This is a genomic window from Massilia sp. UBA6681, from assembly GCF_002454935.1.
GTDB classification, from domain to species: Bacteria; Pseudomonadota; Gammaproteobacteria; order Burkholderiales; family Burkholderiaceae_D; genus Telluria; species Telluria varians.
Window position 1 is genome coordinate 1 of sequence record NZ_DKJX01000027.1, and the last position, 114,103, is coordinate 114,103.

The 114,103-nt window shown below is 65.4% G+C and carries 102 protein-coding genes; 62 read left to right on the forward strand and 40 right to left on the reverse strand.

All coding sequences use genetic code 11. The annotated features are described in order from the left end of the window. The 5 genes from B2R83_RS03045 to B2R83_RS03065 form a co-directional block, all read left to right on the forward strand. The coding region (locus B2R83_RS03045; RefSeq protein ID WP_292038217.1) for a PfkB family carbohydrate kinase at window positions 1-214 on the forward strand (214 nt) is incomplete at its 5' end. Window positions 215-248: 34 nt separating this feature from the next. Continuing rightward, window positions 249-1,526 carry an MFS transporter gene (locus B2R83_RS03050; RefSeq protein WP_292038218.1) on the forward strand — a complete coding sequence of 426 codons (1,278 nt, stop codon included), beginning with the start codon at window positions 249-251 and terminating at the stop codon, window positions 1,524-1,526. Then, a complete protein-coding gene (locus B2R83_RS03055; protein WP_292038219.1) occupies window positions 1,523-3,787 on the forward strand; it encodes a polysaccharide lyase 6 family protein in 2,265 nt (754 codons plus the stop codon). Before B2R83_RS03050 ends, B2R83_RS03055 begins: the two co-directional genes overlap by 4 nt. 7 nt (window positions 3,788-3,794) lie before the next feature. After that, entirely contained in the window at window positions 3,795-6,047 is a 2,253-nt protein-coding gene (locus B2R83_RS03060; RefSeq protein ID WP_292038220.1) for a heparinase II/III domain-containing protein, read from the forward strand. Further along, window positions 6,044-6,892, forward strand: coding sequence for a fumarylacetoacetate hydrolase family protein (locus tag B2R83_RS03065; RefSeq protein WP_292038221.1), 849 nt, complete (start codon window positions 6,044-6,046; stop codon window positions 6,890-6,892). The genes B2R83_RS03060 and B2R83_RS03065 overlap by 4 nt, the downstream gene beginning before the upstream one ends. A gap of 48 nt (window positions 6,893-6,940) precedes the next feature. Here the strand turns inward: B2R83_RS03065 and B2R83_RS03070 are convergent, their stop codons facing one another. The 4 genes from B2R83_RS03070 to aroE (B2R83_RS03085) all read right to left on the reverse strand — a co-directional run bounded on the left by B2R83_RS03070 (window position 6,941) and on the right by aroE (B2R83_RS03085) (window position 11,124). Beyond that, window positions 6,941-8,512 carry an aldehyde dehydrogenase (NADP(+)) gene (locus B2R83_RS03070; RefSeq protein WP_292038222.1) on the reverse strand — a complete coding sequence of 524 codons (1,572 nt, stop codon included), beginning with the start codon at window positions 8,510-8,512 and terminating at the stop codon, window positions 6,941-6,943. A gap of 82 nt (window positions 8,513-8,594) precedes the next feature. Next, complete coding sequence (locus tag B2R83_RS03075; RefSeq protein WP_292038223.1) at window positions 8,595-9,491, reverse strand: SMP-30/gluconolactonase/LRE family protein; 897 nt, start codon at window positions 9,489-9,491, stop codon at window positions 8,595-8,597. A 10-nt stretch (window positions 9,492-9,501) separates the two neighbouring features. Then, complete coding sequence (locus tag B2R83_RS03080) at window positions 9,502-10,230, reverse strand: ribonuclease activity regulator RraA (RefSeq protein ID WP_292038224.1); 729 nt, start codon at window positions 10,228-10,230, stop codon at window positions 9,502-9,504. 75 nt (window positions 10,231-10,305) lie between these two features. Then, the gene (aroE, locus tag B2R83_RS03085; protein WP_292038225.1) at window positions 10,306-11,124 is read right to left on the reverse strand and encodes a shikimate dehydrogenase; all 819 of its coding nucleotides are present in this window, start codon (window positions 11,122-11,124) and stop codon (window positions 10,306-10,308) included. A 371-nt stretch (window positions 11,125-11,495) separates the two neighbouring features. Here aroE (B2R83_RS03085) and B2R83_RS03090 point away from each other — a divergent pair, with 371 nt between their 5' ends. Next, entirely contained in the window at window positions 11,496-11,834 is a 339-nt protein-coding gene (locus B2R83_RS03090; RefSeq protein WP_292038226.1) for a hypothetical protein, read from the forward strand. Window positions 11,835-11,837: 3 nt separating this feature from the next. Here B2R83_RS03090 and B2R83_RS03095 read toward each other — a convergent pair whose 3' ends face one another. Continuing rightward, window positions 11,838-12,980 carry a YbdK family carboxylate-amine ligase gene (locus B2R83_RS03095; RefSeq protein ID WP_292038227.1) on the reverse strand — a complete coding sequence of 381 codons (1,143 nt, stop codon included), beginning with the start codon at window positions 12,978-12,980 and terminating at the stop codon, window positions 11,838-11,840. Further along, window positions 12,970-14,160, reverse strand: coding sequence for a cation:proton antiporter (locus tag B2R83_RS03100; RefSeq protein ID WP_292038228.1), 1,191 nt, complete (start codon window positions 14,158-14,160; stop codon window positions 12,970-12,972). Before B2R83_RS03100 ends, B2R83_RS03095 begins: the two co-directional genes overlap by 11 nt. A gap of 320 nt (window positions 14,161-14,480) precedes the next feature. Between B2R83_RS03100 and B2R83_RS03105 the strand changes: the two genes are divergently transcribed. From B2R83_RS03105 to B2R83_RS03115, 3 genes are read left to right on the forward strand one after another with little or no spacing between them, the layout of a single operon-like run. Further along, complete coding sequence (locus B2R83_RS03105; RefSeq protein ID WP_292038229.1) at window positions 14,481-14,888, forward strand: hypothetical protein; 408 nt, start codon at window positions 14,481-14,483, stop codon at window positions 14,886-14,888. After that, window positions 14,885-16,213, forward strand: coding sequence for a KGGVGR-motif variant AAA ATPase (locus B2R83_RS03110; protein ID WP_292038230.1), 1,329 nt, complete (start codon window positions 14,885-14,887; stop codon window positions 16,211-16,213). The genes B2R83_RS03105 and B2R83_RS03110 overlap by 4 nt, the downstream gene beginning before the upstream one ends. Continuing rightward, window positions 16,210-17,679 (forward strand): hypothetical protein, encoded by a 1,470-nt coding sequence (locus B2R83_RS03115; RefSeq protein WP_292038231.1) that lies wholly within the window; start codon window positions 16,210-16,212, stop codon window positions 17,677-17,679. Before B2R83_RS03110 ends, B2R83_RS03115 begins: the two co-directional genes overlap by 4 nt. Window positions 17,680-17,688: 9 nt before the next feature. On the opposite strand, the gene B2R83_RS03120 is transcribed toward B2R83_RS03115, so the two are convergent. The 3 genes from B2R83_RS03120 to B2R83_RS03130 are packed head-to-tail and all read right to left on the reverse strand — an operon-like array spanning window position 17,689 to window position 20,303. Next, window positions 17,689-18,858 (reverse strand): vWA domain-containing protein, encoded by a 1,170-nt coding sequence (locus tag B2R83_RS03120; protein ID WP_209587392.1) that lies wholly within the window; start codon window positions 18,856-18,858, stop codon window positions 17,689-17,691. A gap of 3 nt (window positions 18,859-18,861) precedes the next feature. Further along, window positions 18,862-19,452, reverse strand: a complete 591-nt coding sequence (locus B2R83_RS03125; protein ID WP_292038232.1) for a GNAT family N-acetyltransferase — start codon at window positions 19,450-19,452, stop codon at window positions 18,862-18,864. Beyond that, window positions 19,449-20,303, reverse strand: coding sequence for an AAA family ATPase (locus tag B2R83_RS03130; RefSeq protein ID WP_292038233.1), 855 nt, complete (start codon window positions 20,301-20,303; stop codon window positions 19,449-19,451). The genes B2R83_RS03125 and B2R83_RS03130 overlap by 4 nt, the downstream gene beginning before the upstream one ends. Before the next feature lie 179 nt (window positions 20,304-20,482). Between B2R83_RS03130 and B2R83_RS03135 the strand changes: the two genes are divergently transcribed. The 3 genes from B2R83_RS03135 (at window position 20,483) to B2R83_RS03145 (ending at window position 22,797) form a co-directional block, all read left to right on the forward strand. Beyond that, complete coding sequence (locus tag B2R83_RS03135) at window positions 20,483-20,830, forward strand: c-type cytochrome (RefSeq protein WP_292038234.1); 348 nt, start codon at window positions 20,483-20,485, stop codon at window positions 20,828-20,830. 10 nt (window positions 20,831-20,840) lie between these two features. Further along, complete coding sequence (locus tag B2R83_RS03140; RefSeq protein ID WP_036211631.1) at window positions 20,841-21,179, forward strand: c-type cytochrome; 339 nt, start codon at window positions 20,841-20,843, stop codon at window positions 21,177-21,179. A 100-nt stretch (window positions 21,180-21,279) separates the two neighbouring features. Further along, window positions 21,280-22,797 carry a SulP family inorganic anion transporter gene (locus tag B2R83_RS03145; RefSeq protein WP_292038236.1) on the forward strand — a complete coding sequence of 506 codons (1,518 nt, stop codon included), beginning with the start codon at window positions 21,280-21,282 and terminating at the stop codon, window positions 22,795-22,797. 20 nt (window positions 22,798-22,817) lie between these two features. Here the strand turns inward: B2R83_RS03145 and B2R83_RS03150 are convergent, their stop codons facing one another. The 3 genes from B2R83_RS03150 to B2R83_RS03160 all read right to left on the reverse strand — a co-directional run bounded on the left by B2R83_RS03150 (window position 22,818) and on the right by B2R83_RS03160 (window position 25,725). Beyond that, complete coding sequence (locus tag B2R83_RS03150; protein WP_292038237.1) at window positions 22,818-24,332, reverse strand: aspartyl protease family protein; 1,515 nt, start codon at window positions 24,330-24,332, stop codon at window positions 22,818-22,820. 152 nt (window positions 24,333-24,484) lie between these two features. Next, a complete protein-coding gene (locus tag B2R83_RS03155) occupies window positions 24,485-24,913 on the reverse strand; it encodes a DUF1841 family protein (RefSeq protein WP_036211640.1) in 429 nt (142 codons plus the stop codon). A 167-nt stretch (window positions 24,914-25,080) separates the two neighbouring features. Further along, window positions 25,081-25,725 (reverse strand): RNA pyrophosphohydrolase, encoded by a 645-nt coding sequence (locus B2R83_RS03160; protein WP_292038238.1) that lies wholly within the window; start codon window positions 25,723-25,725, stop codon window positions 25,081-25,083. A gap of 309 nt (window positions 25,726-26,034) precedes the next feature. On the opposite strand from B2R83_RS03160, the gene B2R83_RS03165 reads away from it, so the two are divergent. The 4 genes from B2R83_RS03165 (at window position 26,035) to B2R83_RS03180 (ending at window position 31,287) form a co-directional block, all read left to right on the forward strand. Next, entirely contained in the window at window positions 26,035-27,753 is a 1,719-nt protein-coding gene (locus B2R83_RS03165; protein ID WP_292038240.1) for a proline--tRNA ligase, read from the forward strand. 2 nt (window positions 27,754-27,755) lie between these two features. Then, window positions 27,756-28,373 (forward strand): lytic transglycosylase domain-containing protein, encoded by a 618-nt coding sequence (locus tag B2R83_RS03170; protein WP_307189160.1) that lies wholly within the window; start codon window positions 27,756-27,758, stop codon window positions 28,371-28,373. A 78-nt stretch (window positions 28,374-28,451) separates the two neighbouring features. Beyond that, the gene (locus tag B2R83_RS03175; protein WP_292038242.1) at window positions 28,452-29,906 is read left to right on the forward strand and encodes an alkaline phosphatase; all 1,455 of its coding nucleotides are present in this window, start codon (window positions 28,452-28,454) and stop codon (window positions 29,904-29,906) included. A gap of 10 nt (window positions 29,907-29,916) precedes the next feature. Further along, the gene (locus tag B2R83_RS03180) at window positions 29,917-31,287 is read left to right on the forward strand and encodes an alkaline phosphatase (RefSeq protein ID WP_292038243.1); all 1,371 of its coding nucleotides are present in this window, start codon (window positions 29,917-29,919) and stop codon (window positions 31,285-31,287) included. A 195-nt stretch (window positions 31,288-31,482) separates the two neighbouring features. Here B2R83_RS03180 and B2R83_RS03185 read toward each other — a convergent pair whose 3' ends face one another. Continuing rightward, entirely contained in the window at window positions 31,483-31,875 is a 393-nt protein-coding gene (locus tag B2R83_RS03185) for an SWIB/MDM2 domain-containing protein (protein ID WP_027866608.1), read from the reverse strand. Between the two features lie 232 nt (window positions 31,876-32,107). Continuing rightward, window positions 32,108-33,475 carry a signal recognition particle protein gene (gene ffh / locus B2R83_RS03190; protein ID WP_027866609.1) on the reverse strand — a complete coding sequence of 456 codons (1,368 nt, stop codon included), beginning with the start codon at window positions 33,473-33,475 and terminating at the stop codon, window positions 32,108-32,110. Window positions 33,476-33,747: 272 nt separating this feature from the next. On the opposite strand from ffh, the gene B2R83_RS03195 reads away from it, so the two are divergent. From B2R83_RS03195 to B2R83_RS03255, 13 genes are all read left to right on the forward strand, one after another. Next, the gene (locus B2R83_RS03195) at window positions 33,748-34,719 is read left to right on the forward strand and encodes an ABC transporter substrate-binding protein (protein ID WP_292038245.1); all 972 of its coding nucleotides are present in this window, start codon (window positions 33,748-33,750) and stop codon (window positions 34,717-34,719) included. A gap of 11 nt (window positions 34,720-34,730) precedes the next feature. Then, window positions 34,731-35,579 carry an ABC transporter permease gene (locus B2R83_RS03200; protein ID WP_292038246.1) on the forward strand — a complete coding sequence of 283 codons (849 nt, stop codon included), beginning with the start codon at window positions 34,731-34,733 and terminating at the stop codon, window positions 35,577-35,579. A 1-nt stretch (window position 35,580) separates the two neighbouring features. Beyond that, the gene (locus tag B2R83_RS03205) at window positions 35,581-36,408 is read left to right on the forward strand and encodes an ABC transporter ATP-binding protein (protein WP_292038247.1); all 828 of its coding nucleotides are present in this window, start codon (window positions 35,581-35,583) and stop codon (window positions 36,406-36,408) included. 80 nt (window positions 36,409-36,488) lie between these two features. Next, complete coding sequence (locus tag B2R83_RS03210; protein WP_292038248.1) at window positions 36,489-37,292, forward strand: cytochrome C assembly family protein; 804 nt, start codon at window positions 36,489-36,491, stop codon at window positions 37,290-37,292. Then, window positions 37,289-37,552 (forward strand): PP0621 family protein, encoded by a 264-nt coding sequence (locus tag B2R83_RS03215; RefSeq protein ID WP_036215369.1) that lies wholly within the window; start codon window positions 37,289-37,291, stop codon window positions 37,550-37,552. Before B2R83_RS03210 ends, B2R83_RS03215 begins: the two co-directional genes overlap by 4 nt. A gap of 8 nt (window positions 37,553-37,560) precedes the next feature. Continuing rightward, window positions 37,561-39,213, forward strand: coding sequence for a two-component system sensor histidine kinase NtrB (locus B2R83_RS03220; RefSeq protein ID WP_292038250.1), 1,653 nt, complete (start codon window positions 37,561-37,563; stop codon window positions 39,211-39,213). Window positions 39,214-39,248: 35 nt separating this feature from the next. Beyond that, complete coding sequence (locus tag B2R83_RS03225; protein ID WP_292038251.1) at window positions 39,249-40,703, forward strand: sigma-54-dependent transcriptional regulator; 1,455 nt, start codon at window positions 39,249-39,251, stop codon at window positions 40,701-40,703. A gap of 498 nt (window positions 40,704-41,201) precedes the next feature. Next, window positions 41,202-44,138, forward strand: a complete 2,937-nt coding sequence (locus B2R83_RS03230; RefSeq protein WP_292038252.1) for a ribonucleoside-diphosphate reductase subunit alpha — start codon at window positions 41,202-41,204, stop codon at window positions 44,136-44,138. 195 nt (window positions 44,139-44,333) lie between these two features. Next, window positions 44,334-45,443, forward strand: coding sequence for a ribonucleotide-diphosphate reductase subunit beta (locus B2R83_RS03235; RefSeq protein WP_292038253.1), 1,110 nt, complete (start codon window positions 44,334-44,336; stop codon window positions 45,441-45,443). A gap of 118 nt (window positions 45,444-45,561) precedes the next feature. After that, complete coding sequence (locus B2R83_RS03240; RefSeq protein WP_292038255.1) at window positions 45,562-46,107, forward strand: DUF4256 domain-containing protein; 546 nt, start codon at window positions 45,562-45,564, stop codon at window positions 46,105-46,107. Window positions 46,108-46,229: 122 nt separating this feature from the next. Next, complete coding sequence (locus B2R83_RS03245) at window positions 46,230-46,724, forward strand: Hcp family type VI secretion system effector (protein ID WP_292038256.1); 495 nt, start codon at window positions 46,230-46,232, stop codon at window positions 46,722-46,724. Between the two features lie 9 nt (window positions 46,725-46,733). Continuing rightward, entirely contained in the window at window positions 46,734-47,246 is a 513-nt protein-coding gene (locus B2R83_RS03250; protein ID WP_292038257.1) for a hypothetical protein, read from the forward strand. Next, window positions 47,243-47,638: a hypothetical protein gene (locus tag B2R83_RS03255; protein WP_292038258.1), complete on the forward strand. Its 396-nt coding sequence runs from the start codon at window positions 47,243-47,245 to the stop codon at window positions 47,636-47,638. The genes B2R83_RS03250 and B2R83_RS03255 overlap by 4 nt, the downstream gene beginning before the upstream one ends. A 147-nt stretch (window positions 47,639-47,785) precedes the next feature. On the opposite strand, the gene B2R83_RS03260 is transcribed toward B2R83_RS03255, so the two are convergent. After that, the gene (locus tag B2R83_RS03260; protein ID WP_292038260.1) at window positions 47,786-50,248 is read right to left on the reverse strand and encodes a PAS domain S-box protein; all 2,463 of its coding nucleotides are present in this window, start codon (window positions 50,246-50,248) and stop codon (window positions 47,786-47,788) included. A 164-nt stretch (window positions 50,249-50,412) separates the two neighbouring features. Here B2R83_RS03260 and B2R83_RS03265 point away from each other — a divergent pair, with 164 nt between their 5' ends. Both B2R83_RS03265 and B2R83_RS03270 read left to right on the forward strand, forming a co-directional pair. Beyond that, complete coding sequence (locus tag B2R83_RS03265; protein ID WP_292038261.1) at window positions 50,413-52,098, forward strand: PQQ-dependent sugar dehydrogenase; 1,686 nt, start codon at window positions 50,413-50,415, stop codon at window positions 52,096-52,098. A gap of 111 nt (window positions 52,099-52,209) precedes the next feature. Continuing rightward, on the forward strand, window positions 52,210-52,854 hold the full coding sequence (locus B2R83_RS03270) for a hypothetical protein (RefSeq protein WP_292038262.1): 645 nt from the start codon (window positions 52,210-52,212) through the stop codon (window positions 52,852-52,854). Here the strand turns inward: B2R83_RS03270 and B2R83_RS03275 are convergent. Beyond that, window positions 52,851-53,252 (reverse strand): response regulator, encoded by a 402-nt coding sequence (locus B2R83_RS03275; protein WP_292038263.1) that lies wholly within the window; start codon window positions 53,250-53,252, stop codon window positions 52,851-52,853. The genes B2R83_RS03270 and B2R83_RS03275 overlap by 4 nt on opposite strands. Before the next feature lie 168 nt (window positions 53,253-53,420). On the opposite strand from B2R83_RS03275, the gene B2R83_RS03280 reads away from it, so the two are divergent. The 3 genes from B2R83_RS03280 to B2R83_RS03290 all read left to right on the forward strand — a co-directional run bounded on the left by B2R83_RS03280 (window position 53,421) and on the right by B2R83_RS03290 (window position 57,652). Continuing rightward, on the forward strand, window positions 53,421-55,067 hold the full coding sequence (locus tag B2R83_RS03280) for a glycosyltransferase family 4 protein (RefSeq protein WP_292038264.1): 1,647 nt from the start codon (window positions 53,421-53,423) through the stop codon (window positions 55,065-55,067). A gap of 626 nt (window positions 55,068-55,693) precedes the next feature. Next, the gene (locus B2R83_RS03285) at window positions 55,694-57,037 is read left to right on the forward strand and encodes a transcriptional regulator (protein WP_414674346.1); all 1,344 of its coding nucleotides are present in this window, start codon (window positions 55,694-55,696) and stop codon (window positions 57,035-57,037) included. 87 nt (window positions 57,038-57,124) lie between these two features. Further along, window positions 57,125-57,652 carry a YggT family protein gene (locus B2R83_RS03290; RefSeq protein ID WP_036215345.1) on the forward strand — a complete coding sequence of 176 codons (528 nt, stop codon included), beginning with the start codon at window positions 57,125-57,127 and terminating at the stop codon, window positions 57,650-57,652. A gap of 72 nt (window positions 57,653-57,724) precedes the next feature. Here the strand turns inward: B2R83_RS03290 and B2R83_RS03295 are convergent, their stop codons facing one another. The 8 genes from B2R83_RS03295 to B2R83_RS03330 form a co-directional block, all read right to left on the reverse strand. Continuing rightward, the gene (locus B2R83_RS03295) at window positions 57,725-58,666 is read right to left on the reverse strand and encodes a carbohydrate kinase family protein (protein WP_292038265.1); all 942 of its coding nucleotides are present in this window, start codon (window positions 58,664-58,666) and stop codon (window positions 57,725-57,727) included. 18 nt (window positions 58,667-58,684) lie between these two features. Continuing rightward, window positions 58,685-60,100 (reverse strand): zinc-ribbon and DUF3426 domain-containing protein, encoded by a 1,416-nt coding sequence (locus B2R83_RS03300; protein ID WP_292038266.1) that lies wholly within the window; start codon window positions 60,098-60,100, stop codon window positions 58,685-58,687. A gap of 14 nt (window positions 60,101-60,114) precedes the next feature. Then, a complete protein-coding gene (gene prmA, locus B2R83_RS03305; protein ID WP_036215339.1) occupies window positions 60,115-61,071 on the reverse strand; it encodes a 50S ribosomal protein L11 methyltransferase in 957 nt (318 codons plus the stop codon). Then, window positions 61,068-62,462 (reverse strand): acetyl-CoA carboxylase biotin carboxylase subunit, encoded by a 1,395-nt coding sequence (gene accC, locus B2R83_RS03310; protein ID WP_036215337.1) that lies wholly within the window; start codon window positions 62,460-62,462, stop codon window positions 61,068-61,070. The genes prmA and accC overlap by 4 nt, the downstream gene beginning before the upstream one ends. Window positions 62,463-62,569: 107 nt before the next feature. Beyond that, window positions 62,570-63,043: an acetyl-CoA carboxylase biotin carboxyl carrier protein gene (accB, locus tag B2R83_RS03315; protein WP_209587422.1), complete on the reverse strand. Its 474-nt coding sequence runs from the start codon at window positions 63,041-63,043 to the stop codon at window positions 62,570-62,572. 91 nt (window positions 63,044-63,134) lie between these two features. Continuing rightward, complete coding sequence (gene aroQ, locus B2R83_RS03320; RefSeq protein ID WP_281910466.1) at window positions 63,135-63,572, reverse strand: type II 3-dehydroquinate dehydratase; 438 nt, start codon at window positions 63,570-63,572, stop codon at window positions 63,135-63,137. A 246-nt stretch (window positions 63,573-63,818) separates the two neighbouring features. Beyond that, window positions 63,819-64,373: a TlpA family protein disulfide reductase gene (locus tag B2R83_RS03325; protein ID WP_292038267.1), complete on the reverse strand. Its 555-nt coding sequence runs from the start codon at window positions 64,371-64,373 to the stop codon at window positions 63,819-63,821. After that, window positions 64,370-64,999: a hypothetical protein gene (locus B2R83_RS03330; protein WP_292038268.1), complete on the reverse strand. Its 630-nt coding sequence runs from the start codon at window positions 64,997-64,999 to the stop codon at window positions 64,370-64,372. Before B2R83_RS03330 ends, B2R83_RS03325 begins: the two co-directional genes overlap by 4 nt. 94 nt (window positions 65,000-65,093) lie before the next feature. On the opposite strand from B2R83_RS03330, the gene mpl reads away from it, so the two are divergent. The 8 genes from mpl to corA all read left to right on the forward strand — a co-directional run bounded on the left by mpl (window position 65,094) and on the right by corA (window position 73,462). After that, complete coding sequence (gene mpl, locus B2R83_RS03335; RefSeq protein WP_292038269.1) at window positions 65,094-66,461, forward strand: UDP-N-acetylmuramate:L-alanyl-gamma-D-glutamyl-meso-diaminopimelate ligase; 1,368 nt, start codon at window positions 65,094-65,096, stop codon at window positions 66,459-66,461. After that, complete coding sequence (locus tag B2R83_RS03340; protein ID WP_292038270.1) at window positions 66,458-67,039, forward strand: YqiA/YcfP family alpha/beta fold hydrolase; 582 nt, start codon at window positions 66,458-66,460, stop codon at window positions 67,037-67,039. Before mpl ends, B2R83_RS03340 begins: the two co-directional genes overlap by 4 nt. After that, window positions 67,036-67,632 carry a chorismate--pyruvate lyase family protein gene (locus tag B2R83_RS03345; RefSeq protein ID WP_292038271.1) on the forward strand — a complete coding sequence of 199 codons (597 nt, stop codon included), beginning with the start codon at window positions 67,036-67,038 and terminating at the stop codon, window positions 67,630-67,632. Before B2R83_RS03340 ends, B2R83_RS03345 begins: the two co-directional genes overlap by 4 nt. A gap of 1 nt (window position 67,633) precedes the next feature. Next, window positions 67,634-69,712, forward strand: a complete 2,079-nt coding sequence (locus B2R83_RS03350; protein WP_292038273.1) for a ribonuclease catalytic domain-containing protein — start codon at window positions 67,634-67,636, stop codon at window positions 69,710-69,712. A 265-nt stretch (window positions 69,713-69,977) separates the two neighbouring features. Next, on the forward strand, window positions 69,978-70,832 hold the full coding sequence (locus B2R83_RS03355; protein ID WP_292038340.1) for an energy transducer TonB: 855 nt from the start codon (window positions 69,978-69,980) through the stop codon (window positions 70,830-70,832). Next, the gene (gene aroE / locus B2R83_RS03360; protein ID WP_292038275.1) at window positions 70,829-71,638 is read left to right on the forward strand and encodes a shikimate dehydrogenase; all 810 of its coding nucleotides are present in this window, start codon (window positions 70,829-70,831) and stop codon (window positions 71,636-71,638) included. The genes B2R83_RS03355 and aroE (B2R83_RS03360) overlap by 4 nt, the downstream gene beginning before the upstream one ends. A gap of 30 nt (window positions 71,639-71,668) precedes the next feature. Continuing rightward, window positions 71,669-72,388, forward strand: coding sequence for a monofunctional biosynthetic peptidoglycan transglycosylase (mtgA, locus tag B2R83_RS03365; RefSeq protein ID WP_292038276.1), 720 nt, complete (start codon window positions 71,669-71,671; stop codon window positions 72,386-72,388). 108 nt (window positions 72,389-72,496) lie between these two features. After that, complete coding sequence (corA, locus tag B2R83_RS03370; RefSeq protein WP_036215305.1) at window positions 72,497-73,462, forward strand: magnesium/cobalt transporter CorA; 966 nt, start codon at window positions 72,497-72,499, stop codon at window positions 73,460-73,462. A gap of 72 nt (window positions 73,463-73,534) precedes the next feature. On the opposite strand, the gene hemL is transcribed toward corA, so the two are convergent. Together hemL and B2R83_RS03380 are read right to left on the reverse strand one after the other, a co-directional pair. Continuing rightward, window positions 73,535-74,836, reverse strand: a complete 1,302-nt coding sequence (gene hemL, locus B2R83_RS03375) for a glutamate-1-semialdehyde 2,1-aminomutase (RefSeq protein ID WP_292038277.1) — start codon at window positions 74,834-74,836, stop codon at window positions 73,535-73,537. Between the two features lie 19 nt (window positions 74,837-74,855). Beyond that, window positions 74,856-75,674: a hydroxymethylpyrimidine/phosphomethylpyrimidine kinase gene (locus B2R83_RS03380; protein WP_349681041.1), complete on the reverse strand. Its 819-nt coding sequence runs from the start codon at window positions 75,672-75,674 to the stop codon at window positions 74,856-74,858. 91 nt (window positions 75,675-75,765) lie between these two features. Here B2R83_RS03380 and B2R83_RS03385 point away from each other — a divergent pair, with 91 nt between their 5' ends. The 6 genes from B2R83_RS03385 to B2R83_RS03410 all read left to right on the forward strand — a co-directional run bounded on the left by B2R83_RS03385 (window position 75,766) and on the right by B2R83_RS03410 (window position 84,924). After that, window positions 75,766-75,918 carry a rubredoxin gene (locus B2R83_RS03385; RefSeq protein WP_029755924.1) on the forward strand — a complete coding sequence of 51 codons (153 nt, stop codon included), beginning with the start codon at window positions 75,766-75,768 and terminating at the stop codon, window positions 75,916-75,918. A gap of 133 nt (window positions 75,919-76,051) precedes the next feature. Continuing rightward, window positions 76,052-76,447 carry a response regulator gene (locus tag B2R83_RS03390; RefSeq protein ID WP_036215297.1) on the forward strand — a complete coding sequence of 132 codons (396 nt, stop codon included), beginning with the start codon at window positions 76,052-76,054 and terminating at the stop codon, window positions 76,445-76,447. A 25-nt stretch (window positions 76,448-76,472) separates the two neighbouring features. After that, the gene (locus B2R83_RS03395) at window positions 76,473-76,862 is read left to right on the forward strand and encodes a response regulator transcription factor (protein WP_292038279.1); all 390 of its coding nucleotides are present in this window, start codon (window positions 76,473-76,475) and stop codon (window positions 76,860-76,862) included. Then, entirely contained in the window at window positions 76,859-77,395 is a 537-nt protein-coding gene (locus B2R83_RS03400) for a chemotaxis protein CheW (RefSeq protein ID WP_036215291.1), read from the forward strand. Before B2R83_RS03395 ends, B2R83_RS03400 begins: the two co-directional genes overlap by 4 nt. A gap of 56 nt (window positions 77,396-77,451) precedes the next feature. Beyond that, entirely contained in the window at window positions 77,452-79,698 is a 2,247-nt protein-coding gene (locus B2R83_RS03405) for a methyl-accepting chemotaxis protein (protein ID WP_292038280.1), read from the forward strand. Window positions 79,699-79,725: 27 nt separating this feature from the next. Continuing rightward, complete coding sequence (locus tag B2R83_RS03410; protein ID WP_292038281.1) at window positions 79,726-84,924, forward strand: Hpt domain-containing protein; 5,199 nt, start codon at window positions 79,726-79,728, stop codon at window positions 84,922-84,924. 139 nt (window positions 84,925-85,063) lie between these two features. Here B2R83_RS03410 and B2R83_RS03415 read toward each other — a convergent pair whose 3' ends face one another. Further along, window positions 85,064-86,518 (reverse strand): cryptochrome/photolyase family protein, encoded by a 1,455-nt coding sequence (locus B2R83_RS03415; protein WP_292038343.1) that lies wholly within the window; start codon window positions 86,516-86,518, stop codon window positions 85,064-85,066. Window positions 86,519-86,805: 287 nt separating this feature from the next. Between B2R83_RS03415 and B2R83_RS03420 the strand changes: the two genes are divergently transcribed. The 7 genes from B2R83_RS03420 (at window position 86,806) to ilvD (ending at window position 93,313) form a co-directional block, all read left to right on the forward strand. After that, window positions 86,806-87,420 carry a YqgE/AlgH family protein gene (locus tag B2R83_RS03420; protein WP_156923782.1) on the forward strand — a complete coding sequence of 205 codons (615 nt, stop codon included), beginning with the start codon at window positions 86,806-86,808 and terminating at the stop codon, window positions 87,418-87,420. 18 nt (window positions 87,421-87,438) lie between these two features. After that, the gene (gene ruvX, locus B2R83_RS03425; RefSeq protein ID WP_036214949.1) at window positions 87,439-87,831 is read left to right on the forward strand and encodes a Holliday junction resolvase RuvX; all 393 of its coding nucleotides are present in this window, start codon (window positions 87,439-87,441) and stop codon (window positions 87,829-87,831) included. Continuing rightward, complete coding sequence (gene pyrR / locus B2R83_RS03430) at window positions 87,818-88,348, forward strand: bifunctional pyr operon transcriptional regulator/uracil phosphoribosyltransferase PyrR (RefSeq protein WP_027866653.1); 531 nt, start codon at window positions 87,818-87,820, stop codon at window positions 88,346-88,348. Before ruvX ends, pyrR begins: the two co-directional genes overlap by 14 nt. Beyond that, on the forward strand, window positions 88,329-89,306 hold the full coding sequence (locus B2R83_RS03435) for an aspartate carbamoyltransferase catalytic subunit (RefSeq protein ID WP_292038282.1): 978 nt from the start codon (window positions 88,329-88,331) through the stop codon (window positions 89,304-89,306). The genes pyrR and B2R83_RS03435 overlap by 20 nt, the downstream gene beginning before the upstream one ends. Before the next feature lie 11 nt (window positions 89,307-89,317). Further along, a complete protein-coding gene (locus B2R83_RS03440; protein ID WP_292038344.1) occupies window positions 89,318-90,598 on the forward strand; it encodes a dihydroorotase in 1,281 nt (426 codons plus the stop codon). 21 nt (window positions 90,599-90,619) lie between these two features. Then, window positions 90,620-91,357 (forward strand): lysophospholipid acyltransferase family protein, encoded by a 738-nt coding sequence (locus B2R83_RS03445; protein WP_292038283.1) that lies wholly within the window; start codon window positions 90,620-90,622, stop codon window positions 91,355-91,357. A 93-nt stretch (window positions 91,358-91,450) separates the two neighbouring features. Then, window positions 91,451-93,313 carry a dihydroxy-acid dehydratase gene (ilvD, locus tag B2R83_RS03450; protein WP_292038284.1) on the forward strand — a complete coding sequence of 621 codons (1,863 nt, stop codon included), beginning with the start codon at window positions 91,451-91,453 and terminating at the stop codon, window positions 93,311-93,313. Window positions 93,314-93,343: 30 nt separating this feature from the next. On the opposite strand, the gene B2R83_RS03455 is transcribed toward ilvD, so the two are convergent. Continuing rightward, window positions 93,344-94,201 carry a symmetrical bis(5'-nucleosyl)-tetraphosphatase gene (locus B2R83_RS03455; protein WP_292038285.1) on the reverse strand — a complete coding sequence of 286 codons (858 nt, stop codon included), beginning with the start codon at window positions 94,199-94,201 and terminating at the stop codon, window positions 93,344-93,346. A gap of 300 nt (window positions 94,202-94,501) precedes the next feature. Here B2R83_RS03455 and B2R83_RS03460 point away from each other — a divergent pair, with 300 nt between their 5' ends. From B2R83_RS03460 to B2R83_RS03485, 6 genes are all read left to right on the forward strand, one after another. Continuing rightward, complete coding sequence (locus B2R83_RS03460; RefSeq protein WP_292038286.1) at window positions 94,502-95,602, forward strand: glycosyltransferase family 4 protein; 1,101 nt, start codon at window positions 94,502-94,504, stop codon at window positions 95,600-95,602. A gap of 92 nt (window positions 95,603-95,694) precedes the next feature. Beyond that, complete coding sequence (locus tag B2R83_RS03465) at window positions 95,695-96,012, forward strand: H-NS family nucleoid-associated regulatory protein (protein ID WP_027866660.1); 318 nt, start codon at window positions 95,695-95,697, stop codon at window positions 96,010-96,012. A gap of 218 nt (window positions 96,013-96,230) precedes the next feature. Next, window positions 96,231-97,613: a phosphomannomutase/phosphoglucomutase gene (locus tag B2R83_RS03470; protein ID WP_292038287.1), complete on the forward strand. Its 1,383-nt coding sequence runs from the start codon at window positions 96,231-96,233 to the stop codon at window positions 97,611-97,613. 10 nt (window positions 97,614-97,623) lie between these two features. Further along, window positions 97,624-98,604, forward strand: coding sequence for a lipopolysaccharide heptosyltransferase I (waaC, locus tag B2R83_RS03475; RefSeq protein WP_292038288.1), 981 nt, complete (start codon window positions 97,624-97,626; stop codon window positions 98,602-98,604). Further along, complete coding sequence (gene waaA / locus B2R83_RS03480; protein ID WP_292038289.1) at window positions 98,601-99,869, forward strand: lipid IV(A) 3-deoxy-D-manno-octulosonic acid transferase; 1,269 nt, start codon at window positions 98,601-98,603, stop codon at window positions 99,867-99,869. Before waaC ends, waaA begins: the two co-directional genes overlap by 4 nt. 50 nt (window positions 99,870-99,919) lie before the next feature. Then, on the forward strand, window positions 99,920-100,480 hold the full coding sequence (locus B2R83_RS03485) for a YcxB family protein (RefSeq protein ID WP_292038290.1): 561 nt from the start codon (window positions 99,920-99,922) through the stop codon (window positions 100,478-100,480). Window positions 100,481-100,534: 54 nt separating this feature from the next. On the opposite strand, the gene B2R83_RS03490 is transcribed toward B2R83_RS03485, so the two are convergent. From B2R83_RS03490 to miaB, 10 genes are all read right to left on the reverse strand, one after another. Further along, window positions 100,535-101,437: a M48 family metallopeptidase gene (locus B2R83_RS03490; RefSeq protein ID WP_292038291.1), complete on the reverse strand. Its 903-nt coding sequence runs from the start codon at window positions 101,435-101,437 to the stop codon at window positions 100,535-100,537. Between the two features lie 44 nt (window positions 101,438-101,481). Next, entirely contained in the window at window positions 101,482-102,222 is a 741-nt protein-coding gene (locus tag B2R83_RS03495; protein WP_292038292.1) for a lysophospholipid acyltransferase family protein, read from the reverse strand. A 47-nt stretch (window positions 102,223-102,269) separates the two neighbouring features. Then, the gene (gene gmhB, locus B2R83_RS03500; protein WP_036215260.1) at window positions 102,270-102,824 is read right to left on the reverse strand and encodes a D-glycero-beta-D-manno-heptose 1,7-bisphosphate 7-phosphatase; all 555 of its coding nucleotides are present in this window, start codon (window positions 102,822-102,824) and stop codon (window positions 102,270-102,272) included. 9 nt (window positions 102,825-102,833) lie between these two features. Beyond that, a complete protein-coding gene (gene glyS, locus B2R83_RS03505) occupies window positions 102,834-104,930 on the reverse strand; it encodes a glycine--tRNA ligase subunit beta (protein ID WP_292038293.1) in 2,097 nt (698 codons plus the stop codon). Between the two features lie 18 nt (window positions 104,931-104,948). Then, the gene (gene glyQ / locus B2R83_RS03510) at window positions 104,949-105,863 is read right to left on the reverse strand and encodes a glycine--tRNA ligase subunit alpha (RefSeq protein WP_027866669.1); all 915 of its coding nucleotides are present in this window, start codon (window positions 105,861-105,863) and stop codon (window positions 104,949-104,951) included. Window positions 105,864-106,155: 292 nt separating this feature from the next. Beyond that, window positions 106,156-107,646, reverse strand: a complete 1,491-nt coding sequence (lnt, locus tag B2R83_RS03515; RefSeq protein WP_292038345.1) for an apolipoprotein N-acyltransferase — start codon at window positions 107,644-107,646, stop codon at window positions 106,156-106,158. Between the two features lie 83 nt (window positions 107,647-107,729). Next, the gene (locus B2R83_RS03520) at window positions 107,730-108,608 is read right to left on the reverse strand and encodes an HlyC/CorC family transporter (protein ID WP_292038294.1); all 879 of its coding nucleotides are present in this window, start codon (window positions 108,606-108,608) and stop codon (window positions 107,730-107,732) included. Between the two features lie 237 nt (window positions 108,609-108,845). Continuing rightward, on the reverse strand, window positions 108,846-109,313 hold the full coding sequence (ybeY, locus tag B2R83_RS03525; protein WP_292038295.1) for an rRNA maturation RNase YbeY: 468 nt from the start codon (window positions 109,311-109,313) through the stop codon (window positions 108,846-108,848). Then, entirely contained in the window at window positions 109,294-110,385 is a 1,092-nt protein-coding gene (locus B2R83_RS03530; protein ID WP_027866673.1) for a PhoH family protein, read from the reverse strand. Before B2R83_RS03530 ends, ybeY begins: the two co-directional genes overlap by 20 nt. Further along, window positions 110,382-111,740, reverse strand: coding sequence for a tRNA (N6-isopentenyl adenosine(37)-C2)-methylthiotransferase MiaB (gene miaB / locus B2R83_RS03535; protein ID WP_036215242.1), 1,359 nt, complete (start codon window positions 111,738-111,740; stop codon window positions 110,382-110,384). The genes B2R83_RS03530 and miaB overlap by 4 nt, the downstream gene beginning before the upstream one ends. 616 nt (window positions 111,741-112,356) lie before the next feature. On the opposite strand from miaB, the gene B2R83_RS03540 reads away from it, so the two are divergent. Further along, entirely contained in the window at window positions 112,357-112,764 is a 408-nt protein-coding gene (locus B2R83_RS03540) for a hypothetical protein (RefSeq protein ID WP_036250880.1), read from the forward strand. Window positions 112,765-112,893: 129 nt separating this feature from the next. On the opposite strand, the gene B2R83_RS03545 is transcribed toward B2R83_RS03540, so the two are convergent. Continuing rightward, a complete protein-coding gene (locus B2R83_RS03545; protein WP_292038297.1) occupies window positions 112,894-113,757 on the reverse strand; it encodes an HDOD domain-containing protein in 864 nt (287 codons plus the stop codon). Next, complete coding sequence (locus B2R83_RS03550) at window positions 113,754-114,083, reverse strand: hypothetical protein (protein WP_209587459.1); 330 nt, start codon at window positions 114,081-114,083, stop codon at window positions 113,754-113,756. Before B2R83_RS03550 ends, B2R83_RS03545 begins: the two co-directional genes overlap by 4 nt. Window positions 114,084-114,103 lie beyond the last annotated feature (20 nt).

A 114,103-nucleotide genomic window follows, 5' to 3' on the forward strand; every position in this document is an offset into this window, starting at 1 on the left:
GCGCGGCATTGCGCCCGGCCAGCGCGTGGCGCGCGTGGTCGACACCGTCGGCGCCGGCGACGGCTTCGCCGTCGGCGTGCTCAGCGCGCTGCTGGACGGCCTGCCGCTGGCCGCCGCCGCCGCCCGCGGCAACGCGATCGGCGCGCGGGTGGTGCAGTTCCGCGGCGATTGCGAAGGCTTGCCGAACCGCGCCCAGCTGGCCGCGACGCACTAGATACAACACACATAAAGATACTGGAGACTCTGGCATGAAAACAATGAAAGGCTTGCGCTGGCTGGTGATGATGCTGGTCGCCGCCGCCACCGTCATCAACTACATCGACCGCTCCGCCCTGGCGGTGATGTGGCCCGGCATCGCCGACGAACTCGGCATGGACAAGCAGGACTACGCCAACATCGTCACGGTGTTCCTGATCGGCTACGCGGTCGGCCAGACCCTGTTCGGCAAGCTGTTCGACGCCCTCGGCACCCGGGTCGGCTTCATCCTCTCGATCGCGGTCTGGTCGATCTCGATCGGCCTGCATTGCATCGCGCGCTCGGCCCTGTCGTTCGGCCTGTTCCGGGTGCTGCTGGGCGTGGGCGAGGCCGGCAACTGGCCGGGCGCGACCAAGGCGGTAGCCGAATGGTTCCCGGTCAAGGAGCGCGCGCTGGCGCAAGGCATCTTCGGCGCCGGCGCCTCGCTCGGCTCGATCGTCGCGCCGCCGCTGATCGCCTTCCTGTACGCCTTCGTGGGCTGGAAGACCACCTTCATCCTGATCGCGGCGCTCGGCTTCATCTGGATCGTGCCCTGGCTGATCATCTACAAGTCCGGCCCCGGCGCCCACCCCTGGATCAGCGAGGACGAGCGCAACTACATCTTGAGCGGACAGATCCGTCCGGTGGAAAAGCAGGCCGAGTACGTGCCTTCGCTGGGCCAGCTGCTGCGCCACCGCCAGAGCTGGGGCGTGATCGCCGCGCGCTTCTTCATCGATCCGGTCTGGTGGCTGTTCGTGGCCTGGCTGCCGCTGTACCTGAACGAGCGCTTCGGCTTCGACGTCAAGCAGATCGGCCTGTTCGCCTGGGTGCCTTTCGTCGGCGCCGGCATCGGCGCCCTGGCCGGCGGCTGGCTGTGCGGCCGCCTGCTGGCGCGCGGCTGGAGCGTCAACCGGGCCCGCAAGTCGGTGATCGGCCTGGGCCTGGCGCTGATGCTGCCGTCCCTGCTGTTCACCTCGGTCGCCGACACGCCGCTGCTGGCGGTGCTGTCGATCGCCGTGATCCTGTTCGGCTTCCAGGCCGCGATCACGAATATCCAGACCCTGCCGAGCGATTTCTTCTCCGGCCGCTCGGTCGGCTCGCTGGCCGGCATCAGCGGCACCGCCGCGGTGCTGGGCGTGATCGCCTGCATGCAGCTGGTGCCGATACTGACGGCGGACGGCAACTACGCGCCCTTCTTCGCGCTGGGCGCGCTGCTGGTGCCGCTGGTGTTCGTGGCGGTGTGGCTGGGCGGCCCGGTACAGCCGGTCGAGGCCGGGAAGGACAAGGCATGAGCGCCGCCACGCGTGCGCTGGCCTGCGCCCTGGCGGTCCTGGCGCTCGGACTCCTGCCGCAGCGGGAGCTGGCGGCCAGGGACTTCCTGGTCGGCGACAAGCTTGCCTTCGATGCGGCCCTGGCGCGGCTGGCGCCGGGCGACGCGATCGTGATGAAGAACGGCACCTGGCGCGACGTCGAGATCGGCTTCTTCGCCGAGGGCAGGGCAGGGCAGCCGGTGACGCTGCGCGCCGAGACGCCGGGCAAGGTGATCCTGTCCGGTCGCTCCAACCTGCGCCTGGCCGGGAGCCACCTGGTGGTATCGGGCCTGGTGTTCCGCGATGGCCATACGCCCACCGGGGAAGTGATCTCGTTCAAGCGCGACGAACGCCGCCTGGCGCACCACTCGCGCGTCACCGAAGTGGTGATCGACAACTACAACAACCCGGACCGCGACGCCGCCGACTACTGGGTGGCCCTGTACGGCAAGCACAATCGCTTCGACCACAGCTACCTGGCCGGCAAGCGCAACCTGGGCGTGACGATGGCGGTGCGCCTGAACAGCGAGGGCAGCCAGCAGAACCACCACCGGATCGACCATAATTATTTCGGGCCGCGACCGGTGCTCGGATCGAATGGCGGGGAAACCCTGCGGGTCGGCACCAGCACCTATTCGCTGACGGACTCCCATACCCTGATCGAGAATAACTATTTCGACCGCTGCGATGGCGAAGTCGAGATCATCTCCATCAAGTCCGGCAAGAACATCATCCGCAACAATGTGTTCTTCGAATCGCGCGGCACGCTGACACTGCGCCATGGGAACGGCAACCTGGTCGAAAGCAATGTTTTTTTCGGGAACGGCGTCGAGAACACCGGCGGCATCCGCGTCATCAACCGCGACCAGACCGTGCGCAACAATTACCTGGAAGGCTTGACCGGGACCCGTTTCGGCAGCGGCTTCGCGATCATGAACGGCAGGGTGGACGCTCCCTTGAACCGCTACGGCCAGGTGCGCAATGCGCGGATCCACAACAACAGCTTCATCGATGTCGATCACTTCCAATTCGGCGCCGGCAAGGATGCCGAGCGCAATGCGCCGCCGGTGGACAGCCGCATGGAAGACAACCTCATTTATCATCGGAAGGGGGCGGCCAGCATCGTGTCCTACGACGACATGGGCGGCATCCGCTTTGCCGGCAATCTCGTGCAGGGCACGAGCGCGGCCGAGCTGCCCGCAGGCTTCGAGCGCACCGAGCTGCGGATGCGGCGCAACGCCGCCGGCCTCCTGATGCCGCAGGACGCAGCCCAGCGCCGGCGCGGCGCCAGCGCTTCCTTGCGTCCAGTCGTCAAGGCGGCAACCGGGCCAAGCTGGTACCCGAAGAACGAGCCCCGGGTGGTCTTCGGCTCCGGCCGGCGCATCGACGTGGACGCCGGGCGCGAAGATGCCCTCGCCCAGGCGCTGGCAGGGGCCGGCGACGGCGACAACCTGCTGCTGGCGCCCGGCCGCTACCGGGTCGACCGGCTACTGCTCATCGACAAGGTTGTGACGATCGGGGCCCGGCAGGCCGGCACCGTGGTCCTGCTACCCGAGCGCACCACGCTGTTCGAGATCCGCAATGGCGGCGCGCTCAAGCTGGCCGGTCTAGGGATCGACGGCAGCGCCAGCCCCGATTCGGCGGGCAATGTCCTGATCCGCACGCAAAAAAGCGGCATGTTCGTCAGCTACCGCCTGGTGCTCGAAAATGTCGATGTCAGGAACCTGGACGTCAACCATTCGCATCACTTCTTCGATGCCGGCAGCCGCAGCCTGGCCGAGGAGATCCGGATCACGGGATCGACCTTCGGCAAGATCACGGGCGATCTGCTCAGGCTGGACAAGGAAAGCGATGACCTGGGCAACTACAACGCAGACGTCCTGGTGCTGGATGGCAACCGCTTCACCCACATCGACGGCGTCCTGGCCAGCCTGTACCGCGGCGGGACCGATGAAAGCACCTTCGGCCCGCGCCTGGCCTTTACCCGCAATGTCGTCGAACACGTGGGCCAGGGCAGGCGCAACAAGCGCCGCGCGGCGCTCTACCTGCACGGTGTGCAGCTGGCCCGCATCGCCGGCAACGAATTCGCCGACAGCGGCGGCATCGTGGTCGAGCATACGGTCGGCGACCCGGATACCGAACTGCGCGGCAACACTTTCCGGAACGTGCCGCCCCTGAAGGCAAGCGAGCTGCATGCGCAAGGCGCGAGCACCGTGAAATATCTCGAGAACCAGGACAGTTGAAGGAATCATGATGTTGAAGAATCAAAGAATCATGTGCGGCTTGGGCCTGGCCGCCCTGGCGCTCGCCTGCGCCGCACCGGCCCACTCGGCGCAGGCGCCGGCGTCCGGACATTCGGGGCTCGTCCTGACTGGACAGGACGTGGCCTCGATGCGTGCCGAGATCGCACGCCCGGGACGCTTCCAGCGCGAATTCCAGGAGCGCAAGGCCCAGGTCGACCGCCAGCTGGGCTTGCCCATCCTGGTGCCGGTGCCGCGCGACGCCGGTGGCGGCTACACGCACGAAATTCACAAGAACAATGCCCAGCTCATGTACGACGCCGGGGTGGTATACCAGTTGACGGGCGAGAAGCGCTATGCGCACCTCGTGCGCGACATGCTGGCCAAATACGCCGACCTGTACCCGACCCTGCCCCTGCACCCGCAGCGCCGGCCGGATTCGGTGATCTCGGCCGGGCGCCTGTTCTGGCAGAACCTGAACGAATCGGTGTGGCTGGTGTATGCGATCCAGGCCTACGATGCGGTGCTGCCGGTCCTGGCGGAAGGGGAACGCCGCCACATCGAGAAGGGCATCCTGCGCCCGGTCGCGCTGTTCCTGTCGGAGGGCTCGCCCCATACCTTCAACACCATCCACAACCATGCCACCTGGGCCACCAGCGCGGTCGGCATGACCGGCTATGTGCTCGGCGAGCGCGAATGGGTGGAGCGCGCCCTGTATGGCCTGGACAAGTCCGGCAAAGGCGGCTTCCTGCGCCAGCTCGACGAGCTGTTCTCGCCCGACGGCTACTACACCGAGGGGCCCTATTACCAGCGCTATGCCCTGCTGCCCTTCGTGACCTTCGCCAAGGCCATCGCGGTGAACGAGCCTGGGCGCAAGATTTTCTCCTATCGCGACGGCATCCTGCTGAAGGCGGTCGATACCACGATCCAGCTCAGCTATAACCAGCGCTTCTTCCCGATCAACGATGCGATCAAGGACAAGGGCATCGACACCATCGAGCTGGTGCACGGGGTGGCGATTGCCTACTCGGCCAGCGGCGACCCCAGGCTGCTCGATATTGCGCGGCGCCAGGAGCGTGTGCTCCTGACCGGCGACGGCATGCGCGTAGCGCAGGCGCTGGACGCGGGCCGGGCCCAACCCTACCGCTTTGACTCGCGCGTGTTCCGCGACGGCGCGGGCGGCAAGGAAGGGGGGCTCGTGGTCATGCGCGAGCAGGACCAGGCCCTGGTCTTCAAGGCCACCGCCCAGGGCATGGGCCACGGCCATTTCGACAAGCTGAACTGGCTGTTCTACGACAATGGCGCCGAAGTCGTCTCCGATTATGGCGCGGCGCGCTTCCTGAACGTCGAGGCGAAGTTCGGGGGGCGCTACCTGCCGGAAAACAAGACCTATGCCAACCAGACCATTGCCCACAACACCCTGGTGGTCGGCGAGACCAGCCATTACGGCGGCAAGCTCGGCGTCGCCGAGAAGCACCACCCCGAGCTGCTCTACTTTGCCGAGCGCGACGGCCTGAAGATTTCGGCGGCGCGGGTCGAGCATGCCTATCCGGGCGTGGCCTTCGTGCGCACGATGGCGCAGCTGCGGCACGAGAAGCTGGCGCACCCGCTGGTGCTCGACGTGCTGACGGTACAGTCGGACCAGCCGCAGCAGCTCGACCTGCCGCTGCAGTACAAGGGCCACCTGATCAAGACCAATTTTGAGCTGGACAGCGCCACGACCGCGCTGGCGCCGCTGGGCAAGCACCATGGCTACCAGTACCTGTGGCTCAAGGCGAGCGGGGCGGCCGCGGCGCCGCTCAACCAGGTGACCTGGCTGAACGACAACGGCCGTTTCTATACGCTCAGCACGGCCAGCCTGCCGGGAATGAAAACCTTGTTCACCCAGATCGGCGCGAACGATCCGAACTTCAACCTGCGCAACGAGAACGCCTTCATCCTGCGCCTGCCGGCGGCGCGCGAGGCGGTCTTCGTCAGCGTGCTCGAACCGCATGGCGGGCATGACCCGGTCAGCGAAGTCACGCGCGACGGCAACAGCCAGGTCAAGCAGATCCGGCACCTGCGCAGCGGCGACGTCGATGCGGTGCACCTGGCGCTTGCCAACGGCCTGGAGTGGCTGCTGCTGCTGAACAATAGCGCGGGATACAAGGAAGGGCAGGCCAGCCGCATCCGCGTCGATGGCCGCGAACACGTTTTCCAGGGGCGCTTCCAGCTGGTCCCGCTCGGCGGGCAGGTAGGCAGCGCCATGAAGGGCAAGCCATGAAGCTGTGTCGCGTGGGCGCCCCAGGCGCGGAAATCCCGGCGGCCATCGATGCGCAGGGCGCGATCCGCAGCCTGGCCGCGCTGGTGCCGGACCTGGGCCCGGAATGGCTGGCGCCGGAACGCCTGGCGGCGCTGGCGGCAATCGACCTGGCGCGCCTGCCGCTGGTCGACCCGTCGGTCCGGATCGGCGTGCCGGTGGCGGGCATCCGCCAGTTCATCGGCATCGCCCTGAACTACCGCAAGCACGCGGAGGAATCCGGCCAGCCGCTACCGAGCGAACCGATCGTGTTCACCAAGGCGATCACCTCGCTGAGCGGCCCCAACGACGGCATCGTGATGCCGCCCGGTTCCGAGCACAGCGACTGGGAAATCGAACTGGGTATCGTGATCGGCACCACCGCCCGCAGCGTGGCGCGCGAATCGGCGCTGCGCCATGTGGCCGGTTATTGCCTGGCCAACGATGTCTCGGAGCGGCACTGGCAGAATTTTCGTAACGGCCAATGGAACAAGGGCAAGAGCTTCGACAGCTTTGGCCCGATCGGCCCCTGGCTGGTGACGGCCGACGAGATTCCCGACCCGCAGGCCCTGGCGATGGAATTGTCCCTGAACGGCGAGCGCATGCAGGCCAGCAATACTTCCGACATGATCTTCAGCGTCGCCGAGCTGGTGTCCTACGTGAGCCAGTTCATGACCTTGCTGCCGGGCGACGTGATCGTCAGCGGCACGCCGGGCGGCGTCGGCATGGGCTTGAAGCCGCCGCGCTACCTGCGGCAGGGCGACGTGCTGCGCCTGTCGATGGACGGGCTGGGAACCCAGACCCAGCACGTCACGATGGCCGGCCGCTGAGGCGGCTGCCATCCACGCAATCGGCGGCCCGAAGGCCGCCGTTTTACTTCAACCCGGCACCAGCTCGCCGTCGACAATGCGCGCCAGCCCCTGCGGATTGGCGTCGCTCAACGCCTCGGGCAGCAGGTCGGCGGGCACATCCTGGTAGCACACCGGACGCAGGAAGCGCTCGATGGCCGCGGCGCCGACCGAGCTCGAGCGGCTGTCCGAGGTCGACGGGAAGGGGCCGCCGTGCACCATCGCGTGGCTCACTTCGACGCCGGTCGGGAAACCGTTGAACAGGATGCGGCCGGCCTTGCGTTCCAGGACCGGCAGCAGCGCGGCGGCCTGCGCGCGGTCGGCGCCGGTGGCGTGCACCGTGGCGGTCAGCTGGCCCTCGAGGTGCTCGGCCACCGCCAGCATCTCGGCCGCGTCGCGGCAGCGCACCAGCAGCGAGCTCGGGCCGAAGATCTCGGCATGCAGGACCGGGTTGGCCAGGAAGCTTTGCGCGTCGGTGCCGTACAGGAAGGCCTGGGCCGCGCAGGGCGCGCCCGCGTCCGCGCCTTGCGCCAGCAATCGCACGTCCCCGTCGGCGGCCAGCGCCTGCACGCCCGCCAGATAGGCGCCATGGATGCCGGGGGTCAGCATGGTCGCGGCGGACTTGGCCCCGAGCGCGGCCGTGGCGGCGTCGACAAAGCCCTGCAGCGCCGGGCCGTCGATGGCCAGCAGCAGGCCCGGGTTGGTGCAGAACTGGCCCGCGCCCATGGTCAGCGAGTCGGCGAATCCCTGCGCCAGCGCTGGATTGGCCAGGGCGCCTTCGAGCAGGAAGACCGGATTGATGCTGCTCATTTCGGCATACACGGGGATCGGCTCGGCGCGCGCGGCGGCGCTGCGCACCAGCGCCAGGCCGCCCTGGCGCGAGCCGGTGAAGCCGACCGCCTTGATGACCGGATGCGTGACCAGGTCCTGGCCGATGGTCTGGCCGGCCCCGATCAGCATCGAGAACACCCCTTCGGGCATGTCGCACTCGGCGGCCGCCCGCGCGACCGCCTTGGCCACCAGCTCGGAGGTGCCCAGGTGGGCCGAATGGGCCTTGATGATCACCGGGCAGCCGGCAGCCAGCGCCGAGGCGGTATCGCCGCCGGCGACCGAGAAGGCCAGCGGGAAGTTGCTGGCGCCGAAGACGGCGACCGGACCCAGGCCGATGCGGCGCATGCGCAGGTCGGCACGCGGCGGGCTGCGCTGCGGCAACGCCGCATCCAGCGTGGCGCCCTGCCAGCGGCCGTCGCGCACCACCTTGGCGAACAGGCGCAGCTGGTTGCAGGTACGGCCGCGTTCGCCTTCCAGGCGGGCCTGGGGCAGTCCGGTTTCCAGCATCGCCCGTTCGATCAGCGCCGGTCCCAGGTCCATGATGCGCCCGGCGATCGCTTCCAGGAAGGCTGCGCGCCGCGCCAGGTCGGTGGCACGGTAGGGGTCGAAGGCCGCCTGGGCCAGGGCGCAGGCGCGCTCCAGCTCGGCCTTGCCGGCCAGGCCGAAGGCCGGCTCGATTTCCGTCTTGCGCGAGGGGTCGATTGCCTTGAGCGAGCCTTCGCGGCCCGTCACCAGGCTGCGACCGATGACCATTTCACCAGCGATGTGCATGATGTCTTCCTTGATAGTGAGAGAAAATTAAAATGAAAAGCGCGGGCTTGCCGCGCTTGGAAGGTGCTGCCGGGGGCGCGCCTCAGCCACGCAAGGGCGTCTCGGCCAGGCCGGTGACGCCGGGGCGCAGCATGATGACGGCGCCGGCCCAGTCGTCGCCTTGCGGCGCGCCGGCGGCGATCGACGTGACCAGCAGGGTATCGAGGCGGTCGCCGCCGAAGCTGCACATCGAGGGCTTGGTCATCGGCACATCGATGCGCCGGTCCAGCTTGCCTTCCGGCGTGAAACGCAGGATGCAGCCGCCGTCGTTGCCGCAGATCCAGTAGCAGCCATCGCTGTCGACCGCCGCGCCGTCCGGCCTGCCGTCGAAGGCGTTCATGTCGACGAAGGGGCGCTGATTGGCCGGCATGCCCTCGTCGACGTCGTAGTCGAAGGCCCAGACCAGTTGCCGCGCCGCATGCGAGTCGGACAGGTACATGGTGCGGCCGTCGGGCGACCAGGCCAGGCCGTTCTGCACCAGCAGGCCCGAAACCACCGGCGCCGACACCCCGTCCTGCGTGGTATACCGGTGCAGGCGGCCGAGCGGACGCGCTGCCGGGATGTCCATGAACATGGTGCCGCTCCAGAAGCGCCCCTGGCGGTCGCAGCGGCCATCGTTGAAGCGCATGCCGGGGCCGAGGCCGTCGGCGGGGCTGCCCAGCTTGGTTTCGATGGCCATCGGACCATCGCCCAGTTCCAGCCCGAAAATCCCGCTTTCCATGCCGGCCACCAGGCCGCCGCCTTCCCTCAAGGCGATGGACGCGACCATTTCCGTGGTCTGCCAGCTGCGCGTGCCGGCGCCGGCGGCGTCCAGGCGCCAGACCGTCCGGCCCGTGATGTCGACCCAGTACCAGGCGCGCTGCCGGCCGCACCAGAGCGGGCTTTCCCCCACGCTGCAGCGCACGCCGTCGACACGCTCCACACCATATGTATTCGTCATGGCGAGTCTCTCAGGAGGGCTGTTCGGCGCGGCGCGCCAGCCAGGCTTCGTAAAGGGATTTGGTGGCGGGATCGGTGGCCGGGTACAGGCCGATGATCGATGCGCCTTCGGCCACCTGTTCCAGCACGAAGTCCTCGAAGCGCTCCATCTCGACCGCGTCGCGCGCGACCTCCTCGGCCAGGTGGGCCGGGATGCAGACCACGCCGTCGTCGTCGCCGACCATGATGTCGCCGGGGTAGACCGGCACGCCGCCGCAGCCGATCGGCGCGTTCAGGTCGAGCGCATGGTGGCGGATCAGGTTGGTCGGCGCCGAGGCGCCCGAGCACCAGGCCGGCATGTCCAGCCGGGCGATGCCGGCCGCGTCGCGCAGGCCGCCGTCGGTGACGATGCCGGCCGCGCCGCGCACCTGCATGCGCGTGGCCAGGATGCTGCCGGCCGAGGCCACCGAGACGTCGCCGCGGCAGTCCATCACGAGGACGGCGCCGGCGGGGATTTCTTCGACCGCGACGCGCTGCGGGTGGCGCGGATCGCGGAACACTTCGATGCCGTCCAGGTCTTCGCGCGATGGAATGTAGCGCAGGGTAAAGGCCGGCCCGGCCAGGCGCTGCCCGGCTTTCAGCGGCCTGGCGCCCTGGATGAACACGTTACGGAAGCCCCGCTTGTACAGCAGCGAGGTCAGGGTGGCGGTACTGACGGACTTGAGCATGTCCAGGGTGCTGGACGATACGGCTTGGTGCATTGTTTTCTCCGGTTATATGGTAATTGCCAATTCTTCGCGCCAGCAGGAGCATGACGCTAATGGGGAGCTGGACGCTTATTCGCAGGCACGCATCGCCGCGTACACCGGCGCCGTGTCGGGGCGCACGCCGCGCCACAGCACGAAGGCTTCCGCGGCCTGTTCCACCAGCATGCCCAGGCCATCGCGCGCCGTGACGCCATGTTCTGCTGCGAAACGCATGAAGACCGTCGGCTCCTTGCCGTACATCATGTCGTAGGCAAAGGCGCCGGGCGCGAAGATGGCGGGACCTACCGGCGGCAGTTCGCCGTCGATGCTGGCGGAGGTGGCGTTGATGACGATATCGAAGCCGCCCTCCAGCGCCGCGAACCCACTGGCGCGGATGTTTCCCTGTTCGGAAAATGCCGCAGCCAGCTCGCTGGCGCGCGCCATGGTACGGTTGGCGATCGTCAGCGACGCCGCACCTGCCTGGAACAGGGGCAGGATCGCGCCACGCGCCGCGCCGCCGGCGCCCAGTATCAGGATGTGCTTGCCAAGCAGGGGAACGCCGGCGTTATGCGCGATGTCCCTGACCAGGCCCGCGCCATCGGTGTTGTCGCCGACTATCCGCCCATCGTCGAATTTCAGCGCATTCACCGCGCCGGCGGCCTGGGCGCTGTCGGTCAGGGTATCGGCCAGGGCGTGGGCCTCGAGCTTGAAGGGGACCGTCACGCTCATGCCCTTGCCGCCTTGCGCGATGAAGTCGCGCACCGCGGAGGCGAAACCGTCCAGCGGCGCCAGCAGGCGCTCGTAGCGCAGGTCCTGTCCGGTTTGTTCGGCAAATGCCATATGGATTTGCGGTGATTTGCTGTGGGCGACCGGGTTGCCGATCACCATGTAACGATCAGGTGCGTTCATCAATATTTTTCTTTCAGGACCATTTCTTGGTTTATCGAGGGGCGCATCGTGAGATGTTTCATCCAGCGATACACCAGATCGTTACAGTACGGACTTGCACGTATCAGACGCGATCATGAATTGGGTGCCGGATAAATTACTGTAACGATTTACTGTAACGATTTAGTGAGTGGCGTCGAGGTTACGCAGAAATGCAGATTGTGTCAATCAGCATTTGAGGATGATCAAATAACTTGCGGCTTAGGAAGCAATGCAGGCGACGCTCGTGTACACGGACGTGCACACGAAATCGCTTGCGTTCGTTCCTGTATCGGTCAATAATGAATGAGAATCATTCTCATTCATTGCTGGTATTCATGAGGAGTCCGTGCATGGTCATTCCCTTCGCAGACCCGGCCTTGCCGCAGCCGCCAGCCAACGTGCGTGGCCAGCATGTGCTGCTGGTGGCATCGCTGCTGCACCTGATGTCGCACTACACTGCGCGCGGCGACGGCGAGCGGCCCTGCGTCAAGCTGGCGTCCGTGATCGAGCGCCACCTGTGCGCGCTGTCACGGCTGCCGGACGTCGATCCGGTGCTGCGCGCCACCTGTGAACAGCTGACCGAGCGCTGGGCCGGATTGGTGGACGCGCAGCTGCCGCGGCCGGTGAAGCAGCCGCTGCTGGCCAGGTTCATGAAAGGGAGCTGGGCCGGCAAGTCGGCCGCCGCCTGAGCGTCAGCCCTGCCGCCAGCGCATCCGCCGCTCGCCCCTGAAGCGCTGGATCGCCCCGTTCACCATGCCTTCGACGCTGCCTTCGCGCTCGAACACGTGGCGCAGCTGGGCCGCGTCGCTGCCTTCGCGGGCCGCCTGCGCCAGGTGCTGCAGCGCCTCGACGCTGCCCAGCGCCTCGGCATGCGGCATCATTCTGTCCAGCGTGGCCAGGATATCCTCGCGCATCGGCACGTTGGCATAGGTCTTCGGATGCGTGATCGCGCCCTCCAGCCCGAAGCGGCAGGCCTGGAAGCGGTTGTAGTTGTAGACCAGGTAGTCGTCCTCCACCGGCGGCGCGTCGACGCGCTGCAGCAGGTGCCGGCACAGGGCCTGCAGGTAGGCCGCCAGCGCCGCCGCGCGCTCCACCGTGAGCGGCGTGTCGCATACGCGCAGCTCGATGGTGCCGTACTCGGGCTTGGGCCGCAGGTCCCAGTAGAAGTCCTTCATGCTCTTGATGATGTTGGTGCGCTCCATCTTGGCGAAGTACACGTCGGTGAACTCCTGCCAGCTCAGGACGAAAGGCGCGCGCCCGCTCATCGGGAAGGCGAACACGGAATTCAGCCGCGCCGAATCGAAACCGCTGTCGTGTCCCTGCACGAAGGGCGAGGAGCTCGACAAGGCGATGAAGTGCGGCAGGTAGCGGTTCAGCGCGTGCAGCAGGTACAGGGCATCGTCGCCGTTGGCGCAGCCGATGTGCACGTGCTGGCCGAATACGGTGAACTGCTTGGCCAGGTAGCCGTACAGCTGCGACAGGTATTCGTAGCGCGGCTTGCTCGAGATCTTCTGATCCGACCAGTGCTGGAACGGATGGGTGCCGCCGCCCGCGATGCCGATGTTGAGCATGTCGCCGGCCGCCACCAGGGTGTCGCGGATGGCCCGTAATTCCTCCAGCAGCGGCCCGTAGGACGAGTGCACGCTCGAGTTAATCTCGATCATGCTCTCGGTGATCTCGGGCGTCACGTTGCCGGGGAAGGGCTTGCGCTTCAGGAGGTGCAGCAGGTCGGGCGCCGCCGCGGTCAGGTTGAAGTCCGACAGGCTGACCAGCTGAAGTTCCAGTTCGACGCCGAAGGTGAGCGGCTGCGAGGGATTGAAGGCTTCAAGCGGCATCGGGACGCTCCGGAGCTTCGCGCGCCCACACCAGGGCGCGCTGGATGATGACGGGACCGAACACTTCGAGCAGCATCGTCACCGCGGCCATCGCGCGCAGTTCCTCGACGACGTGCACGCCCGCATGGCGCGCATGTTCGATCAGCAGGATCACGAACACCGACAAGGGCGCCAGCCCCAGGCTGGTGAGCGCGCCCTTGCGCCACGACACGCCGGACAGGTGGGCAAACGCGGTCACCCCGACGGTCTTGGCCAGCTGGCGCACCGCCACCACGATCACCGCCAGCGTCGCGCCGGTTGCCACCTGGCGCCAGTCGAGCGTGGAGGCGGCGTAGATGAACAGCAGCACGGTCAGCACTTCGCCCAGCGCGCCGAAATTGCGCTGCGCCTGGCTGAAGGCGATGCGGCGATGGCGCGCCGTCAGGCCGAACGTGAGCGCCGCGATGTAGGGCGAGAGCGAACCGGCATCGCAGATCGCCACCAACAGCACGATGGCGAGCGCGAAGGCGGCCGTGGCATCGTGACGCGGATTGTGCAGGACGCGCAGCAGGGCGGGGACGGCGACCCCGAATACCGCGCCGACCAGGGCCGACCCGGCCAATGTGACGAGGCTCTGCCACAGGGCCTCGCCCACCGCGTCAAAAGTGTGGAAGATCCAGAAGCCGATGATGGCGTTGAAGGCGAACACCGCCAGCACGCAGTTCAGCGCCGTCAGGTGCAGCACGCGCTCGGTGACCTGGCCCGAGCTGCGGTATTCGTTGATGACGCGGACGATGGTGGCGGGCGAGGTGCCCATCGACAGCGCGGCCATCATCAGCGCCACCAGCTGGGAAGTGCCGAAGGCCAGCGCCACCAGGTAGACCAGCACGAAGGTGAGCAGGCTTTCCGCCAGCCCGGCCACCCCGATCCAGGGATTGTGGCGCAGCCAGCGCAGGTTGATGCGGTAGCCCAGTTCGAACAGGATCAGGCCGAAGGCGATGTCGGCCAGCAGCGCCACCGGACCGGCGTCCGGCGCCGGCAGCACGCCGATCTGGGTGCTGCCCAGCGCGAAGCCGACCAGGCCATAGAAGCTGATGCGGGGCAGGCCCGTGAAACGCTGGCCGAATTCGCCGGCCAGCCAGGCGACGGCGAGCGCGATCGGCCACGCAAGGCTGGTCAGGATGGGCAGCAGGTCGGGCATGAGTTCCCTTTCACTAACGCTTGGAACATAACAATGCATAAAATTTTTGCCAATATTACAAGATTATCGAGACGCACGATTGACACTTGTGACAGTAGAGCCGCAATTTGCTGAGTGCATGTAAGGTTCTTGAAGCGGCGTGGCAGGCAGATGTTCGAAGTACTCTTAGTCGACCACATGGAACAAACTTCCCACAGAAGGTCATCGCCGTAAAATCTAATGTTTGCCTGCTCATGCGGATACCTGATATCGTGTTGCATTCAAGGAATGATTACCGAGCCAGTCGTTGAGGTTCCGCTAACACTAACAAGAGGCCGATATTGGCAAACTACTCTAGCGCAGCGGCACGGCATTGGAGCGATGCTGAATTGCTTTTGGAAAATACTCGTTTTGACAATGCTGATCATTTATATGGAATAGCTGCCGAGTGTGCGGTTAAAACCGCGATCGTCACTGGTCATCGGGTAAATGACGAGCAGTTGCCAAAAAAATACTGGGAGCATATTGACGCTTTATGGGATTTAGTTCCAGTTCAGCAGTTGTCGCGAAATTACCCTGGAATGGTCGCGATTATGAAGTTGGCTAATCCATTTTCAGATTGGCGTATTTCAAATCGATATGCAGTTACTGGATCTGTAACAACTGATGCTGTTGAAGCCCATCGTTCGATCACGCGGAGGTTGCTTACCGCAACGCAAATTCTCGGAACACGGCGGGAGAGAAAATGAATAATATAGTTTTGTTTGACCAAGCTATTGATCAAATACTTGATCAGCTAAAAAAGAAATTTAATGGCGAACGAGATTTCGGTGCAATACATATTGTTCGCGATGCACTGGGGGCGCTTACTGTTGTGCTTCCCGAATCAGCGTTGCAAGGCGAGGAGTGGGATGCTTTTGCTGAACAGTTGCATTCATCGTTAGGAGTTTATAGTTCCGGAATTTCACGAGTGTTGCTAGGTGAGGATGATTTAATTGATCCAGAGGATATATTAAATTCACCAGATAAAGTCAGTGTTGATCTAAATACATGGCTCATCGATCGACTGCTAACAAACCAAGATTGGTTGCGTCCGTCTCTTATCGATCGAGCACCAATTCCTACCGCCGTCGCATTTAGCGTAAAAGGCGGTGTAGGGCGGAGTACGGCTTTCGCTTTCTTTGGTTGGCACCTTGCGCGAAAAGGGAAAAATGTATTATTGGTAGATTTGGATTTAGAAGCCCCTGGCATGGGGGCAATGTTGTTGAGCGAGTTGCCTAAATTCGGTCTCATCGATTGGATTATAGAAAATATAAACGGTCAAGGCAGTGTTGATTTGCTAGATTCCGCAATTGCCCAAGCCCCTATTGCTCATGATGCACCAGGGTCACTTCGTATTCTTGCTGCCTATGGCCGAGAAAGTCATCAATATATTTCGAAGCTTGGGCGAGTTTATGGGAATAGTTTCGATGAGTCTGGTGCTATGGTCGGGCTTGCTGAGAGACTTCGGGACCTTTTGAATACTATCCAGAAGTTGGAAAATCGACCTGATGTGATTTTACTTGACTCTCGGGCCGGGCTTCATGATATCGGCTCTGCCGCTATAACGCGTCTCGGAGCTGAAGTATTTTTATTTGCTCGTAACGATGAACAGGATTGGTGGTCGTATCGGCAAATATTCGATCATCTTCAACATTCTAAAAGCGTTGCTCATGGGATGGGCAACGAAGATGACCTTCGCTGGAAATTAAAGATGGTAGCTGCTCAGACCGCTGCTAATGAATCTGCTAGGAAATCATGGATCGATAGATCATATAAAGAATGGGCGCAATTTTATGATGATGAATCATATAAAGAGAATCCAGATTTTGAGCCCGTTGTATTTTCTCAGGACGATGCCGCAGCTCCTCATTTTCCTCTTTTCGTTAACTTTGAGCCTGCAATCAGAGGGCAGTCACTCACTCACGTAGAATCGCGCCCGGAGTGGAACTATGTGAAAGGGATTTTTGGTGATTTTTTCAAAGGTGCAGAGTTGCGCTTGTGGCCGAGCGAAGAATATGAGGAGTCGGAGTGAAAGCGAAAAATTTTAACTTCCCGTCTTTAGCGATTAGAGACGCGCTTTGTGAGATCGAAGATACATCCCAGGAGTCCTTGAATCCTCCGTCAAAAAACACTTTATATATGCCGATTGGGCATATTAAAGCACTGCACTTGTCTGCGAGCGTTGTCGTAGGGATGCGTGGAAGTGGGAAAAGCTATTGGACTGCTGTGCTTGCTAGTGATAGCCATCGTACCCACATTGCTCGCACTGCCCGAATTCCAGACCTGGAATTGGCGGAGGTGTGTGTCGGTTTTGCGCTTGATCCAAGCAGTAATTCATTTCCTCAAGCAACCGAACTTAATAATATTCGTTCTAGTGGCTTGGATGCTAAATCTGTTTGGTACACCGTCATTCTAAACCATGCACTTCAGATGTTAAAGCAGCCATTTCCGGTAAAGGGTGCCTGGTTGAAAAAGGTGCAATGGTTCTCCGCAAATGAGCAGAGTGCAATGGATCTTCTTGCGGAGTGCGACCGAGAAATTGCGCGTTCAGGACGCCATCTATTGGTTCTTTTCGATGCTTTAGATAGGCTGGCAAGCAATTGGGAGGAAATTCGACAATATTTAAAGGCCCTTTTATCTATAGGCCTAGAGAGTCGATCGCGACGTGGGATAAAGATTAAGGTCTTCCTGCGTCCGGATATGGAAGAGGATGAAGCGATATGGGACTTTGTTGATAGTTCGAAATTGCGTGCCTCAATGGTTGTACTGTCATGGCGTCCTGTAGACCTCTTTGGTCTAGTGATATTAAATCTTGCAAATAGTGTTACCGTTGGCGAGGAATTTAGAGATGAAATCACTAGGGTTTTAGACATTGAATGGAAAGAGGATTCCTCTGCTTTCCTACTTCCGCGTTTATTAGCGAATGGTGAGCAGCCTGCACGGTCTATAATTGAGGCGTTTGCTGGTGCTTGGGTAGGGACCTCACATAAACGTGGTTATGTTTATACTTGGATACCAACGCATTTGGCGGATGCAAAAGGCCGATTGAGTCCTCGTAGTTTTCTACTTGCGTTTAGAACGGCTGCCCAGTGGACGGCCGACCATGAACCAAGTCATTCAATTGCTTTGCATTTCAAGGGAATTCAGCAAGGGGTAAGTAGTGCTTCAGAGATTCGAGTTAGTGAGATCGCTGAAGATTACCCGTGGGTAGAGCCATTGTTAGAGGCCGCGCGAGGAATCACTGTTCCTTGCGCAGTCGACGATTTGACAGCTGCATGGACTCGAAAGCTTTATGGTCAGGTTCGAAGTGCGAAAAAGCTGCCGCCGCGGCGCTTTAATACAGACCCAATTCGTAAAGGCAAAGCCGAGGCTTTAATTCAGGATCTCGTTGAGCTCGCGATAATTTACCGAACTGAAGATAATCGTATTAATATTCCTGATATTTTTCGCGTCGGGTTTGGTATCCGGCGACTAGGCGGGGTTCGACCACCGAGATAGAATTTCTGGTTATTTGCTTAGAAGCCGCATGGCCCGCTCCAGCCCCTCCAGGGTGATCGGGAACATCCTGTTATTCATGATCTGCCGGATGACGGCGATCGATTGCCGGTATTCCCACAGGTGTTCCGGCTCGGGATTGAGCCAGGCGAACTTGGGGAAGGCGCTGGTGAAGCGCGCTAGCCAGGCGGCGCCGGCTTCCTCGTTGTTGTACTCGACCGAGCCGCCCGGCGCCAGCACCTCGTAGGGGCTCATGGTGGCGTCGCCGACGAAAATCACGCGGGTGTCGTTCGGGTAGGTGCGCAGCACGTCCCAGGTCGGGAAGCGCTCGCTGTGGCGGCGCCGGTTGTTCTTCCACAGGTAGTCGTAGACGCAGTTGTGGAAGTAATAGAACTCCATGTTCTTGAATTCGCTCTTGGCGGCCGAGAACAGTTCTTCCACGCGCTCGATGTGGTCGTCCATCGAGCCGCCGACATCCAGCAGCATCACCACCTTGATGCGGTTCTTGCGCTCGGGCTGCATGCGGATGTCGAGGTAGCCCGCGTTGCTGGCGGTGGCGCGGATGGTGTCGTCCAGCGCCAGTTCTTCCGCCGCGCCGGTGCGGGCGAAGCGGCGCAGGCGGCGCAGCGCCACCTTGATGTTGCGGGTGCCGAGCTCGCGCTCGTCGTCGTAGTCGCGGTAGCTGCGCTGCTCCCAGACCTTGACCGCCGTGCGGTTGCGGCCCTGGCCACCGATGCGGATGCCTTCCGGGTTGGTGCCGCCGTTCCCGAAAGGCGAGGTGCCGCCGGTGCCGATCCACTTGTTGCCGCCCTCGTGGCGTCCCTTTTGTTCCTTCAGCAGTTCTTCCAGGCGCTGCTGCAGCTTGTCGTAGCCGAGCTTTTCCAGCGCGGCCTTTTGTTCGGGCGTGAGCTCGCGCTCGAAGCGCTTGAGCAGCCAGTCGAGCGGAATGTCGGCCTTCTCGTCGAACACCGCGTTCACGCCCTTGAAGTAGGCGCCGAAGGCGCGGTCGAACTTGTCGAAGTGGGCCTCGTCCTTCACCAGCGTCAGGCGCGCGAGGTAGTAGAACTCGTCGAGCGAGGGCGCGGTCACGCCCTGCTGCAGCGCTTCCAGCAGGGTCAGGAATTCCTTGATCGTGACCGGGACCTTGGCGTCACGCAGGGTGTAGAAGAAGTCGATCAGCATGGTTCAGACTCGTGCGTGCCGCTCCAGGCGCTCGTGCAGGGCGCGCTTGATGAGCGGCCATTCGCCCCGCAGGATGCTGTACATGACCGTGTCGCGCACCGTGCCGTCGCGGCGCAGGGCATGGTGGCGGATGACCCCATCCTTCTTCGCGCCCAGGGCCTCGATCGCGGCCTGCGAGGCAAGGTTCTCGCAGTCGGTGCGCAGGCCGACCACTCCGCAGCCGAGGGTGTCGAAGGCGTGCGACAGCAGGAGCAGCTTGCAGCTGGTGTTCACGTGGGTGCGCTGGACGCGCCTGGCGTACCAGGTGTAGCCGATCTCGACGCGATCCACGCTTGGGACGATGTCGTGGTAGCTGGTCGTGCCCAGCACGCTGCCGTGGCGCGCGTCGACGACGGCGAAGGCGAGGCGGTCGCGCGTGTCGAGCGCGGTGCCGATGTACTGCGCCGCATTGTGCGGCTCGGGCACGCTGGTCACGCGCAGCTTCCACAGTTCGCCGTCACTGGCGGCGGCGCGCAGGCCGTCCTCGTGGTGCGGTGCCAGCGGCTCCAGGCGCAGGCCGTTGAACTCGAGCGTGGCAGGCAGCACCTTGATCACCGGTTGGTCCTCGACATGTAGACCAGGCGCTCGAACAGGTGCACGTCCTGCTCGTTCTTCAGCAGGGCACCATGCAGCGGCGGCACGATGGCTTTCCCGTCCTGGCTGCGCAGGGCATCAAACGGGATGTCCTCGGCCAGCAGGAGCTTGAGCCAGTCGAGGAATTCCGAGGTCGAGGGCTTCTTCTTGATGCCGGCGACCTCGCGCAGCTCGTAGAAGCTCTGCAGGGCGGCCCCCAAGAGGTCCTGCTTCAGGGTCGGGAAGTGCACCTTGACGATGTCGGCCATGGTGTCCCGGTCCGGGAATTTGATGTAATGGAAGAAGCAGCGGCGGAGAAAAGCGTCCGGCAATTCCTTCTCGTTGTTCGAGGTGATGATCACCAGCGGGCGGTGCCTGGCCACCACCATCTCGCGCGTCTCGTAGACGTAGAACTCCATGCGGTCCAGTTCGCGCAGCAGGTCGTTCGGGAACTCGATATCGGCCTTGTCGATCTCGTCGATGAGCAGGACGGTCGGTTCCGGCGCGGTGAAGGCCTGCCACAGCACGCCCTTGACGATGTAGTTGTGGATGTCGCGCACGCGCTCGTCGCCCAGCTGCGAGTCGCGCAGGCGCGACACCGCGTCGTACTCGTACAGGCCCTGCTGGGCCTTGGTGGTCGACTTCACGTGCCACTGCAGCAGCGGCATGCCGAGTGCCGCCGCGACCTCTTCGGCCAGCATGGTCTTGCCGGTGCCGGGCTCGCCCTTGATCAGGAGCGGGCGGCCGAGCGTGAGCGCGGCGTTGACGGCCAGTTTCAGGTCGGCGGTGGCGACGTAGTTGTCGCTGCCTTCGAAGCGTGGGGAAGCGTGCATGGGCGTTGTCGGATTGGAGTGAAATGAAGCCGAGTATATGCCAGAACACAGGCGCGGACAGGGCTGCGCGCGTTTGTAGACTGGTGACAACTCTTCAGATAGAATCGACAGGTTGGTAGTCCATTTGCTAACTTTTTGTGCGTTTGCGGTATTCGAATTACAACTAACGAGCCACACCCATGAAAACATCTTTAGCACTACTGGTATTGGCAGCGTTTGCCGCCAGCGCCACCCCGGCCGCCGCGGCGGAAGTTGTCGGCAATCCGAAAGCAGCACCGGCCAAGATCGAAATGTGCATCGGCTGCCACGGCATCCCGGGCTACAAGTCGGGCTTCCCCGAGGTCTACCGCGTTCCCATGATCGGCGGCCAGTCGGCCAAGTACATCGAAAGCGCGCTGAAGGCCTATCGCAAGGGCGAGCGCAAGAACCCGTCGATGATGGGCATCGCCGCTTCGCTGAGCGACCAGGACATCGCCGACGTCGCCGCCTACTATTCGCAGCAGACCCCCGCCACCGCCAAACGCTAAGGACCAGCCAATGAAAAAACTGATCTATGCGCTGGTTGCCGGCGCTTTTGCCCTGAACGCTACGGCGGCCGACGTCTCGAAAGGCGAGGCGCTGGTCAAGAAGTACAACTGCGCGTCCTGCCACGGCGCCGACTACAACAAGCCGATCGACCCGAGCTATCCGAAGCTGGCCGGTCAGCATGCCGACTACCTGGCCCACGCCCTGCGCGCCTACAAGCGCGGCGCCGGCGCCAACGGCCGTACCAACCCGATCATGGCAGGGCAGGTGCAGCCGCTGTCGAACAAGGACATGGCGGACATCGGCGCCTACCTGGCCAGCCTGCCGTCGCAATTCGTGGTCAGCAAGTAACAAAACACAGCGGCTTCCAGCGGTTCCGGCGTCCAGCTGGTAAACTGACGATCCCCCCGACCGGGCAGCCGGCGGGGGGATTTTGTTTTCCGGAGCCCCGATGTCCTTGTCCCCGTCCTACCTCAAATCCAACCTGCTCAGCGGCCTGACCGTCGCCCTGGCGCTCGTCCCCGAGGCGATCGCTTTTGCCCTGGTGGCCCAGGTTTCGCCCCTCACCGGCCTGTACGCCGCGGTGCTGGTCTCCTTCATTACCTCCGCGTTCGGCGGCCGCCCCGGCATGATCTCGGCCGCGGCCGGATCGCTGGCGGTGGTGATGGTGGCGCTGGTGGTGCAGCACGGGCCGCAGTACCTGTTCGCGGCCGTGGTGCTGATGGGCGTGCTGCAACTGCTGTTCGCGGCCGCGCGCCTGGGCAAGTTCATCCGCATGGTGCCGCACCCGGTCATGCTCGGCTTCGTCAACGGCCTGGCGCTGGTGATCTTCGTCGCCCAGTTCGGCCACTTCAAGACGCCGGGCCCGGACGGCACGATGCAATGGATGGGCGGCCTTGAGCTGGCCACGATGCTGGCGGTGGTCGCCGCCACCATGGCGGTCATCTACCTCACGCCGCGCTTCACCAAGGCGGTGCCGAGCACCCTGGTCGGCATCCTGGCGGCCAGCGCCGGCTGCGCGCTGCTGGGCATCGACACCAAGACCGTGGGCGACCTCGGCTCGATCGCCGGTGGGCTGCCCAGCTTCGCGGTGCCCGAGGTGCCGTGGAACCTGGAGACCCTGCGCATCGTGTTCCCGTATGCGCTGGTGCTGGCCGGCGTCGGCCTGATCGAGTCGCTGCTCACGCTCACCCTGCTCGACGAGATCACCGATACCCGCGGCCAGCCCAACCGCGAATGCCTGGCGCTGGGCGCGTCCAATGTCGTCACCGGCTTCTTCGGGGGCATGGGCGGCTGCGCCCTGATCGGCCAGAGCATGATCAACGTGAACAGCGGCGGCACCGGGCGCCTGTCGGGCATCGTGGCCTCCCTGTTCCTGCTCTCCTTCATCCTGGTCGGATCAAGCTGGATCGAGCAGATCCCGCTGGCGGCGCTGATCGGCGTGATGTTCGTGGTCTGCGAGAAGACCTTCGAGTGGGGCACCTTCCGCCTGTTCGGCAAGGTGCCGCGGGCGGACGCGCTGGTGATCGTGCTGGTGGCGGGCATCACCCTGGCCTTCGACCTGGCGGTGGCGGTGCTGGCCGGGGTGGTCGTCTCGGCCCTGGTGTTCGCCTGGCAGCATGCCAAGCAGATCCGCGTCACCAGCGGCACCGATGCGCAGGGACGGAAGGTCTACGAGCTGGAAGGCACGCTGTTCTTCGCCTCGGTGACCGGCTTCCAGGGGATGTTCACGCCGAAGACCGACCCGCAGGACGTGGTCATCGAGTTCCGTCGCGCGCGCGTGGCCGACCACTCGGCGATCCAGGCGATCGATGGCCTGGCCGAGCGCTACCGCGCATTGGACAAGCGCCTGCACCTGCGCCACCTGAGCCCGGACTGCCGCGAGCTGCTAGAACGCGCCCGCGACATGATCGAAGTGAACCTGCCGGAAGACCCGCGCTACCGCGTCGCCGACGACAAGCTGGGCTGATTCGCGCCGCCGTGCACTGATCAGGTACCCAGCTTGGTATAGGTCAGTTCGGGCGTGGTGCAACTGGCCGCGATCTGGGCGTCGATGGCTTTCTCCGCATCCGGCTGGGCGTGTGCGCGGTACCAGTCGCCCATCGCCGCCAGCGCCTCGCAGCGGCGCTCCTTGCCTTCGCTGCGCGCGCCGCCGGCTTCCGCCAGGAGCTTGTCGGCCGACAGGGTGCCGAGGTAGAACTCGCCGATCGGTTTCGGCCATTCGTCGCTCGCGGTGCGCGAGAAGATCGTGGCAAGCTCCGATTTCGCCAGCTCGGGCTGGCCGCTGCGTACGCGCGCGAGGTAGAGCCAGAGGGCGCCGTGGCGTTCGGCCGGCAGCTTGTCGAGCGCGCTGCGCAGGCGCGTGGCGGCAGCGGCATAGTCGCGCTGCGCCAGCAGCTCATGGCCGGTGTGCAGGTTGGCATGGCCGCTGCCGCCCTTGGCCGCCTTTTCCAGCCATTCTTTCGAGCGCTCGCTGTCCTTCGCGACCAGCTTCCCGCTGCGGTAGGCGCGGGCCAGCGTGAACTGGGCGTCGGCGTTGCCGCCCTCCGCCTCGGCCAGGACCCATGGCTCCAGCGTGCGCCGCTGGCCGAAAGGCTCGCTGCCCACATAGGAAAAGTACAGCTTGTTCTGGCTCAGCGCGAACAGCACGCGGTGGGCGCGCAGGAAGTCCGCGCCCAGCACCACGTCGGCCATGTTCAGGCCGGAGTTTTCCACACCCATCTCTGCGTTCTGGACGGTTTCCTCGCCAATCTGGAAGGTGGTCGTCACGTGCCAGCGTTGGGCCGAGTAGTTGCCGATGCCGCCGATATCCGAGCCGCGCGTGGCGTCGGGGCCGTCCAGCGCGATCCCGGCACGCTTGGCGGCATCGGCGGTGATCATGGAGGCAAAGGCGCCGGTGTCGATCATCGCCTCCAGTTCCTTGCCGTTGATGCGTACGAAGAACTTCGGGTTCATGTGGTGTTCGTCGTGGCGCCGCAGCGGGATCGCCTGCACGTCCTTGCCCCAGTAGCCGAGCCAGGTGCCGCCGCATTTCTCGGGGACGAAGAAGGTCAGCTGCTTGGTGGGGAGCGAGATCTCCACATCGGTCTGGAACAGGAAGGGCGCGCCCAGGATGCCATCGTAGGAGGGCGTGTCGCCGAAGCTGCCGATCACCGGCATATTGCTGCGGCCGGCGCGGACCGGCCCGACGATGAATTCGTTGACGATGGAGGCATAGATCGGCGAACTGCCGCCGAAGCCCTGGGCATGCCTGCCGGTGGCGTACAGGCGGATGCCGCGCCGCTCGGTGCCGGTGCGCGTCAGCGCGGTCGCATAGGCGCCGGTGTCGACCAGCAGTTCGGCCGGGGAGCCGTTGATGCTGCCCTCGGCGGTGATTTCCAGGCCCATCCCGCTATAGCGCAGCGGCAGCTTGCCAATCGGCGTATACGTGCAGGTCTGCGCGGCGGCATGGGCGAGGGGGAGGAGGGCGCAGGCCGCGCCCAGCAGGCGGAGGATGGTTTTCATGCATAAATACTATGAGGAAACTTGCATTCGCGGCAATCCTGTATGCATAAAACACGGCGTAAATATCGACGCCCCGCTAAACTGTTGGGATTTGGAACATGATACAAAAAATGCGGCCTAGGCCGCATTTTTGAATCATGTTGCCGCGCCCCTCAGCGCGTGGCGCGCTGGCGCACGCATTCGATATAGGCTTCGGTATCCGGCGGCAGGCCGGCGCGCTGCGACTTCCAGATCATCTCGCCGAGGCATTCCATGATCTCGTGGTGCGCCTCGTGCTCGCCGATGCGGTTCACCAGCAGGTCGTGCGCGGCCTTGATGCCGCGCGGCTGGTCGATCGAGACCTGCTCGGCGATCGACAGGTGCATCGACAGGTGCAGGAAAGGATTCGGCTTGCCGCCTTCGACCGAGTAGTCGCGGGCGATGGCCGCTTCGACGTCATCGAGTTCGGCGTGGTATTCGGGATGCTGGACGATCCAGTCGGCCGCGATGGCGTCCATCGGGCTCAGGATCTCGCCGTTGCGCTGCTTGCGCAGGGCTTCGCAGAAAAAGCGGCGCACGTCGTGCGAGGACGGAGTGAACATGGCTGGGGAGGGAGAAAAAAGGCAGGAAGCCGGCATTCTAGCGCTTCCCGCCGCTGTCTGCTTCAGGACGCCCAGGCAGCGGCCTGAAGCGCGGGATGAAAGGGGGCATCCGCCGCGGGCGCGACGGAAGAAAGCCACGGGGAGCGCGCTGCTCCCCGTGGTTCGGCTTACTCGTCCGGCAACAGCACCAGCGAATCCGGCGTCGCCGGCTTGGCCGCGGCGGCAGGCGCCACCGCATTGGCCGCCAATGCCTGTTGGCCCTTGCCGCCCTGGGCGCGGCTGTGCGGCTGGCGCAGGTAGCGCGCGCTGTGGCGGCGTTCGCCGTGCTGGCCCTTGGCCGGCCAGGTGATGAAGCGCGACAGCTCCTGCAGCGCGCGCTGGTAGACATCGCGCTTGAACTCGATGACCACGTCCAGCGGCACCCAGTAGTCGTGCCAGCGCCAGGCGTCGAACTCGGGATGGTCGGTCAGGCGCAGGTTGACGTCGTTATCGCGCGCCATCATGCGCAGCAGGAACCAGATCTGCTTCTGGCCACGGTAGTGGCCGCGGATCTCGCGCTTGATGAAGTGGTCGGGCACTTCATAGCGCAGCCAGTCGCGGGTGCGGCCCACGATCTTGACGTGCTCCTGCCGCAAACCGATTTCTTCCTCGAGTTCGCGGTACATCGCCTGTTCCGGCGTCTCGCCGTATTTGATACCCCCTTGCGGAAACTGCCATGAGTGCTCGCGCACCCGCTTGCCCCACCACACCTCGTTGTTGGCGTTCAGCAGGATGATGCCGACGTTGGGGCGGAACCCTTCACGATCGAGCATATGTGCACCTCGAAACTTTCTGCCGGCCGTACGATCCTTCGATCGTCTGACAATTCCCCCAATAGCTGCGTTGCATCGTCTCGCCGTACCAAGGTACTGTCTTCGACGCTGCGCCTTGCTCTTGGGGTTTTGCCAGCCGCTCTTATATTTTTACCCACAAAGTGCCTTGCCCACCTGGCCGGCTGGTTGCCGACGAGGCAGGTGATGCTTGTTCCGGACCCATTTGTAGAAAGATTGGACGCATCAGCCAGCTAATCCTTTAAAATTAGGTCGATTATAACCCTCTCTTTTTAAAAAGAATTCACGGATATGCGCGCCTCACGATTTTTTATTTCAACTCTTAAAGAAGCGCCTTCGGACGCGGAAATCGTCAGCCACCAGTTGATGATGCGCGCCGGGATGATCAAGCGCCTCGGTTCGGGCATCTACACCTACATGCCGACCGGCCTGCGCATCATCCGCAAGGTCGAGAACATCATCCGCGAAGAGATGAACAAGGCAGGCGCGATCGAACTGCTGATGCCGCTCGTGCAGCCGGCCGAACTGTGGCAGGAGACCGGCCGCTGGGACAAGATGGGCCCGGAACTGATGCGCGTGAAAGACCGCCATGGCCGTGAGTTCGCCATCCAGCCGACCTCGGAAGAAGTCGTCACCGACGTCGTGCGCAGCGAGCTCAAGTCCTACCGCCAGCTGCCGATCAACTTCTACCACATCCAGACCAAGTTCCGCGACGAGCGCCGTCCGCGCTTCGGCCTGATGCGCGGCCGCGAGTTCACCATGAAGGATGCGTATTCCTTCGACCGCGACGTCGAGGGCATGCAGAAGTCCTATGCGACCATGTTCGACGCCTACACCAGGATCTTCACGCGCTTCGGCCTGAAGTTCCGCGCGGTGGCGGCCGACAATGGCGCCATCGGCGGCACCGGCTCGCATGAATTCCACGTCATCGCCAGCACCGGCGAAGACGCGCTGGTGTACTGCCCGGATTCGGACTACGCCGCCAACATCGAAGCGGCCGAAGCACTGGCCAGCGGCGCGCGCGCAGCAAGCACCCAGGAACTGGTCAAGACCTCCACGCCCGGCAAGACCAAGTGCGAAGCCGTGGCCGAACTGCTGAACATCCCGCTGCAGCACCACGTCAAGAGCATCGCCCTGACCGTCGAGAACGAAGGCAAGAAGAGCTACTTCCTGCTGCTGCTGCGCGCCGACCATGAACTCAACGAGATCAAGGTGAACAAGGTGCCGGGGCTGAAGGAGTTCCGCTTCTCGACCGAGGCCGAAATCCAGGAAGTGTACGGCACCGTGCCGGGCTACCTCGGTCCGATCGGCACGAAACTGCCGGTCACCGTGGTGGCCGACCGGACGGTGGCCAACATGGCCGACTTCGTCTGCGGCGCCAACGAGGCGGACTACCACTACGTCGGCGCCAATTGGGGCCGCGATTGCGCCGAGCCGCTCGTGGCCGACCTGCGCAACGTGGTCGAAGGCGATCCTTCGCCGGACGGCAAGGGCGTGTTGGCGATCGAGCGCGGCATCGAAGTGGGCCACGTGTTCCAGCTCGGTACCGCCTATTCGGAAGCGATGGACGCCACCTTCCTGGACGAAGCCGGCAAGCCGGCCCCGCTGCAGATGGGCTGCTACGGCATCGGCGTGACCCGCATCCTGGGCGCGGCGATCGAGCAGAACTACGACGACAAGGGCATCATCTGGCCGGATTCGATCGCCCCGTTCGAGCTGGTGCTGTGCCCGATGGGCCTGGACCGCAGCGAGATGGTCAAGGACCAGACCGAGAAGCTGTACGCCGAACTGCAGGCGGCTGGTGTCGACGTGATCGTCGACGACCGCGGCCTGCGTCCGGGCGCGATGTTCGCCGACTGGGAACTGATCGGCGTGCCGCACCGCGTCGTGATCGGCGAGCGCGGCCTCAAGGAAGGCAACCTGGAATACCAGGGCCGCCGCGACGAAGCCGCCACCAGCGTGCCGGTCGACGGCATGGTCGCCTTCATCAAGGGCAAGCTGGGCAAGTGAACCTGGCGACGCTGTTCCCCTTCGCAGCCGGTGCGCTGTTTGCCGGCGCGCTGCTGCTCGCCGGCGCGGCGCATGCCGGCAACCAGAAGGAAGAAGCGCTGGCCGATTCGGTCCGCCTCGCCTTGGCCAACGCCATCAACGACAGCCGCCCGCCGAAGCCGGTGCTGCGCGACGAGCAAGCGCGGGCGCGCTACCAGGCCTGGTTCGACGAGATGTCGCGCCGGCTTGCCAAGCGCATCCCGGACGCCTCGTCGCGCACCGAATTCCTCGAGTCGGTCTGGTACGAATCGACCCGGGCCGGCCTCGACCCGGGGCTGGTGCTGGGCCTGATCCACGTGGAGTCGGCCTACCGCAAGTACGCCATTTCCATCGCCGGCGCGCGCGGCTACATGCAGGTGATGCCGTTCTGGACCAAGGTCATCGGCGACAGCGACCGCCGCAAGCTGTTCCACATGCAGACCAACCTGCGCTACGGCTGCTCGATCCTGCGCATGTACATCGACATGGAAAAGGGCAACCTGTATCTCGCGCTGGGCCGCTATAACGGCAGCCGCGGCAAGCCGCAGTATCCGAACGCGGTGCTGGCGGCCTGGAAGAAGTGGGAATTCAAGCGCGGCTAGTGCCGTACTAACAATCCCGCAACAATTCCAGGTGCCATAATGCATTAAACTCTGCGCTTTCCAGACGTAGAGGTCCTCATGCGATTGTCCACCCTTGCCGGCGCTGTCCTCATCGCCGCGCTGGCCGGCTGCGCCGCCGTGCCGCCCACTTCCCAAGCACCCGCCCAGGTCCAGCACGACCAGCGCGCCAGGAACGTAATTTTCTTCCTCGGCGACGGCATGGGCCTGAACACGCTCACCGCCGCGCGCATCTTCCACGCCGGCGAAGCGGGCGAACTCACCATCGACCGCCTGCCCGAATCGGCCTTCGTGAAGACCTTCTCGAACGACGCCATGGTCACCGACAGCGCCGCCGGCATGGCCGCCTACATGACCGGCGTGAAGCACAACAACGGCGTGATCTCGATGTCCCTCGGCACCCGTTCGGTCGCGCCGGGCAAGGATGCCAACGGCAATGCCCTGGTCAGCAAGTGCGAGAACGGCTCGCCCGCCACCACGCTGCTGGAACTGGCGCGCAAGCGCGGCATGGCGCTGGGCGTGGTCACCAACACCAGCGTCACCGACGCCACCCCAGCCTCCGCCTACGGCCATGGCTGCCACCGCAAGCTCGAGACCGATTTCGCGGCCATGCTGGTGCCGGGCGGCGCCGGCTACAACGGGGCGCTCGGCCCGCGCGGTCTGGACGTGATGTTCGGCGGCGGCGCCCAGTTCTTCACGCCCTTCGCGCGCGGCGGCAAGCGCGCCGACAACCGCGACCTGCTGGCCGAACTGGGACAGCAGGGCTTCCGCGTCGCCCGTGATACCGCGAGCTTCAACGCGCTCGCCCTCGACGCGCAGCAGCCGGCCATCGGCCTGTTTGCCCAGAACCACATGGACTACGACGCCACCCGCGATCAAGCGAAGCAGCCGAGCCTGACCGAGATGACGCGCAAGGCCATCGACCTGCTGGCCCCGCACGCAACCCAAGGCGGCAAGGGCTTCTTCCTGGTGGTCGAGGGCGGCCTGATCGACCATGCGCTGCACGCCACGTTGGCTAAGCGCGCGCTGCAGGAAACCGTGTCCTACAACGACGCCATGCAGGCCGCGCTGGAGAAGATGGAGGCACTGGACCCGGGCCTGAAGAACACCCTGATCGTCGCCACCGCCGACCATGACCACACGCTGCTCCTGAACGGCTACACGGTCCGCACCGGCAAGACCACCCCGACCAATCCGGGCGTGCTGGGCCTGGTGCGCAACCTGGACGGCAGCCCCAAGCTGGACAAGGAAGGCCGTCCCTTCACCATCATCGGCTTCGGCACCGGCGAGAACCGCACCAACGGTCCACGCTCCAGCCAGCCCGCGCTCACCGACGAGATCGTGACGCGCGACGACTACCACCAGGAAGCGGTGGTGCGCACGCGCACGGGCGCCGAGACCCACGGCGGCACCGACGTCTACCTGGGCGCCGCCGGCGCCGGCGCGGAACTGTTCCGCGGGACCATCGACAATACCCGCGTCTTCGGCCTGATCAAGACCGCTGCCGGCCTCTGAGGAATTCATCATGAACAAACGACTCAACTTCCTTCTGGCCGCCAGCCTGGCAAGCAGCTGCGCATTTGCAGCGCCGCAGGCCAAGAACATCATCTTCTTCCTCGGCGACGGCATGGGCCCGACCACCATCAGCGCCGCCCGCATCTTCAAGCACGGCGAGGACGGCCTGCTGAACTTCGAACGCCTGGAGCGCACCGCGCGCATCAAGACCTATTCGAACGACTTCCAGACCACCGACAGCGCGCCCTCGATGGGCGCCTACATGACCGGCGTGAAGATCAACCAGGACGGCATCTCGATCAAGGATGCGCGCGCCATCGATCCCGAGAAGGACGCCAACGGCAACCGCACGATCGACAAGTGCGCGCCGAACGACGGCGTGATCGTGCCGACCATCCTCGAGCTGGCCAAGGCGCGTGGCAAGGCCGTGGGCGCGGTGACCACCACCGAGCTGACCCACGCCACGCCGGCGTCGACCTTCTCGCACGTCTGCCACCGCGACGCCGGCTACACCATCGCGCGCCAGATCGTGCCGGGCGGCGAAGGCTACAACCGCGCGCTGGGCGACGGCGTCGACGTCCTGATGGGCGGCGGGCGCCACCACTTCACGCCCTTCGACAAGGCCGCCAATCCGAAGGGCCGCGCGGACGGGCGCGACCTGATGGCGGAGTTCGCGGCGCAGGGCTATGCCGTCGGCAAGACGCGCGCCGACATGATGTCGGCGCGCCCGGGCCGCAAGTTCGTCGGCATCTACAGCGCCGACACCCACATGGACTATTCGCTGGCGCGCCGCCCGGAGCAGCCGACCCTGACCGAGATGGCCCTGAAGGCGATCGAGCTGCTGTCGAAGGATCCGGACGGCTTCTTCCTGATGGTCGAAGGCGGCAAGATCGACCACGCGCTGCACGACACCAACGCCAAGAACGCGCTGGCCGACACGGTGGCCTTCGACGAGGCGATCCAGGCCGCGATCGACCGCATGCGCCAGATTGATCCGGGACTGGAAAACACGCTCATCGTCGTGACCGCCGACCACGACCACACGATGGTCCTGAGCGGCTATCCGAAGCGCGGCAGCAAGGTGCTGGACATCGTGCACGACTACGCCAGCGGCCAGCCGAAGAAGGACGCCGACGGCAAGACCTTCACCGCGCTCCTGTTCGGCAACGGCAAGGTGCGCCCCGACCTGCGCGCCGACGTGGACAGCGCCGTGGCTCTGGGCGACGAGTACCGCCAGGAGGCAGGCGTGCGCACCGTGTACGAATCGCACGGCGGCGGGGACGTGAAGCTGTTTGCCACCGGCGCCGGCTCGGCGCCGTTCAAGGGGACGATGGAGAACACGCAGGTCTTCCATCTGATGAAGGCAGCGGCGGGGCTGTGATCAGGGCGTGATCGAAGTCGTGGCCTTGTTATAGTCCGCGTCTTCTACCAACGTCATTCCGGCCTCCGCCGGAATGACGGAGCATAGGGCGCGGGCCGACGTGGAAACGTACCGGCTGTTCAACAGGCCAAAAACAAAAAGCCCCGGTCTCCCGGGGCTTTTCATTTGCAAGGCTACTGGACAGCCGGCCAGTGCTTACTTCAGGTGGTCCGAAATGAGCTTGGTCATTTCGAACATCGAGACCTGTGCCTTGCCGCCGAAGACAGCCTTCAGCTTGTCGTCGGCGTTGATCATGCGGCGGTTCGATTCGTCCTGCAGGTTCTGGGCCTTGATGTAGTCCCAGACCTTCTTGGTGACTTCGGTGCGTGGCAGCGGCTTGTTGCCGACCACTGCTGCCAGTTCGCCCGACGGCGTCATCTCTTTCATGAAAGCGGCGTTCGGCTTGCGTGCCGCGGCCGGCTTCGCTGCTGGTTTCGCTGCTGCTTTTGCTGGAGCTGCTGCTTTTTTTGCTGCAGGCTTGGCCGCTGCTGCCGGCTTGGCGGCTGCTTTCTTGGCTGGCGCTGCGGTGGATTTTTTGGCTGTTGCCATCTTCGAGCCTCCTAAAACGATCACAGGGAAAGTTGCGTTATTGACGCACCGGCTTATATTGGTGGCCTTTTACTGTTCATGCAAGTCTTTTTCGAAATTTTTTCATTCTTATAAGCCCCGATATGCGAGCTATCGCACACTAGGGAGCCGGCAAATGAAAAAACCGCCTGTCAGAATGTAAAAAACCGCGCAAAGCCCGTGTTTGCGCGGTTTCTTCGACGACGCCGCTTGGTCAACGCAGGCCGGGCATCATGCCCTTCATCCCGCGCATCATCTTCATCAGGCCGCCGCCTTTGAGCTTCTTCATCATGGTCTGCATCTGGTCGTACTGGTTCAGCATGCGGTTCACTTCCTGCACCTGCACGCCGGCGCCGGCCGCGATGCGGCGCTTGCGGTTGGCCTTGATCAGCTCGGGCTTGGCGCGCTCGCCGGGTGTCATCGAATCGATGATGCCGACCATGCGGCGCACCTGCTTCTCGGCCTGGTCCATGTTGGCGCCCGCCGCCGCCTGCTGGAACTGGGCCGGCAGCTTATCGAGAAGGCCGGACATGCCGCCCATCTTCTTCATCTGGGTCAGCTGCGCCTTGAAGTCGTTCATGTCGAACTTGCCGCCGCCCTTGATCTTGTTGGCCAGCTCGGTCGCGGCCTCGGCGTCGACGCCCTTGCGCGCTTCTTCCACCAGCGCCAGGATGTCGCCCATGCCCAGCACGCGGTTGGCCATGCGGGTCGGATCGAAGGCTTCCAGGCCGTCCAGCTTTTCGGACACGCCGGCGAACTTGATCGGCTTGCCGGTCACGTGGCGCACCGACAGGGCCGCGCCGCCGCGCGAATCGCCATCGAGCTTGGTCAGCACCACGCCGGTGAGCGGTAGGGCGTCGTTGAAGGCCTTGGCGGTGTTGATCGCATCCTGGCCCAGCATGGCGTCGACCACGAACAGGGTCTCGACCGGATTGACGGCGGCGTGCACCGCCGCGATCTCCTGCATCATCGCTTCGTCGATGCCGAGGCGGCCGGCGGTGTCGATGATCAGGACGTCGTGGTAGTGCTTCTTGGCCCAATCGAGCGCGTTACGCGCGATGTCGACCGGCTTGTCGTTGGCGGTGGACGGGAAGAAGTCGGCGCCGACCTGCTTGGTGACGGACTCCAGCTGCGCGATCGCGGCAGGGCGGTAGACGTCGGCCGAAACGGTCAGGACCTTCTTTTTCTTCTGTTCCTTGAGGTACTTGGCGAGCTTGCCGGTGGTGGTGGTCTTACCCACACCCTGCAGGCCGGCCATCAGGATGATCGCCGGCGGCTGCTGGGCGAAGGACAGCTGGGTGGCGTCGGGGCCGAGGTCGGCGCCCATCAGGGCGGCCAGCTCGCGCTGCACCACGCCGACCAGGGCCTGGCCGGGGCTGAGCGAGCCGATGACTTCTTCGCCCAGCGCTTTCTCTTTGACTTTGGCGATGAATTCGCGCACCGCCGGCAGCGCCACGTCGGCCTCGAGCAGGGCCATGCGCACTTCGCGCAGCATCTCGGCGGTGTTCGCCTCGGTAAGGCGCGCCTCGCCGCGCATCGTCTTGACGACCTTGGCTAGGCGTTGGGTAAGGTTATCTAGCATGTTCTACCTACTATATAAGACAGCACGTCGCATTCGACAAACCGCCATTCTACCTTGCGGCAGCCGCCGAGTTCGACCACCGCAGCGATATAACGCAGTTTTTCCTCACCTGTGATGCGTTCGATCATATGGAAACCTTGCCGTTTCTGACACAGCTCACGTACTCATAGGCCATTTCCCGTCAGCATCGATCTGGTGCGCACACATGTTTTGCTGTGCCGCATACAGGCGACACCAATTGTTTTGCGATTTGTATATACGGGAGAACAGGCATGATCAAGCTAGTCAGCAGCATCCTCGCCGCAGCCGCCCTGCTGGCAGCAGGCGGCGCCGGGGCCCAGGAGGTGGTCCGGCTCGGGAACCTCAAGCTCGCCCATTTCGGCGCGGTCTCGTACATCAAGGAGATCGCGCCGAAGTGCGGCATCCGGGTCGAGGAAAAGGTCTTCGCCAAGGGCCTGGACGTGATGCAGGCGATCATCGCCGGCGAGCTGGACGTCGGCGCCACCGCCTCGGAGGCGGCGATCTCGGGCCGCGCCGGCGGGGCGCCGATCGTCGTGGTGGCCGGTTTCGCCAAGGGCGGCGCGCGCCTGGTGGCGCGGCCCGAACTGGGCATCCGCAGCGTCGCGGGGCTCAAGGGCAAGCGGGTCGGCGTGACCCGCGGCGCGATCCAGGAAGTGCTCCTGATGGCGCAGCTGGCCAAGCATGGATTGAAGGCCGATGCGGCGCCCGGCAAGGACGTGCAGCTGGTGTTCCTGTCCTACGCCGACCTGAACCAGGCCCTGCTCGGCAAGCAGATCGACGCCATGATGCAGTCCGAGCCGCAGTCCTCGCAGGCGATCAACAAGGGCTTCGGCGTCGAAGTGATCAAACCGTATGACACCCCGATCGGCGAGCCGATCCGGACCATGGTCATGACCGAGAAGTTCTACCGCGAACGGCGCTTGGCGGCGGAAAAATTCATGCGCTGCTTCGTCGACGCCACCAGGACCTTCATCGACAGCCCCTCGGTGGCCGAGAAATACGTGCGCGAGACGATCTTCAAGAACCAGATCACGAGCGACGACTTCCAGGATGCGATCCGCAATTCGCCGTATTCCTTCGACATCACGCCCGAGCACATTCAGGTCACCACCGACATCATGGCCAGAACCGGGGTGGGGCGCATGGCGAAACCGCCGGTGGCCCAGGAATGGGTGCGCACCGACCTGCTGGCGGCGGCGAAGAACAGCCTGGGCGTGAAGTGAAGGAGGCCAGCATGCATACCCAAGACAGGCGCAAGCAAACGCGCGAACGCTGGCGCGAGATGGCGGTCGGTGCGGTAGTCCCGGTGGCCGCCGTCCTGCTGTGGCAGTGGGTCGCCATGAACGGCTGGGTCAACCCGCAGGTGCTGCCGGCCCCGCTCGACGTCTGGCGCAAGTGGGTGGCCTACCTGCTGCCGCTGGCGCCCTACGCGGACTATACCGAAGGCGGCTGGTGGTCCTGGGCGCTGTCGGGCGAGCTGCCGATCGACATCTGGACCAGCATGGTGAGGGTGGTGGTGGGCTTCGCGATCGGCGCCGGGCTGGCCCTGCCGCTCGGGCTGGCGATGGGCGCGAGCCGCGTCGTGTACGCGTGGATGAACCCCCTGGTGCAGCTGCTGCGCCCGATCCCGCCGATCGCCTACATCCCGCTGGCCATCCTGTGGTTCGGGCTGGGCAACCCGCCGGCCGTGTTCCTGATCGCACTGGGGGCCTTCTTCCCGGTCCTGATGAACACCATCGCCGGGGTGCGCCACGTGGACGGCATCTACCTGCGCGCGGCGCGCAACCTGGGGGCGGGCGGCGCCACCATGTTCCTGCGCGTGATCCTGCCGGCCGCGGTGCCCTACATCCTGTCGGGCGTGCGGATCGGGATCGGCACCGCCTTCATCGTGGTGATCGTGTCGGAGATGATCGCCGTGAACAACGGGCTGGGTTTCCGCATCCTGGAGGCGCGCGAGTACTTCTGGTCCGACAAGATCATCGCCGGGATGATCACCATCGGCCTGCTCGGCCTGGCCATCGACATCGCCATGAACCGCCTGAATAACTACCTGCTGCGCTGGCACCGCGGCCTGGAGCACTGACATGAACGCACCGCATGCTATCCCCCCGCAGGTCCTGCAGCCGCATATCCGCGTCGATGGCGTCCACAAGCTGTTCGAAACCGGCGGCAGGACGGTCACGGCATTGCAGGACATCGACCTCGACATCCCGCGCGGGCAGTTCACCTGCCTGCTCGGGCCATCCGGCTGCGGCAAGTCCACGCTGCTCAACGCCGTGGCGGGCTTCTCGCTGCCCAGCAGCGGCACGATCACGGTCGACGGCAACCCGGTTACAGCGCCGGGGCCGGACCGCGGCATGGTGTTCCAGGAATATGCGCTGTTCCCCTGGATGACGGTCGAGGACAACATCGCCTTCGGCCTGCACATCAAGGGCCTGGGCAAGGCCGAGATCCGCGCGCGGGTCGGCGACCTGCTGGGCATGCTGTCCCTGAGCGACTTCCGCCAGCGCTTTCCCAAGGACCTGTCAGGCGGCATGCGCCAGCGCGTGGCGATCGCGCGCGTGCTGGCGCTCGATTCGCCGATCATGCTGATGGACGAGCCCTTCGGCGCCCTGGATGCGCTCACCCGCCGCAACCTGCAGGACGAGCTGCTGCGCATCTGGTCCGAGCTGAAGAAGACCATCCTGTTCGTTACCCACAGCATCGAGGAGGCGGTCTACCTGGCGGACCGGATCGTCGTGATGACCTACCGGCCGGGGACGATCAAGCGCGACCTGCTGGTCGAGATTGCGCGCATGCGCGACCCGGCGGCGCCGGAGTTCAACGCGCTCAAAAGGGAGCTGGGGGTGATGGTGATGGAAGAGCAGCAGCGGCATCATACGGAGGAGTTGCGGATGGCGGCGGTGGACTAGTTGCAAATACGCTCTTAAATAGGCCTTAGGGGCGGGGGAGGGCCCGCCCCCACCATTTCCCGATGGTGTAGACTCTTATTATGCAGAACTCCCTCTTCCTCGCCGCGGCCCTGCTGTACGCGGTGTGCGCCCTGCTGCCGTCGCGCCGGGGCGCCGTCATCTCAGGCGTCACCGCCCTGGCCTGGGCGGTGCATGGCGCCGCGCTCGGGCTCGACGTGGCCGAGCCGGGCCAGCTGCGGGTCGGCTTCGCCATCATGCTCTCGAGCGCCCTGTGGGTCTCGGTGGCTGCCTACTGGCTGGAAAACCGCAATTTCGCCCTCGACGGCATGCGCCGCCTGGTCATGCCTTTCGCCATGGTGGCGGTGGTGCTGCCGGTGGTCTTCCCCGGCAGCCTGCTGCCGCTGAACGGCCAGACGCCGGCCTTCGGCTGGCACGTCGTGGTCGCGGTGCTGGCCTACAGCACGCTCACCATCGCCGCTTTCCACGCCGTGCTGATGGCCCTGCAGGAGGCGCGCCTGCACACGCGCGCCGCCAGCGGCGGCTGGCTGGGCAGCGCGCTGGACCAGCTGCCGGCGCTGCTGACCATGGAAAAGCTGCTGTTCCGCGTGATCTGGATCGGCTTCATCCTGCTCAGCCTCACCGTGCTGTCGGGCGTGGTGTTCTCCGAACAGCTGTTCGGCCGCGCCCTGCGCCTCGACCATAAGAGCGTGTTCGCGCTGCTGTCCTGGCTGCTGTTCGCGGCGCTGCTGGCGGGCCGCCGTTATCAAGGCTGGCGCGGCAAGACCGCGCTGCGCTTCACGCTGGCGGGCTTCGCCACGCTGGCGCTGGCCTACGTCGGCAGCCGCTTCGTGCTCGAAGTCGTCCTGCACCGGGGGCTGGCATGAGTCGCGTCATCTTCTGGATCCTCCTGATCGGGCTGGTCGTCATGGCGATCCGCGCCAAACTCAAGGGCCTGGGCGGGCGCCAGCAGCCGCCCCTCAATCGGCAAGATGCGCGTGAACCGCCGCGCCAGGCGCCGGTGGCCGAAATCGAAACCATGACCCAGTGCGCGCACTGCGGCATCCATTTCCCGGCCTCCGAAGCGGTGCACGCCGACGGCCACGACTACTGCTCGCCGGGCCACGTGCGCCTGCCGCCGCAGTAAGCCGGCCGATGTCCCCAAGAGCAGTGCTGTCCCGCGAAGCGCGCATGACCCTGTGGCGCTCGCTCCAGACCTTCACCGTCACCCGCATCGTCATCGCGCTGGTGCTGCTGCTTTACCTGGGCGTGCGCATCACCGACGGGGGCGTGCGCCTGGACGCGGCCAACACCCCGGCCTGCCTGTTCTACCTGGTGGCGGCGCTCGTCTTCGGCGCGCTCGGCGCCTGGTGGCGGCGCCGCTTCGCGCTGCAGCTGGGCTGCCAGATCGCGCTCGACCTGGCCGTGATCTCGCTGCTCTACCTGGAAGCCGGCGGCATGCGCAGCGGCCTGGCGATCCTGTACCTGTTCCCGCTGGCCGGCGCCGCCATCCTGGCTCCCTTGACGCTGGCGCTGTTTGCGAGCGCGGTCGCCACCCTGTTCCTGCTGCTTGAAACCACCTGGCAGGTCTTCATGCAGGACAACGGGCGCTCGCCGATGCAGGCCGGCCTGTACGGCGCCGCCTTCTTCGCCGGCGTGCTGGTGGTAAACCGCCTGGCGGCGCGCCTGATCAAGCAGGAAGAACTGGCCGCGCAGCGCGGCGTCGACCTGCGCGTCCAGCAGGCGATCAACGCGATCGTGATTGCCGACGTCGGCGACGGCATCCTGGTGGTGGGCGACGACAGCGCGGTCTACACCGGCAACCCCGCGGCGCGCCGCATGCTGGGCCTGGAGGGGGAGGTGGCGGCGTTCCGGCTGGGCGAGGCGCCGGGGCTGGAACCGCTGGCGCAAGCCTTCAGCGCCTGGCTGCGCGCGCCGAGCGAAGACGCTGCGTTCGTGACCGTCAAGCCCTATCAGGAAGACACGGGCCCCCTGCGCGGCCGGCGCGACCAGCCGGTGCACCTGAAGCTGCGCTTCGCACGGGTCGACACGCTCGATGTCGCGCTGGGACGCAGCGTGGTGTTCATGCAGGACGTCAGCGCCATCGAGAACCAGGCGCAGCAGCTCAAGCTGGCCTCGATGGGACGCCTCACCGCCAGCATCGCGCACGAGGTGCGCAATCCGCTGTCGGCGATCGGCCACGCCACCGCGCTGCTGGCCGAAGACCTGCACGGCCCGGCCGAGGTGCGCCTGCTGAAGATCGTGGGCGACAACGTGACGCGCGTGAACCGCATGGTCGAGGACATCCTGCAGCTGTCGCGCAAGGTGCAGCCGAACGGCGAGCCGGTGCAGCTGGCCAGCTTTCTCGCCGAGCTGAAGGCCGAATTCTGCGAAACCCATGGGCTCGCGGATGATATAGTCTACCTGGGCGACCCCGGGACGAGCGCGCTGCGCTTCGACCCGCTGCACCTGCACGAAGTGCTGCTCAACCTGCTGGGCAATGCGGTGCGCTATGCCAGCCGCGAGCCCGGCAGCATCCGCATCTTCCCGGCCCTGGACGCCGCCGGCCGCATCGAACTGCACGTGCAGGACGACGGCCCCGGCATCACGCCCGAAGTGCGCGCCCACCTGTTCGAACCCTTCTATACTACCTCGAGCAAGGGCACGGGCCTGGGCCTGTACCTGGCGCGCGAGCTGTGCCTGAACAACGATGCGAAGCTCGACTACGAATACCGCTTCGACCCCACCGCCACCGGACCGCGCCGGGCGAGCGGGCGTTTCGTGATCAGCTTCTCGCAGCCGGCCTAGGATCCGGTTGCTTATATATATAGTGTGAGAGAACCATGACCGCACCCCGCATCCTGGTGGTCGACGACGAAGCCGACCTGCGCGAACTGCTCGAGATCACCCTGCTCAAGATGGGGCTGGACGTCGACAGCGCGGCCACGCTGCGCCAGGCGCGCGGGCTGCTCGAGGAACACGACTACGCGCTGATCCTGACCGACATGCGCCTGCCGGACGGCCTGGGGCTGGAACTGGTGCGCGAGGTGACCGCGTCGCACAAGGGCACGCCGATCGCCGTCATCACCGCCTACGGCAGCGCCGAGAACGCGGTGGTGGCGCTCAAGGCCGGCGCCTTCGACTACATCTCCAAGCCGGTGGCCCTGGATGCGCTGCGCGTGATGGTGCGCTCGGCCCTGAAACTGCTTGATGCCCCGGCGCCCCGGGCGGACGGCGCGGCGCCCGGTTCGCGCATGATCGGCACGTCAAGCGCGATGGCGGCCTTGCGCGCCCAGATCGGACGGCTGGCGCGCTCGAACGCACCGATCTCGATCACGGGCGAATCCGGCAGCGGCAAGGAACTGGCCGCGCGCGAGATCCACGCCCAGAGTTCGCGCGCCGGCAAGGCGTTCGTGGCGGTGAACTGCGGCGCCATTCCCGAAACCCTGATGGAAGCCGAGTTCTTCGGCTACCGCAAGGGCGCCTTCACCGGCGCGGCCGAAGAGCGCGACGGCTTCTTCCAGGCCGCCAACGGCGGCACCCTGATGCTGGACGAAGTGGCCGACCTGCCGCTGCCGATGCAGGTCAAGCTGCTGCGCGCGATCCAGGAGCGGCGCGTGCGCAAGATCGGCGCCACCACGGAAGAGCCGGTGGACGTGCGCATCATCAGCGCCACCCACCAGGACCTGGCGAAATGCGTGGAGCAGGGCAGGTTCAGGCAGGACTTGTTCTACCGCCTGAACGTGATCGAACTGTCGCTGCCGCCGCTGCGCGAACGGATCGACGACCTGGCGCCGCTGGTGGACGCGATCCTGGCGCGCCTGACCGGGCCCGGCCAGGCCGCGCTCGGGCCGGGCGTGCTCGATGCGCTGCGTGCTTACTCCTTCCCGGGGAATATCCGCGAACTGGAAAACGTGCTGGAGCGGGCGCTGGCCTTTGCCAACGACGGCGTGATCGAAGTGGGCGACCTGTCGCTCAAGGCGGCGCGGCCGGGCGACGCGTTGCGGCGCGAACCGGCCGCGAGCATGCCCGCGCCCACGCCCTTGCCGGAACCGGTGCCGACGCCTGCGCCTGCCCCGGTGGAGGCGGCGCCCGCTTCCGCCATGCTGGGTCCCAACGGCCTGCCGAGCAACCTGCCCGAGTACCTGAGCCAGGTCGAGCGCGACATCATCGGACGCGCCCTGCAGCAGACCCAGTTCAACCGCACCCAGGCAGCGAGCCTGCTCGGCATCAGCGTGCGCCAGCTGCGCTATCAGATGCAGAAGCTGGAGATCTGCGCGCCGGACGACCATGCGTGAGTCTCCTGCAAAAGCGCGAGTCGGCATGTCATCGTGTTGTCTTTTCGCCAGTGCAAAATGTACAAGAACGATGCGCCGCGCATGCAGCTGATTAAGCCTTGTGCAGCGTTCCGGAACAGGGTTAGTGCTCACTCACCGCATACCGCCCGTCGTTATTGCCCTATGGGCTTGTCAAGCCAGCGCACCAAAAAAAACAAAAAAAATTACGGGCTCCGTCACTTGCCCTGACCTAGGTCAGGCACTACAATTAGTCTCATATCAAGTTCGAACACTAGATATAGTGGTAGTGGATCAGAAGAAACTAGATTCACGTTCGACTTGAAGCTTGCTCCGCAAGCTACTGAATTAACAACGATTTCTACCCTGCCGCATTGATCTCATCCTTGGTTGCCAGTGAGGAGTTCCAGCTGGCGGGGTATCGCTTTGCTTAAAATTTTGTCCGGTTGACAAGTCCGGCTCAAGACAACAACGGCAAATCCGCTGCTCACTGGAGGCTCAATGCAAACAGCACAAGACATTTCGATCAATCCGCACGTCACCCCGGGCGCGCCGGCCACCGCCACGCCCGCAGAAATCGTCGCACGTGGTGACTACCGGGTTATCCGCCGCAACGGCGCCGTGGTCGCTTTCGAGCCGCACAAGATCTCGGTCGCGATGACCAAGGCCTTCCTCGCCGTCGCCGGCGGGCAGGGCGCGGCGTCGGCCCGCATCCGCGAGCTGGTCGAGCAGCTGACCGACAACGTGGTGGCCGCTCTCGTGCGCCGCCAGCCGAACGGCGGCACCTTCCACATCGAAGACGTGCAGGACCAAGTCGAACTGTCGCTGATGCGCTCGGGCGAGCATGACGTCGCCCGCGAATACGTGCTGTACCGCGCCAAGCGCATGGAAGAGCGCAAGGCCGCCAAGGAAGCCGCCGGCGGTACTCCGGTCGCCGCGCCGCAGATCCACGTGGTCGACGGCGGCGAGCGCCGTCCGCTGGACATCAACGACGTCCACGCCCTCGTGAACGCGGCCTGCTCGGGCCTGGAAAAGCACGTCGACGCCGACGCCATCGTCGCCGAGACCCTGAAGAACCTGTACGACGGCGTGCCGGTCGAAGAGCTGCACAAGTCGGCCATCCTGGCCGCCCGCGCCCTGATGGAAACCGACCCGGCCTACAGCCAGGTCACCGCGCGCATCCTGCTGCACACCATCCGCAAGGAAGTCTTCGGCCATGAAGTGCCGCAAGCCGGCGCCGCTGCCGAGTACATCACCTACTTCCCGCAATACATCGCCAAGGGCATCCAGAACGAACTGCTGGACGAAGAGCTGGGCAAGTACGACCTCGAGCGCCTGGCCAAGGCCATCGTCGCCGACCGCGACCTGCAGTTCGGCTACATCGGCCTGCAAACCCTGTACGACCGCTACTTCCTGCACGTGCGCGAAACCCGCATCGAGATGCCGCAGGCCTTCTACATGCGCGTCGCGATGGGCCTGGCCCTGCGCGAAGCCGACCGCGAAGCGCGCGCCATCGAGTTCTACAACCTGCTGTCGTCGTTCGACTTCATGAGCTCGACCCCGACCCTGTTCAACTCGGGCACCCGCCGCTCGCAGCTGTCCTCGTGCTACCTGACCACCGTCGGCGACGACCTGGAAGGCATCTACGACGCGATCAAGGAAAACGCGTTGCTGTCGAAGTTCGCCGGCGGCCTGGGCAACGACTGGACCCCGGTCCGCGCGCTGGGCTCGCGCATCAAGGGCACCAACGGCAAGTCGCAGGGCGTGGTCCCGTTCCTGAAAGTGGTCAACGACACCGCCGTGGCGGTGAACCAGGGCGGCAAGCGCAAGGGCGCGGTCTGCGCCTACCTGGAAACCTGGCACATGGACATCGAGGAATTCCTCGACCTGCGCAAGAACACCGGCGACGACCGCCGCCGCACCCACGACATGAACACCGCGAACTGGATTCCGGACCTGTTCATGAAGCGCGTGATGGAGAAGGGCCACTGGAGCCTGTTCTCGCCGAGCGAAACCCCGGACCTGCACGACAAGGTCGGCAAGGCCTTCGAAGAAGCCTACGTCGCCTATGAAGCCAAGGCCGCACGCGGCGAAATGACCGTGTACAAGAAGGTCGAAGCCCTCGACCTGTGGCGCAAGATGCTGTCGATGCTGTTCGAGACCGGCCACCCGTGGATCACCTTCAAGGATCCGTGCAACATCCGTTCGCCGCAGCAGCACGTCGGCGTGGTGCACTCGTCGAACCTGTGCACCGAGATCACGCTGAACACCAGCGCCGACGAGATCGCCGTCTGCAACCTGGGCTCGGTGAACCTGCCGCAGCACATGAAGGGCGAGGGCCTGGACCACGCCAAGCTGCAGAAGACCATCCGCACCGCGATGCGCATGCTGGACAACGTCATCGACATCAACTACTACGCCGTGGACAAGGCGCGCAACTCGAACCTGCGCCACCGCCCGGTGGGCATGGGCATCATGGGCCACCAGGACTGCCTGCACATGATGCGCGTGCCGTTCGCCTCGGACAAGGCCGTGGAGTTCGCCGACAAGTCGATGGAAGCCGTCTGCTACTACGCCTACCTGGCCTCGACCGAGCTGGCCGAAGAGCGCGGCCGCTACGAGACCTACGAAGGTTCGCTGTGGGACCGCGGCATCCTGCCGCAGGACTCGATCAAGCTGCTGGCGGAAGAACGCGGCGGCTACCTGGAGCAGGACACCAGCGAATCGATGGACTGGACCGTGGTGCGCGAGCGCATCAAACAGTTCGGCATGCGTAACTCGAACTGCGTGGCGATCGCCCCGACCGCGACCATCTCGAACATCATCGGCGTGTCGGCCTGCATCGAGCCGACCTTCCAGAACCTGTACGTGAAGTCGAACCTGTCGGGCGAGTTCACCGAGATCAACTCCTACCTGGTGCGCGACCTGAAGGCGCGCGACCTGTGGGACGAGGTGATGATCGCCGACCTGAAGTACTTCGACGGCTCGCTCTCCAAGATCGACCGCGTGCCGCAAGACCTGCGCGACATCTACGCCACCGCGTTCGAAGTCGAGCCGAAGTGGCTGGTGGAAGCCGCCTCGCGCCGCCAGAAGTGGATCGACCAGGCCCAGTCGCTGAACATCTACATGGCCGGCGCCTCGGGCAAGAAGCTGGACGAGACCTACAAGCTGGCCTGGCTGCGCGGCCTGAAGACCACCTACTACCTGCGCACCATCGCGGCGACGCACATGGAGAAGTCGACCACCCGCACCGGCGCCCTGAACGCGGTGCCGGTCTCGGGCGGCCTGGTGGCCGGCCACGCCGCGCCGGCAGCGAACGGTCCGGTGGCTGCCGCTCCGGCGGCACCGGCCGCTGCAAGCGCGGAAGTGGTGGAAGGCGCCGCCTGCTACCTGCGTCCGGGCGACGCCGGCTTCGACGAGTGCGAAGCCTGCCAATAAGCCACTAAACGTGCTGCCCGGCCTGACGGCCCGGCAGCACTTTGTACCACTAAGCTCAAAACCGTCATTCCGGCGAAGGCCGGAATCCAAGTTCGTAGTGCACCACTAACGCTTGGCTTCCACCCGCGAATGACGACCACCCTGAATACTTAACGGCCCACCAATCGAGGAGGCCACGAAAGAAGGAATAACACCATGCTCTCTTGGGACGACGAACCAACTACCGCACCAGCCCCGCGCGCACCGCAGGCCGCCGGCGAAGCAGCACCCGCCGCCGCCGAAGTCGCCAAGCGCGTCAACGCCGACGACAAGCGCATCATCAACGGCCAGACCGACGTGAACCAGCTGGTGCCGTTCAAGTACAAGTGGGCATGGGACAAGTACCTGGCCGGCTGCGCGAACCACTGGATGCCGCAGGAAGTGAACATGCAGCGCGACATCGAGCTGTGGAAGAGCCCGAACGGCCTGTCGGAAGACGAGCGCCGCCTGGTCAAGCGCAACCTCGGCTTCTTCGTGACCGCCGACTCGCTGGCCGCCAACAACATCGTGCTGGGCACCTACCGCCACATCACCGCGCCGGAATGCCGCCAGTACCTGCTGCGCCAGGCTTTCGAGGAAGCGATCCACACCCACGCCTACCAGTACATCGTCGAGTCGCTGGGCCTGGACGAGCGCGAGATCTTCAACGCCTACAACGAGATCGCGTCGATCCACGACAAGGACCAGTTCCTGATCCCGTTCATCAACGTCCTGACCGACCCCGACTTCAAGACCGGCACCCTGGAAAACGACCAGAAGCTGCTCAAGTCGATCATCGTGTTCGCCTGCCTGATGGAAGGCCTGTTCTTCTACGTCGGCTTCACCCAGATCCTGGCGCTCGGTCGTCAGAACAAGATGACCGGCGCCGCCGAGCAGTACCAGTACATCCTGCGCGACGAGTCGATGCACGTGAACTTCGGCATCGACCTGATCAACACGATCAAGATGGAAAACCCGCAGCTGTGGACCCCGGCCTTCCGCGAAGAGCTGAAAGCCCTGTTCCTGCAGGCCGTCGAACTCGAGTACCGCTACGCCGAAGACACCATGCCGCGCGGCGTGCTGGGCCTGAACGCCCCGATGTTCAAGGGCTACCTGCGCTTCATCGCCAACCGCCGCGCCGTGCAGATCGGCCTGGATCCGCTGTTCCCGAACGAAGAGAACCCGTTCCCGTGGATGAGCGAGATGATCGACCTGAAGAAGGAGCGTAACTTCTTCGAGACGCGCGTGACCGAGTACCAGACCGGTGGCGCGCTGAGCTGGGACTGATCTCCCGCATCGGCTACATGAAACCCGGCTGCCGGCAACGGTGGCCGGTTTTTTTCATTCCGGAGCACGCGGCTGTGCTAACTTTGCGTTTCACCACCATGAGAGGACAAGGCCCGCCATGACCCCGGAACAAGCCGACGAACTTCTGCAGACATTGAAGGCCCGCTTCGACAAGAACATGCACCGCCACGCGGGAGCTGACTGGTCCGAGGTAGCGGCAAGACTCGCAGACCATCCCGCCGCGCTGGATGCGCTGGCACAGATGGAAGCGACCGGCGGCGAGCCGGACGTCGTCGGCATCGAGGAGGCGACTGGCAGCATCGTTTTCTGCGACTGCTCCCCGGAATCGCCGGCAGGCCGGCGCAGCATCTGCTACGACCGTGCCGCCTTGGACGCGCGCAAGGAAAACAAGCCACGCAGCAGTGCGGAGGAGGTGGCCGCCAGCATGGGCATCGCGTTGCTGACCGAAGAACAGTACCGCCACCTGCAGACGTTCGGTGAATTCGACCGCAAGACCTCGAGCTGGATCGCCACCCCGCCAGACGTGCGCAAGCTGGGCGGCGCGCTGTTCTGCGACCGCCGCTACGGCCGGGTATTCGTCTACCACAACGGCGCCGAGTCCTATTACGCAGCGCGCGGCTTTCGCGGCCTGCTGACCTTATAAGGCGGGCGCTAGATCGAGACAGGCTTCACGCTACAAAATCTCAGCATCTTGCGCACCGCCAATCTATCTCGGTCTGCCCAGAGTCAGAATGGTTGTTCAATTCATCATCGAGGAGAACACCAATGGCATCCGACGCATACTTGCAGATCGACGGCATCAAGGGCGAGTCGGCCGACGCTGGCCACCAAGGTTGGATCGAGCTCGCCTCAGTCAGCTTCGGCGTGATGCAACCTACGGTCGGTAGCAAGTCCACCGGGGGCGGCCACACTGCCGGACATTGCGAGCATCGGATATTGTCGTTATCCAAGATCGCCGACCTCGCCTCGCCGATCCTGATGCAGCACTGCTCGATGGGCAAGACAATCCCGAAGGCCAGGCTCGAATTCATGCGCGCCGATGGCGACGGCAAGCGAGTCAAGTACTACCAGGTCGATCTGGAGAACGTACTGATATCCCACATGGACCAGGTGATGAACGGCGGTGGCCTGCTCCAGGACGAAATCGGGCTGTGTTTCACGAAGGTGAAGTGGTCGTACACGCAGCAGAAGATCGGTGGCGGCATCGGCGGCCAAACCGCCGGCGGTTGGGACCTTGCGGCCAAGAAGTGCTGCGCGTAAGGACTGGCCATGGCCATTCCAATTCAACCACGGGACAACCTGGGGCACTTCATGCTTCCCCAGGCGCCTGAGCAGGCCGGTTACTACGTGTATGGCAACGTGGGCGGAAGGCCTGGCACCGGTCATCTCGCCCAATACGCCCACCCCTCCATGCTGTCCGTCATCTTCTGGGTTGAGCGGGAGTGGCAGGCCATCGACCACCGGAAATTCGGCATCGGGAACATGAGCCTCGCCGGCGGAGTCAGGTACGAGCATGATACCCACATGAAGGGCATCGAAATGGACATGCGTCCGATCCGCAAGGACGGGATGGTCGGCCAGGCGGCCCGCTGCACGTACAAGGACAAGACCATCTACGACCAGGCGGCCACCATCAAGTTGGTCAACCTGTTCTTGCGGCACCCGCTCGTCAAGCTCATCTACTTCAACGATGACGAGCTGCGCGCGGCGTGCGGCCCGCGCGTGAAACGTTGGCCTTTGCACGACGATCACCTGCACGTTGGATTATGGGAGGGACGATGAACACACGCCTGATATGCCTCGCCGTCGCATTGCTGCTCCCCTTCGCCAACGCGGCCGACCCGCAGCCTCCGAAAGACCCGGGGGCGCGGTATCTCGCCACGCCACTCAAGGGCGACTACTACGTGTACGGCGGCAGTTTGGGCGACTCCGTGCCGCCGACAGCCAAGGACCGGAAAGTATCGCTGATGTTCACCGGACCTCTCGCGAAGGAGCTTTTCGACCAGATCGGGCCAGACAGGAAGGAAGCCTGCGGGGCCGGGCCGGACCACCGGACGCGTCTCAGAGGCCATCTTTCCTGCATCTGGGAAAAGCGCGGCACGTACTCAGGGTATGCGTGTTATTTCGGCCTCGACGTACCGACCGGGAAGAGCACTTACGGATCGATCTGTTAGATCAAGGCGCACGATGAGCATTTTCACGTAGATCTTGATGAGGTAACTAGGCGCAGACAGACGTTGTTGGCTTTCACTACGATCTGCCAGCTGGCGGATGGTCGCTGTGACGATATTTTTGCGCCGGCTGTCAGCTTGGGGAAGGCGTCAGTCCAGGCGCCGCGTCTTGGCCACCAGCGCCAGCAAGTCCGGCGCCGCCACCGGCTTGACCAGGTGATGGTCGAATCCCGCCGCCATGGCGTTCTGCCGGTCCTGCTCCTGTCCATAGCCCGTCAAGGCGATCAGGGTCGCCTTCGAGGTCTCCGGCTGCGCGCGCAAGCGGCGCGCCAGCTCGTTCCCATCCATCCCAGGCAGGCCGATATCGAGGATGCACACCTCGGGCAGCCAGGTACTGGCCCGTTCCAGCGCCTGCTGCGAATCGTGCTCGATCATGACGGCGTGGCCGGCCGCCTCCAGGCACATGCCCAGCATCTGGGCCGCATCGACGTTGTCGTCGACCACCAGCACGCGCCGTGCGGCGGACGGCGCAAGCGGCGCGGCGTCGCCTTGTGCAGCCTCCGGCAAATCCTCCGCGGCGGCGCGCGGCAGGGTCACGACGAAACGGCTGCCCTTGCCTACGCCTTCGCTGTGAGCGGCGACGCTGCCGCCGTGCAGCTCCACCAGGCTTCTCACCAGGGCCAAGCCGATGCCGAGGCCGCCCTGCGAGCGGTCGGGGCTGCGGTCGGCCTGGGCGAACAGGTCGAATATGCGCACCTGCAGTTCCTGGGCGATGCCGATGCCGTTGTCCGCGACCGCCAGGACCACCTGCTCGTCGGTCGCTCCCATCGTCACTTCGATGCGGCCTTCCGCCGGGGTGTACTTGGCCGCGTTGCCCAGCAGATTGCTCAGGACCTGCACCAGGCGCTTGTGGTCGCCCAGCACCTGGGCGGCATCGAACGCCAGTTCCACCACCAGGCGGTGGCGCTTCGCTTCCATCAGGGGGCGGGTCTGTTCGATGGCATCCGCGATGACCTGCTTGACGTCGAGGCGCGCCTGTTGCAGCTCCGCCAGGCCGCGCGTGACGCGCGAGACATCCAGCAGATCGTCCACCAGGCCGGTCATGTGCTTGACCTGGCGCGAGATGATCTGGCTGGTGCGGCGGCGCTGCTCGGGCGCCAGGTCGCGCGATTCCAGCAGGTCGGCGGCGGCGCGGATCGGCGCCATCGGGTTCCTCAATTCGTGCGCCAGCATGGCCAGGAACTCGTCCTTGCGGCGGTCGGCTTCGCGCAAGGCTTCCTCGGCGTGCTTGCGCTTGGTGATGTCGATGCAGACGGCGAGGGTGCTGTCCGAGCCCTGTCCGGCCGGAGCGCGGATCAGGCTGACGGTATTGTTGACCCAGACGCTGCTTCCGTCCGGGCGCAGGTAGCGTTTTTCGATCTCGAAGGACTCGCCGGTGGCGATGATCCGCTTGAACAGCGGAAGGTTCAGCGGCAGGTCGTCAGGATGGGTGATCTCCTGCATGCTCGTCGAGAGCAGCTCTTCCCGGGTGCGTCCCACCATCTCGCAGAAGCGGTCGTTGATCTTCACGATCCGGCCTTGCAGGTCGGTTTCGCAGATGCCGGCGGCGGTCTGCCCGAACACCGACTGCAGATGGGCCTCGCTCTTGCGCAGCGCATCCTCGGTGCGGCGGCGCTGGGTCAGGTCGACGAAGGTGCAGACCGCGCCATGCAGCTGGCCGTCGCGCCAGACCGGGCGCGCGCGGTACTCGACCGGAAAAGCGCTGCCCTCCACGCGGAAGAACATCTCGTCGTCCACCAGCGCCGGCACGCCGTCGCGCGCGGCGCGGTAGATCGGGCAATCCTCCACGCAGTAATGCGCGCCGTCCGGGTGCGCGTGGTGGATCACGCCATGCAGCTTCCTGCCGATCACCTCGCTCTCGTGTTGAAATCCCAGTATCTTCAGGAAGGCGGCGTTGCACATGATGGTGACGCCCTCGCGGTCGATCGAATAAAAGCCTTCCTCGGTGCAGTCGAGCAGCAGGCGCAGGTAGTCGTGGCTGGCACGCACCTGTTCCTCGGCCGCGCGCAGTTCGATCGCGATGCGGCTGCGTTCGATCGATTCCCACGCGCGGTGGGCGACCGCCTCGAGCAGCCGGACTTCGTGTTCCTGCCAGTGGCGGGGAGTGGCCTGGTGCAGGGCCATGCAGGCCACCCACCGGCCGCCCTTGATGACGGGGACGCAGATCACGGCGCGGATGACGGTATCGCGGTAAGCCTGCAACACGTCGCTTGCGCGTGGGTCGATCTCGCTGTCCTCCACGACATAGGGCAAGCCCTGGCTATTCAGGCGGACGAACTCGGCGTCGAAGGCGGCCGTCGGATAACGCCCGACGATACTGGGAACGTCCCTGGTGTAGTTGCCGGTGAGGGCGAAGCTGTCCTGGTCTTCGCTCACGTAGGCATAGGCGCAGCGGTCCGCGCCGAGATGCTCGCCGAGCAGGCGCGCGGCGCTCTGGGCAATCTGTTCGGGATCGGTGAGCAGGCGGATCGCGTCGTCGAGTCCGGTGATGAAGCGATAGCGGGCAAGTTCGGCATGCGCCACGGAGTCCGCATCGGCCGGGGGCATCGGCATTGGTTTCGGCGTTCGTTAATTGCTTGTGATGGGCTCCGCGCGCTGGTGCCGGAGGGGGCAGTGCGCGATTATAGCCCTGACACACTTTACTCAGCGCACGCGACCGAGTTGCCCTATGATGGCGAACCGTCCAGTTCCGCATTGCTCATAACAGGAGAACGCCTTTGCAAGCCAAGACCCTGGTGCTGATCGCCAGCCTGGCAGCCGCATCCGCTGCCCACGCCGCACCGTCGACGACGGCCGGCCAGACCACCTTCCAGAACAACTGCGCCAGCTGCCACAGCGTGGACGCCAGCCTGTCCTCGCGCGCCGGTCCGGGCCTGTTCGGCGTCGTTGGGCGCAAGGCGGCCGGCGTCCCCGGCTTCAACTACTCCGCGGCCCTGGTGAAAGCCGGCGCGGCCGGCAAGACCTGGACCCGTGAAGAGCTGGACGTTTTCCTGGCAGACCCCGCGAAGAACGTGCCCGGCACCACGATGCCGGTCGGCGTGCCGGACAAGGCGGCCCGCGCGGCGCTGGTCGGCTACCTCGCCAGCCTGCAGGGCGCCGTCACGGCAGCGGCACCCGCGAAGGCGGCTACTCCGGCCGAGCGCCAGGGTTCCTGGGACGACAACCAGCCCGGCCGCATCCACCACATCAAGCTCACCGACATGCCGCCGCCGTTTGCCACGAGCAGTGCCGGCAACGGCCCGCGCGTCGAGGCGCGTCCGAACGGCAGCATGCCGGTCGTGCCGCAGGGCTTCAAGGTGGGCGTGTTCGCCGTCGATACCGACAAGCCGCGGGTGGCGCTGCGCGCGCCGAACGGCGACGTCTTCCTGGCGGCCACCGCCAAGGGCGAGATCAAGGTGGCGCGCGCGAAGAACGGCCAGGCCGCCGACACCGTCGAGGTCTTTGCCAGCGGCTTGAACCGTCCCTACGGCATCGCCTTCTGGCCGTCGGGCGCAAACCCGCAGTACCTGTACGTCGCCAATGTCAATTCGGTGGTGCGTATCCCTTACCGCAACGGCGACCTGAAGGCGCGCGGCGCGGCGGAAGTCATCGTTCGCGAGCTGTCCGACACCAGCGGCGGCCACACCACCCGTACCCTGGCATTCTCGAAGGACGGCAAGACCATGCTGCTGTCGATCGGCTCGGCCACCAACGTGGCCACCGAGATCGGCCCGCAGCCGCCCGAACCGATCGCGCAGTGGGAAGCCAGGCATGGTCTGGGCGCCAGCTGGGGCGTGGAGACCGACCGCGCCACCGTCATGGCCTTCGACGTGGACGGCAAGAACCGCCGCACCTATGCCACCGGCTTGCGCAACTGCGTCGGCATGCTGGTCTACCCGGGCACGGGCGACGTGATGTGCACCGTGAACGAGCGCGACGCGCTGGGCGACAACCTGCCGCCGGACTACCTGACGCGCGTGAAGCAGGGCGGTTTCTACGGCTGGCCGTGGTACTACATCGGCGACAACGAAGACCCGCGCCTGAAGGGCCAGCGCCCGGACCTGAAGGGTAGAAGCATCGTGCCGGACGTGCTGATCCAGTCGCACTCGGCGCCGCTCGGCATGGTGGTGTACCAGGCGCCGAAGGGCGCGAAGAACGCCTTCCCGAAGGAGTACGAGGGTGACGTGTTCGTGGCCCTGCACGGTTCCTGGAACCGCGGGGTGCGCACCGGCTACAAGGTGGTGCGCGTCTTCATGAAGAACGGCGTGCCGACCGGCCAGTACCAGGACTTCATGAGCGGCATGGTGCTGAGCGACCGCGACGTCTGGGGCCGCCCCGCCGCCGTCGAGGTGGCGCAGGACGGCGCCTTGCTGGTGGTCGACGATGCCGGCGGCACCGTCTGGCGGATCGCCCCGCAGCGCTGAAGCCTCTCTCCTGAAACCCGTCGCGAGACGGGTTTTTTCATTGTTGAGCTCGCTCATCATCCGCCGGCTGCCCCTGCACTAAGGTGAGGAGGATCGACAAGGGAGAGAGCGATGAATGTCAGGGAAACCCCGCGCGCGCCGGCGCACACGGTGGAATGGGAATTCGCCCAGTCCACCTACGCATCCGTGCTGGCCGACGTGCCCGCCGCACTGTTTCCCTACTGGGCCAGGAGTGCGCACGCGGCGTTTCCCGGCATCCCGCGCGACGCTTCCTTCTATGCCCAGTCGGCCGAAGGCCTGATGATGTTCTTCGACTGCGCGGCCGCAGCGGCCGGCACCTGCGCGCTGCCTTCGCGCGCGGCGGATTCGGTCTGGCATGCGTGGACGCGCCTGGATGCCGCAGGCCTCGACGCTTTTTGCATCCGCCATGTCGGCCGCGCCGTCCCGCGCGTGGAGCGCATGCGGGAAGGGGAGTTGGACAGGGCGCTGGCCGTGTGCCTGGTGCAGGCCCGGCGCCGCGCCTCGCAGCCGGCGGCGGGAAGCCATCTTCCGCGACTGTTCGGGCTGGACGCCCAGCTGGGCATGCCGCGCGGCGCCGGCTACCGCATCATCCAAGGCCTGGTCGCCTGTTCGCCCCTGGACGAGTTGGGCAATCCCGAGGGCAAGGCGGACTTCCCGGACAGCTTGAAGCCCGAGGCCCTGCGTCTTGCGGGCCTGGTGAGCGACGCCGAATATGCCGAGGCCTGCGTCGGCTAGATGAATGGCCTGAGCGAGATCTTCAGCAGGATGGCGAATTCGTCGAGGTCCATCGCCTTGGCGAGGTAGTTCGAGGCGCCCAGCAGCGAGGCGCGCACACGGTCCGATTCCACCGGCAGCGAGGTCACCACGACGGCCGGAATGGCTTGCAGGCAGGGGGAGGAGCGGATGTGCTTGAGCACGCCGAAGCCGTCGATCTTCGGCAGCCGCACGTCCAGCAGGATCAGTGAGAACTGTCCGGCCGTGCCGGCCGCTTCCGCGCGGCGCAGCAGCACCAGGGCTTCATCGCCGTCATGCACATGGACGACCGGATTGTGGATGCCGGAGCGCCGCAGCGCATGGACAGTCAGCTCCGCGTCCAGGGGACGGTCCTCGATGAGCAGGATATTGTCGGACATAAGCGGACAATTGTAGCGGTGCTAACAACGCAGCCGCGCACAATTGATGTGTTCGTGCTCCGGGCTCTCTCGATCGAACATCGGCACGGGTGATTCCACGCCTGCGCCGTGCGGCAGGCGCCACCGCTATCATGGCTTGGACCGGCCAGCCTGGCCGCAGGAGCGCGCATGCCCGACAACTTCGCACTGCATTACATCCCCGAATCCTTTTCGGTAGCCGGCCAGAAGCTGATGGGACGGCAGTCTGCCGGCGTCGGCCTGCTGGGAGCGATTGCCCGCGATGCTGACTTGCGCGAAATCGGCTGCCTTGCCGCCGACCGCAGCCATGCCGACGCATTCACAGCCACCCTCCAAGGCGAGGGCTTCGGCGGCGCGGTGGCGTGGATACCGCCGTCAGCCCCGCATGGGCTCGAGCGCTTCGGCTGCCTGTACCACCCCGGCCCCGGCATCGAGCGCCTGGCCTGGCGCAGGCTGGCCGCGGGCGAGCACCGCTACAGCCTGTGCGGCATCACCCACGCCACCGCCTCGCACGAGATGATGAGCATGGTGAGCCACCTGCTGGTGGCGCCGGTGCGCAGCTGGGACGCGATCGTCTGCACCTCGCGCGCAGTGCGCGACAGCGTGCGGGTGCTGGTCGAGCAGCAGGCCGACTACCTGCGCACCCGCCTGGCCGCGCAGCGCTTCGAGCTGCCGCAGCTGCCCCTGATTCCGCTCGGCGTCCATGCGGCGGACCTGCGCCCTGACGCCGGCCGCCGCATGGAAGCGCGCGCCCGGCTCGGCATCGGGGACGAAGACGTGGCCTTCCTCTACCTCGGCCGGCTGTCGGTGCATGCGAAGTCCCATCCGCAGCAGATGTTCACCGCGCTCGAGCGCGCCGAGAAGGACGGGCGGCGCGTGCACCTGATCCTGGCCGGCTGGTTCGCCGGAGAAGCCATCGAGCAGGCCTTCCGCGAGGCCGCGGCGCTCCTGTGTCCATCCGTGCGCCTGGTCGAACTCGATGGCCGCGTGCCTGACAACCAGCTCGACGCCTGGGCCGCCGCCGACGTCTTCACCTCCTTGGCCGACAATGTGCAGGAGACCTTCGGCCTGACCCCGGTGGAGGCGATGGCGGCCGGGTTGCCCTGCGTGGTCTCGGACTGGAACGGCTACCGCGACACGGTGCGGGACGGCATCGACGGCTATCGCATCCCGACCGTGATGCCGGGCGCGGGCGCGGGACTCGACCTGGCGCTGCGCTACGACGACGGGGTGGACAGTTTCGACATGTACTGCGGCCACGCCAGCCAGGCGGTGGCGGTGGACGGCGCGCTGCTGGCGCAGGCCTACGGACGCCTGGTGCGCGACGCGGAACTGCGCCGCAGGCTCGGAGAACAGGCGCGGCAAAGGGCGCAGACGACATTCGACTGGGCCGTCATTTTTGGCCGCTACCGCGCCTTGTGGGAGGAACTCGCCGAAAGGCGGCGCGCCGACCCGGTGCTGGCGCCGCCGCTGCCTTCGCGCGCCCCGGACCGTCCCGATCCGTTCCGCCTGTTCGCGAGCTACGCGACGCGTCCGCTCACGGCCGCTTCGCTGGTGGAGCTGGCGCCGGATGCCTCGCTGGCGCTGGTGAACGGGTATCGGGACCTGGCGATCAACCGCTTCGCCTCAAGCTCGCTGCCGACGCTCGAGGATTTCGGCCGCCTGTTCGGCGCCATCGGGCCGCGGCCGGTGGAAGTGGAAGAACTGATCGACACGCTGGGACCATGCGACCGGCCGACGCTGTTGCGCGGGCTGGCGTGGCTGTGCAAGATGGACCTGCTCAGGGTCGTCGAATAAACGGCCGGCGCCCTTAAAAATCAAAGGCACTGTTTCGCGCGTCGCGATGTCCAAGCATGTGCAGCTGGTGCTTGCCGATCGTTCGCCGATCCGGCCCCAATTGAAAGCGCATCCTGGTTTGGCGACCAGTTGAAATGCGATTTCGGGTGATGAATGCGCAATCGCATGTTTAAGTACGAAAATCCTGATTCACTTTGAGGTGTTCGGGTTGCGCGCTCACAAAGTTTTCGTGTACTTTACGTGTTTGAATTTGTCAAAACGTGAACATGTGATATTGTCGCGTCCATCCGGGCAGTAATCGATCGAATAATAGGACACTGATTCAATCAGTATGCACTTAAGCGAAGCGAAAAGAACAAGCCGCACTGCCTGACCGAGTTCAGGCAAGGCGGCTTTTTCTTTTCGCGCCCGCAAGGGTAGCGATGTGAGAACGCATTGAATCGGTTACCTAGCGACGTTGGCTGAAGCGCTGCAATTGTGAGGAGTTGCAGCAGTTCAGCCGGTGCCGGATTCATTGGCCCAAATCGCCTGGCGGTTTGGTCCGATGAATAATTCGCCCGCCACGCTGAGGGTGGGCGGGTTTTAAACCTTGAGCGTATTTCTCATCGCAGATGAAGGAGAATCAAATGGCAACCGCTAAGAAACCAGCAGCAAAGGCTGCAACCGAGAAACCGGCAGCTAAGAAAGCCGCCGCCGCTAAACCGGCAGCCAAGGCCGCTCCGGCCAAAGCAGCTGCCAAGCCGGCAGCGAAGACCGCCGCCAAGCCGGCAGCGAAAACCGCAGCTAAGCCTGCCGCAAAGAAAGCTGCAGCAAGCAAGACCGCCGCAAGCAAGACCACCGCCACCAAGGCGGCGGCCAAGCCGGCAGCTAAGCCTGCTGCAAAGAAAGCCGCAGCAACCAAGACCACCGCCAAGGCAGCAGCCAAGCCGGCAGCAAAGAAAGCCGCTGCCAAGCCGGCAGCCAAGCCAGCAGCGAAGAAAGCCGCTGCAAAGCCGGCAGCCAAGCCAGCAGCAAAGAAGGCAGCCGCCAAGCCGGCAGCAAAGGCCGCAGCCAAGTCGGCAGCAAAGCCGGCAGCCAAGAAAGCCGCAGCCAAGCCGGCAGCGAAGAAAGCCGCTGCCAAGCCGGCAGCCAAGCCTGCTGCAAAGAAAGCCGCTGCAAAACCGGCAGCCAAGGCCGCTGCAACCAAGTCGGCAGCCAAGCCGGCAGCCAAGAAAGCCGCAGCCAAACCTGCTGCAAAGAAAGCCGCTGCTAAACCGGCAGCCAAGGCCGCTGCTACCAAATCGGCAGCCAAGCCGGCAGCAAAGAAAGCCGCTGCCAAACCAGCAGCCAAGAAAGCAGCCGCCAAGCCAGTAGCAAAAACCGCAGCCAAGCCGGCAGCAAAGAAGGCAGCCGCGACCAAAACCGCCGCTACCAAATCGACTGCTGCTAAATCGGCTGCAAAGCCGGCGGCCAAGAAAGCGACCGCGACCAAAGCCGCCGCTAAGCCTGCTGCTGCGAAGAAAGCTGCTGCACCGGCTAAATCGGCAGCACCGGCTAAATCGGCTGCTAAGAAAGCCGCTGCTCCGGCTAAAGCCGCAGCTCCGGCAAAATCGGCCGAAAAAAAAGTCACTACTCCGGCAAAAGCGGCCGCTCCAGCTAAATCCGCTGCTACCAAATCGGCTGCCACCAAATCGGCAACCGCCAAGCCTGCTGCAAAGCCGGCCGCAAAAGCCGAAGCCAAGCCGGAAATGAAAGCCGAAGCGAAACCGGAAGCCAAGGCCGAAGCAAAACCGGAAGTGAAAGCCGATAGCAAGGTCGACAGCAAATCGGATTCGAAAACCGATAGCAAATCGGAATCGAAAGCCGAAGCAAAGCCGGAAGCAAAAACCGATTCGAAATCGGACAGCAAGGCAGCCGCACCTGCTGCGGCAGCGAAAACCACGCTGTCGCCGGCAGCCGCATGGCCGTTCCCGACCAGCAGCCGCCCGTAATTCCGGCTCGATAGCGAGTCTTGCCTGGATCAGGCAAAATACCGCTGTGTGATCGTTCACACAGCGGTTTTTTTTTGAGGAGCCTACGTGCTGTCTATTCTCCAGTTTATCGTCGATACCGCTGCCGCCTTGCTGGGAGGGCTGCTCCTGCTGCGCTTCTGGATGCAGGCCACGCGCGTGCGCCCGCCGCAGCAGATCGGGCAATTCACCTTTACCCTGACCGACTGGCTGGTGCTGCCGCTGCGCCGCCTGGTGCCGGGCATGGGTGGTTATGACTGGGCGAGCCTGATCGGCGCTTTCCTGGTGGTGCTGCTGGCCAGTTCGCTGCTGCTGGTGGCGGGGGCGGATGCGCAAATGGTGCTGCTGCACGCGCTGTACCGGTTCCTGAACTGGATCCTGTACGGCTTCATGGCGCTCCTGATCATCGATGCGATCTTCAGCTGGGTGAACCCGAACGCGCCGCTGGCGCCTTTCGTGCATGCGCTGAATACGCCGATCCTGCGGCCGATCCGGCGCGTGGTGCCGCCGATCGGCGGGATCGATTTATCGGTGCTGGTGGCGCTGGTGCTGATCCAGATTATCCAGTTCGTGCTGAGGCAGGTGTTTTACGGCTGATGGCGTGAGCGCATAAAAAATTGGGGTCCCCGCGGGGACCCCAATTCATTTGTGCAGCCTGAGCGCGTCGTTTCAGCGGAACTTGTAGCCGAACGCCGCCTCGAACTTCTGTTCGATCTCTTCCGGCGCGAAGCTGTGGTTCTGGCCTCCGGTGCTGCCGATCTTGATCGCACCCAGCAGGCTGGCGATGCGGCCGGTGGTCGGCCAGTCGAAGCCGTTGGTGATCCCGTACAGCAGGCCGGCGCGGTAGGCGTCGCCGCAGCCGGTCGGGTCGACGATCTCGTCGGCCTTCACGGCCGGGATGCGATAGTGCTCGCCGCCGGCGTAGATGTCCGAACCTTCGCCGCCGCGCGTGACGATCAGCGCCTCGAGACGGCCGGCGATGTCGGCCAGGCTCAGGCCGGTGCGGTCCATCACCACTTCGAATTCATAGTCGTTGCAGGCCAGGTAGCTGGCTCCATCGATGAAGCGGATCAACTCTTCGCCCGAGAACATCGGGAGCTGCTGGCCCGGGTCGAACATGAAGGGGACGCCCTGGGCGGCGCAGTCGGCGGCGTGCTTGAGCATGCCGTCGCGGCCGTCCGGCGAGATGATCGCCACGCGTAATGCGCCCTGGTCGGCCACGTTGTTCTCGTGCGAGTACTGCATCGCGCCCGGGTGGAAGGCATTGATCTGGTTGTTGTCCTGGTCCGCGGTGACGAAGCACTGCGCGGTGTAGGCGTCGCCGATGGTACGGATGGCGCGGGTCTCGATGCCCTGTTTCTTCATGCGCTCGAGGTAGTCGCCGCCGTCCTGGCCGATGGTGCCCATGACCAGCGGTTCGCCGCCGAGCAGCTTGAGGTTGTAGGCGATGTTCACCGCGCAGCCGCCGTACTCCAGGCGCATGGTCGGCACCAGGAAGGAGACGTTCACGCGGTGCAGCTGGTCGGCCAGCAGGGTCTCGGCGAAGCGGCCGTGGTACTGCATGATCTTGTCGAATGCGATCGAGCCGCAGATCAGGGCGGTCTTGGTCATGGAGATGCCTTCAAGAGATTAGGGGTAAAAGACGGCGATATGGTAGCCGGATGGCGCCGGTTCCGCGACACGGAAGTGCAGCTTCACGGGCTGCTCGGCGTGCGCGGCGAAACCAAGGCCCAGCAGCGGGCCGGCCGGCAGGTAATCGCGCGGGCCGAACACGCGCCGCACCAGCGGCTTGTCGTCGGCGTCCGACAGGGTGAGTTCGATGCTGGGCCAAGCCTGGATCGAATCGCCCTGGTTGCGCAGCTGGGTGCTGAAGGTATAGGCGTTGCCGCCCAGCGTGGTCAGTTCGCCGGTGTCGATCACCAGCTGGTCGATCCGGGCCGGCAGCTCGACGCGGCAGCCCAGCACGCCGCACAGCGAGACCAGCGTCGGCTTCAAGCCGGGATAGCGCGCCGCCAGCGGGGTACGGAAATGCATGACGACCTGCGCCGCCAGGACCAGCAGCAGCAGCACGCTGCCGGCAAGCATCGCGATGCGCATGGCCTTGCCCGAGCGTTCGCGCTGGCGGCCGCGCCGCACGAATTCCGGCTCGTCGGGCTCCGGCACGCGCAGCTTGGGCGGTTCGATCCTGGTCGGCGTCAGCTTGGACTTGCGCGCGGCGCGTGCTTCCGCGGCCCGTGTACGCGGCGTCCTCGGCGCCACCGGGGGCGCGCTGGGCGGAGCCGGCATGGTGACCGTGGCGGGGCCGGATTCGCGCAGCAGCAGGGGCGGCACGGCGGCTTTTGGGGCGGCAGGGGCGGGGGCTGCGGCAAGGGCCGGCGCAGAAGGAGAAACAGAAGCAGGCTGCTCCGGAAAATCGGCCTGATCCGGGGCCGGTGCGGCCACCAGTTCTTCGTCGACCTGCAGCTCCACCGCAAGCGCCGCCGGTGCGTCGGCGGATGCCTGCGCCATCGACGCCGGCTCGGGTGCGCGGACCGGTTCCGGCGCGGCTTCCGCAGTAGCGTCAGGGATGACTTCAGGGCCAGGCTCAGCGCTTGCCTCGGGGGCCGGCTCGGCGACGGGCTCCGGCTGTAGCTCTTCCGCCAGGGGCTGCGCTGCGGCCGGTTCCGACGCAGCGTCGGCCACCGGCGCAGCCTCGTTCACCTCGTCGCCGCTGCTTGCCTTGGGCAGGATGCCATAGGGCGAGAAGGCGCGGTCGAACTCGAGGGTGTAGATCGGGTCCTCGTCCGCTTCCGGCGCGGGAGCGGCAGGCGCTTCAGGCTGGGGAGCGGCGGCAGGCGCCGGGGTAAGGGCGGTGTCGGCGTCCGAAGCACGCCGGCGCCGTGGGGAAGGGCGCGGCGCCGCGCTGGCCAGGTCGACCAGCGCGGCGTTGCCGTCAAAGATTTCGGTGCAGGCGCCGCAACGGACGATGCCCCCACGCAGCTTGAGCTGGTCCGCGGCGACGCGGAACATGGTGCCGCAGTGGGGGCATTGGGTGGCGAGCGCCATGCCTGGGTCGTCCCTTAGCCGGTGATGGCGGAACGCGGCGCGGGTGCGGTGTCCTGGCCGAGCGTCCCGTGAAGAGCGACCCAGCCGTCCTGCTCGGCCCAGACGCCCAGCTTGATGAAAGGTGCGTAGGCGGCAGCCACTTCTTCCGCCTGGCGTGCCAGCACGCCCGACAGGATCAGGGAGCCTCCCGGCGCCACGCGGCCGGACAGCATCGGCGCCATCAGCTTCAATGGGCTCGACAGGATGTTGGCCACGACGATGTCGAACTGGCCCTTCGCATGGCGCTCGTTGGGAGCGCCGGCGAAGTCGTCCGGCAGGTAGAAGTCGATGCTGACCTTGTTGCGCTCGGCGTTGCTGCGTGCCGATTCGATCGCCTGCGGGTCGATGTCGACGCCGGCGACATCAAGCGCGCCGAGCTTCTTGGCGACCATCGCCAGGATGCCCGAGCCGCAGCCGTAGTCCAACACCGATTTGCCCGGCGCCGGGTGCGCTTCCAGCCACTCCATGCACAGGCGGGTGGTCGGGTGGCTGCCGGTGCCGAAGGCCAGGCCTGGATCCAGCTCGAGGATGAGCCCATTCGGGTCCGGCGCCTCGTGCCAGCTCGGCACGACCCAGATGTTCTTGCCGATGTGGATGGGCTCGAACTGCGATTGCGTCAGGCGCACCCAGTCGGCGTCCGCCACCGCGCGGGTGGTGAAGGAGGGCACGACGGGCAGCTTGATGGCGTTGGCGGCTTCCTGGACGATCGCGAACTGGTCGGCGTCGGTGTCGGTCAGCGCGACCACGCGCGAATGGTCCCAGGCCGTTTCGGTCGGTTCCATGCCCGGCTCGCCGAACAGCGGCTTTTCCGCGTCCGTGCCTTCGTCCGCGTCTTCCACCGAGACCGACAGGGCGCCCGCTTCCATCAGGGCGTCCGACAGGGCCTCCGCGTGGTCTCGCGCTACTTCGATGACGACTTCCGTCCAGCTCATGCGTTGGTTTCCGATTTGGCGCCGATGCCCGTTTCCTTCGGCAGGTCCGGCTTGGAAGCCAGCTTGTGCTCCAGGTAGTGGATGTTGGTGCCGCCCTCGATGAAGCGGGCGTCGACCATCAGCTCACGGTGCAGCGGGATATTGGTGAGAATACCTTCAACCACCATTTCCGAGAGCGCGATTTGCATGCGGCGAATTGCCTGCTCGCGCGTCGCACCGTAGGAAATTACCTTGCCGATCATCGAGTCGTAATGAGGTGGAACATAATATCCTGCATACGAGTGCGAATCGACACGGATGCCGGGACCGCCCGGCGGGTGCCAGCCGGTGATGCGGCCCGGCGACGGGGTGAACTTGAACGGGTCTTCGGCGTTGATGCGGCACTCGATCGCGTGGCCCGACAGCATGATGTCGCGCTGGCGGAAGCGCAGCTTCTCGCCGCAGGCGATGCGGATCTGTTCCTGCACGATGTCGATCCCGGTGATCATCTCGGTGACCGGGTGTTCCACCTGCACGCGGGTGTTCATCTCGATGAAGTAGAACTCGCCGTTCTCGTACAGGAATTCGAAGGTGCCGGCGCCGCGGTAGCCGATCTTGCGGCAGGCTTCGGCGCAGCGGTCGCCGATCTTCTCGATCAGCTTGCGCGGGATGCCCGGCGCCGGCGCTTCTTCGATGACTTTCTGGTGGCGGCGCTGCATCGAGCAGTCGCGCTCGCCCAGCCAGACGGCGTTCTTGTGCTCGTCGGCCAGCACCTGGATCTCCACGTGGCGCGGATTTTCCAGGAACTTCTCCATATAGACTTCCGGATTGCCGAAGGCGGTGCCGGCTTCGGTCTTGGTCATCTGCACGGCGCCCAGCAGCGCGGCTTCGGTATGCACCACGCGCATGCCGCGGCCGCCGCCGCCGCCGGCGGCCTTGATGATGACCGGGTAGCCGATCTTGCGCGCGGTCGTGATGATTTCCTTGGGATCGTCCGGCAGGGCGCCGTCCGAACCCGGCACGCAGGGCACGCCGGCCTTGATCATGGCCTGCTTGGCCGAGACCTTGTCGCCCATCAGGCGGATCGAGTCCGAACGCGGGCCGATGAAGACGAAGCCCGATTTCTCGACGCGCTCGGCGAAGTCGGCGTTCTCCGACAGGAAGCCGTAGCCCGGGTGGATAGCCTCGGCGTCCGTCACTTCGGCGGCGCTGATAATCGCCGGCATGTTCAGGTAGCTGAGCGCCGACTGGGCCGGGCCGATGCAGACGGATTCGTCCGCCAGCTTCACGTACTTGGCGTCCTTGTCCGCCTCGGAGTGAACGACGACCGTCTTGATGCCCAGTTCGCGGCAGGCGCGCTGGATACGCAGCGCGATTTCACCACGGTTGGCGATGAGGATTTTTTCAAACATGGTAGGTTCGGTGTTTCAGTGAAAACCGGCGCAACAGTCTGGATCAGAAAGCGCGCCGGACACGACATGGGATGGCTGGCGGCAGGACGCCGCCGGGCCGAGGGTTCTTAACCGATGACGAACAGCGGCTGGCCGAACTCGACCGGCTGGCCGTTTTCCACGAGAATCTTGGTGACCGTGCCGGCGACGTCGGCATCGATCTCGTTCAGGAGCTTCATCGCTTCGATGATGCACAGGGTGTCGCCCGACTTGATGCTCTGGCCGACTTCGACGAACGCCGGGGCGCCCGGAGCCGACGAGCGATAGAAGGTGCCGACCATCGGCGACTTGACCACGTGGCCGGTCTGCTCGGCGGCGGCAGGGGCGGCGGCCGGCGCGGCGGCTGCGGGCGCCGGTGCGGCCTGCACGGCCGGCGCGGCGTAGTGCTGCACGGCCTGCTGCGGCATCATCATCATCTGGCCTTGCGGGTTTGCGGACGACTTGACGATGCGGACCTTGCTTTCGCCTTCGGTGACTTCGAGTTCAGCGATGTCCGATTCGGCGACCAGGTCGATCAAGGTCTTGAGTTTTCTGAGATCCATGTGAAACCCCTTGGTGTTTTATTCGTTTTAGAGAGCAGGCGTCGCGCTGGTGGGTGGCCGCGTCGCCGCTGATACATGAAGTTGACGTAGATTAACGCGATTTAAGCGCAAAGTCGATGGCAAACCGGTATCCGTCCGGACCCAAGCCGCAGATTACGCCTTGCGCAATTGCGGACAGGTACGAGTGGTGCCGGAAGGGCTCGCGGGCATGGACATTCGAGATGTGTACCTCCACGAACGGGATTGCCACCGCGGCAAGCGCATCGCGCAGGGCCACGCTGGTGTGGGTCAGGCCGCCCGGATTGATGACGATCGCATCCACGCCTTCGCTGCGCGCGGCGTGGATGCGGTCGATCAGGGCTCCTTCATGGTTGCTCTGGAAGCAGTCGAGGCTTGCGCCTGCGCTTGCTGCCTGTGCCTTGGCTGCCTGCTCGATGTCGGCCAGCGTCGTCGCGCCGTACACCGCCGGCTCCCGGGTCCCCAGTAGATTGAGGTTGGGGCCATTAAGCAGCAGTAGCTTTTTCGCCATGTTTAGAGTCTGAACGCCCGAAAGGAAGGCATTGTGCCGCCAAGCTCGGCTATTGGCAAGCAGTAAAATTGCCAGTTGATGAAGGCATGTTCGAAGAAATTCGGAAAAGAACGGTCGTTCGCTGAGTCGGGTTTCGTAGGGTGGGCGGGTCTCCCGCCCACGCGTTCAAATTCCGGTCGGGTTGCCTGTACGTCTATTCCATTGCTGGTTGAACGCGCGGTCGGCAAAGCCGACCACCCTACATGTTTACAGCTTGGCCAAATCCGCCCGTAATTCGTCGAACTTCAGCTTGCCCAGGTAAGTCTTGCGCACCTGCCCATCCGCGCCGATCAATACTGTATACGGCAGGCCCCCGGCCGTATTGCCGAACTCCCGCGACAATTCGGTCCCACCCATCCCCGCCACGTACAGCGGGTAGGCGATCTTCAGCTTGGCCGCGAATTCCTGCATGTTCGACGGCGAATCGATGCCGATGCCGATCACGTTGAAGGTCTTGCCGCCATCCTTGCCTGCCAGCTCGGACAGCTCCGGCATCTCCTGCACGCAGGGTGCGCACCAGGTTGCCCAGAAATTCACCAGGAGCGGCTTGCCGCGCCATTTCGCCAGCGATTGCGGCGCGCCCTGCAGGTCGTTCAGCGACTGCGCGAACAGATTGTCGACCGCCGTGTGCGGCTTGCCGCCGGTCGGGGCGATGGCAGTGGTAATCGGGGGAGGGTCTTTCTTGTTGATGGCCACCAGGGCGCCCATGATGCCGAACATGGCGGCAACGGCCGCATACACGGCCACGTGTTTCTTGTTCATTCGTCCTGTTCCAGGGTTTGATCATCCGCCATCAGCGCGCGCAGCCCGGCTGCGTCCACCCGCTGCAGGCGGCCATCGGCGCGCGGCTTCAAGGCGCCGCGCAAGTCATGAAAGTCGTACAACTCGGCATGGATAGTTTCCTTATGCCACATAAAGCTGACCGTTTCAACCGGATCGTGCCGGCCGCCCTTGAAATGGGGCGTTTCGGAGATCTCTATATTGACGTTGCGGTTGAGCAGGTAGATCTCGACTTCCTTGGCGCTGTCGGCGAACAGCTGCAGGTGGATGTCGTCGTGTTCGCCCGCCGTGCCGTTCAGGACGGCGCCGGTGAGGTAGGGACGGAAGTCGGCGAGCTGGTCCATGACCTGCAGGGCGGTCTCGCGCATGGCGCTCAAGCGCGCGGCCTGGCCGGGACCGCCGAACAGGGCCTGGTATTGACGGACCTGTTCCTCGATCTGCATGTTGTCGGGCATCAGGTTGGGGCTGGGGCGGTCCACCCCGAGCACCTGGCGGGCCGCCTTGCGGCGTGCGGTGTCGTAATCGGCGCCATCCTGGGCGATCATGCGCGCAGCAAGGGCAGCAATTTCGGCGCGCAACTGGAGTACGTCAGTGTTCGGTGTCGGCATGATGCCTGAATCATACTCTTAAGCGGAAAATGACAGCGGGTCGGGTAGAATCGCGCTTTCGGACTCATTTAGCCCAGCTATTTCCTCCTCGACCATGCACATTCATATCCTCGGTATTTGCGGCACCTTCATGGGTGGCCTGGCGGTCCTGGCCAAGGAAGCCGGCCACCGCGTCACCGGATGCGACGCCAACGTCTATCCCCCGATGAGCACCCAACTGGAAGCCCAGGGCATCGAGCTGATCCAGGGCTATGGCCCGGAGCAGGTGTCGCTGAATCCCGACCTGTATGTAATCGGCAATGTCATGACGCGCGGGAATCCGCTGATCGAGGAAATCCTGAACCGCGGCCTGCCTTATGTCTCCGGCCCGCAATGGATCGGCGAGCACATCCTGCGCGAAAAATGGGTGCTGGCCGTTGCCGGTACCCACGGCAAGACCACGACCACTTCGATGCTGGCCTGGATCCTGGAAGACGCCGGCTATGCGCCGGGCTTCCTGATCGGCGGCGTGCCGATGAACTTCGGTATCTCGGCGCGCCTGCACGGCGACAAGCCGAGCGACTTCTTCGTGATCGAGGCGGACGAATACGACACCGCCTTCTTCGACAAGCGCAGCAAGTTCGTCCACTACCACGCGAAAACGGCGGTGCTGAACAACCTGGAATACGACCACGCCGACATTTTCCCGGACATCGGCGCCATCGAGACCCAGTTCCACCACCTGGTGCGCACCGTGCCGGGCGTGGGCCGCCTGGTCGTCAACGGCGACGAAGCCTCGCTGGGACGCGTGATCAAGCGTGGCTGCTGGAGCGAGAAGGAGACTTTCGGCCTGTCCGAAGGCGCGAACTGGAGCCTGGTCGAGCACCAGGGCGGCAGCTTCGACGTGCTCTTCAATGGCGACGTCCAGGGGACCGTGCACTGGGAGCTCACCGGCCACCACAACCGCTCGAACGCGCTGGCCGCGATCGCCGCCGCGCGCCACGTCGGCGTGCCGACCTCGCAGGCGATCGCTTCCCTGGCGCGCTTCCAGAGCGTCAAGCGCCGTATGGAAGTGCGCGGCGTCGTCAATAACGTGACCGTGTACGACGACTTCGCCCACCATCCGACCGCGATCGCCACCACCGTGGGCGGCCTGCGCCAGAAGATCGGGACGTCGGGCCGCATTCTGGCCGTGCTCGAGCCGCGTTCCAACACGATGAAACTGGGTGCCATGAAGGATGCGCTGCCGGGCAGCCTGAAGGACGCCGACCTGGTGTTCGGCTTCGGCAGCCAGCAGGCGCTGGGCTGGTCGCTGGCCGACGCATTGAAGCCGCTGGGCGGCATCGCCCACAGCTTCGACCAGCTCGACTACATGGTGCAGGCGATCGTGCAGGCGGCCCAGCCGGGCGACCACATCCTGGTGATGAGCAACGGCGGCTTCGGCGGCGTGCACCAGAAACTGCTGGACGCGCTGGCCCCATGATTCTGTATTTGCACGGATTTCGCTCCTCGCCCAAGTCCTTCAAGGCGCGCGTGGTACAGAAAGCGCTGGAAGACGCCGGGCGCGTGCACGAGCTGATCTGCCCGCAGCTGCCGGCCTCGCCGAAGGAGGCGATGGCGCTCTGCCTGCTGCTGGCCGAGCGCCATGCGCCCGACAATTTGTCCATCATCGGCTCCTCGCTGGGCGGCTTCTATGCCACCTGGCTGGCCGAGCGCCTGGGCGTGCCGGCGGTGCTGCTCAACCCGTCCGTGAATCCCTTGAAGAACCTCGAGCACCACGTCGGCGTGACCACGGCCTGGCACTCGGATGAGCCCTTCGAGTTCCGCCGCGAGTACATCGACGAACTGGCCGCGCTGCGTATCGGGAAGATCACCAGGCCGGAACGTTACTTCCTGATCGCGGCGACCGGCGACGAAGTGCTGGACTACCGCGACATGGTGGCGCACTACGCCGGGGCGAAGCAGCACGTGATCCAGGGCAGCGACCATGCGATCTCGGAATTCCCGCAGTATGTCGACGACGTGCTGGCCTTCTGCACCAATGCGGGCATGGCGCAGTGAGGGGAAGTTCGCTGAGACTGGCGGCCTGGCAGCCACATGCCGGCGCCGTGCGCGCGCCGGCAGGCATGCGCGACTGGCTGACCACCGAAGGCTCGCTGACGGCGCGCCTGATGGCGCACAGCGAGGTCTTTCGCGTGCGCCGGCTGCACCAGAACGCCGCTACCTGCCTGGCGGACGAGGCGCGGGCGATCGGCCTGCCGCGTCCGGGCCGGGTGTGGGAGCGCGAAGTGCTGCTCGAATGCGACGGCCGCCCGCGGGTATTCGGCCACACGGTGGTGCCGACAGGCTGCACCGCCAGCGACTGGCCGCTGTTTTCGGCGCTGGGCGAGCGTTCGCTCGGCACCACCCTGTTCTACGACCCGCTGGTGCGTCGTGGCCAGCTGGAATACGCGCGTATCCGCGCGGGCCATCCGCTGATGGATCGCGTGCGCGCGGCCCTCGGCGGGAGTCACGAACATGTTCGTGACGACTCTCTTTATTATGCGCGGCGCTGCGTCTACCGCCGCCGTCAAGGCCTGCTGCTGGTCACCGAGGTATTCTTGCCCTCGGTGCTGGACCTGAAGCCGACCGGAACACAACAGAACACGAAATAACATGAACGTATTTTTTGAAGAGTCGGGCGATTTCAAGGTCGGCACGGTATTGTCGCAGGCCGGCGAGGCCTACCAGGTGGAGCTGGCCAGCGGCAAGCGCAGCAAGGTCAAGTCCAGGGACGTATTGATCCAGTTCGACAAACCCGAGCCGGATGCGCTGCTGGCCGCGGCCAAGGGCATCGCCGCCGAGGTGGACCTGGACTTCCTGTGGGAGGTCGCGGGCCAGGAAGAATTCGGCTTCGCCGAACTCGGCCTGGAGTATTTCGGCCATGCGCCGCTGCCGAGCGAGGCCGCCGGCCTGGTGCTGGCGCTGCACGCGGCGCCGATCTACTTCCATAAAAAGGGGCGCGGGCGCTACAAGGCCGCCCCCGAGCAGACCCTGAAGGCGGCCCTGGCCGGCATCGAAAAGAAGAAGCAGCAGGCCATCGTGCAGGCCGGCTACGTCGACGAGCTCAAGGCCGGCAAGCTGCCGCAATCGATGCAGTCCATCGTGCAGCAGCTGCTGTTCAAGCCGGACAAGAACACCATCGAATACAAGGCGCTGGAAGCGGCCGCCTCCGAGCTGCAGACCACGGCGCCGCGCCTGATGCTGAGCACGGGCGGACTGGCTTCGCCGAAGGAACTGCACATGTCGCGCTTCCTGTTCGAGCACTTCCCGCGCGGCGCCGGCTTCCCGGCGGTCGAGGCGGGCGGCGTTCCGCTGCCGAAGGCACCAGGCGACCTGCCGCTGGCGGACGTCGCCGCCTTCTCGATCGACGACGTCACCACCACCGAGATCGACGACGCCATGTCGGTGGTCTGGCTGGACGACGGCACGGTGCAGGTGGGTATCCACATCGCGGCGCCGGGCCTGGGCATCCGTCCGGACGATGCGATCGACAAGATCGCGCGCGCGCGCATGTCCACCGTCTATATGCCGGGCGACAAGATCACCATGCTGCCGGACGAGGTGGTGGACGCCTTCACCCTGTCCGAGGGCAAGGACTGCCCGGCGCTGTCGCTGTACGCGGTGCTCGATCCCGCCGACTGGAGCGTGGTGTCGACCACCACCCGCGCCGAGCGCGTGCCGATCAAGCGCAACCTGCGCTTGAACGAGCTCGACGCCATCGTGACCGAGGAAGCGCTGAACGAGGGCAGCGGCGAAGGCACGGTCGACTACCCGCACAAGGAAGAGCTGGGCCTGCTGTGGCAGTGGGCATTGCACCTGGAAGCGGGCCGCATGAAGAAGCGCGAAGCCTTCGGCCTCAAGCCGGAGCAGGCCAACCGCGTCGACTTCAACTTCTACGTGGACGACGACGTGGTGAGCATCGTGCGCCGCAAGCGCGGCGCGCCGCTCGACAAGATCGTGGCCGAGCTGATGATCTTCGCGAACAGCACCTGGGGCAAGCTGCTGCACGACTCGGGCGTGCCGGGCATCTACCGCTCGCAGGGGCCGGGCGCGGGCGGCTGGAACGCCAAGATCCAGGTGCGCATGGTCACGCACGCGGCCCCGCACCAGGGCCTGGGCGTCGACCAGTACGCCTGGAGCACTTCGCCGCTGCGCCGCTACACCGACCTGGTGAACCAGTGGCAGATCCTGGCCTGCGCCTCGCACGGCGTGACCGCGCCGCTGGTGGCGCCGTTCAAGCACCGCGACGCGACCCTGTTCTCGATCGTCTCGGCGTTTGATGCGGCCTACGCGGCCTACAACGACTTCCAGCAGAACATGGAGCGCTACTGGTGCCTGCGCTGGCTGGGTCAGGAGAACGCCAAGCAGGTCGACGCCGTGGTGCTGAAGGAAGACGTGGTGCGCCTGGTCGAGATCCCGCTGGTGGCGCGCCTGGCCGGCATGCCGCAGCTGGCGCGCGGCGCCCAGGTCAGGCTCGATATCGTGCGCTGGGACGAAGTCGACCTGTCGCTCGAGGCGCGCCTGCTCGAGGTGGCGGCGGTGGCGCCGGATGCGTCGCTGGAGCTGGAAGAAGAGGAAGAGGGCGATACCGGCGAGGCGGCGCTGGCCGAAGTCGTGGAAGCCGAGGGTGTCGTGGCCGCGGTGACGACTGAGGAAGGTGTCCAGGTTCCTGCTAGCGCAGGAACGCAGTGACTTAAACGTCAAATTGGGTTCCGGCCTTCGCCGGAACGACGGTCTTAGGGCTAGCCACTACGCTATGAGCTGTCATGCGCGCCACTGGCGCTCATGACTCCCGGCGAAGGCCGGGATCCAAGTTCGTTCCGCAGCCGCCATCGATGTTGCACCACACCCCCGCAATCTCCCCATGCTCGCAGTTGCAGGTTAGAATGCCCCATCCCTGATCCAACAGCCCGTCCGGGCACGCGCAGTGAAGTATTTGCAAGATAACCGTCCCCTGATGATCGCCCTCGGCGTCTCCGTGCTCGCGCACGCGGGGCTGCTGGCGCTGCGTTTTGCCGCGCCGGACGCCTTTCGCCAGCAGCCGGCCGACCCGGGACTCGAAGTCATCCTGGTCAACGCCAAGCATGCCAAGGCCCCGGTGAAGGCCGACGCGCTGGCCCAGGCCAACCTGGAAGGCGGCGGCACCGCGGACGCCGGGCGCGCCCGTTCCCCGCTGCCCGACCTGCGGAGAATCGAGAACGGCGAAAGCATCAAGGCCCTGCAGCGCCGCATCGCCGAACTGGAACAGCAACAGCAGAACGTCCTGACCCGCGTGCGCTCGTCAAGCTTCCATGCGCCGCCCAAGACCGAGCAGGACAAGCCCGACCCTACCCGCCAAGGTGCCGACGCCCTCGACACCAGCCGCGCCATTTCGCGCGCCGCGGCCGAGGTCATCGAGCGCATCGAAGACCAGAACAAGCGCCCCAAGCGCACCCAGATCACGCCCAGCACGCGCCAGGTCGGCTATGCGCTCTACTACAAGGAGATGCAGAAGCGGATCGAGGAAGTCGGCACGCTCAACTTCCCGCAGCACAGCGGCAAGAAGCTGTACGGCGAGCTGGTGGTCTACATCCCGGTGTTCCAGGACGGCACCCTCTATACGAAGGATGGCGGCCCGCGCGTCGAACGCAGCTCCGGCAACCCGGCCCTGGATGCGGCAGCCTTGCGAATCGTGCGCCAGGCCGCGCCCTTCGGGAACTTCCCGGCCAACATGCGCACGCAGGGCAAGGACGACCTGTGGGAAGTGATCACGCGCTTCCGCTTCACGCGCGAAGAAAAGATGCAGACGGAACTGCGAGGAGAGAACGGTTGACTGACAAGTACTGCGTGATCGGCAACCCGATCGCCCACAGCAAATCCCCCGAAATCCACCCCATCTTCGCGCGCCAGACCGGCCAGGACCTGGTCTATGAGCGCTGCCTCGCGCCGCTCGACGCTTTTGCCGCGACCGTTCGGCGCCTGGTGGCCGAAGGCTACAAGGGCGCCAACGTCACCCTGCCGTTCAAGATCGAAGCCGTGGCAGTCTGCACCCGGCTGGAAGAGCGGGCCAGGGCCGCCGGCGCCGTCAACACCCTGGTGTTCGCGCATGGCGAGATCGTCGGCGACAACACCGACGGGCCCGGCCTGGTGGCCGACATCACCCGCAACGCGGGCGTCGCGCTGCGCGGCAAGCGCATCCTGCTGCTGGGCGCCGGCGGCGCCGCGCGCGGCGCCCTGCTGCCGTTCATCCAGCAGGGCCCGCGCGAGATCGTGATCGCCAACCGCACCGTGGCTACCGCCGTGCAGCTGGCCCGCGACTTCGCTCCTTACGGCATCCCGGTGCAGGGCAGCGGCTTCGATGCGGTAACGGGCAGCTTCGACATCGTCGTCAACGCCACCTCCGGCAGCCTGGCGGGCGAGGTGCCGCCGGTAGCGGCGAGCGTGTTCGGCCCGGGCACGCTGGCACTGGACATGATGTACGGGAACCAGCCTACCGTGTTCATGGCATTCGCGGCCGGCCACGGCGCCGCCACCCGCGACGGCCTGGGCATGCTGGTGGAGCAGGCGGCCGAGGCCTTCGCCATCTGGCGCGGCGTGCGGCCCGATACGGCGGAGGTATTCAGGAAGATGCGCCCCTAAATAACAACGATGAGCACAACGACAATAACGATGGGTAAAACCCGCAAAGTGGCTGCGAAGCCCTCGCGCCGCTGGCTCAAGTGGCTGATCCTCGGGCCGATCCTGCTGGTGCTGCTGGTTCAGCTCTACTTCTTCGTCATGGTCTGCTGGTATGCGATGTTCAATCCGTCCTCGACCAGTTTCATGCGCCAGCAGCTGGCGGCGCTGCAGGAAAAGAACCCGAAGGCGCAGCTCAAGCACCAGTGGGTGCCCTACGAGCGCATCTCGAACAACCTCAAGCGCGCCGTGATCGCCTCGGAAGACGCGCGCTTCAACGAGCACGACGGCGTCGACTGGGAAGCGCTGGAAAAGGCCTACGAGAAGAACAACCGTCGTAGCAAGGTGGTCGGCGGCGGCTCGACCATCACCCAGCAGCTGGCCAAGAACCTGTTCCTGAGCGGCTCGCGCAGCTACCTGCGCAAGGGGCAGGAAATGATCATCGCCTTCATGCTCGAGACCGTGATGCCCAAGCGCCGCATCCTCGAGATCTACCTGAACGTGGTCGAATTCGGCCGCGGCGTGTTCGGCGCCGAAGCCGCTGCCCGCCATTACTACCGCAGCTCGGCCGCCAACCTGGGTCCGGCTCAGGCGGCGCGCCTGGCGGTGATGCTGCCCAACCCGCGCTACTACGACAAGCGCGGCGTGACCAATTACCTTGCGCGCCGCGCCAACGCGATCCAGCGCCAGATGCGTTTCGCCGAGCTGCCCTGAGCGCTGAGCGCCGCCGTCCTGTGACGAAATTGTCGTTACGGGGTGGCCGCTTGCCGGGGCTGTCGGTTACACTTGCGGCAGTTTTCGAATCCCGGCCGAGAAAAGCGCATGATCAACGTATTTGTCCTACAAAATGGCCGCCTGAACCAGGTCAGCGTCGACTCGCGCGAAGACCTGGAGAATGTGACGCCGGTCTGGGTCGACCTGAACGAGCCCACCGACGAGGAGCGCATCCTGGTCAAGACGACCTATGGGGTGACGCTGCCGGGCGAGGACGAGGTGTCGGACATCGAGGCCTCGGCCCGCTACTACGAAGCCGAGAACGGCGACCTGCACCTGCGCACCGACTTCCTGCTCGAGGAAGAGGACGGCCCCTCGCGGGTGGTCACGGTCGCTTTCATCCTGTCCGGGAAAATCCTGTTCTCGGTGCACAACGACGACCTGCCGGTGTTCCGCCTGGTGCGCCTGCGCGCGCGCTCGCGTCCCGGCTCGATCGAAGACTACATGGACGTGCTGCTCGACCTGTACGCGACCGACGCCGAGTACTCGGCGGACGCGCTGGAGGGCATCTACGAGGCGCTGGAAGAAGTTTCCACCCGCGTGCTGCAGAAGGAATTCACCGACCAGGACGCGGCCGCCGCGCTGAACGCGATCGCGCACGAGGAAGACTTGAACGGCCGGATCCGCCGCAACATGATGGACACGCGGCGCGCGGTCAGCTTCCTGATGCGCGGCCGGCTGCTCAACGCCGACCAGTTCGAGGAAGCGCGCCAGATCCTGCGCGACATCGAATCGCTGGACGGCCACACGTCCTTCCTGTTCGACAAGGTGAACTTCCTGATGGATGCCACTGTCGGTTTCATCAACATCAACCAGAACAAGATCATCAAGATCTTCTCGGTGGCCTCGGTGGCCTTCCTGCCGCCGACCCTGATCGCCAGCATCTATGGCATGAACTTCAAGGTCTTCCCGGAGATCGAATGGGCCTACGGCTATCCCTTCGCCCTGGGCCTGATGGTGGCGGCGATCGCGGCGCCGCTGCTGTACTTCCAGCGCCGCGGCTGGCTGCGCTGATGAAATAAAATTTCAAAAAGAAACGGGCGGTGAAATACTATTTCCCCGCCCGGTTTTTTTTCTACAGCCTGGTCAGCCGATGCGCTTGAACACCCGGCGCGCCGCCTCGACCGTCTCGTCGATCACCGCATCGCTGTGCTGGGCCGACACGAAACCGGCCTCGAACATGGCCGGCGCAAAATACACGCCCTCGTCCAGCATGCCGTGGAAGAAGCGGTTGAAGCGCTCCTTATCGCCCGCCATCATCTGGCCGTAGGTCGACGGGATGCTGTTCGAGAAGTAGAAGCCGAACATGCCGCCCACCGCGTCGCCGCAGAAGGGAATGTCGTTCTCCTGCGCCGCCTCGGTCAGGCCCTTCACCAGGCGGCTGCTTGCCGCACCCAGCTTCTCGTAGAAGCCCGGCTCCTGGATCAGCTTCAGGGTCGTCATGCCGGCCGCCACCGCCACCGGGTTGCCCGACAGGGTGCCGGCCTGGTACACCGGGCCGAGCGGCGCCATCTTCTGCATCAGCTCCGCATGGCCCCCGAAAGCCGCCACCGGCAGGCCGCCGCCGATCACCTTGCCCAGCGCGGTCAGGTCCGGCCTGATGCCGTACATCTCCTGGGCGCCGCCCAGGCCCACGCGGAAGCCGCACATCACTTCGTCGAAGATCAGGACCGTGCCGTACTCGGTGCACAGCTCGCGCATGCGCTGCAGGAATTCCGGCGTGGCGCGGATCAGGTTCATGTTGCCGGCCACCGGCTCCACGATCACGCAGGCGATGGTGTCGCCCATCGAGGCAAAGGCGTCTTCCAGCTGCGGGATGTTGTTGTAGTCGAGGACCAGGGTGTGCTTCACGAAGTCTTCCGGCACGCCGGCCGAGGTCGGGTTGCCGAAGGTGAGCAGGCCGGAACCGGCCTTCACCAGCAGCGAATCGGCGTGGCCGTGGTAGCAGCCTTCGAACTTGACGATCTTGTCGCGTCCGGTGGCGCCGCGCGCCAGGCGCAGCGCGCTCATGGTCGCCTCGGTGCCCGACGAGACCAGGCGCACCTGTTCGATCGACGGCACCAGGCGGCAGATCTCTTCGGCGATCTCGATCTCGCCCTCGGTCGGGGCGCCGAAGGACAGGCCCCGGCTTGCGGCTTCCTGCACCGCCTTGATCACCTGCGGGTGCGCGTGGCCGACGATGGCCGGACCCCAGGAACCGATGTAGTCGATGTAGCGCTTGCCGTCGGCATCCCAGAAATACGGGCCCTCGGCGCGGGTGATGAAGCGCGGCGTGCCGCCCACCGAGCGGAAGGCGCGCACCGGCGAATTCACGCCGCCCGGCGTGGTTTGCTGGGCGCGGGCGAACAGTTGGTCGTTCTTTGAGATGGAAGGCTGGGTGTCAGTCATGGTAGCGAAGGGGACTTGTTCAGCCCCGGTAGAATTTGTTGGGAATGAACTTGCCCATGCCGAAGCGCTGGGCGTGTTCGAGCGCGCCGGTGGTGTACTCCTGGGCGGCGAACAGCGCCTGCGGCGCTTCCATGCCGCAGGCCATCAGGGCGGTGAAGGCCGCCGAATAGGTGTTGCCGGCGCCGACGAAAGGCCCCGGCAGGTGCTGGTACTCGACCTTGGCGACCACGCCGTCGGCGTCGAACAGGGTGTTGGAGCAGGTGCCATCCTTGTCGCGGGTGCCGGTGACGAGCACGTACTGGCAGCCGGCATTGGTCAGTTCGGCGACGTCCGCCAGCAGGGCATCCGCGCTCTCTTCGCCCTCGTCGGGCACCTCGCGCCAGGTCTCGGCCATGCGGCCCAGCTCCGACTGCGACAGCATCAGGACGGTGGTCTGGGGCGCCAGGATGGAGCGGATCGCGGACAGCATCTCTTCGTCGGCCAGGCCCGAGTCGGGCAGGGCGGACAGGAAAGGGTCGAGGATCAGGGGCGCGTCCGGATAGTCGGACACGATCTCGGCGATCGCCGCCAGCTGCAGCACGGTGGCCACGGCGCCGACCTTGAAGGCGGCTACCGGCATGTCCTCGAGCAGGACCCGGGCCTGGTCGGCCATCCAGTCGCTGTCGACTTCGTGCAGGTTTTCCACCTTGGCGCTGTCGGCGACCAGCAGCCCGGCGACCACCGACAAGCCGTGGCATCCGTGTGCGGCGAAGGCGGCCAGGTCGGCCTGCACGCCGAGCGCGCCGACCGGGTCGGACACGCCAAATGTCAGGATCAGGGGTAAGGTTTGGTTTTGCACGACGCCTGGATTAATATACGCGACTCTCCATTTTACTTTACCGAGGAAGCATATTGTGAGTAACGATTCGACGGCCCCCTTCCAGACCTGGATGTGCCTGATCTGCGGCTGGGTCTATGACGAGGCCGCCGGCGCCCCGGACGACGGCATCGCACCGGGCACCCGCTGGGCCGATGTGCCGATGAACTGGACCTGCCCGGAGTGCGGCGCCCGCAAGGACGATTTCGAGATGACCGCTATTTAAGATTGTGTCAAAAACATGTGTGTTTGCAGGATGTTACGGGAATGTGAACTCCATAGTTGACGTATTGCAACACATCACGCACAAGGCGAAAACCCTGTGCTATCGTGGCGCTTCATGCTGAAGTGAAACGAAAATGACGACATCGCCGCACCCAACCGGCCTGACCATCATGGTGATCGACGACAGCAGCACGATCCGCCGTTCCGCCGAAATCTTCCTGACCCAGGCCGGCTACCAGGTGGTGCTGGCCGATGACGGCTTCGATGCGCTGGCCAAGATCAACGACCATCACCCTGCGCTGGTGTTCTGCGACATCCTGATGCCGCGCCTCGATGGCTACCAGACCTGCGCCCTGATCAAGAAGAGCGCGCGTTTCCACGCCACCCCGGTGCTGATGCTGTCGTCCAAGGACGGCCTGTTCGACCGTGCGCGCGGCGCCATGGTGGGCGCCAGCGCCTACCTCACCAAACCATTTTCCAAGGACAGCCTGCTGGCCGCGGTGCGCGAGCACACGGCGGCGAAGGCTTGACCGATTACCGACCCCGGAGCCCAAGGTGGCCATTCAACACATCCTGATCGTCGACGATTCCCCGACCGAACGCTTCTACCTGACCGACATCCTGGCGCGCGCCGGCTATGCCGTGAGCACCGCCGTCAACGGCGAAGAGGCGATCGACAAGATCCGCGCCGAGCGCCCGCAGCTGATCCTGATGGACGTGGTCATGCCCGGCGCGAACGGCTTCCAGGTGACGCGCTCGATCGCGCGCGACCCCGAGCTCAGCAAGATCCCGGTCATCATCTGCAGCAGCAAGAACCAGGAAACCGACCGCATCTGGGGCATGCGTCAGGGCGCCAAGGACTACCTGATCAAGCCGGTCGACCCGGCGCTGCTGCTGGCCAGCATCGCCTCGCTCGACGCCGGGCCGGCGGCCGCCGCAGCATGAGCGGGGGCGAGGCCAGGCTCGACCCTGCGGCACGCCGCACCCGCCTGCGCGAATACCAGGAGCAGCTCCTCGAACGCATGCAGGCGGCCAAGGGCGGCGGCGGCGCGCCGATCCAGCAGCTCGGCATGCAGGTGGGCGGCACCCGCTACCTGCTCGACCTGCTGGAAGCCGGTGAAATCGTGTCGCCGGTGCCGCTGGCGCGCGTGCCCCTGACCCAGCCCTGGTACCTGGGCCTGGCCAACGTGCGCGGCACCCTGGTCGGCGTCATCGACCTGGCGCGCTACCTCGGCGAGGAAGGACAGCCGGCCTCGGGGCCGTCCGCCCGTCTCGTCACCTTCGCCCCCACGCTCGGCTTCAACTGCGCGCTGCTGGCCGACCGCGTGTACGGCCTGCGCCAGGCGGCCGGCATGCAACGCGAGGGTGAGGTCCTGCGCGACGCCGACGACCAGCTGTGGACGCCGCTCTCGCTGGCGGCCCTGGTGCGGGAAGAGCGCTTCCTGCACGTGGCGCAGCAGCCGGACGGACGCAGCTAACCAATACAACAAAAGCAGGACCAGGAGCCGGTATGGGATTCGCCTCGAAACTCAGCATGAACGTATTCTCGAAGGACAGCGCGGACGACGATACCGTGCTGGCCTCGCCCGACACCCAGTTCGGCCCCGGCGTGCTGGCGCCGCCTTCCCATGACGGCGCCGCGCATGGCTCGGCCGACGCCGCCGCGCGCCGCCTCGGCAGCACCCGCCCGCGCAAATCCCAGCCGGGCGCGGGTGAATCCGCCGGCGACGGCGACGAGCTGCGCCTGCCGCTGATCGGCCACCTGTCGCTGTCGCGCCAGCTGCGCCTGGTGCTGGCCGCCTTCGTGGCCGGTATCCTGCTGACCGTGCTGTCGATGTGGCAGAACGCCGCGCGCACCGACGTGGTCTCGAACCAGGGCCAGATCGCCTCCGACGCCCTGATGCATGCCCAGCGCGTGGCCAAGGCCGCACCGAACGCCCTGCGCGGCGAGATGGGCGCCTTCAACGAACTCGACGACAGCCGCGCCGAAGTCGGCCGCCTGCTGCAACTGCTGGCGCGCGGCGGCCAGGCCGACGGCAAGGCCATTCCCGCGTCCTCCGGCGAGCTGCAATCGCTGCTTGCCAAGGCGCGCTCGGCCTGGGTCGCCTCGAACGCGGCCGCCACCACCATCGTCGGCAACAAGCGCCACCTGGTCGGCTTCGGCGCCAGCGTCGACAAGTTCGAGCCGCTCGCCAAGGAGCTGCAATCGATCGCCGACAAGCAGCCCGGCAACGCCGCCCTTGGCCGCCTGGCCGCGCTGGCCGAGCGCCTGTCGGTGTCGACCCATGCCTTCCTGGCGCCGGGCGCGGCCCACCGCGAGGCCGCCCGCGCCATCGTGCGCGACGGCGCCGAACTGGGCGCGCTGCTCGACAGCCTGGCCGACGGCAACGGCGCCGGCATCGATCCCGTCCTGCGCGAGCGCGTCGTCGATGCGCGCACCGCCTACAAGGGCTGGCAGGAAGGCCTGGCGCCGCTCTCCACCAACGGGCACAAGTTCAACGCCTCCCACGCCGCCGAGCAGGTCATCGCGCGCGACAACGAGGGCCTGCGCTCGACCCTGGCCCGGGCGCAGCTCCTGTACCGCAGCGCGCTGGACACCAGGAGCGGCTGGTTCTGGCTGCTGGTCGGCGCCTCGATCTTCACCCTGGCCATGGGCGGCAGCATCAGCCGCGTGATGCTGCTGGACTCGCGCAACCGCGCGCGCGGCGCCGAAGCGCGCCGCCGCGAGGCCGAGGCGATGCGCCAGCTGGCCCAGGCCAAGGAAGAGGAAGCCAAGGCCACCAACGACCAGAACCAGGCGGCGATCCTGCGCCTGATGAACGAACTGCAGGAAGTGGCGGACGGCGACCTGACCGTGCACGCCACCGTCTCGGAAGACATCACCGGCGCGATCGCCGACTCGGTCAACTACACGGTCGAGGAACTGCGCGAGCTGGTGCTGCGCGTCATCAGGACCGCCGAGCAGGTGACGCGCGCCGCCGGCGGCGCCCAGGCGGTGTCGACCGAGCTGCTGGGCGCGGCCGACGCCCAGTCGCACGAGATCCAGGAAGCATCGAGCACGGTGCTGCGCATGGCCACCGAGATTTCCGAGGTGTCGCGTTCGGCCACCGAATCGGCCGACGTGGCGCGCCAGTCGGTGGCGGCGGCGGAGCAGGGCGCGCGCGCCGTGCAGAACGCGATCCTGGGCATGAACGAGATCCGCGAGCAGATCCAGGAAACCTCGAAGCGCATCAAGCGCCTGGGCGAATCCTCGCAGGAGATCGGCGAGATCACCGACCTGATCTCGGACATCACCGAACAGACCAACGTGCTGGCGCTGAACGCGGCGATCCAGGCCGCGTCGGCGGGCGAGGCCGGGCGCGGCTTCTCGGTGGTGGCGGAAGAGGTGCAGCGCCTGGCGGAGCGCTCGGCCGAGGCGGCCAAGGGCATCGGCGCGCTGGTGCGCACCATCCAGGCCGACACCCACGACGCCGTGGCGGCAATGGAACAGTCGACCCAGGGCGTGGTCGAGGGCGCGCGCCTGTCCGATGCGGCCGGTGCGGCGCTGATCGACATCTCGCGCGTGTCGAACCGCCTGGCGGAGCTGATCCAGGAGATTTCCGGCGCTGCTGAACGGCAGGCGACGTCCGCCAACGGTGTGGCCCATAATATGCAGCATATCCTCTCGGTGACCGAGCAGACCCAGGGCGGCACGCGCCAGACGGCGCAGTCGATCCGCGAACTGGCGCTGCTGGCCCAGGAACTGAAGGATTCCGTGTCGCGCTTCCGCGTGGCGGCATAACCAGCATCATCACCTGTAACCGAGCCCATGACGAACCCATCTTCCCAACGCATGCCAGCCTTCGATACCGGTCCCCTGTCCTGGGTGATCGGCGAGATCAGGGATGCATTGGGGCGCTCGGGCACGGCCCTGCGCGATGCGGCCGGGCGCAGCCTGGAAGCGCAGCCGACCCTGCTGCTGCACGCGAAGACCCACCTGCACCAGGCCGACGGCGCCCTGCAGCTGGTGGACGTGGAAGGCGCCGCGGTGCTGGGCGGCGCGGCCGAACAGCTGATCGACGCCTTCAAGGATGGGCGGGTCGCGTGCACGCTTGACGCGGTCAAGACCGTGCAGGACGCCTACCAGGCCCTGGTCGAATACCTCGACGAGCTGCTGGCCGGCAGCCGGCAGCAGCCGGCGCGCCTGTTCCCCTATTACCGCGACCTGCAGGAGCAGCTGGGCGTGGAACGCATCCACCCGTCCGACCTGCTGCCGGCCGACCTCGGCAAGGGTGTCGAACTGGATACGCCCCCATCCGGCGACAAACCGGACGTCGCGGCCTGCCGCGCGCGTTTCGAAAAAGCGCTGCTGCCCTACCTGAAGAGCGGGGACGCACAGCACGCGGCCGGCATGCGCGATGCGCTGGCGCCCATCGCGGCCAGCCAGGAAGAGCCGCGCGCGCGCCTGTTCTGGCAGGCGCTGCACGCCTTTGCCGGCGTGGTGGCCGACGGCCAGATCGATAGCGACCTGTATGTGAAGCAGCTGCTCGGCCAGGTCAACCTGCAGCTGCGCCGCCTGTCGCAGGGGCAGGGCGGCACGCCGGACGCGATGCTGCGCGACGCGCTGTTCTTCGTCGCGGCAGCCGCCCAGCCGAACCCGGACGCCCAGCGCCTGCGCCAGGCCTGCGGCCTGGACGGCCTGGTGCCGCACGACTACGCCGCGCGCCATTACGGGCGCATCGACCAGGCCACCTTGCAGGAGGCGCGCGAGGCGCTGGCCCGCACCAAGTCGGACTGGGACCGCATCGCCACCGAGGGCGACCTCGAGGTCGAGGAAGATTTCAACGAGCAGCTCTCGCGCCTGGCCGGCGCCAGCGAAAAGCTGGGCGCCCCCGCCCTGGCCCAGCTGATGCGCGAACTCGGCCGCGCCGCGACGGACGCCATGCAGGCCGGCCGCAGCGACGAGGTCAAGCTCGAGATGGCCACCGCCATGCTGTTCGTCGAGAACGGCCTGGACCAGCTGCGCCAGCTGCCCGAGGATTTTGCCGAGAATGCCGAAGCGGTCGGCGCGCGACTGCTGGCGCTGGCCGCCGGCGAGACCCCGCCGGATGCGCCGCAGTGGCAGGGAGAACTGGCGCGCCAGATCCAGCAGGGCCAGACCGTGGCGGTGCTGGCCGGCGAGATCAAGGCCGGCCTGCGCCAGGTCGAGAAGCTGCTCGACGATTACTACGACAACCCGGCCAGGCGCGAGGTGCTGGCCCAGGCCGAGCCGGTGCTGCACCAGCTGCAGGGCGCCCTGGCCATCCTCGACCAGGAACAGGCCGTGCAGGCCGTGCGCCACGTCGCCGGCGAGGTACGGACCCTGGAGGCCAGCGCCGGCGAGGTAAGCACGCAGTCCGCCGTGCTGCACAACATCGCGCAGAACATCGGCGCGCTCGGCTTCTTCACCGACCTGCTGGCGCAGGACAGCGAGGCGGCCAGGGGGCGCTTCACCTTCGACCTCGAAAAACGCCTGCTGCGCGAGCTGCCCTTCGAATTCGTCGAGGCGGCGCCGGAGCCGGTCCCGGCCCAGGAAGCCGCGACGCAGGAAGCACGGCAGCAGGAAGCGACCATCGAGTCGGAACTGCTCGAGATCTTCATCCTGGAGGCCCAGGAAGTGCTGGGCTTCGTGCTGGAAGCGCTGCCCCAGGCCGAGAGCAATCCGGGCAGCCAGGAGACCTTGACCCTGCTGCGCCGGGGCTTCCACACGCTCAAGGGCAGCAGCCGCATGGTGAGCCTGGACAGCTTTGCCGAAGGCGCCGCCGCGGTCGAGCGCGTCATGAACCTGTGGCTGGCCGAGGCGCGCAGCGCCACCCCCGAGCTCCTGGGCCTGCTGCGCCAGGCGCATGCGGAACTGTCCGCCTGGGTGGCCGAACTGGCCGCCGGCGGCGCAGCGCAGCGCGACAGCGCGGCGCTGGTTGCGGCCGCGGCGCGGGTGCTGGAGGGCGGTGCGCCTGAGGAGATCCCGGTGCCGGTGCTCGAGGATATCCTCGAGCCCGAACCCGAGCCCCTGGCGGACACCAAACGCATCGGCGGCCTGGAGATCCCGCTCGGCCTGTACACGATCTACCTCGACGAGGCCGAGACCCTGGTGGAGCTGCTGGCGCAGGACTTCGAGGACTGGCGCGCGGAACCGGAACGGCGCGCTTCGCCGGAGGCCCTGAAGGCGGCGCACACCCTGGCCGGCACCTCGTCCACGGTCGGCTACACCGCGCTGCGCGACGTCGCCCATGCGCTCGAGCTGGTGCTGGAAAAGCTGGCGGCGCCGGGCCCGGCGCTCGACGACGACGGCCGTGAACTGCTGGAGTCGACCCTGTCGCGCGTGCGCACGATGCTGCAGGTGTTCGCCCTCGGCGAACTGCCCCCGGCCCAGCCGGAGCTGATCGCCCAGCTCGACACGCTGCTGGCGCGCCTGGCCAGCCAGCAGGCGGCAAGCGTGTATGGCGAAGTCGATCCGGAGCTGGCCGTAACGCTCGACGCCTTGTTCGCCTCCGCCTACGGCGAGATCCTGGCCGCGCCGCCTCCGCTCGAGCAGCTAGCTGCGCCGCGCGAAGAACAGAAGCAGGAGCGCGTGGCCGACGAGATCGACGACCTGTTCGACAGCTTCCTCGACGACCCGTTTGCCGCCCCGGCCCTCGACCAGGCCGCGCCGGCGCAGCCGGCGCCGGCTTTTGTCGCGGTCACGCCGGACGAGGCGGTGCTCGATGCGGCGCCGGAAAGCGTGGCGGCGGTGCTGGACATGGTCCCGGAGCCGGTGCCGGAACCCGCGCCGGCGCCGGCGCCTGCCGCGGCCGACAGCGTGCTGGCCACCAGCCCGGCCTTCACCGACGAACTCGACCCGGACCTGCTGCCGGTGTTCCTGGAAGAGGGCGCCGACCTGTTCCCGCAGATCGGCAACGGCCTGCGCCAGTGGCAGCAGAACCCGCAGGACCATGCCATCGCCCAGGGCTTGCTGCGCGCGCTGCACACGGTGAAGGGCAGCGCCCGCATGGCCGGCGCGATGCGCCTCGGCCAGCACACCCACGAGCTGGAAACCCAGATCGAGAACATGGTGCACGCCGGCACCACCACGCCGGCGGCGTTCGACGAGCTGCTGGCGAACTATGACGGGGCCCTGCTGCTGTTCGAACAGCTGCAGCAGCCCGCAGCAATGGCGGCGCCTGCAGCCGTACCGGCGCCCGCCGAGCAGCCGGGCAGCCGCGCGCCGCTGGTGCGGGTGCGCGCCGACATCCTCGACCGCGTCGTCAACCAGGCCGGCGAGGTGTCGATCTCGCGTTCGCGCCTGGAAAACCAGGTCGGCGTGCTCAAGGGCGCCTTGTCCGACTTCTCGGACAACCTCGACCGCCTGCGCCGCCAGATGCGCGAGATCGAGATGCAGGCCGAGTCGCAGATCGCGTCCACCCTGTCGATCGCCGGCGAGGAGAAGTTCGACCCGCTCGAGTTCGACCGCTTCACGCGCCTGCAGGAACTGACGCGCATGATGGCCGAGAGCGTGAACGACGTCGAAGCCTTCCACGACAGCCTGTCGCGCACGGTGGACAGCGCCGCCGAAGACCTGGCGGCGCAATCGCGCATGACGCGCGACCTGCAGCGCGACCTGATGCGGGTGCGCATGGTGCCGTTTGCGAACCTGGCCGAGCGCCTGTTCCGGATCGCGCGCCAGACCGCGAAGGAACTCGAGAAACGCGTCAACCTCGACATCCGCGGCGGCTCGGTGGAAATCGACCGCAGCGTGCTGGAACAGATGGCGGCGCCCTTCGAGCACCTGCTGCGCAATGCAATCGTGCACGGCATCGAGGCGCGCGCCGCACGCGCGGAGGCCGGCAAGCCCGAAACCGGCGAGGTGCTGGTGCAGGTGAGCCAGCACGGCAACGAAGTGGCGATCGTCTTCAGCGACGACGGCGCCGGGCTCGACCTGGAGCGCATCCGCGCCAAGGCGCGCGACCTGGGCCTGCTGGGGCCGGGCCAGGTCGTGAACGACCAGGAAGCGGCCGAACTGATTTTCGAGCCGGGCTTCTCAACCGCCGACACGCTCACCGAGCTGGCCGGACGCGGCGTCGGCATGGACGTGGTGCGCTCCGAGGCGCAGGCGCTGGGCGGCCGCGTGCTGGTCTCGACCGAGCCAGGCAAGGGCACGCGCTTCGCCATCCACCTGCCCCTGACGCTGGCGGTGGCCCAGGTGGTGCTGGTCGCGAGCGGCGGGCGCACCCATGCCTTGCCGGCGACCCTGGTCGAGCAGGTGCTACAGGTGCGCGATGCCGAACTGGGCGCGGCGCAGGCTGCCGGCGCGATCGCCGTGGCCGGCCAGCCGCACGCCCTGCACACGCTCGCCGTGCTGCTGGGCGAAGGCAAGGGCGGCGCGCTGCAGCGCCTGAACCCGGTGCTGGTCGTGCACGGCGCCGGCGGGCGCATCGCGCTGCGCGTGGACGAGGTGCTGGGCAACCGCGAAGTGGTGGTCAAGAACATCGGCCCGCAGCTCTCGAAGCTGCCGGGTATCGCCGGCGCCACGGTGCTGGGCACGGGCGAGATCGTGCTGATCCTCGATCCGGTGGCGCTGGCCCAGCGTCCTGCGGCGCAGGCAGCGGACATCGTCGAGGAGGCGCAGCCGGAACGGAAAGCCGCCATCATGGTGGTGGACGACTCGATCACCGTGCGCCGCGTGACCCAGCGCCTGCTCGAGCGCGAAGGCTACCGGGTGATGCTGGCCAAGGACGGCGTCGACGCCCTCGAGCAGATCGAGGCGTCGCGGCCGGATTTGATGCTGGTGGATATCGAGATGCCGCGCATGGATGGCTTCGACCTGACGCGCGAGCTGCGCAGCAGGGAGGCGACCAGGGGGATTCCGATCATCATGATCACCTCGCGGACGGCGGACAAGCACCGCAATGTGGCGCTGGGGCTGGGCGTGAATGCCTACTTCGGGAAGCCGTATCAGGAAGAGGTGCTGGTGGCGGCGATTGAGAGTTTGCTGGACAAAGTGAAGAGCTAAGGGCTGCGGCACGAACTTGGGTCCCGGCCTTCGCCGGGACGACGTTGTTTGAGTGTACGGTCGAGTAGTGCTAACAACGTTTGTTCCACTAGCTGAAGAGCCGTCGTTCCGGCGAAGGCCGGAACCCAATTTTGCGTGATCAACCCGCAGCCTTCTTCACCACCGCAAACCTTTCCAGCGTCCGCTTCCTCGCCACGTCATGGTCGACGACCGGCAAGGGATAATCCCGCCCCAGCACGACGCCGCGCTCCGCCAGCACCGCCGCATCGACCAGCCACGGCGCATGAATCTCCTTCGCGCCTAAACGTTCGAGCGCCGGCACCCACTCCCGAATGAACTCCCCGTGCGCATCGAAACGCTGCGACTGCGCCACCGGATTGAAGATCCGGAACCACGGCTGCGCGTCGCAGCCGGTCGACGCCGCCCACTGCCAGCCGCCGTTGTTCGAGGCCAGTTCGTAGTCGTTCAGCTTGAGCGCGAAATAGCGTTCCCCGCGCCGCCAGTCGATCCCGAGGTCCTTGGTGAGGAAGCTCGCCGTCACCATGCGCAGCCGGTTGTGCATGAAGCCCGTGCGGTTCAGCTGCGCCATCGCCGCGTCCACCAGCGGATAGCCGGTGCGTCCTTCGCACCAGGCCGCGAACAGCGCATCGGCCTCCTCTCCGGTTTCCCAGGCCAGCGCATCGAAGGCCGGCTTGAACGAGCGGGTGACGAGCTGCGGGTTGCGCGCCAGGATCATCGAGTAAAAATCGCGCCAGATGAGTTCCGACAGCCATACCGAGGCGCCGGCGCCGCCTGCGCCGTTCTCGATCATCTGGCGCGCCGTGCGCACCAGGTGGCGGATCGAGGTGGTGCCGAAGCGCAGGTGGGTGGACAGGCGCGAGGTGCCGTCCTCCGAGGGGAAATCGCGCGCCCGGCCGTAATCGGCGATGTGCGCGATGAAGCGTTCGAACAGTTCCTCGGCGCCCTCCATGCCGGCCGGCAGCGGCGGCTCGCCCGCTTCGAAGCCGATCTCGGCCAGCGAGGGCAGGGGCGGCGTGTCGGCCGGCGCGGGCGCGAAGGCCTGCGCATACGGGTCGACCGGATACGCGGCCAGCGCCTCGGGCATGCCGGCCAGGCGCTTGAGCCAGGCGTTTTTGTAGGGAGTGAACACCGAGAACGGTCCCTTGGCCAAGGTCAGCACCTCGTCCTGTTCGAAGACGACCTGGTCCTTGAAGCTCAGAAATTTCCTACCATCGGCTGCCAAGCGGGCTTTCATCCGTGCGTCGCGATCCACCGCGTCGGGTTCATAATCGGCACATACGAACACCGCGTCGACACCCAATTCGGTGGCGAGCGCCGGGACCACTTCAAGAGGGCGGCCCTGCCGCACAATCAAATAAGCGCCGAGCCGACGCAGCTCGGCCTCGAGGCTGGCCAGGCTGGCGTGGATGAACCGCACACGGCGGTCATCGCGCGGCAGCGGGTCGAGAATGTCGCTGTCATACACGAAAACGCAATACACACAATTAGACGAGGTCAAGGCCTGGTGAAGGGCTGCATGGTCGAATGCCCGCAAGTCACGCCGGAACCAGACCAGGGAGTTGCTCATATTCATCATCGTGTGCAGGGTCAAGGTGGCGGCCGATTTTACTGGGTAGGATTCGTCCTAACAGAACTGCGTTTGCAGCTGGGCGGGACAGATCCGGGTCGGTCTGGCGGGCTTCCAGGGTATGCATCGAGGGTCTATCGGGGCGCTTCCATCGGCCCAGGGGCGATTCGGTGTAAACTATCGAAAAGCGTAACGTTGTTTTGTGGACACTTCGCGGTCAAACCTGAGTGGGCCCATGTGAGAGTAAGCGTATGAAAAAAAGTAAAGTTGGCAGCACTCACCCGATGCCCGGCATGCCACCGGAACAGAGTGAAACGCTCGGTAAGATCAGCCCGGCTTCTTCAGGGCTGAACCTCGCCAACCATTTCTTGATCGCGATGCCCTCGATCCAGGATCCGATCTTCGGCGGCACCGTCGTCTATGTCTGCGAGCACAACGAGAAGGGCGTGCTTGGCGTGGTCATCAACAAGCCGACCGACATGACGATGGAAGTGCTGTTCGACCGCGTCGACCTGAAGCTCGCTCCGGGCTTGCGCTCCTCGGTGGTGGACCAGCCCATCATGTTCGGCGGCCCGGTGCAGGACGACCGCGGCTTCGTGCTGCATTCGCCGGGCGGACGCTTTTCGTCCTCGCTCTCCGTCACCGACGACGTCGCCTTCACCACCTCGATCGACGTGCTGGAAGCCGTCGCCAGCGGCTCCGGCCCGGCCCGCATGCTGGTCTCGATCGGCTATGCCGGCTGGAGCCCGGGACAGCTCGAAGAAGAACTCTCGCGCAACGGCTGGCTCACCGTGGGCGCCGACGCCAAGGTCCTGTTCGACCTGCCGATCGAGGAACGCTATACCGCCGCCATCAAACTGCTGGGAATCGATCCTTTAATGCTAGCGACTGAAGCCGGCCATGCATAAGGGGGGCTTCGAACCCTGATGGTTGACATCGTTTTTGGATTTGACTTCGGTGTCAAACGCATCGGCATTGCCATGGGTAACACCCTCACGGGGCAAGCCCAACCGTTGACCGTCATCAAGGCGGTCGACAACGCCACCCGTTTCCAGGTCATCGGCGAGCTCATCAACGAATGGAAGCCGGCCCGCCTCGTGGTCGGCGAGCCGCGCCATCCCGACGGCGCCGAGCATGACATGACCCTGCGCAGCCGGCGCTTCGCCAACCAGCTCCACGGCCGCTTCAACCTGCCTGTCGAACTCGTCGACGAGCGCTATTCGTCCGCCGTGATTCCGCAACGGCGCGGCGAGATCATCGACGCCAAGGCGGCCGCCATCATTTTGCAACAATACTTTGACGCTCATGCCAACATCTAATCAAGACTACGATGCGGAAGCGCTGTACCGCGAGCTGCTGGGCCAGGTCCGCGCCGGCCTGGACGGCGTGCCCGATGCCGCCATCGTCGGCATCCACTCGGGCGGCGCCTGGCTGGCCGAACGCCTCGCGCGCGACCTCGACCTGACCGGCCGCTTCGGCACCATCGACGTCTCGTTCTACCGCGACGACTACGCCAAGAAGGGCCTGCACCCAGATGTGAAGCCGACCCACATCCGCTTCCCGGTCGACGGCGCGACGGTGGTGCTGGTGGACGACGTGCTGCAGACCGGCCGCACCGTGCGCGCCGCGATCAACGTGCTGTTCGACTACGGTCGCCCGGCCTGCATCCGCCTGGCGGCCCTGGCCGACCGCGGCGGGCGCGAGCTGCCGGTGGCGCCCGACTACGTCGGCACCCGCGCCGAGCTGGCGCCGCAGCAGTCGCTGTGCCTGCAGCGCGACGACGCCGGCCAACTTTCGCTGACCATTGAAGAAGACAATGTCCAAGATCTTTCTTAACCCGCAACTGAACAAGAACGGGGAGCTGCAGCACCTGCTCACCATCGAAGGACTGCCCAAGTCGGTCATCAACCACATCCTCGACACCGCCTCGAGCTTCGTGGGCATTTCCGACCGCGAGGTCAAGAAGGTGCCGCTGATGCGCGGCAAGAGCGTGTTCAACCTGTTCTTCGAAAACAGCACCCGCACCCGCACCACCTTCGAGATCGCCGCCAAGCGCCTGTCGGCCGACGTCATCAACCTGAACATCCAGGCCTCGTCGGCCAGCAAGGGCGAGTCGCTGCTCGACACCATCGACAACCTGTCGGCCATGCACGCCGACATGTTCGTGGTGCGCCACGCGCAGTCCGGCGCGCCCTACCTGATCGCCAAGCACCTGGTCGAGACCGGGCAGTCGCACGTGCACGTCGTGAACGCCGGCGACGGCCGCCACGCGCACCCGACCCAGGGCCTGCTCGACATGTACACGATCCGCCACTACAAGAAGGACTTCACCAACCTGCGGGTGGCGATCGTCGGCGACATCCTGCACAGCCGCGTGGCGCGCTCGGACATCCATGCGCTGACCACCCTGGGCGTGCCGGAAGTGCGCGCCATCGGCCCGCATACGCTGCTGCCGGGCGGCCTGGCCGAAATGGGCGTGCGTACCTTCACGAACATGGACGAGGGCCTGAAGGACGTCGACGTCATCATCATGCTGCGCCTGCAGAACGAACGCATGAGCGGCGCGCTGCTGCCTTCGGCGCAGGAGTACTTCAAGAGCTACGGCCTGACCCCGGAGCGCCTGGCGCTGGCCAAGCCGGATGCGATCGTGATGCACCCGGGCCCGATGAACCGCGGCGTCGAGATCGACTCGGCGGTGGCCGACGGCAACCAGGCGGTGATCCTGCCGCAGGTGACCTTCGGCATTGCGGTACGCATGGCGGTGATGAGCATTTTGGCGGGAGGCAGGGCGTGAAATTCGCACGGATGAACTACCACATCAAGAACGGCCGGGTGATCGACCCGGCGAACGGCATCGACGCCGTACAGGATCTGTTTATTGCCGACGGCAAGATCGCCGCCCTCGGCAAGGCCCCTGACGGCTTCAGCGCCGACCAGACGTTTGACGCGACCGGCCTGGTGGTCGCCCCCGGCCTGGTCGACCTGTCAGCGCGCCTGCGCGAGCCGGGCTACGAATACAAGGCGACGCTGGAATCGGAAATGCAGGCGGCGATGCAGGGCGGCGTGACCACCCTGGTCTGCCCGCCGGACACCGACCCGGTGCTGGACGAGCCGGGCCTGGTCGAGATGCTCAAGCACCGCGCGCGCATCCTCGACCAGGCCAACGTGCATCCGCTGGGCGCGCTGACCATGGGCTTGAAGGGCCAGGCGCTCACCGAAATGGCCGAGCTGACCGAAGCCGGCTGCATCGGCTTCTCGCAGGCCGAGGTGCCGGTGCTGGACACCACCGTGCTGCTGCGCGCCATGCAGTATGCCAAGACCTTCGGCTACACCGTGTGGCTGCGCCCGCAGGACGCCCACATCGGCCGCGGCGGCGTGGCCCACAGCGGCCCGTTGGCCTCGCGCCTGGGCCTGTCGGGCGTGCCGGTCATGTCGGAAACCATCGCCCTGCACACCATCTTCGAGCTGATGCGCGCCACCGGCGCCCGCGTGCACCTGTGCCGCATGTCCTCCGCGGCCGGTTTGGCGCTGGTCGCCAACGCCAAGAAGGAAGGCTTGAACGTCACCTGCGACGTCGGCGTGCACCACCTGCACATGACCGACGCCGACATCGGCTTCTTCGACCCGAATGCGCGCTTCAACCCGCCGCTGCGCAGCCAGCGCGACCGCGACGCGATCCGCGCCGCCCTGCTGGACGGCACCGTGGATGCGGTCTGCTCCGACCACACTCCGGTCGACGAGGACGAGAAGCTGCTGCCCTTCGCCGAAGCGACCCCGGGTGCGACCGGCCTGGAGCTGCTGCTGGCGCTCACCCTGAAATGGACCGAGGACCAGGACGGCAAGGAGGCGCTGGCCCAGGCGCTGGCCAAGGTCACCTCAAGCCCGGCGCGTATCGCCGGCCTGCCCGCCGGCACCCTGTCGGTGGGCGCGGCGGCCGACGTGGTGCTGTTCGACCCGGGCGCGCGCTGGAAGGTCGAGCGCAAGGCCCTGGCGAGCCAGGGCAAGCACACGCCTTTCCTCGGCTTCGAGCTGGCCGGGCAGGTGCGGGCGACGCTGGTGCGCGGCCGCGTGGCCTTCCAGCGTTGATGAGGTGAGCCCGCTCGCATCGTGAAGATCCGGCTTGCCCTGCGCCTGGCGCGCGTCGTGGTCCACCTGGTGGCGGGCCTGGCGACCTGCGCCCTGGTGTTCCCGCTGGTCTCGCTCGCCACGCGCGAGCGCCTCACGCGGCGCTGGTCGCGCAAGCTGCTCGGCCTGTGCCGCGTGAGCGTCCAACAGACGCCGGGAGCGCCCGTGCTCGAGCACGCGCTGATCGTGGCCAACCACGTCTCCTGGCTCGACATCTTCGTCATCAACGCGCTGCATCCCTGCCGTTTCGTGGCCAAGGCCGAGATCCGCTCCTGGCCGGTGCTCGGCTGGCTGGCCGCCGCCGCCGGCACGGTCTTCATCGCGCGCGGCAACCGGCGCGAGCTGCGCCACATCTTCAAGGGCCTGGTCACCGTCTTGCAGGAGGGCCAGCGGGTCGCCTTCTTCCCCGAAGGGACGACGTCCAGGCAGGGCGAGATGCTGCCTTTCCACGCCAACCTGTTCGAGGCCGCCATCGACGCGAAAGTGGCGGTGCAGCCCTATGCGCTGTCCTATGTGGACGCGAGCGGCGCCTATCACCATTCGGTCGACTACACCGGCGACACCACCTTCGTGGACAGCCTGTTCACGATCCTGGAAGGCAAGTCGGTGATCGCGCGGCTCCAGCCGCTGGCGCCGATCGATGCAACCGGGGCGCATCGCCGCGAGCTGGCCGAGGCCGCGCAGGAGGCGGTCGGCGCAGCACTGCTCTGTGATATGTAAAACGTATCACAGAGCAATAAATCATATATTGGACAACTCACAGCCGAGGCGGCACGCTGGTGCCTTATCTATACGCTGTTCGAGGAGACCACCATGCCGACTTACCGTTCCCGCACCACCACCCAGGGCCGCAACATGGCCGGCGCCCGTGCCTTGTGGCGCGCCACCGGCATGAAGGACGGCGACTTCGAGAAACCGATCATCGCGGTGGTCAACTCCTTCACCCAGTTCGTGCCTGGCCACGTGCACCTGAAGGACCTGGGCCAGCTGGTGGCGCGCGAGATCGAAGCCAGCGGCGGCGTGGCCAAGGAATTCAACACCATCGCGGTCGACGACGGCATCGCCATGGGCCATGGCGGCATGCTGTACTCGCTGCCCTCGCGCGACCTGATCGCCGACTCTGTCGAGTACATGGTCAACGCCCACTGCGCCGACGCCATGGTCTGCATTTCGAACTGCGACAAGATCACCCCGGGCATGCTGATGGCCGCGATGCGCCTGAACATCCCGGTGGTGTTCGTCTCCGGCGGCCCGATGGAAGCGGGCAAGGTGGTCAAGGTGGTGGGCAATGACCGCAAGGTGATCAAGCTGGATCTGGTCGACGCCATGATCAAGGCCGGCGACAGCACGGTGTCCGATGCCGACGTTGCCGAGATCGAACGCTCGGCCTGCCCGACCTGCGGCTCCTGCTCGGGCATGTTCACCGCGAACTCGATGAACTGCCTCACCGAGGCGCTGGGCTTGTCGCTGCCGGGCAACGGCACCATCGTCGCCACCCATGCCGACCGCAAGGAACTGTTCCTGCGCGCCGGCCGCCTGATCGTGGAAGTCGCCAAGCGCCACTACGAACAGGACGACTACTCGGTGCTGCCGCGCTCGATCGCCACCAAGGCCGCCTGGGAAAACGCGATGGCGCTGGACGTCTCGATGGGCGGCTCCACCAACACCGTGCTGCACCTGCTGGCGGCGGCGCACGAGGCGGGGGTGGACTTCACCATGGCCGACATCGATCGCATCTCGCGCAAGGTGCCCTGCCTGTGCAAGGTGGCGCCGATGACCGACAAGTACCACATCGAAGACGTGCACCGCGCCGGCGGCATCATCTCCATCCTGGGCGAACTGGCGCGCGCCGGCCTGCTCGACACCTCGCTGCCGACCGTGCACAGCCCGACCATGGGTGAGGCGATCGAGAAGTACGACATCAAGCGCAGCGACGACCCAAGCGTGCACCGGATGTTCCGGGCGGCGCCGGGCGGCGTGCCGACCCAGGTCGCGTTCTCGCAGGCCGAGCGCTACGAGGAAAACGACCTCGATCGCAGCACGGGCTGCATCCGCGACCGCGAACACGCCTATTCGCAGGACGGCGGCCTGGCGGTTCTGTACGGCAACATCGCCGAGAAGGGCTGCATCGTGAAGACGGCGGGCGTGGACGAGAGCATCCTCAAGTTCAGCGGCAAGGCGCGCGTGTTCGAAAGCCAGGACGCGGCGGTGGAAGGCATCCTCGGCGACACGGTGCACGCCGGCGACGTGGTCATCATCCGCTACGAAGGCCCGAAGGGCGGGCCGGGCATGCAGGAGATGCTGTATCCGACCTCGTACATCAAGTCCAAGGGCCTCGGCAAGGCCTGCGCGCTGTTCACCGACGGGCGCTTCTCGGGCGGCTCCTCGGGCCTGGTGATCGGCCATGCCTCGCCGGAAGCGGCCGAAGGCGGCGCGATCGGGCTGGTGGAGGAGGGCGACATCATCGACATCGACATCCCGGCGCGCACCATCAACCTGCGCGTCAGCTTCGAAGAGCTGGCGCACCGGCGCGGGAAGATGGAAGAGCGCGGCCGCGATGCGTGGAAGCCGGTGGCGCGCGAGCGCTACGTGTCGCAGGCGTTGCAGGCGTATGCGGCGCTCACCACCTCGGCGGACCGCGGCGCGGTGCGCGACCTGAGCCAGCTGCACCGCTGATGTCAACAATGGCCGGCCTTGCCGGCCATTTTACTTTTTACCGCTGTGCTCCCGATACTCGGGACAATCCACCTGCAGCAGCGAGCGGTCGTCCAGGCACACCGCCGTCAGCTTCCCGCCCCACACGCAGCCGCTGTCGAGTCCCACCAGCTTGGGCCGCAGCACCAGCCCCAGCGCCGACCAGTGCCCGAACACCACGGTCACGTCGGCCGTCGCCCGCTGTGGCAGGTCGAACCAGGGCACCAGGCCGGAGCCCTCCGGCCCGCTCTCGCTTTCCTTGTGCAGGAAATCCATGCTCCCGTCCGGCGCGCACAGGCGCATGCGCGTGAGCGCGTTGACGATGCAGCGCAGGCGCGCCATCCCCGTCAGGCTGTCGTCCCACCGGTTCGGCTCGTTCCCGTACATCTGGCCCAGGAAGTCGATCCAGCCGTCGCCGCGCAGCACGGCTTCGACCTCGTGCGCCAGCGCCATCGTCTGCGCCGCGCTCCATTGCGGCGCGACGCCGGCGTGCACCAGCAGGTGCGCATCGAGGAACATCGCCAGCGGGCGCTGGCGCAGCCACCCGATGAGTTCATCGCGGTCGGGGGCGGCCAGGATCTCGTCGAGCGTATCGGAGCGGCTGCTGCGCTGCGCGCCGACCGCCACCGCGATCAGGTGCAGGTCATGGTTGCCGAGCAGCGCTTCGATGCGGCCGGGGTTCTCTTCGGACAGCGCCTTCATGCGGCGCAGTGCGGTCAGCGAATCCGGACCGCGGTTGATCAGGTCGCCCACGAACAGGATGCGCGGCTGCGTTTGTCCATGCTGGTGCGCGTCGTCGACGATGCGGTCGATCAGGAGTTGGGCTTCGTGGGCACAGCCCTGCAGGTCGCCGATGGCGTAGGTTCTCATGTTGTTCTTATCGAAGTGGTGGAGCAAAGTGCGGAACAGGACCGCTGAGGGGATACTAAATGATTTCGCCAGTGCCCGCATCGGCATGGCGAAACGCAGGCGAATACGGAACACGTGCGCGCAATCGAACTGGCGCGAATTTGATGCAATCGAACGACGCCGTGCAGAATCGCATTCGGCTCCGGAGCGCCTCATCTATTCCGGTACAATGGGCCACCATTCCCACGATAAGAGTGCGGTGTTTTTTTCCGCAGGGTCGACGCGGAAACGACTTATAGTGTGCACCGAAAGAATAATAAAATGTTCTCCTTTTTCGTCGGTTTCGTATCCTGTGCACTACTCACCCTGCTGGTGATTAAGTATGCGAAGCGCAATGGCTTTGCGCTCGATACCGATTATGGCGGCGTGCAGAAGTTCCACGCGCATCTGGTTGCGCGCATCGGCGGAGTGCCGATCTTTCTCGCCGTCTTATTCACCGCCGCGATGTCGACGATGCGCGAACCGGCGCTCGGCGCATGGATTGCGCCGCTGCTCGGATGCGCCTTCATTGCCATGGCCGGCGGTATCGTCGAAGACTATACGGGCCGCGTTTCACCGGCGCGCCGGCTGCTGCTCACGATGCTTGCCGCGCTGTTCGCCTATTACCTGCTCGATGCGAAACTGGTGCGCCTCGACCTGCCCTGGGGCGCGCTGCCGCTGCAATTGGATCTGGTGGTGCTGCCGCTGACGGTGCTCGCGGTGGCGGGCATCGCGAATGCCGTGAATATCATCGACGGCTTCAATGGCCTGGCCAGCATGGTCAGCATTTGCATGCTGCTGTCGCTGGCCTATGTGGCGCTGCAGGTGGGGGATATGGTGGTGCTGGTGACCGCGCTGATCGTGGCCGGCGCCACTGCGGGCTTCCTGATCTGGAATTACCCGGTGGGCCTGATTTTCCTCGGCGACGGCGGCGCCTACTTCATCGGTTTCATGCTCGGCGAGCTGGCGCTGCTGCTCGTGATGCGCAATCCCGGCGTGTCCACCTGGTACGCCGCGCTGCTGCTGATTTATCCCGCATTCGAAACGATATTCTCCGCTTACCGCCGCATGTTCGTGCGCGGTAAATCACCGGCACTGCCGGACGGAATTCATCTGCATAGTTTGATATTCCGGCGTATCGTGCAATGGACGGTGGGGCCGCGCGAGGCGCGCGCACTGATGAAACGGAACGCACGCACTTCGCCTTATTTATGGCTGTTTTCCCTGATGGCCGTCATTCCGGCAACCGTGTTCTGGAAAAACACCAGTGTGCTCATCTTCTTCAGTTTGTTGTTTATAATCAGTTACCTCTGGTTATATGTGCGTATTGTTCGATTTAAGTCGCCACGCTGGCTTTTCTTACAAAAGAAAAAGCGCAATTAACTTATTAATGCTAGTATATTGCGACAATTGGTGAGTATCTCGCCATGCCGTACAAGCTTTAATTTCAACCTTTCATTCAAGAGGGAACGACGATGGATCTGTCCAATATGTCCGTAGGCGATTTGCGCAACCTGCAGGAACAAATCAAGCAGGAGATGAAGAAGCGCGAAGTCCAGGAAGTGCAAAAGGCGCGCGAACAGATTCTGGCGATCGCGCAGAGTGTTGGCGTGCCCCTCAAGGACCTGCTGGCGACCGGCGGCCGCGGCAACGCGACCAAGGGCAATTCGGTGGCCGTGCGTTATCGTCATCCGGACAATGCATCGCAGCAGTGGACCGGCCGCGGCCGCCAGCCGAAATGGGTCAAGGAATGGGTCGAAGGCGGCAAGTCGCTCGACAAGCTGCGCGTCTAAGCTTATTCCAGCCGGACTTCCCGGCCCTGGCAGGACCAGCGCGAGCGGTCCGTCCGTTTCCCACCGGACGCCGCTTGCCGCTACAATAGCTATATTTGTCATTCCTTCAAGGAAGCGCGTCAGTGCTCCCTCGATGACTATCCAATAATTAGGCGCCGACGCCTGCCGCGTCCTCCGGCTGCTTTCGTATGCCCGCGCCCCAGCTTTTCAAGGACATCATGGTTGCTCTCTCGAAAACGATCTTCAAGGCCTATGACATTCGCGGCGTCATCGACAAGACGCTGGATGAAGGCATTGCACGCCACATCGGCCGCGCATTCGGCGCCGCCGCCCTGGCGAAGGGAGAGCGCAAGGTCGTGATCGGCCGCGACGGCCGCCTGTCGGGTCCCGGCCTGGCCGCCGCCCTGGGCGAAGGCCTGCGCGACGCCGGCGTGGACGTGATCGACCTCGGCATGGTCGCCACCCCGATGGTCTACTTTGCCACCAACGTGCTCGACACCCGTTCGGGCATCATGGTCACCGGCAGCCACAACCCGCCGGACTACAACGGCTTCAAGATGGTCATGGCGGGCGAGGCGATCTACGGCGACGCCATCCTGGCCCTGCACGACAGTATCGCCGCCTACGACGGCAAAGTCGCCGAACAGCGCGGCGCCTACGGCACTCATGACATCCGCGCCGCCTACCTCGAGCGCATCATTGGCGACGTCAAGATCGCGCGCCCGATCAAGATCGCGGTCGACTGCGGCAACGGCGTGGCCGGCGCCTTTGCCGGCGACCTGTATCGCGGCATGGGCTGCGAGGTGGTCGAACTGTTCTGCGAAGTGGACGGCCACTTCCCGAACCACCACCCGGACCCGGCCCACCCTGAAAACCTGCAGGACCTCATCAAGGCGCTGCAGGACACCGACGCCGAGATCGGCCTGGCTTTCGATGGCGACGGCGACCGCCTCGGCATCGTCACCAAGGATGGCCAGATCATCTTCCCGGACCGCCAGATGATGCTGTTCGCCAGCGACGTCCTGTCGCGCAATCCTGGCGCCGAGATCCTATACGACGTCAAGTGCACCCGCCACCTCGCTCCCTGGATCGAGAAAGCCGGCGGCCGCCCCTTGATGTGGAAGACCGGCCACTCGCTGGTCAAGGCCAAGCTGAAGGAAACCGGCGCGCCGCTGGGTGGCGAGATGAGCGGCCACATCTTCTTCAAGGACCGCTGGTACGGCTTCGACGACGGCCTGTACGCCGGCGCGCGCATGCTCGAGATCCTGACCAAGGAAGCCGATCCGTCGAAGCTGCTCAACAGCCTGCCGATCGCCAGCAGCACCCCGGAGCTGCACCTGCACCTGAAGGAAGGCGAGAACTTCGCCCTGATCGACAGCCTGCGCGCCAACGCGACGTTCCCGAGCTCTACAAGCATCAACGGCATCGACGGCCTGCGCGTGGAATACCCGGACGGCTTCGGCCTGGCGCGTTCCTCGAACACCACCCCGGTGGTGGTCCTGCGCTTCGAAGGCGAGAACCCGGAAGCCCTGGCGCGCATCCAGGCCGAGTTCAAGACCGTGATCCTGGCGGCCAAGCCGGACGCCGAACTGCCGTTCTAAGGACCTGCGCTTGAAGATCCTGCTGGTGCGCGTGTCGTCGCTGGGCGACGTGCTGCATAACCTGCCGATGGTGGCCGACATCCTGCGCCACCATCCGGGCGCCACCATCGACTGGGTGGTGGAAGAGGGCTACACCAGCCTGGTGCGCCTGAATCCGCACGTCCGCAAAATCATCCCCTGGGCGCTGCGCCGCTGGCGCAAGGGCCTCGGCAAGGCGGAAACCCGGGCCGAGATCAAGGCCTTCTTCTCTACCTTGCGCGAGGAGGAGTACGACTATGTGTTCGATACCCAGGGCCTGCTCAAGACCGGCGTCATCATGGGCGCGGCGCGCGTGCGCAAGGGCGGCAGGAAGGTCGGCCTGGCGAACGGCAGCGAAGGCTCCGGCTACGAGGGCATCTCGCGCATCTTCCACACCGACAGCATCCCGCTGAATCCGCGTACCCACGCGGTGGCGCGCGGGCGCATGGTCGCCGGCGCCGCGCTCGGCTACACGGTCGACCATGCGCCGGATTTCGGCCTGCCTGCGCCGCAGGCAGCGTCGCGTCCCGGCTTCCTGCCACCTGAAGACTATGCCGTGTTCTTCCACGGCACCGCGCGCGACGCCAAGCGCTGGTCGCGCGACAATTGGATCGAACTCGGCCGCGCCCTGGTGCCGATGCCGGTGCTGCTGCCCTGGGGCTCGCCCCAGGAACAGCAGGAGGCCGAGGCCATGGCCGCCGGCCTGCCGAACGCGCGCGTGCTGCCGAAGCTGTCGATGATGGATGCGGTGGCCCTGGCCCAGCATGCGCGCCTCGCGGTGGGCGTGGACACCGGCCTGACCCATATCGCCGCCGCCTTTGTCCGCCCCACGGTCGAGATCTACTGCGATTCGCCGAAGTGGAAGACCGAGGGCAACTGGTCGGACAGGATCGTCAACCTCGGCGACCAGGGCGCGCCGCCGTCCGCGCCTGAAGTCATCGCCGCCGCGCGCCGCCTGCTGGAGGCCGTGTGAAGCGGTGGCTGTATTCGCTGGCCTGGTGGCTGGCGCTGCCGCTCGTGTTCGGGCGCCTGTGGTGGCGCGGGCGCAAGGAGCCCGGCTACCGCGCCCACTGGACCGAGCGCCTCGGTTTCCCGGCTGCGCCCCCATCGACGCGCACGACCTTGTGGGTGCACGCCGTCTCGGTCGGCGAAACCCGCGCCAGCGAACCGCTGGTCGAGGCGCTGCTCGCCGCGTATCCCGATTCCCGCATCCTGCTGACCCACATGACGCCGACCGGCCGCGCCACCGGCAAGTCCCTGTTCGGCCACCACGGCGAGCGCCTGGTGCAGTCCTACCTGCCTTACGACACCGGCTTCATGGTGGGGCGCTTCCTGCGCCGCTTCCAGCCGCGCGTGTGCATCCTGATGGAGACCGAGGTGTGGCCGAACCTGGTCGACAGCTGCGCCTCGGCCGGGGTGCCGGTGGCGCTGGTCAATGCGCGCCTGTCGGAACGCTCGCTGGGGCGCGGGCAGAAGATGGGCGCCCTGATGCTTGACGCGGCGCGGGCCATCACGCTGGTGGCGGCGCAGACCGAGGCTGACGCCGCCCGCATCCGTTCGCTCGGCGCGCCGCAGGTGGCGGTCACCGGCAGCATCAAGTTCGACGTGGTGCCGCCCCAGGCCGCGCTGGAGAAGGGCGCCTGGCTGCGCGCGCAGTTCGGCCAGCGTCCCGTGTTCCTGTGCGCCAGCACGCGCGAGGGCGAGGAAGCCCTGATCCTGGACGCCTGGCAGCGTGCGGCGGACAAGCCGGCGAATGCACTGCTGGCGATCGTGCCGCGCCATCCGCAGCGCTTCGACGAAGTCGAGAAACTGGCCGCGGCGCGCGGCCTGTCGGTACAGCGGCGCTCGCGCCTGGAAGCGGGCATCGGCAATGCCGACGTCCTGTTGGGCGACTCGATGGGCGAGATGTTCGCCTACTACGCCGCCTGCGACTGCGCCTTCATCGGCGGCAGCCTGATGCCGCTGGGCGGCCAGAACCTGATCGAAGCCTGCGCCCTGGGGAAGCCGGTGCTGGTGGGCGAGCATACCTTCAACTTCGCCCAGGCGACCGAGGAAGCGGTAGCAAGCGGCGCCGCCCTGCGCGTGCTCGACGCCGACGCCTTGATCGCAGCCGCGCTGCGCCTGCTGGAAGACGAGGCCGCCCGGCTTGGCATGGGCGCGCATGCGCTCGCGTTCGCGGGCCGGCACCGCGGCGCCACCCTGCGCACTGTTGAACTCCTGCGACGACTTATCCGGTAGGTTTTGCTACCATTCCGGTTCGAGCTCGGATAATAACCAGGGGATGCGCTATGTTGTCGTTTAATCACCCGAGGCCGCTTAGTGACCCAATGGGCAGCAATCAACCTGTCGCCATGCCGGTACAACAGCAGGCCGACGACAAGCTGCTGCACATGCCTGTGAGTGACGGCCCGGTGGATATCCCGGCGCCATCCGCTGCGCCTCCCGTTCCCTTATCCGAACTGCATTTCTTCGTGCGCTACACGCTGGGTGAATACATCAGCTTCATGTGGCAGCACGGCGGTTTCCTGATCCGCCGCCGGCGCATCCGCTGGCCAGCCAGCCTCTACCTTCGCCTGAAAAGCACCTTCGGCGCCGCCCTCCATTTCGTCATGCTCGGCCGCGGCCGGCGCACCTATGAATTCACCATCGACCAGCACGGCATCGTGCGCACCAGCGGGGGCGTGACCCTGATCGGGTGGGAAGACGTGATCGGCGTGCGCACCTATTCGCGCGGGTTCATGATGGTGCTCAAGCGCGGGACGCTGCCGATTCCGTATCGGGCGCTGTCGGAGGCGCAGGAGGCTGCGATGCGGGAGTTGGCGGCTGCCCGCCGCGACGCGCTGTTGTAGGGTGGGCGGGTCTCCCGCCCACCCTACGGTCTACGACAAATCCAGCGCCGCGAATCAATCCGCGAATAGCACCGGCATCTCGAGCGACCGCTTCTTGAGCGCCAGCCGCGCCCCGTCGTAATCCGGATACACCTCGCCCACCGTCGCCCAGAAACGCGGACTATGGTTCATCTCGCGCAGGTGCGCCAGTTCGTGCACCACCACGTAGTCCACCAGCGACGCGGGATAGTGGACCAGCCGCCAGTTCAGGCGGATATTGCCCTCGATCGTGCACGACCCCCAGCGCGTGCCCGCCGACGACAGCGCAAAGGCCTTGTAGGCCACGTTCAGCTGCGGCGCGAAGAAATCCAGGCGCTCCTTGAACAGCCGTTTCGCCTCGGCCTGGAACCACAGCTTGACGCGTTCCTTCAGCTGCCATTCCGACAGGCCGGGCACCACGCCGATCCACAGCTCGCGCTTGGCCGCGTCGTACTGGCAGTGGCTGCGTGCCGCTTCTTCCAGGCGCAGGGTGATCTCGCCGCCCAGGTAGGGCAGGCGGGCGCCGTCCTTCCATTCGACCGGTGCCCGTTCCTGGCGCAGTGCACGGCGCTCCCCGCGCTCCAGCAGCTTGGTGAGGATCCAGCGCTGCTTGGCGCGGATCGCGTTGTCGATGTCGATTTGAGTGCAGCGGCGCGGGGCGGTCACGCGCAGGCCGTCGTCGTCGATCATGAAGCCGATCGAGCGGCGCGTCGAGCGGCGCAGGGCGTAATCGACCGTATGGGACCCGAGGACGATGCGCTTGAGCGGCGGCTCGCCCTCGCCGACGGGCGGACTCGGGATGAGGTGGCGCGGCGCCGGGGGCGGCGCCTTGAAGAGAGGCTGCGAGGGCGGGGCCGGTTTATCCGAAGGCTTGAGCGCCGCGAAGAATTCCTGTGCAAACAGTTCCAGCTGGTGCCCGTCGATCCTGGAAGAAGTCATAAGTTGCTGCGGTCGTGAATTCCTGATCTGGGCGCTGACGTCGCTCAGCCACCTTTGTAGACGTGGGGCGAGATAACGCGCATTTCGGATTCTATCCAATTTTCGACCTCTTGCATCATGCTGTCGGGGGTGTGGTTTTCCGGCGAAATCGGCTTGCCGATCGAGACCGTGATCAGGCCGGGGCGCTTGAGGAAGGAATTCTTCGGCCAGCACTCACCTGAATTATGCGCGATCGGGACGACCACGGTTTGGGTTTCGACAGCCAGGCGCGTACCTCCGCTCTTGTACTTGCCTTTCTGGCCCACCGGGATGCGCGTCCCTTCCGGGAACATGATGATCCACTGGCCATCGGCCAGGCGCCGGCGGCCGTGCCTGACCACCTGGGCGAACGCGTTCTTGCCCTGCTTGCGGTCGATCGGGATCATGCGCAGCAGCGCCATGCCCCAGCCGAAGAAGGGGATGTAGAGGATCTCCTTCTTGAAGACGTAGACCAGCGGCCGGGTGAGGTTCGGCAGCAGGAAGATGGTCTCCCACGCCGACTGGTGCTTGGACAGGATGATGGCCGGGCCGTCCGGCAGGTTCTCGTAGCCCTTGAACTCGTAGCGGATGCCGCAGATGACCTTTGCGCACCAGATGATGAAGACATTCCAGCGCGAGGTCACCCAGAAGCGCTTGTTGTAGGGCAGCGGCGCCGCCAGGAAGCATACACAGGCCCACACCACGGTGGCCACGATCATGACGATCTTGAAGAGCAGGGAACGCAGGAACAGACTGAGGGTATGCAAAGGGGCTCCGGACAATGGACTGGTTCTGGATGTTATAGCTTACTTGTTTACTCGGGCCGCTGTGCCGCGGTCTTGAGGAAGGCGTTCACCATCGACGCGAGGTCGGGGAATACCTGGGTGCCGGGCGGCAGGCCGCCGGTCTGCTGGGTCTTTTCGCCCTTGCCGGTCAGGACCAGGTAGGGCACGCAGCCCATGATGAAGCCGGCCTGCAGGTCGCGCAGCGAGTCGCCCACGGTGGGCACGCCCTTCAGGCTCAGCTTGTAGCGCTTGCTGATCTCCTCGAACATGCCGGCCTTGGGCTTGCGGCAGTCGCAGTTGTCGGCCGCCGCATGCGGGCAGAAGAAGATGGCGTCGATGTCGGCGCCGACCAGCTGGGCGCTGGCGTGCAGTTTCTGGTGGATCGCGTTCAGGGTCGTGATGTCGAACAGTTCGCGCGCGATGCCCGACTGGTTCGAGGCGATCACGACCCGGTAGCCCGCCTGGTTCAGGCGGGCGATCGCTTCCAGCGAGCCGGGAATGGGAATCCACTCCGCCGGCGACTTGATGAAGTCCGGCGAGTCGTGGTTGATGACCCCATCCCGGTCGAGGATGATGAGTTTCATGATAATGCCTTATGCCGCGAGCTTGGAGATGTCGGCCACGCGGTTCATCATGCCGTGCAGCTGCGACAGCAGCGCCAGGCGGTTGTTGCGCAGCTTGACGTCCTCCGCCATCACCATGACGTCGTTGAAGAAGGCGTCGACTTCATCCTTCATCAGCGCCAGCGTCTTGAGGGCGCCGGTGAAGTCGCTCTTCTCGAACGCGCTGCTGACCTCGCCCTCGAGCGCGGTCATCTTGGCGGCCAGCGCGCTTTCCGCCGGTTCGACCAGCAGCTCCTGCGCCACCGAAGCGTCCTGCGGCAGGGCGTCCTCGTTCTTCTTCAGGATGTTGGTGATGCGCTTGTTGGCGGCGGCCAGCGAGCTCGATTCCGGCAGGGCGGCGAAGGCCTGTACTGCTTCCAGGCGCTGGACCACGTCGTCGACGCGGTCCGGGTTCTGGGCCAGCACGGCCTCGACCTCGTTCGGCGAGAAGCCGCGCTCGCGCAGCATGCCGCGCAGGCGGTCCAGCATGAACACGGTGACCTCGGCACGCGGATCCTTGAACGCGGCCTGGCCTTCGAACACGCCGGCCGCTGCAGCCAGCAGCTCGGAGATCGACAGCGGCAGGCGCTTCTCGACCAGCATGCGCATCACGCCCAGGGCGTGGCGGCGCAGCGCGAACGGATCCTTCTCGCCGGTCGGCTGCAGGCCGATGGCCCAGATGCCGACCAGGGTTTCCAGCTTGTCCGCCAGCGCCGCCACCAGGCCGGTATTGGTCGAGGGGAGCGCATCGCCGGCGAAGCGCGGCTGGTAGTGCTCGGAGGCGGCCAGGGCGACTTCCTCGTGCTCGCCGTCGTGGCGTGCGTAATAAGTGCCCATGATGCCCTGCAGTTCCGGGAACTCGCCCACCATGTCGGTCAGCAGGTCGGCCTTGGCCAGGCGTGCGCCGCGTTCGGCCAGCGGCACGTCGTAACCCAGGCGGCGCGCGATGCTGCTTGCCAGGATGGTGACGCGTTCGCTGCGCTCGAGCTGGGTGCCGAGCTTGTTGTGATAGACCACGTTTTCCAGCAGCGGCAGGCGCGATTCCAGGGTCTTCTTCTTGTCCTGCTCGAAGAAGAACTTGGCGTCCGACAGGCGCGGGCGCACCACGCGCTCGTTGCCGCCGATGATGGCCGAGGGGTCGTCGGTTGCCAGGTTCGAGACGATCAGGAAGCGCGAGCGCAGCTTACCCGAGGCATCGGTCAAGGCGAAATACTTCTGATTGGTCTGCATCGTCAGGATCAGGCATTCCTGCGGCACCGCCAGGAACTCCTCCTCGAAGCGGCATTCGTAGACCACCGGCCATTCGACCAGCGCGGCCACTTCGTCGAGCAGCGATTCCGGCATCAGGACCTGGTCGGCGCCAGCCTTGTCGAGCAGCTGCTTGCGGATGCTTTCCTTGCGCGCTTCAGCGCTCGACAGCACCTTGCCTTCGCTTTCCAGCACTTGTGCGTACTGGTCGGCGTGCGGGATGGCGATTCTCCCGCCGTGCGACAGGAAGCGGTGGCCCATGGTGTGGCGGCCGGCTTCCAAACCCAGCAGCGTCAGCGGCAGCACCTGTTCGCCATGCAGGGCGAGCAGCAGGTGCACCGGGCGCACGAAGTGCACCGTGTCGCCGCCGGGGCGCTGGTAGCTCATGACCTTCGGGATCGGCAGCTTGGCGACGGTCTCCTGCAGCACGTCCTGCAGGGCGCCGGCGAGCTGGCTGCCGCTGGCGGTGTAGGTGTAGAAGAAGGATTCGGCCTTGCCGTCCTGGGCGCGTTCGAGGTCGCTGATCTTCAGGTCGGGGAAGCCCAGCGCGGCCAGCTTCTTGCCAAGGGGCGCGCTCGGGTTGCCGTCCTTGTCCAGGGCGACCGAAACCGGCAGCACCTTTTCGCGGATCGATTTGTCGGGCGAGGTGCCGCGCACATTGGTGATCGTGACCGCCAGGCGGCGCGGGGTGGCGTGCGACGTGACGACGCTATCAAGCTCTAAAAAGTCGCGCGCCTTCAGGCCATTGGCGATGCCGTTCGCAAAGGCGGCGCCCAGCTTGACGAGCGCTTTCGGCGGCAGTTCTTCGGTCTGGATTTCGACGAGGAGAGTCTGGTTCATGGTGTGTTCTGTTCTTCTTTAAGCAGCAGCCTTGTCGGCACCGGGAAGCATCGGGAAGCCGAGCTTCTCGCGCGAGTCGTAGTAGGCCTGGGCCACCAGGCGCGACAGGGTGCGCACGCGGCCGATGTAGGCGGCGCGTTCGGTCACGGAGATGGCGCCGCGCGCGTCCAGCATGTTGAAGCTGTGCGAGGCCTTCATGATCTGCTCGTAGGCCGGCAGGGTCAGCTGCAGTTCGACCAGGCGCTTGGCTTCGGCTTCGTGGTTGCTGAACGCCTGGAACAGCAGCTCGGTGTTGGCATGCTCGAAGTTGTAGGTCGACTGCTCGACTTCGTTCTGGTGGAAGACGTCGCCGTAGGACAGGGTCTTCTTGACCCCGTTTTCTTCCCACTCGGTCCACACCAGGTCGTACACGTTCTCGACGCCCTGCAGGTACATCGCCAGGCGCTCGATGCCGTAGGTGATCTCGCCCAGCACCGGCTTGCAATCGAGGCCGCCGACCTGCTGGAAATAGGTGAACTGGGTGACTTCCATGCCGTTCAGCCAGACTTCCCAGCCCAGGCCCCAGGCGCCCAGGGTCGGGCTTTCCCAGTCGTCTTCCACGAAGCGCACGTCGTTCTTCTTCAGGTCCAGGCCCAGGGCCTCGAGCGAGCCGAGGTAGAGGTCGAGGATGTTTTCCGGCGCGGGCTTGAGCACCACCTGGTACTGGTAATAGTGCTGCAGGCGGTTCGGGTTCTCGCCATAGCGGCCATCTTTCGGGCGGCGCGACGGCTGCACGTAGGCGGCGCGCCACGGCTCCGGGCCGATCGCGCGCAGGAAGGTGCCGGTGTGGAAGGTGCCTGCGCCGACTTCCATGTCATAGGGCTGCAGCAGTGCGCAACCCTGCTTGTCCCAGTAGGTCTGCAGGGTGAGGATGATTTGTTGGAATGTGAGCATCGGATGTGAGCAATATGTGGGGCGCTGCGGCATTGCCTGCCGCGGTCACGGTAAATTTGCCAAATGACCAATTCTACTAAGTTTTACCGGTAGGCTGGGGAGCGATTCAACTCAGCAGTACGAATTGGTGGGATTATTTTTCTATTGTTGGCTGTTGCATTTGTAGCGTGGGCGGGGTGATTTCGGGCAATGCCCGGAATTACAAACGCCCACGCGGTGATAGTTAGCAGTAGCTCTGCCGCGCCGACAGATCAACATTGAGTTGAACGCGTGGGCGGGAGACCCGCCCACCCTACGAAACCCGGTGGCGGTAGAGTCGACCGGCGAACCATGCACCAAGCAGCATCAGCCCGCCGAGCGCCAGGAAAGCCAGGTTGCCGGCGCGGACGTACGGGGTCAGGCCTTCGGTGCCGCGCACCGTGGCCGCCAGCACGCCGCGCTCGTAGAAGGGCAGGCGCTGCACGACATTGCCGCGGCCGTCGATGACGGCGGTGGCGCCGTTGTTGGTCGAGCGCAGCATCGGGCGGCCTGTCTCGATGGCGCGCATCTGCGAGATCTGCAGGTGCTGCGGAATCGCCACCGATTCGCCGTACCAGGCCAGGTTCGACACGTTCAGCAGCAGCGTCGCCGGCTTGGCGGCATTGCGCAGCTGGGCCGCGATCTCTTCGCCAAAAGCGTCCTCGTAGCAGATGTTGGGCAGCACCAGCTGGTCCTTGACCGGGAAGGGCGCCTGCAGCGGCTCGCCGCGGGTCTGGTCGCCCAGCGGGATGCTCATCAGGTCGGTGAACCAGCGGAAGCCCGGCGGAATGAATTCGCCGAAGGGCACCAGGTGGAACTTGTTGTAGAGGTAGCCCTGCGTGCCCGCCGCAGCGCGTGGATCGAGCGCGATCACGCTGTTGGCATAGCGCCCCTCGCGGCTGAGGGTCGGAATGCCGATCATCAGGTGGCTGCGGGTCTGCTGGGCAAAGCCCTGCAGCGCATCCAGGTAGCCCGCGGGCAGCTGCTGCGGCGTGACGGGGATCGCGGTCTCCGGCGTGGCGATCAGGTCGGCCGGGGCCGCCGTGATCATCGCCTGGTAGCGCTCGATGATCTCGAACAGGTAGGCCGCGTCGAATTTCTGGTCCTGCCGCACGTCGCCCTGCAGCAGGCGCACCGTCACCGGCTGTCCGACCTCCTGGGTCCAGGCGACGTGCTTCAGGCCGAAGCCGGCCGCCATCACGGCCGCCAGCAGGCCGACGGCCGGCCAGCGCGCGCGCTGGGTCAGCATCACCAGGCAGCCGGCGCACAGGGCAGCCAGCACGCCGAGGCCGTAGACGCCGACGAGCGGCGCGTAGCCGGCGAGCGGTGAGACGTTGTGGGCATAGCCCGAGGCCGCCCACGGGAAGCCGGTGAAGATCCAGCCGCGCATCCATTCCGATACGCCCCACACGGCGGGCAGCACCAGCAGCACGAAGGCGCTCACCGGCAGCGACCACTTGCGGCGCAGCCAGCTGGCGGCGCCGCCGGCGAAGGCGCCGAACAGGCCCATGTACAGGCCGAGCAGGGCGATCGCGATCGCCCCCAGGATGGCGGGCAGGCCGCCGAAGCGGGTGACGGCGATGTACAGCCAGTGCATGCCGGCCACCGACCAGCCGAAGCCGAAGGCCCAGCCCAGCCACACGCCACGGCGTGGCGAGGTTCCCATACCGACCTGGTAGAAGAAGTAGGCGAGGGCGAGGAATTGTACTGGCCACCAGCCGAAGGGCTGGAAGGACAGCAGGGACGTGGCCCCGGCGATCGCCATCAGCACCAAGGCCTTCGGGGAAGGCCTGGTGCCACGCAGAGCAGGGTCGGGAGCGGTTGTGGGCTGGGTACGGCGGCGCAGCATCAGTCGCGGTCGTCTTCGGCGTAAGGCAGCTTCTCGACCAGCAGCACGTGGATCTGGCGCGCGTCGGCGCGCAGCACTTCGAAGCGCAGGTTCTGGAGGTCGAACACTTCGCCCTTGTGCGGCATGCGCCCGAGGTGGCTGGCGACCAGGCCGCCGATGGTGTCGGCATCGATTTCGGGCAGGTCGGCGCCGACTTCTTCGTTGAACTGCTCGATCTCGGTCAGGGCCTTGACGCGCCAGCGCGGGCCGAGCTGGCCTTCCTTGATCGACAGGATGTTGTCTTCGTCCTCGTCGAAGTCGTACTCGTCCTCGATGTCGCCGACGATCTGCTCGAGCACGTCCTCGATGGTGATCAGGCCGGCCACGCCGCTGTACTCGTCGACGACGATGGCCATGTGGTTGTGGTTGGCGCGGAAGTCGCGCAGCAGCACGTTCAGGCGCTTCGATTCCGGGATGAAGATCGCCGGGCGCAGCATCTTGCGCACGTCGAAGGAGTCCTCGGCGTAGTAGCGCAGCAGGTCCTTGGCCAGCAGGATGCCGACCACCTTGTCGCGCTCGCCCTCGATGGCAGGGAAGCGCGAGTGCTGGGTCTCGAGCACGATCGGCAGCCACTGCTCGATCGGATCGGTAATGTCGATCACGTCCATTTGCGAACGCGGCACCATGATGTCGCGCACGGACAGGTCGGAGACCTGGAACACGCCCTCGATCATCGAGAGTGCGTCGGCGTCGATCAGCTTGCGTTCGTGGGCTTCGTGCAGGACTTCGAGCAGTTCTGCGCGGTTTTCAGGCTCGGGGGAGATGAGTGCGGTCAGCCGTTCGAACAGCGACCGGTGGGGTTTGACGTCCGATCGGACGTCACTGGGATACTCGGGCATAGTTTGGCGTGAAGCCGTTGTTGCGATGGGTATAGGATACACCAAAAGCGGCGATGGCCCACAATGCGCGCGGTTAGCACATATTGCTGCAGGTAAAGACGTAGGGTGGGCGGCTCGTGTTCTGGTCCGCTGGACCAGAACACCCCACGCGGTGATAGTTGGCAGCAAGATCACCCCGCCCGAGAACGGAGCCCGCAACATTCACCGCGTGGGCAGGGAACCTGCCCACCCTACAGTTCAATCCGAATACGGATCCGGATAGCCGAGCACTTCCATGATGTCGCGCTCGAACTGCTCCATCTCGTCGGCTTCCTCGTCGTGCTCGTGGTCGTAGCCCTGGGCGTGCAGCACGCCGTGCACCACCAGGTGGGCCGCGTGTTCCTCGACCGTCTTCTTCTGCTCCTCGGCCTCGCGCAGCAGGACGTCGGTGCACAGGATGATGTCGGCCTGGGTCGGGTCGTCCTCGCCCAGTTCCTCGCCTTCGTTGTAGGCGAAGGTCAGCACATTGGTCGCATAGTCCTTGCCGCGGTACTGGCGGTTCAGGGCCAGGCCTTCCTCGGCATCGACGAAGCGGATCGACAGCTCGGCCGGGCCGAGCAGGGCGGCTTCCACCCAGCGCTGCAGCATCGTTTCCGTTATTTCCTGTTCCAGGCGGGTGTCGGGATACTGGACTTCGAGGTCGAGCTTATGTTTTTTTTCTTGCATTTTTCACAGGGGTCGGTTTGGGGAGGGCGGCCAGTTCCTCGATCGAGGAGTTTTTCTCGTAGGCGTCGATGATGCGCGCCACCACCGGGTGTCGCACCACGTCTTCGCTGGCGAAATGGGTGAAGGCAATGCCGCGCACGTTCTTCAGCACGTGGATGGCGTCGACCAGGCCGGAGCGCTGCGACTTGTGCAGGTCGACCTGGGTGACGTCGCCGGTGATCACGGCCTTGCTGCCGAAGCCGATGCGGGTCAGGAACATCTTCATCTGCTCGACCGTCGTGTTCTGGGCTTCGTCCAGGATCACGAAGGCGTGGTTCAGCGTGCGCCCGCGCATGTAGGCCAGCGGGGCGATCTCGATCACCTGCTTCTCGAACAGCTTCTGGGTGCGGTCGAAGCCGAGCAGGTCGTACAGTGCGTCGTACAGCGGGCGCAGGTAGGGGTCGACTTTCTGGCTCAGGTCGCCCGGCAGGAAGCCGAGGCGTTCGCCCGCTTCCACCGCGGGACGGGTCAGGATGATGCGCTTGACCGCGTCGCGCTCCAGCGCGTCCACGGCGCAGGCCACTGCCAGATAGGTCTTGCCGGTGCCGGCCGGGCCGACGCCGAAGCTGATGTCGTGCTCGAGCACGGAGCGCAGGTACTGGATCTGGTGCGGCGTGCGGCCGCGCAGGTCGCTGCGGCGGGTCTTCAGTGTCGGGCTGACCAGTTCGGACAGTTCTTCCGCGCCGGCGGCCGCGCTGCCGTCCTCGTCGTCCTTGGCCGCTGCTTCCGGCGCTTCGGCTTCGCCCGGTGCACGCGGCTTCAGGCCGGAGCGCTGTTCCACCAGGGCAAGCTGCACTTCCTCGATCGGCACGACCTTGTTGGCGACCGCGTAGAAGCGCTCCAGCAGTTCGACCGCGCGCTCGGCATTGCTGCCGCTGACGATGAATTTCTCGCCGCGCCGGAAGATGGTGACGTCAAGCGCGGCCGAGATCTGGCGCAGGTTCTCGTCCAGCGGACCGCACAGGTGGGCAAGCCGCGTGTTGTCGAGCGGCTCGGGAATGAAGTACGAAGGCTGGGTAGGTGTGTTTTTCAACTGGCTTTGGCAATCGTGTCTAGGTTGGCGACGAGTTCGCCGCTGAGGAAATAGTCATGGCTGGTCACGATGCGCACGTCGACCAGTTGTCCAACCAGGCCGACGCCATCGTCTGCGCTGAAGTTGACCACGCGGTTGTTTTCGGTACGGCCTTGCAGCTGCTCCGGGTGTTTCTTGGAAGGGCCTTCGACCAGCACGCGCTGGACGCTGCCGACCATTGCCGCACTATACCTACGGGTATTCGCGTCGATCAAGCCTTGGAGGCGTTGCAGGCGCGCCAGTTTTACTTCATGTGGGGTGTCATCCTCGAGGTTGGCGGCCGGGGTGCCCGGGCGCTTGCTGAAGATGAAGCTGAAGCTGTTGTCGAAACCGACGTCCTCGACCAGTTTCATCATGGCCTCGAAATCGGCGTCGGTCTCGCCTGGGAAGCCGACGATGAAGTCGGACGAGAAGGCCATTTCCGGGCGCACCGCGCGGATGCGGCGGATGATCGACTTGTATTCGAGGGCGGTATAGCCGCGCTTCATGGCGCCGAGCACGCGGTCGGAACCGTGCTGCACCGGCAGGTAGATATGGTTCACCAGCTGCGGGATCTTCGCGTAGGCATCGATCAGGCGCTGGGTGAATTCCTTCGGGTGGCTGGTGACGTAGCGCAGGCGCTCGACGCCGGGAATATCGGCGATGTATTCCAGCAGCAGTGCAAAGTCCGCGGCTTCGCCGCTCTCCATGCTGCCGCGGTAGGCATTCACGTTCTGGCCCAGCAGCATGATTTCCTTCACGCCCTGGGCGGCCAGGCCGGCGCACTCGGTCAGCACGTCCTCGAAGGGGCGCGAGACTTCCTCGCCGCGGGTGTACGGCACTACGCAATAGCTGCAGTACTTGCTGCAGCCTTCCATGATCGAGACGTAGGCGACCGGACCTTCTACCTTGGCGGGCGGCAAGTGGTCGAATTTCTCGATTTCCGGGAAGCTGATGTCGACCTGGGCGCTGCCGCTATGGCGGCGCTCGCGGATCAGCTGCGGCAGGCGGTGCAGGGTCTGCGGCCCGAATACCACGTCCACGTGCGGCGCACGCTTGACGATGGCTTCCCCTTCCTGCGAGGCCACGCAGCCGCCCACGCCGATCACCAGGTCCGGCTTGTCGCGCTTGAGCGCCTTGAAGCGGCCCAAGTCGGAAAACACTTTCTCTTGCGCTTTTTCGCGCACCGAGCAGGTGTTCAGCAGGATGACGTCGGCATCTTCGGGCGAGTCGGTACGGACCAGTCCATCGGATGCGCCGAGGACGTCCGCCATCTTGTCCGAATCGTATTCGTTCATCTGGCAGCCGAAGGTCTTGATGAATACTTTTTTCTGCATGGAATGCTGTATTAAAAGGGGGAGCGAATGCTTTGGCAAAAACAGGTGCTCAGTTTAGCGTAAATCGTTTGAACCCCCCTGAATGGCGATGTGCGCCTGCATTTTTAATGCCACGGGGAATGATAGGTTTCTTAACCTAAAGTCGTTGCCAAGCTACTCAGATTGTTAAATGTGAGATGATGAGCAAAAGCCCTCGATTCCTTGAAAATGGTCATGTTGGAATCGATTCTTTCTTCTTGTAAATCAAGAGCTTCGGCTCAACTTCTGACTAGGAAAATTTATTGCAGAAATCTCTTGCGTGCGCCACAAATAATCCCCATGTGCTGAAATGCCTATGTGACAAGCTTTCCGCACGATAGCTTGATTTCTGACAATGAGTCACATGCGCCGCTCGGATGTACTGTGGACGTATGAGCCTGATAATTTGTTTGAAAGACAAGTGCGCATGCGGAGAGGGTACGCGGGAGTATGCAATTCGGACCATGTCTTTTAAGGGGATCTTCAGGCTTGACCTGTTTAATTTCCTGAAGGTAGTCCGGGAACTTATGTTGACGAAGTAGTCTTTAACAAAAGTTCGTAAAGGAACTATTTTAACCAAACTGAAGAGGTAAATATCATGGCACAACAGCATCATGCTCTGTCTTCGCAGGAAAGCTACAACCCGAACCATCTGCTGGACATCCTGCTCGGTAAAATGCAGCTGAAGAATGACGCCGCGCTGTCGCGCATGCTCGAAGTTGCGCCGCCAGTCATCAGCAAAATCCGTCACCACCGCCTGCCGGTCGGCGCTTCGCTGCTGATCCGCATGCACGAAGTGACCGGCATGAGCATCCGTGACCTGCGCGACCTGATGGGCGACCGCCGCACCAAGTATCGCCTCTCGGACGCACAAGGCCGCCCGAAGCCAGAAGAGAAGGCAGCCCAGGCAGCCGCCGCAGCGGCAGCCCAGCAGCAACAGCAGCAACCTCAGCAACAGCAGCAAGGTAACGAAGCAAATCCGTCGACCGGCAATTATGCTCACTGATGCCGTGGGCATGACGGCCGCGCCTGTCATGCCTTCGGTGCCAGCGGGCTGCGGCACCGCGCCCTGAGCGTTGTGCCGCGCCGGTTCGGCCGGCTTTCGCGCAGCCCATCTGCGCTATTCCCGTTTCCGTCAGGCCATCAGGATGGCCGACATCTCCTCGTACTGCAGTTCGGTTTCATGGAAGACCTGCAGCCACGCTTCTTCCGCCATGCCCAGCGCCGTCCAGGCCACCGAGGACACGCGCGGCACCAGCTCGTCCGGATTTCCGGCCAGGTCCAGCGCATGCACGACCGCGCTTGCCACGTGCACGATCGTCGCCAGGAAACCGGCGCCGGCCGCCTCCGGCGCGTGGTGGTAGGCGATCGCCTGGCGCATGGTGTCCGAGAAATTCCAGTGCGCCGCCAGCGCCACGCCGGCGTCGACGTGGTCCACCCCCAGCAGGGCGCGTTCGGCATCGATCAGTTCGCCGTCAAGCTTGTCGCGCAGCGACAGCACCGCCTGGTAGCGCTCGGGGAAGCGCGACACCAGCACCAGCCGCCCGATGTCGTGCAGCAGGCCGGCGGTGAAGGCGTAGTCCGCATTGAAGCGAACCCGGCGCGCCAGCGCACGGGCGCAGGCGGCGGTGGCGATCGAATGGCGCCAGAAGGCCTTGTCGTTGAAGCCCGGGCAGCGCCCGGCCGGGAAGCAGCCGGTCAGGGCTGCCGTCGTGATCAGGTTGCGCGTGGCCTCGAAGCCGAGGTAGGTCATGGCCTGCTGGATCGTGGTCGCCTTCACCTGCAGGCCGAAGGCCGAGGAGTTGGCCAGGCGCAGGGTCTTGGCCGTCAGTGCCGGGTCGTTCGATACCTTCTTCGCCAGCACGGCGATGTCGAGGTCTTCCTGGTCGAGGCTGCCGAGCAGCTCCATGACCACGGCCGGCAGCGAGGGCAGGTCCTCGACGCCGCCCAGGATGTCCGCGCAGTCGATCCCGCCGCCCTGTTCAAGATGGGCGTTCATGGCGCCACCTCGCCCCGCAGGCGGTAATCCTCGACGTAGCGGCGCAGCAGGCCGGTAGCCCAGTCCGCATGGTCGTCGCGCTCGTTGCGGCGGAACAGATGGTCCAGGCGCGCCTGCACCGCGCCCGGGTCGGGCTGGTCCAGGGGGATGGCGCGGCGGATCGGGGCCGCGCCGACGCCATGCCGGGACAGCGACAGGATGGTCGCCTCGCCCAGCACCGCGCCTTCGGCCAGCAGCACGTTCCCATGCGCATCGAGCAGCGCATCGGCGAGCACCATGCCCGGATACAGGTGCGCCAGCGGCACCAGTTCGTAGCTATCGCTCATTCTTTCTCCTGTTTCTTTCC

Excerpts from the sequence above, each read along its gene's own strand:
- B2R83_RS03050 (WP_292038218.1), top strand. The coding sequence starts at position 249 with ATGAAAACAATGAAAGGCTTGCGCTGGCTGGTGATGATGCTGGTCGCC.
- B2R83_RS03055 (WP_292038219.1), top strand. The coding sequence starts at position 1,523 with ATGAGCGCCGCCACGCGTGCGCTGGCCTGCGCCCTGGCGGTCCTGGCG.
- B2R83_RS03060 (WP_292038220.1), top strand. The coding sequence starts at position 3,795 with ATGATGTTGAAGAATCAAAGAATCATGTGCGGCTTGGGCCTGGCCGCC.
- B2R83_RS03065 (WP_292038221.1), top strand. The coding sequence starts at position 6,044 with ATGAAGCTGTGTCGCGTGGGCGCCCCAGGCGCGGAAATCCCGGCGGCC.
- B2R83_RS03070 (WP_292038222.1), bottom strand. The coding sequence starts at position 8,512 with ATGCACATCGCTGGTGAAATGGTCATCGGTCGCAGCCTGGTGACGGGC.
- B2R83_RS03075 (WP_292038223.1), bottom strand. The coding sequence starts at position 9,491 with ATGACGAATACATATGGTGTGGAGCGTGTCGACGGCGTGCGCTGCAGC.
- B2R83_RS03080 (WP_292038224.1), bottom strand. The coding sequence starts at position 10,230 with ATGCACCAAGCCGTATCGTCCAGCACCCTGGACATGCTCAAGTCCGTC.
- aroE (WP_292038225.1), bottom strand. The coding sequence starts at position 11,124 with ATGAACGCACCTGATCGTTACATGGTGATCGGCAACCCGGTCGCCCAC.
- B2R83_RS03090 (WP_292038226.1), top strand. The coding sequence starts at position 11,496 with ATGGTCATTCCCTTCGCAGACCCGGCCTTGCCGCAGCCGCCAGCCAAC.
- B2R83_RS03095 (WP_292038227.1), bottom strand. The coding sequence starts at position 12,980 with ATGCCGCTTGAAGCCTTCAATCCCTCGCAGCCGCTCACCTTCGGCGTC.
- B2R83_RS03100 (WP_292038228.1), bottom strand. The coding sequence starts at position 14,160 with ATGCCCGACCTGCTGCCCATCCTGACCAGCCTTGCGTGGCCGATCGCG.
- B2R83_RS03110 (WP_292038230.1), top strand. The coding sequence starts at position 14,885 with ATGAATAATATAGTTTTGTTTGACCAAGCTATTGATCAAATACTTGAT.
- B2R83_RS03120 (WP_209587392.1), bottom strand. The coding sequence starts at position 18,858 with ATGCTGATCGACTTCTTCTACACCCTGCGTGACGCCAAGGTCCCGGTC.
- B2R83_RS03130 (WP_292038233.1), bottom strand. The coding sequence starts at position 20,303 with ATGCACGCTTCCCCACGCTTCGAAGGCAGCGACAACTACGTCGCCACC.
- B2R83_RS03135 (WP_292038234.1), top strand. The coding sequence starts at position 20,483 with ATGAAAACATCTTTAGCACTACTGGTATTGGCAGCGTTTGCCGCCAGC.
- B2R83_RS03140 (WP_036211631.1), top strand. The coding sequence starts at position 20,841 with ATGAAAAAACTGATCTATGCGCTGGTTGCCGGCGCTTTTGCCCTGAAC.
- B2R83_RS03145 (WP_292038236.1), top strand. The coding sequence starts at position 21,280 with ATGTCCTTGTCCCCGTCCTACCTCAAATCCAACCTGCTCAGCGGCCTG.
- B2R83_RS03150 (WP_292038237.1), bottom strand. The coding sequence starts at position 24,332 with ATGAAAACCATCCTCCGCCTGCTGGGCGCGGCCTGCGCCCTCCTCCCC.
- B2R83_RS03155 (WP_036211640.1), bottom strand. The coding sequence starts at position 24,913 with ATGTTCACTCCGTCCTCGCACGACGTGCGCCGCTTTTTCTGCGAAGCC.
- B2R83_RS03160 (WP_292038238.1), bottom strand. The coding sequence starts at position 25,725 with ATGCTCGATCGTGAAGGGTTCCGCCCCAACGTCGGCATCATCCTGCTG.
- B2R83_RS03165 (WP_292038240.1), top strand. The coding sequence starts at position 26,035 with ATGCGCGCCTCACGATTTTTTATTTCAACTCTTAAAGAAGCGCCTTCG.
- B2R83_RS03175 (WP_292038242.1), top strand. The coding sequence starts at position 28,452 with ATGCGATTGTCCACCCTTGCCGGCGCTGTCCTCATCGCCGCGCTGGCC.
- B2R83_RS03180 (WP_292038243.1), top strand. The coding sequence starts at position 29,917 with ATGAACAAACGACTCAACTTCCTTCTGGCCGCCAGCCTGGCAAGCAGC.
- B2R83_RS03185 (WP_027866608.1), bottom strand. The coding sequence starts at position 31,875 with ATGGCAACAGCCAAAAAATCCACCGCAGCGCCAGCCAAGAAAGCAGCC.
- ffh (WP_027866609.1), bottom strand. The coding sequence starts at position 33,475 with ATGCTAGATAACCTTACCCAACGCCTAGCCAAGGTCGTCAAGACGATG.
- B2R83_RS03195 (WP_292038245.1), top strand. The coding sequence starts at position 33,748 with ATGATCAAGCTAGTCAGCAGCATCCTCGCCGCAGCCGCCCTGCTGGCA.
- B2R83_RS03200 (WP_292038246.1), top strand. The coding sequence starts at position 34,731 with ATGCATACCCAAGACAGGCGCAAGCAAACGCGCGAACGCTGGCGCGAG.
- B2R83_RS03205 (WP_292038247.1), top strand. The coding sequence starts at position 35,581 with ATGAACGCACCGCATGCTATCCCCCCGCAGGTCCTGCAGCCGCATATC.
- B2R83_RS03210 (WP_292038248.1), top strand. The coding sequence starts at position 36,489 with ATGCAGAACTCCCTCTTCCTCGCCGCGGCCCTGCTGTACGCGGTGTGC.
- B2R83_RS03215 (WP_036215369.1), top strand. The coding sequence starts at position 37,289 with ATGAGTCGCGTCATCTTCTGGATCCTCCTGATCGGGCTGGTCGTCATG.
- B2R83_RS03220 (WP_292038250.1), top strand. The coding sequence starts at position 37,561 with ATGTCCCCAAGAGCAGTGCTGTCCCGCGAAGCGCGCATGACCCTGTGG.
- B2R83_RS03225 (WP_292038251.1), top strand. The coding sequence starts at position 39,249 with ATGACCGCACCCCGCATCCTGGTGGTCGACGACGAAGCCGACCTGCGC.
- B2R83_RS03230 (WP_292038252.1), top strand. The coding sequence starts at position 41,202 with ATGCAAACAGCACAAGACATTTCGATCAATCCGCACGTCACCCCGGGC.
- B2R83_RS03235 (WP_292038253.1), top strand. The coding sequence starts at position 44,334 with ATGCTCTCTTGGGACGACGAACCAACTACCGCACCAGCCCCGCGCGCA.
- B2R83_RS03240 (WP_292038255.1), top strand. The coding sequence starts at position 45,562 with ATGACCCCGGAACAAGCCGACGAACTTCTGCAGACATTGAAGGCCCGC.
- B2R83_RS03245 (WP_292038256.1), top strand. The coding sequence starts at position 46,230 with ATGGCATCCGACGCATACTTGCAGATCGACGGCATCAAGGGCGAGTCG.
- B2R83_RS03250 (WP_292038257.1), top strand. The coding sequence starts at position 46,734 with ATGGCCATTCCAATTCAACCACGGGACAACCTGGGGCACTTCATGCTT.
- B2R83_RS03255 (WP_292038258.1), top strand. The coding sequence starts at position 47,243 with ATGAACACACGCCTGATATGCCTCGCCGTCGCATTGCTGCTCCCCTTC.
- B2R83_RS03260 (WP_292038260.1), bottom strand. The coding sequence starts at position 50,248 with ATGCCGATGCCCCCGGCCGATGCGGACTCCGTGGCGCATGCCGAACTT.
- B2R83_RS03270 (WP_292038262.1), top strand. The coding sequence starts at position 52,210 with ATGAATGTCAGGGAAACCCCGCGCGCGCCGGCGCACACGGTGGAATGG.
- B2R83_RS03275 (WP_292038263.1), bottom strand. The coding sequence starts at position 53,252 with ATGTCCGACAATATCCTGCTCATCGAGGACCGTCCCCTGGACGCGGAG.
- B2R83_RS03280 (WP_292038264.1), top strand. The coding sequence starts at position 53,421 with ATGCCCGACAACTTCGCACTGCATTACATCCCCGAATCCTTTTCGGTA.
- B2R83_RS03285 (WP_414674346.1), top strand. The coding sequence starts at position 55,694 with ATGGCAACCGCTAAGAAACCAGCAGCAAAGGCTGCAACCGAGAAACCG.
- B2R83_RS03295 (WP_292038265.1), bottom strand. The coding sequence starts at position 58,666 with ATGACCAAGACCGCCCTGATCTGCGGCTCGATCGCATTCGACAAGATC.
- B2R83_RS03300 (WP_292038266.1), bottom strand. The coding sequence starts at position 60,100 with ATGGCGCTCGCCACCCAATGCCCCCACTGCGGCACCATGTTCCGCGTC.
- prmA (WP_036215339.1), bottom strand. The coding sequence starts at position 61,071 with ATGAGCTGGACGGAAGTCGTCATCGAAGTAGCGCGAGACCACGCGGAG.
- accC (WP_036215337.1), bottom strand. The coding sequence starts at position 62,462 with ATGTTTGAAAAAATCCTCATCGCCAACCGTGGTGAAATCGCGCTGCGT.
- accB (WP_209587422.1), bottom strand. The coding sequence starts at position 63,043 with ATGGATCTCAGAAAACTCAAGACCTTGATCGACCTGGTCGCCGAATCG.
- aroQ (WP_281910466.1), bottom strand. The coding sequence starts at position 63,572 with ATGGCGAAAAAGCTACTGCTGCTTAATGGCCCCAACCTCAATCTACTG.
- B2R83_RS03325 (WP_292038267.1), bottom strand. The coding sequence starts at position 64,373 with ATGAACAAGAAACACGTGGCCGTGTATGCGGCCGTTGCCGCCATGTTC.
- B2R83_RS03330 (WP_292038268.1), bottom strand. The coding sequence starts at position 64,999 with ATGCCGACACCGAACACTGACGTACTCCAGTTGCGCGCCGAAATTGCT.
- mpl (WP_292038269.1), top strand. The coding sequence starts at position 65,094 with ATGCACATTCATATCCTCGGTATTTGCGGCACCTTCATGGGTGGCCTG.
- B2R83_RS03340 (WP_292038270.1), top strand. The coding sequence starts at position 66,458 with ATGATTCTGTATTTGCACGGATTTCGCTCCTCGCCCAAGTCCTTCAAG.
- B2R83_RS03350 (WP_292038273.1), top strand. The coding sequence starts at position 67,634 with ATGAACGTATTTTTTGAAGAGTCGGGCGATTTCAAGGTCGGCACGGTA.
- B2R83_RS03355 (WP_292038340.1), top strand. The coding sequence starts at position 69,978 with ATGATCGCCCTCGGCGTCTCCGTGCTCGCGCACGCGGGGCTGCTGGCG.
- mtgA (WP_292038276.1), top strand. The coding sequence starts at position 71,669 with ATGGGTAAAACCCGCAAAGTGGCTGCGAAGCCCTCGCGCCGCTGGCTC.
- corA (WP_036215305.1), top strand. The coding sequence starts at position 72,497 with ATGATCAACGTATTTGTCCTACAAAATGGCCGCCTGAACCAGGTCAGC.
- hemL (WP_292038277.1), bottom strand. The coding sequence starts at position 74,836 with ATGACTGACACCCAGCCTTCCATCTCAAAGAACGACCAACTGTTCGCC.
- B2R83_RS03385 (WP_029755924.1), top strand. The coding sequence starts at position 75,766 with ATGTGCCTGATCTGCGGCTGGGTCTATGACGAGGCCGCCGGCGCCCCG.
- B2R83_RS03390 (WP_036215297.1), top strand. The coding sequence starts at position 76,052 with ATGACGACATCGCCGCACCCAACCGGCCTGACCATCATGGTGATCGAC.
- B2R83_RS03400 (WP_036215291.1), top strand. The coding sequence starts at position 76,859 with ATGAGCGGGGGCGAGGCCAGGCTCGACCCTGCGGCACGCCGCACCCGC.
- B2R83_RS03405 (WP_292038280.1), top strand. The coding sequence starts at position 77,452 with ATGAACGTATTCTCGAAGGACAGCGCGGACGACGATACCGTGCTGGCC.
- B2R83_RS03410 (WP_292038281.1), top strand. The coding sequence starts at position 79,726 with ATGACGAACCCATCTTCCCAACGCATGCCAGCCTTCGATACCGGTCCC.
- B2R83_RS03415 (WP_292038343.1), bottom strand. The coding sequence starts at position 86,518 with ATGAATATGAGCAACTCCCTGGTCTGGTTCCGGCGTGACTTGCGGGCA.
- B2R83_RS03420 (WP_156923782.1), top strand. The coding sequence starts at position 86,806 with ATGCCACCGGAACAGAGTGAAACGCTCGGTAAGATCAGCCCGGCTTCT.
- ruvX (WP_036214949.1), top strand. The coding sequence starts at position 87,439 with ATGGTTGACATCGTTTTTGGATTTGACTTCGGTGTCAAACGCATCGGC.
- pyrR (WP_027866653.1), top strand. The coding sequence starts at position 87,818 with ATGCCAACATCTAATCAAGACTACGATGCGGAAGCGCTGTACCGCGAG.
- B2R83_RS03435 (WP_292038282.1), top strand. The coding sequence starts at position 88,329 with ATGTCCAAGATCTTTCTTAACCCGCAACTGAACAAGAACGGGGAGCTG.
- B2R83_RS03440 (WP_292038344.1), top strand. The coding sequence starts at position 89,318 with ATGAACTACCACATCAAGAACGGCCGGGTGATCGACCCGGCGAACGGC.
- ilvD (WP_292038284.1), top strand. The coding sequence starts at position 91,451 with ATGCCGACTTACCGTTCCCGCACCACCACCCAGGGCCGCAACATGGCC.
- B2R83_RS03455 (WP_292038285.1), bottom strand. The coding sequence starts at position 94,201 with ATGAGAACCTACGCCATCGGCGACCTGCAGGGCTGTGCCCACGAAGCC.
- B2R83_RS03460 (WP_292038286.1), top strand. The coding sequence starts at position 94,502 with ATGTTCTCCTTTTTCGTCGGTTTCGTATCCTGTGCACTACTCACCCTG.
- B2R83_RS03465 (WP_027866660.1), top strand. The coding sequence starts at position 95,695 with ATGGATCTGTCCAATATGTCCGTAGGCGATTTGCGCAACCTGCAGGAA.
- B2R83_RS03470 (WP_292038287.1), top strand. The coding sequence starts at position 96,231 with ATGGTTGCTCTCTCGAAAACGATCTTCAAGGCCTATGACATTCGCGGC.
- B2R83_RS03485 (WP_292038290.1), top strand. The coding sequence starts at position 99,920 with ATGTTGTCGTTTAATCACCCGAGGCCGCTTAGTGACCCAATGGGCAGC.
- B2R83_RS03490 (WP_292038291.1), bottom strand. The coding sequence starts at position 101,437 with ATGACTTCTTCCAGGATCGACGGGCACCAGCTGGAACTGTTTGCACAG.
- gmhB (WP_036215260.1), bottom strand. The coding sequence starts at position 102,824 with ATGAAACTCATCATCCTCGACCGGGATGGGGTCATCAACCACGACTCG.
- glyS (WP_292038293.1), bottom strand. The coding sequence starts at position 104,930 with ATGAACCAGACTCTCCTCGTCGAAATCCAGACCGAAGAACTGCCGCCG.
- glyQ (WP_027866669.1), bottom strand. The coding sequence starts at position 105,863 with ATGCTCACATTCCAACAAATCATCCTCACCCTGCAGACCTACTGGGAC.
- lnt (WP_292038345.1), bottom strand. The coding sequence starts at position 107,646 with ATGGCGATCGCCGGGGCCACGTCCCTGCTGTCCTTCCAGCCCTTCGGC.
- B2R83_RS03520 (WP_292038294.1), bottom strand. The coding sequence starts at position 108,608 with ATGCCCGAGTATCCCAGTGACGTCCGATCGGACGTCAAACCCCACCGG.
- ybeY (WP_292038295.1), bottom strand. The coding sequence starts at position 109,313 with ATGCAAGAAAAAAAACATAAGCTCGACCTCGAAGTCCAGTATCCCGAC.
- miaB (WP_036215242.1), bottom strand. The coding sequence starts at position 111,740 with ATGCAGAAAAAAGTATTCATCAAGACCTTCGGCTGCCAGATGAACGAA.
- B2R83_RS03540 (WP_036250880.1), top strand. The coding sequence starts at position 112,357 with ATGGCACAACAGCATCATGCTCTGTCTTCGCAGGAAAGCTACAACCCG.
- B2R83_RS03545 (WP_292038297.1), bottom strand. The coding sequence starts at position 113,757 with ATGAACGCCCATCTTGAACAGGGCGGCGGGATCGACTGCGCGGACATC.
- B2R83_RS03550 (WP_209587459.1), bottom strand. The coding sequence starts at position 114,083 with ATGAGCGATAGCTACGAACTGGTGCCGCTGGCGCACCTGTATCCGGGC.